Here is a 115,343-nt window from a genome sequence, read left to right on the forward strand (position 1 = left end):
ACTGGGCTATGGGCCGTTGACCGTTTCCGGTGCGGCCACCCTCGCCAGTAGCCAGTCGGTTGTGCTGAACAACTTCGTCAACCTCAACAGCAACTTGACTGTGACCGGTGCCAATGACCTGAGCTTGAACGGCCCCATCTTCGGTGCGGGGGGCAAGCTGATCAAGGCTGGCAGCGGTAATCTGACGCTGGCAGCACCCGTTTTCAGCATGTACGAAATCGAGCTCGACAGTGGCTCCCTGACCTTGTCAAACATCGCTGGCCCGATGAGCAATAACCCGCTCACCGTCACCGGCAATAGCCGTCTTATGATTGAAGGTTTCTCGCCGCTCTACCAAAACAGGCTTGCGATCAACAGCGGTGCCACGCTCGACTTCAACACCCCTCAGCTTGTGCAAATGCTAGGGGTTATTTCCGGTGCCGGTGGTCTGACCAAGACGGGTGTGGGTGAGTTACTGCTGTACCAGAACAACACCTTCTCCGGCCTGGTAGACGTGCAGGCGGGTCGGCTCACAAGCCTTGCCTTGAATGGGTTGGGCATTAACTCCAGCCTAAATATCGCCAGCGGTGCCAGTGTCAACCTGGGCACAGAGACCACGATCAATGCGTTGAGCGGCAGCGGCGAGCTGTTGAGTAACGGTACCCTCAGCGTTGGCAGTGGTAATGCCAGCTCTACCTTCACCGGTACTATCGTTGACTCCAGCACTACTACGCTGAACAAGGTCGGCAGCGGAACCCTGACCTTGGGCGGCAATTCCAGCTTAAACGGCAACCTTCTGGTCAGCGGCGGTGGCCTGCACCTGAACACCGGTGCCAGCGTGGCGAGCAACCTGGTTATCGTCGACAACGGTGCCCGCATCAGTGGTACGGGGGCTTTCACCGGCAATGTGAACATCAACAGTGGCGGTCGCCTGCAGGTGGGTTCGGGTGGCACGTTGTCGGTTGGCAGCCTGAACCTGGGCAGCGGCAGCATTGTCGACTTTGCCCTCGGCGCGCCGTCGCTGACGCCGCTGATCAGCGTCAGCAACAACTTGGTGGTCAATGGCGCGCAGTTCAATTTCAGCGACTTGCCGGACATCGACAACGGCACCTATCGCCTGATCAGCTCTAGCAGTCCGCTGGCCACCGCGACTGTAGTGCTCGGCTCCTTGCCAAGCGGTTTCCTGCCAGGCGAGATCACCCTGCAACTCATAGGTGGAGACTTCAACCTCATCGTCAACTCGCAGTCCCTGCTCAACCAGTACTGGGATGGTGGCGGCACTCACGGCAACGGCGTGGTCGACGGCGGCAGCGGGGTATGGAACAGTCTTGACAGCAACTGGACCAAGGCCAGTGGCAACCCGATCAACACCTGGAAAGGCGTTTCGGCGGTGTTCCAGGGCAACGCCGGCCAGGTGCTTATTGAAGGAAATCAGTCGGCCAGCAGCCTGCAGTTCAAGACCGACGGCTACACCCTCAGCTCAGCGGTGGGCGGGCAGCTCAGCCTGGTCAATGGCAGCGGCGGCTCGACCCTGGTGAACCTCGACTCCGGCGTTTCGACCCTGATCGACGCGCAGGTCGGCGGTACCGGCACGCTGGAAAAAACCGGCGCCGGGACTTTGGTGCTGGCCGGCAACAACAGCTACAGCGGCGGCACCGCGCTGAGCGCCGGAACCCTGACCGTGCGTCGTGACACGGCGCTGGGCAGCGGCGCCCTGAGCCTTGCCAGTGGCACTACGCTGCGCGCCGATAGCGCCGATGTACAACTGAGCAATGCAGTGTCGCTCAACGGTGCGGCCAATATTACCGTCGATAGCGGTCGCACCCTGAGCCTCAACGGTGCGCTCGCAGGTGCCGGTGACCTGTTCAAGCTCGGGAGCGGCAGCCTGGTACTCAATGGCAACAACAGTCGGTCGGGCACTACCTGGCTGAACAACGGTGGCCTGGTACTGGGCAGCAATACCGCACTGGGCTCGGGTTCGCTCAACACCCTCGACAACACCACCCTGGACAGCGGTCTGGCCGGCGTGCAGGTCGGCAACAATGTGGCGATCAGCGACAACCTGACCGTCCTCGGTAGCCGCGACCTGGCGCTCACCGGCACGGTGTCCGGCATCGGCACCCTGATCAAGAACGGTGGCAGCACGCTGAACCTGACGGGCGCCAACACCCTGAACGGCTCGCTCATGCTCAACCAGGGCACACTGCGCCTGGGGCAGAATACGTCGCTGGGCAATACCCTCTTGGTTGTTGGCGGCGTCTCCACGCTGCAATCGACGGCAAACATCGCGGTCAACAACGCCGTGGTGCTCAACGCCGACCTGACCGTGAGCGGCAGCAACGACCTGAGCTTGGCTGGCCCGATTTTTGGCGCTAGTGGGCTGGTCAAAGACGGCAGCGGCAAACTGGCCCTGACCGGACCCAATGCCTACCTGGGCCAGACCCACCTGAAGGCCGGTGCCCTGGAACTGGGCAACGCCCAGGCGCTGGGGCTCGGGCGTTTGACTGTCACCGGTGCTGGCGCATTGCAAAGCACCAGTGCCCTGACCCTCGGCAACGCTGTCGACATCAGCGGCGAGTTGACTGTACAGGGCAGCAACAACCTGACCCTGGCCGGCTTCCTCACGGGCAGCGGCGACCTGATCAAGACCGGCAGCGGCACCCTGACGCTGAGCGGCGGCGATGGTTTCCTCGGTGACTACACCATCAACAGCGGCCGTCTGCTCAGCACCTCTGCCATCGCCCTTGGCGAGCCGGGCGCGATCAACGTCGCGAGCGGTGCGACCTTGCAACTGGCTGCCGGGGCCAGCAGCGGCCAGCTCAACGGCGCCGGTAACGTGCAGCTCGACGGCGGCCAGTTGCGCCTCGGTGCGGGCACCTTCAGTGGCGTGCTCAGTGGTAACGGCGACCTCTACAAACAAGGCAACGGCACACTACTGCTCAGCGGCAACAGCGCGCTGGGCGGTGCGACCACGGTCGCTGGCGGAATCCTGCGGGTGAACGGCAGCCTGGGCAACGGCAGTGTTGCCGTGCAAAACGGCGCGACCCTGAGCGGTAACGGCACCTTGGGCGGGGCAGTGAGCGTGGCCAACGGCGGCCACCTCAATGTCACCAGCGGCTCGGTATTGAGTCTGGGCGCGCTGGCGCTTAGCAGCGGCTCGCACCTCGATGCGGCGCTGGGCGCTGCGACGCCGGGGGCGGCAGGCCTGGTCGATGTCGAGGGTAATCTGACCCTCGACGGTCAACTCAATATCAGCGATACCGGCGGTTTCGGTATTGGCGTCTACCGCCTGTTCGACTACGGCGGCGCGCTGGTTGATAACGGCCTGGAATTGGCGACCTTGCCTGCCGGTGTTCCGCTCAACGAGCTGGAGGTGCAGACCAGCCTCGCCAATCAGGTCAACCTGGTGGTCGGTGGCGCCACCGATATCCGCTTCTGGGATGGCAGCGAGCTGAGCGGCAACGGTAGCATCGAAGGTGGCACTGGTGTCTGGAATGGCAGCCACAGCAACTGGACCACGGTCAACGCCGGCCTCAATGGCGCCTGGAACAGCAGCTTCGCGGTGTTCGGCGGCGCGCCAGGCACCGTCAGCGTGGACGGCGTACAGAGCGTCACCGGTCTGCAATTTATCAGCGATGGTTACCACCTGGTCGACGGTACCGCAGGGCAGCTGCAACTGGTCAACAGCAGCAGCGGTTATACCTTCGTGCGTGTCGACAGCGGCAGTACTGCCACGCTCGATGTGAGCCTGGGCGGCAGCGGCATTCTGAGTAAAATCGACAGCGGTACCCTGGTGCTCAATGGCGTTAACACTTACCTCGGCGGCACCCGTCTGAATGGCGGTACCCTGGTGCTTGGCAATAATGCGGCGTTGGGTAGCAGCAGCTTAAGCATTCAGGATGGCACCACCCTGGACAGCAACCGTGCCGTGGACCTGGGCAACCAGCTGGTGCTCAACGGTAACCTGAACCTGGCGGGCAGCCATGACGTGGCGTTGAACGGCCAGGTGATCGGCAACGGCGGGCTGGTCAAGAATGGAAGCAGTACCCTGACGCTTGGCCAGGCCAACAGCTACGACGGCACCACCTGGCTCAATGCCGGCAAGCTGGTGCTGGCTGATGCAGGTGGTCTGGGCAGCAGCCAGCTGAGCGTGGACGCAGCGGCGAGCTTCGATACCAGCAGTGCCATGACCGTCAGCAACGCGGTCGACGTCAGCGGCAACCTGACCCTCGACGGCAGCCACGATCTGACCTTGAGTGGCGTGCTCAGCGGCACTGGCACCTTGGTCAAGCAAGGCAGCAGCGTGCTCGACCTGAGTGGCAACAACACCTTCAGTGGTCTGTACCAGATCGACAATGGTCGCCTGAACGTACTGGGCAGCAATCTGTCGGGCATCGCGCAGGTCGCCGTCGGCGCGGCCGGTAGCCTCGGCATTGGCGTCAGCAGCACACTGAGCCAGCTTGACGGACAGGGCGCCATCGTTCTGGCCAACAACAGCTCGCTCAGCCTGGGGGGCGGTAGCTATGCCGGCGCCATCAGCGGCAACGGCACCCTGGTCAAGACCAGCAACAACAGCCTGACCCTGAGTGGCAACAGCACTATCAGCGGCAGCACCTACGTCACCCAAGGCAGCCTGTTGGTGAGCGGGCAGGGCGTGCTCAGCACGTCCTTGCTGAGCGTCGGCAGCAGTGCCAGCCTCGGCGGCAACGGCAGCATCGACGGCGCGGTGAACATTGCCGATGGCGGTCATGTGTTGGTCAGCAGCGGTAATACGCTGACCACCGGCAACCTGACCCTCAATGCCGACAGCAATCTCGATGCCGCGCTCGGCGCCGCCGTACCGGGCGCTGCCGGTCTGCTCAAAGTCAATGGCGATCTGGTGCTCGACGGCAAACTCAACGTCACCGACATCGGCGGCTTTGGCCTGGGCGTGTATCGCCTGATCGATTACACCGGCAACCTGAGCAACAACGGCATGTTGCTCGGCAATGTCCCTGCGGGCGACTTGCAATTGCAGACTAGCATCGGCAATCAGGTCAACCTGCTGGTCACCACACCCGGCACCAACGTGCAGTTCTGGGACGGTGCCCAGCAGCTTGCCAACGGCGCCATCGATGGCGGCAGCGGCACCTGGGGGACCGGCAGCAACTGGACCAACGTCGATGGTTCGGCGAACCAGCCATGGGCCAACAGCTTCGCGGTGTTCCAAGGGGCGGCAGGCAGCGTGACGGTCAACGGCGAACAAACGGTGACCGGCATGCAATTCGCCAGCAGTGGCTATCGCTTGCAGAACGGCAGCGCCGGTTCGGTGAAACTGGTCAACGGCGCGCAGGGATATGCGGCGCTGCGGGTCGATCCGAATGCCACCGCCACCCTCGACGTGGCCCTCACCGGCAACGGCACACTGGCCAAGTTTGATACCGGTACGCTGGTTCTCAATGGTGCCAACAGCTACACCGGCGGTACCCAGCTCAACGGCGGCACGCTGGTAGTCGGCAACAGTGCTGCGCTAGGCAGCGGCAGCCTGACGGCCGCAGGTGGCACTACGCTGGACAACAGCAGCGCGCTGACCCTGGGCAATGCCATTACCCTCAACGGCGCACTGACCCTGGCTGGCAGTCACGATCTCGGTTTGAGTGGCGTGATCAGCGGCAGCGGTTCGTTGATCAAGCAAGGTGCGACGACGCTGACCTTGAGCGGCGACAACACCTTCAGCGGGGCGCTGAACATCCTCGACGGCAACCTGATCCTGGTGGGCAACAACGCTCTGGGCAACGCCAGCCTGAACGTCAGCAACAGCGCCGCGGTCAGCGTCGGCGGCAGCACGCTGCTGGACGCCCTGAGCGGCAGCGGCGATCTTGCCCTGGTGTCGGGCAGCCAGTTGCAGGTGGGCAGCAACAATGCCAGCAGCGTCTATGAAGGCAGCCTCAACGGTGCGGGCAGTCTGATCAAGGCCGGCAGCGGCAAGCTGGTGCTCAATGGCCAGTCCAGCGTTGGCGGCAGTACCCAGGTCAACGCCGGCAGCCTGATCGTTGGCGGCGCGGCGGGCAGCAGCGCGAGCCTGGCCAGCAATGTTCAGGTCGGCAATGGTGCGCTGCTCGGCGGGCACGGCAACATCCACGGGCGCGTTGACCTCGCCCGCGGTGCCACGCTCAATCCCGGCAATTCCATCGGCACCCTGCGGGTCGACGGTGACGTCAACCTGGCTGCGGGCTCGACCCTGGAAATCGAAGCCAACCCCGATGGCCGTTCAGATCGGTTGGTTTCCACCGGCACTGTCAGCCTCGGCGGCGCCAGCCTCAAGGTGCTCGCAGGAGCGGGCGACTGGGCGCCGAGCACGCGCTACGGCATCATCCAGGCCGCCGCGCTCAACGGTACCTTCGCCGATGTCAGCAGCAACCTGGCCTTCCTCAGCCCCGAGCTGGCCTATTCGGCAACCGGTGTGCAACTGACCCTGGAACGCAACGACGTCAGCTTCGTTTCGGTGGGCCGTACCTTCAACCAACGCGCGGCCGCCAGCGGCGTCGAGTCGTTGGCCAGCGGCAACCTCTACAACGCCATCAGCGCGCTGACCGTCGAACAGGCGCAAGCCGCCTACGACAGCCTGTCCGGCGAACTGCACGCCAGCACCCAGGGCGCGCTGTTCGATGACAGCCGCTATGTGCGTGACACCATTGGCCAGCGCCTGCGCGCGGTTCAAGGCCAGGCCGCCGCCGACGGCGTGCTGCACACCGACGCCGACAGCGGCATCACCTTCTGGCTGCAAGGCTATGGTGGCTGGGGCGACAGCCGTGGCAACAGCAACACGGCGGACATGGACCACAACAGCAGCGGCACCTTGCTCGGCGTTGACCTGCCGGTTGGCGAGCACTGGCGTGTAGGTGTGGCCGCAGGCTATGGCAACAGCAAGCTGGACGTCGATGCGCGCAATTCCTCGGCCGATATCGACAGCACCTCGCTGAGCCTGTTCGCTGCCGGTCAATGGGATGCGATCAACCTGCGCCTGGGCGCCTCGCACGCCTGGAGCGACATTGACAGCAGCCGTCACGTGCAGGCTGGCACCATTGCCGAGCATGACAAGGCCAGCTATGACGCCAAGACCACGCAGATGTACGGCGAACTGGGTTATGCGATCTCCGCAGGCGACTTCAACGTCGAGCCGTTTGTGGGCCTGGCGCACGTCAAGGTGGACAGCGACAGCTTCACCGAACACGGCGGCAGCACGGCATTGCGTGGCGAAGGCGAGAAGGACGAGTTGACCTACAGCACGCTCGGCCTGCATGCCTCGACGCCGTTGACCACGGTCGCGTCGGTACCGCTCGCGCTGCAAGGCACGCTCGGCTGGCAGCATGCCTTTGACGACCTCGATGCACAGCGCCAGCTGTCGTTCGCCGGTAGTCAGGCCTTCACCGTCAAGGGCACGCCATTGGCCCAGGACACCGCCGTGGTGCAACTGGGTGTGACCGCGCAGGTCGCCAGCGGCACCACCGTGGACCTTGGGTACTCCGGACAGTTCGGTGACGGCTATAAGGACAACGGTGTGCGTCTGGGCTTGAACGTGAGCTTCTAAGTGCTATGCGAAAGCCCGCTGTTACCAACAGCGGGCTTTCGCACACATCGCCCCCCGTCGTTAGTTATTCCGCCGCGCCGTGCGCCTGGCGACGCCGGCCACGCTGACCGGTGTCAGCGGGCGACCAACCACCGCCTGGGCGTCAGGTATAAAGCTATGTACGCCCGGAATCGACAGCGCCTGGCCCACCTCCAGCGCGCACATCAGCACCAAGCCGGTCAGCAGGAAACCGCACGATTTCAGCAAGAGGTTCATTTGACTTTTCCTCGCACAAAATTGCTGGGCAAGTCCTCGGTGTTGGGAAGGTCTTTGAGCTCGATTTTCTTCGCGTTCGTCGAGTTGTTGAAAACGAAATCATCGGGCGCAACGCCATCGCCACTTTTCCAGTCACTCAACTGAATACTGTACTGCGGGCTTCCGGTAATTTTTTTCGAGGTGATGGAGTACCGGCACGGGTAGGGCTTATCGCCTTGGGCGATCCATATTTGCCAGTCCACCTCTTTTTTTCTGAACGCCAGGTGATCGCACTCAACGCCACCGATCACACCGCTGCCCAGGTCTTTGATGTTGTTCACGCCGTCCATCAATTGCGCTTGCGGGTTGGACATGAACAAGTCTGCGCCGGGAAGCGGCCGGTCGTATTTTTCTCTCAGCACGTCGAGCAAATGGTCGAGGGTGCCCGGCACCTCCACCTGTGCGTAAATATTCTTGCCCTTGCCGAGCAGGGTCAGTGTTTTGCCATCAAACAGCATCTCGACGTCGGCAAAGCCACTGGTGCGCGAGTTGCGGATTTTATCGGGCCGGCTGATCACCACAGCGCCGGAGCCTGCCAGGGCAAGTCGCTGTTGATCCTTGGTCACCACTTCCAGAATCGTGTCGTAGCTGAACGATAGGTTCTTTTGCGCAGACATGTAGTCGGACATGTTCTTAAGCAATTGCTTCGCGTAGGCCTCATCGGCCTGCGTGGCAGTCGACAGGCACAGTCCGATGATCAAACTGACCGCTGTTACAGACACCTTGGCTGAACAGGGCTTGAGGTACTGTCGGAGGATGGTGTTCATGAGGGCACCGCTTCGGGTTTGCGGATAAGTAACTCTAGCCCTCGCCCAGAACGCCAGGCTGCTTATTCTCCGACCGCTCATCTGAGGATGCGCGAGCGTCGCCTGGTCAGGATTCTGCTGATAGCTACGGGTGATGATCCGCCGCGAAATCGGCTTCAGTGCGCGCCTGCAAACGCCCCGTGCGACAGGCTAGCTGGAAGCGTTCGAAGTCGTCTTCGTTCTGCTTGGCGTAGCCTTGGGCGTATTGGTACAGCGCATCGGCCAGGGCATCGCTCTTACCGATGTAACCACTGATATACGGGGCGCAGCCTGAAGCTTTGGCGTGGGCATGCGCCAGGGCGCGCCCGCAGGCTCTGGCGTAGTCGCAAAAGGTCTGGTCGTCGAACACTTCCAGTTCGGCCGAAATCTTCATGTCGCGCAATTGGCGTACGTAGAAGTGACGACCGCTCGGGCCGGTGGTCCAGCCAAGGAACAGATCGCTGGCCGCCTGCATCAAGCGTTGCCCTTCAACGACCCGCTGGCCTTGATGCTTGACCCGTAAGCGGGTGTCTAGGTAGTTGGCGATCACCGAGCGGCGCGCTTCCTTGAACTGCAGAAACAGCGGCGCTTGCTGATCGTCGGTGAACAGGCCGACCAGGCAGCGGGTACCGACACTGCCGACACCCACCACTTTGAAGGCCAGGTCATGGATGTGAAAGCGTGAGAACAGCTCGCGGCGGTCAGCCTGCAACGTGGTTCGATACTCACGCAAACATTTGTTCAGGTACTTGCGCCAGTCTGGCAAACGCAGCCAGTCATCATCGATGTCGAGCAGCGTGCTGCTGCCATGCAGATGGAAAATCTCTGGCAAATCGTCGCGAATGATCAGGCGACCCTTGGCGTCGCGGTCGGTGATTTTCGGCAGCAGTTCGGCATGGTTGCGTCGTTCGGCTTTGGCAATGGCGCGGTCTACATGCTCGAGCGCACTTTTGCTTGCCTGGCTGCGTAAAACATCGAAGTCGATGGCGTCGTACCAGGTGTCCAGCGCGCTTTGTTCGGCGCATTCCAAAAGCGCGTCCTGATAGGTGCGTACCACCTGGCGGCAAACGGTCTCTGCCACTGAAGCGCTATGACGCAGGTCGCGGGCAGCCACCAGAAAACTCGCCACCAGGCGTTTCAGATCCCACTCCCAGGGGCCGGGATGGGTTTCGTCAAAGTCATTGACGCTGAACAGCAGGTTGCGCTCCGGAGTGGCGAAACCGCCAAAGTTCATCAGGTGGCAATCGCCACAGATTGGCGACACCAGGCCCATGTTCGTTGTGGTTGAAAGGTCGTGCGCCTGCAGCAAGGCATTGCCGCGGTAGAAGGTGAACGGCGACACCAGCATGCGCCCGTAGCGCAAGGCGACCAGCGACTCGACGCGGCCCTCACTTGACGCCTTGATCAGCGGGATCGGATTGCGCTTGACCTTGCCCAGCGCCGCCTGAGCGCTGCGTGGGCACTTCTTACGCGCCGCCTTGCCTTGCCTGAAACGATCGTTGAGCGTGGTCATCAGGACACTCCGCCGAGGCTGTTCACCCGGTAGGAGCGGGCTTGCCCCGCGATTGCGGTGTGTCTGATAAACCGCAATCGCGGGGCAAGCCCGCTCCTACCGGCTATTCGTCAATATCCAACTGCAAGTTGTAGTACTTGCTCTGGTCCGGGGTAAAGGTCACGACCATTCCGGTACGGCTGCAGTTGAGGGTCAGCTCTGCCGTAGTGTCGATCTGCAGGTCTTCACCGCGCAAGCCTTGCCACTGCGCAAGGTATTTGAGTGAGCCGAATTTTTCCCGCTTCTTCAAGGTCCGTTCTACACCACCTTTCCAACCCAGTACCGGCAACTCGCCGGCAAGGCAGCGTTGGGCGATTTCGGGGTGCTTCAGTGCACGTTCGCGACCAATTTCCCAGCAGCGGATCAGACCGTTGTCCGGGCCCTGCCAGGTGTCGATCCAGGTGAGCGTCGGGCGCAGTTCGAGGTGGATCGGGCGATGGACAATACGGCTCATACAGCCTCCCTGGCTGTTTGTTTTTGTAGGGGGTAGCGGATGCTACTAATTGGCCACTATTGGTGTCCAGCGCTGAGTACACACAGATACTGTCGACGCCAGATTGCAGGGTAGACCAAGCACAGGCATTTTCCCGCAACGCAAGTGCGGATCGTTGTTCACGGGCTGAGTAACTACGGTGCATGTAAAAGGGGGAGCAAAACGATTTGTACAGCCGGCTCAGTAGAACTGTCCTCTTGCAGAGGTCGGTGAGTGTCAGATTTCGGCAGTTCGATAACGAACACACGCTGATCGCTAACACCTCCCAACCGGCTCAATAGCTGGCGAACTTCGTGGGCTCGGTAGTTTACAAGGTCACGTTTGCGCGCAGACGCCGCTGAATTATCCAAGACACCAAAAATCAATACCCCAGCCGTGGGATCTGCCCGAAGTTTTTCCAGCGTGCTGGCAATGACAGCCAGCGCTTCGTTCGTCAGGCCAGACATGTCGGCCTCCAGGCTAACCGGGGTTAGCGTAGAGGGGCGCAGAGCGGGGATAGTGCCTTCAGTTGCAAATTCTGATGGCCGTTGTGGGGCGTTTACTGCGGATGAAAATACGGCAATGCTCACCAGGGTAAAAAGCCCGATCAGTAACACCATATTGATGGTGGTACGAATTCGGAAGTGCAGGCGGGTGAAGGCAGACCAGTTACCGATATCTGTCAGGATCTCATGGCGAATGTAGTACGCCTCTTTGTCTTTCTCCTCCCCAGTTCGTTGATAGAGCTCCCAGGCGTCGTCCGCGCGTGACTCCAGTTCTTCAAGGGTATTGATACCCGCAGGTAGTAGCTGATGCTTGTACCTTTCGAATTCTTTTCTGAGCGCCGAGAGTTCACGGCGTGTATATCGTTCCTGGCCATCCAGGTTGAAGTTCTGGTGTAGCGCTTCAGGGTAAGAAAGATCCGGCTGCAGGGACCGTAATAACAGGCGTAAGGCAATAGCAACAAGGGTGATAGTCAGGAGCAGGCTGATGGAAGCGACCCACCATTGTGTGGAAAACACCGCGAGTGCTCCATAGCCTGAGAACGGCGTCCCCGCCATCATCACACCGGCAATGCTGCCAAACACCAGGATCAACGTCTTGACGTTATCACGCAGGTTGGCTTTAGCCGTGATATAGGCGTCTGCGGTGGCCATAGGAAACCTTCGGATTACTCTGAGGGCATTTGCAGCAAGCGGATGCCAGTCAAACCGTTTTGCTGATCTCTAAGTGCTTCCTGAAGCGTTTCCAGTTGTTCTGGAAGTTGCAAGGCGTTTCGATCAATGCCGATGTCAAGAACATAGGGTTGGTTGTGGCCGCCGGTTAACCGGTACTGTTCATTGGCCAAGATCTGCTCAAGGTTGCTTTTTGACATATTGGCTATGTCACTGAGCGCGACAACGGCTTGTGTATCCATGTTGCTGCAATCGAATAGCTCAGGTAAGTCATCTTCGTCCAGATCATTGACGGTGAAGATCCCGATAACAGAGGGGCGTACCCGTGGGCGACCAATATCAGACGTTTTGTCTCCGCCCATTTGCTGGCTAACCGATCCGTTTGCGCCCGGAGAGGTAATGACGTCAGTCACCTTTGGTGGAAGGGGCACCTCGAGTGTTTCGCCATTGCACTGGATTCTGATGGTGTCGTAACGGGTAAAGGAATATTTGATCGTCATCGCAACACCCATTTGTCTCGGACATTATGAGTATTTGAATGGACAGATAATGGCAGACTGCCCTTGGTGCTTGTATTTAAGGCAAGCATGAAGGGAGTGGAAGTCAAGCCAGAGGCAGCCCGTCAATGATCAGACGGGCTGTTTTGGCTAGATTGAATTGTTATTGATGTAATAGGTAAAGTTTCAGCGTTTATCGCTGCACGGCCCAGTAGTCATGCAACGCCCGCGCAGCCGGCTCGATCGCCGCCACACGTTGACGGTGCAACACCACATCCAGATCTACCGGCAGTTCGAAATTGTCCTGCTCGGCGCAGTCGGTGATTTTCTGCAGTTGCAGGGCCAGGCCTTCGGGCAACTGCGGCCAGTTGCTGATCGACACACCACGCACATAGCCAAAGCACCATTCCTCGGCCAGGGTCAGCGGTTGGCCGTTGTGTTCGGTCTGGTCGAAGCGCGCACTGAAGGCGCCAGAGTCATTGGCCAGTTGGCTGGCCAGGTTGTTGAGGTGCTTGATGCTCAGGTCGATGAATTGCCGGCATTCTTCGGGGCTTTCCCATTGTGGCGTCTGGCCGCCCCAGATGGCCGGGAACCACTCGCTGATATCGAGCTGCGCGGGGCCCGAAACCAGTGCCGTGCAGAAGCCATCCAGCTCAGACATGTTGAGCACCGAGTGGTCGTCGCCGTACTTGAGCAGGGTGTCGTCGATGAACGTCAGCTCGCTGGCGGTGAGGGGGGCGATGGGCATGGAGGGGCTCCTTGGCGGGGTAGGCGGGCAAAAAGGCGGGGAGGATGGCCCTTTGCAGCAGATTTTTCCAGTGCTCGGTGCGCGTTGCCAGTGGAAGTTTAATTTTCTGTCAGCCTCATTCGTTCTCTTGGGTAGCCACCGTACGCACGCTGTGCCGCGGGCCCATTCAATTCAGGAGACAGGCAATGACATCCGTATTCGATCGCGACGACATCGTGTTCCAGGTAGTGGTCAACCACGAAGAACAGTATTCCATCTGGCCTGACTATAAGGCAGTACCGGCCGGCTGGCGCACCGTTGGCAAGCGTGGCCTGAAGAAGGAATGCCTGGCTTACATCGACGAAGTCTGGACCGACATGCGCCCGCTGAGCCTGCGCCAGAAAATGGCCGAAACCGCAGCATCGCACTGAGGGCCGCGGGGTGTCGTCACTGACCTTGTTGTGCCTGCCGTATTCGGGCGCCAGCGCCATGGTCTACAGCCGCTGGCGCCGCACGTTACCGGCGTGGATCAACGTGCGCCCTGTGGAGTTGCCCGGGCGTGGTGCGCGCCTGGGCGAGCCGCTGCACACCGATATGCACGCCTTGGCCCGGCAGTTGGCCAGTGAGCAGCGTCTGGCTGCCCACCAGCCGTATGCCTTGCTCGGCCACAGCCTTGGAGCACTCGTGGCGTTTGAGCTGGCCCATGAGCTGCAGGCGTTGGGCTGCCCGTCGCCACTGGCGCTATTTGCCTGCGGCACGGCGGCGCCGACACGCCGCGAAGACTACGACGGTGAGCTGTGGCGCGAGCCAAGAAGTGACGCCGCGCTGATCGAGGAGTTGCGCAGGCTCAAAGGCACCCCGGAAGAGGTCCTGGCCAATCAGGAACTGATGAGCCTGACCTTGCCGGTACTGCGTGCCGATTTTCTGCTGTGCGGCCGTTATGCCTATCGCCAACGCCCGGCCTTGCATTGCCCGCTGCATGTGTTGAGCGGCGAAGAGGATCGTGCCACAGAGACGCAGTTGCTGGCCTGGCGCCGCGAGACGCTGGGTGATTTTTCCCTGGAGACCTTTCCCGGCGGTCACTTCTTCCTCCATGAACATGAAGCGCGCGTGCTCGGTGTGCTCAGTGCCGCACTGGAGCCCCATCGAATGTCGGCCTGATCCTGTCTTGACGTGACCGCCAGCGCTGGGCGAGCCTTGGTGGCTCAATCACGACGCAGGTGCAGGGAATGTTGATCAAGGCGAACCAGGCCAGCTTGCTGGTCATCGATGTACAGGAAAAACTCATTGGTGCCGTCAGCGACCCGGCCGGCACGCTGGCGCGCACTCGCTGGCTGATGGCTGCCACCGCTGAGCTGGGGCTGCCGACGGTGATTTCCGAGCAATACCCCAAAGGTCTCGGCCCGACAGTCGCGGCGCTCAAGGAGGCATCGCCCGATGCCCGGATCGTGGAGAAACTGCACTTTTCCTGCGTCAGCGCCGAGTGCCTGCCGGCGTCCTTGCTGGCCCGTGAACAGGTGATCGTCTGTGGGATGGAAACCCATATCTGTGTGTTGCAAACCGTGCTCGGCCTGCGCGAATTGGGTAAGCAGGTATTCGTGGTCGAAGATGCCTGTGATTGCCGCGGTGCTCACAACCAGGCCGCAGGCATTGCGCGGATGCGTGACGCTGGCGCGCAGATCGTTACCCGCGAAATGGTGGTGTTCGAGCTGATGGAAATCTCGAGCCACGAACAATTTCGGCACATCAGCAAGACCTACATGGTTGGCGAACAACCCTGAACCGCCGAGGGTATTACATGCACGTCAGAGGTTTGCTGCTGGGCGTCGCCGTGCTGTTGACGGTACAAGGCTGCGTGACGCAGCGCGAGGCACCAGAAACCGATCCGGCCAAGGTGCAGGCGCAGATCCTGCGCTTGTTGCCTGCCGCCACCAAAGACCGTGAAGGCTGGGCGCGGGACATCCAGACCGCCTTCACCGCGCAGAAGATCACCCCGAGCCGCTCCAACCTGTGCGCCGTGCTGGCCGTGACCGAGCAGGAGTCGACCTTTCAGGCCGACCCGCAGGTGCCCGGCCTGGGTCGTATCGCCCGCCAGGAGATCGACCGCCGGGCTGCCAGCCTGCACATTCCCCAGATGCTGGTAAATGGCGCCCTGCAGACCCGCTCACCGAACGGCAAAACTTACAGTGAACGGCTGGCGGCGGTGCGCAGTGAAAAGCAGCTCAGTGCGATTTTCGATGACCTGATCGGCAGTGTGCCGATGGGCCGCACCTTGCTCGGCGACCTCAACCCGGTACGTACCGGCGGGCCGATGCAGGTCAGCATCGCCTTTGCCGAGCGCAACGCCCGTGACTATCCCTATAGCCATCAAGGCACGATTCGCCAGGAAGTGTTCAGCCGCCGTGGCGGCATGTACTTCGGCATCGCTCACTTGCTGGGTTACCCCAGTCATTACGAGCGCCAGTTGTACCGCTTCGCCGATTTCAACGCAGGCTGGTATGCCAGCCGCAATGCCGCGTTCCAGAGTGCCTTGAGCCGGGCCAGTGGGGTGCAGTTGGCGCTGGATGGCGACTTGATCGCGCCGGGGGCGATCCTGCCGGGCAACACCGAGAAAGCCGCGCGGCGACTGGGTGAAACGCTAGGCCTGCGTAACCCGAGCATTCGCGACCAGCTGGAGAAGGGTGACAGCCTGGAATTCGAAGACACCAAGTTGTACAGCGGCGTCTATGCCCTGGCGGAAGGCAAGCGGGGCAAGCCGTTGCCCCGTGCGCAATTGCCGGGGATCGAGCTGAAAAGCCCGAAGATCACCCGCAAACTGACCACGGCCTGGTTTGCCAACCGCGTTGATGAGCGATATCAGCGCTGCATGAAACGGTAGGGCTGTAGGAGCGGGCTTGCCCCGCGATTGCGGTTTATCGGACACACCGCATCGCGGGGCGAGCCCGCTCCCACAACAAGCCCCCCACAAGAAGACAGTTGTTCCCACCACCTTAGGTGAATACGGACGCATTTTCGGAAGCGTCTGACATCTTTCCCAATTAGAACTGGGTACTTTTTCCGGGTTGTTTTCCTCACCCGTTTAAGGAAAAACGTATGCCCATTTCGGCCAACCGCGCGCCTTTCAAATTATCAATTCCATCCGTCCGTAATGACTTCAAGGTCCTGGCCTTTCACGGCACCGAGGCCATCAGCCAGTTGTATGCGATTACGGTCGAGCTGGTCAGCGAGCACCCTGACTTCGATCTCGAGAGCCTGCTCGGCCAACCGGCGTTCCTTCAGTTTGGCGCCAGTGGCGAAGGCCTCCACGGCCACATCGAAGATGTCCTGGCCGGCGAGTCTGGCACTCGCCTGACCCGTTATCAACTGACCCTCGTACCCGCGCTGCACTACTTGCAGCTCAGCTACACCCCGCGGATCTTCCAGCAACTGACGGTGCCGCAGATCATCACCCAGGTACTGCAGGGCCACGGCATTCAGGCCGACGCCTTCACCTTCAATGTCAGCACCTGCAGCGAACGTGAATACTGCACTCAATACTTCGAAAATGACTATCAGTTTATTTTGCGCTTGTGCAGCGAAGAGGGCATTGCCTGGCATCACCTGCATAGCCCAGAGGGGCATCACCTGGTGTTCAGCGACCACCAGACCTTCTTCCCCAGGCTCGGCGCCACGCCCTACCGGCAAGGCGCCGGCAGGGTCGCCGAACACCCGGTGGTCAGCCAGTTCACCCACGGCCTCAGTAGCCGCACCAACACGGTGACGCAGCGCGCCTATGACTTCGAGCGCCCCAGCCGCCTGCTGGAAAAACAGGCCCGCGCCGACGTCGGCCCGGCCCTTGAAGACTATCGCTACCCAGCACCCAACGAAACCGAAGAACGCAGCAAACAGCTTGCCCGCCTGGCCCTGGAACGGCACCGTGTCGACTACGCGTCGGGCGAAGGCAGCAGCGACCAAGCGCAACTGCGCAGCGGTCACTTTTTCGACCTTACCGAGCATCCGCGCAAGGCCTGCAACAACCTCTGGCTGTTGCTCAGCGTCAGCCATGAAGGCAAGCAGCCCCAGGTGCTGGAGGAGTCGGCCAGCATCGATAGCCCGCCGAGCAAAGACGGCTTCAGCCAGGGCTACCGCAATCGCTTCAATGTCATCCCCTGGGATGTGTTCTACCGCCCACCACTGGTCAAGCGCCCGGCACAACTGGTCGCCCAGACCGCCCGGGTGACCGGGCCCGAGGGTGAAGAAATCTATTGCGACGAGTACGGCCGGGTGAAGGTCGAGCTGCACTGGGACCGCGCCGAGTTGAACAGCGACAAGAGCAGTTGCTGGCTGCGGGTGGCGTCGGGTTGGGCGGGCGCGGGTTATGGCGCGGTCACTGTGCCGCGCATCGGCATGGAAGTGCTGGTGACCTACCTGGAAGGCGACCCCGACCAGCCGCTGATCAGCGGGTGCATTGCCAATAAGCTCACAGCAACGCCTTATCCCTTGCCCGCCAACAAGACCAAGACCGTGTTGCGTAGCCGCAGCACGCCCGGCAGTGGCGGCTTCAACGAATTGTCGATCGACGACCGCAGTGGCCAGGAACTGATCTACCTGCGTGCCCAGCGCGACCTGGAACAAAAGATCGAGCACGACAGCCGCCTGGACGTCGGCAACGACTGGCGGGAAACCATCAAGGGCAACAGCATTTCAGTGCTCGAAGCTGAGGAACAGCGCACGGTGAGCGGCGACCGCAAGGTCGAACTCAAGGCCGACGATCACCTGCATGTCGGTCAGAGTAGCTACACCCAGGTCGGGCAAACGCTGGTGATTGAAGCCGGTCAACAGGTTCACTTTACTGCGGACCGCGATGTGGTGCTCGATGCGGGGGGCGGCCTCAGTCTGAGCGGCGGCGGGCAGCATATCGTCCTCGGCCCCGGCGGTATCTTCAGCAGCACCGAGATTCAACTCGGAGGTGCGCCCATCATCGGCACCGCAGCGGCACCGAAGTTGCCCGGCGAGCTTGACGGGCTAGCGACACCGCCGTCGCTAGAGACCTCGTCGCAGGGCAAAGCACTGGTGCGAAATGAGCCCTGGTGCGAAATCTGTGAACAGAAGACGCAGGACAACGCTCAGTGACTAGCGCTCCCCAAGCCAATTACCTGTTGATCGATGGTGCCTTGCGTGCCGATGCGCTGGCCAGTCTTTACGCCCTCGCCGAGCCGGTTGAGATCGAACCGCTGTACCTGGGTACCCGCTGGACCGAACTGAAGCACCTGGGCCCATTGTTGGTTGCGGTTGCAGATTCATCCACGCTGATCGGCGAAACCTGGCAACGCGCTGGCCAGCAGGCTGACGCCAGCCTGTTGTACAGCCAGGCGCCGCTGCGCGCGGTAGCCGATCATTTGCGACGTTTCATTGCACCTGCCGATGCACAGGGCAACAAGGGCTTGCTGCGCTTGGCCGATCCCTTGGTGGCGCGGCATTGGCTAGGCAGTTATCAAGACGCGCAGCGGGATGCTGTGCTCGGCCCGATTCAAGCCTGGCACTTGCCGCCAACACCACATGCCTGGGTGCTCGATGCGCCCCCTGAGTGGCTGACATTCACACGCTCGGCAGCGTCCCCAACATGGGTGGATGAATACGCCCGGTTCGCCGACGCACAAATGCAGGCGCTGGATCAGGCCGCGCGCTGGCGCTTCAAAGAGCGGTTGCACCAACGGCTCCAACACAGTCATTCCCAGCCACTGGCGCGCATCGAGAACGCCCGGTTGTCGCGCTGGCTCGATGAGCGTGTGGAAGAAGCACAGGCCTGGGGGCTGGTCAGCCAGCGCAGCCTCGCGATCTGGGTCGAGTACAGCCTGCGTTGGGGCGAGGGCTTTGCCCAGAACCTTCAATCGCCTTACCAGCGATGGCTGGCGCGTACCCCCAGTGCGCTGAAGCTCGCCCCGGAACTGCATATCCAGCAAATGGATAGCGACTGCCTGCACCTCACCGTGAACAAGGACGTGCAATGAATACTGCCGTAACAGAAGCCGAACTGAACCAGGCCCGGCGCAACCAGGAATTCACCAACGCGCCGCTGGGCATCGGCAAATGCGCCTTCCGCCACCCCGAAGTGTCGATTTTCCCAGTGCGCTATGCACTGGACGAATCACCGCACAGCAAAGGCAGCAACCAAGGGCCCAACCCGCTGCCCAAGGGCTGGACAGGCAAACTTCCCGCGCTGCACACCCGCAGCTACACCCTGCGCCAGTTGCGCGATGGCTGGCTGTACGTGTGGAACAGCAGCGACCAGACCTTCCATGAATACCAGGTCAGCGGTGAGCGTTTCACCCGCCACCTGTGGACCGACGTCCAGCTGTATCAGGATGCCCGCCACAACCCGAGCGAAACCCAGCCGTACCTGCTGTACCCGCGGCGCAGCCAGTTGCGCATCGCCTACTCGCCGGTGCAATGGACCTGGCGGATGTGCGAACTGATGCGCAGCAACCCTGCCGCCCAAAGCCGGTGGATGCGCGCGCTTGATCTGCCGGCGTATTGTGCCAGCGGCAAAACCGAGCATGGCGGCGATATTACTGAGCTGGGCAATGACGTCGCGGATATTTACGTCTTCGGCGCCAGCGCACCAACCTTCACCAGCACACTGTTGCCGACCACCGCCGGCGAGCCGGGCCAGCCGTACAAACCGGCGTTCGAAGAAGCCTTGGTGCGCGGTCGGGTGCCTGAGCAGGACACCGCGCTGTACATCGCCCTGGACGACCCGTTGGCCCTGATCGACGACCTGAGCATGAACCTGTCCGGTCGCCTGCAGGAACAGCAGCAGTTCGACAGCGTGCACCAAGCCAGCCTGGAAAGCGCCCTGGCCGTCGAGCGCTTGTGCGGCTTTGATACCGAAGCCTTTTTCCCCAAGACCCTGCACGACCCGCTGCAGCGCCAGGCCTACAGCGACGACCTGTACCGCCTGCTGGGCACCTTTGACGAGCTTGAACGCGCCAAGGACATGGTCCCGGCCGAGGAGGAACAGCTGGTGATGATGGGCGCGGCCAAGGAAGTCAGCGCCGCCCAGGCCCGCTTCAAGCAGACTTGGGGGCATCTGCCGGCCCACGCGGATTGGCAAGCCGCCCTGGAAGAATGGAACGCCAAGCGCTTATGGCGCGAAGACGTGCGCTTTGATGACCTGCGTCGTTACCTGAGCGAGGTCCGCGTCGAGGCGCAACAACTGCAAGCGCATTGCCAGCGCAGCGAAGCCGACCTGCTCACCTGGCTCAATCGCCTCAGCCCCAGCGCCGAAGCGGTGTACCACGACACCTGCAATCGCGAGCAGGCCCGCCAGTTGCTGGAAACCGCGCACATGCTCTACACCTTGCTCGGCAATGGCCAGCAAGGGCAACAGTGGCTGTGCCAGCAGGCCGAGCGCCCGAGCACCCTGTTTGGCCTGGCACTGTTCAACTTCAACGCGGAACTGGCCAGCCTGATCCGCACCCTGTCGCACAACTTCACCACCTACGGCACCCTTGACGACCAGGGCCGTCAAGGCGATGGCAGCAGCGGGGCGCTGACGCCGTCTTCGTCAGGCGACGCCACCAGCATGACCACCCGCGTCAATGAACTGAAAGCGGTGTTCGACCTCGAAAGCGTGCGCAGCAGCCGGCTGTACCAGACCCTGAGCAGTGTCACCCGCGAAGCCATGAGTAGCCTGATCGAGGTCGCCAACCACCAGGCCCGCGAGGCCTGGCACGGCCTGAGCGGCTTGCTGCTGCCGGCGATGAAACAGCACACGGCCTTTGCGCTCGTCGCGACCCAGGTGCTGATCTCCACGGAAATCGCCAGCACCACCCAACTGCTGTTCAACCCCGCCTACCCACGCGCGTTCCAGGCCTGGTTGCTGCACGTGCAAGCCCTGAATAACCAGATCGCGGGCGTCAAACGTGTGCTGCACACTCCCGGTCGGGTGCACGACCAGCGCGCCGCGCGTCGATCGCTGCAGATCCTTGAACAACAGCGGCAAGCGCGGTTCCTCGAACGTCCCATCCAGATCATCGCCAAAGCTTCGGGCAGTACCCGCTTGGAGGTCAGCTTGTGGCAAATCAACCACTGGTTCGAAAACCTCGGCCAGAACGAAGTGACGGCACAACTGAAACTGCTGGGCACGCGTGAATACCTGACGCGGACCAAAACCTGGATGGCGCAGAACCTCGGCAGTGCCCTGCCGACGGTGCTGGTGGGCCTGAACGCGTGGAACCTGTGGAGCAGTGCCCAACAGGCGCAAAACGACGGGCAGTTCACTGCGGATGAATGGCGCGTGATGGGGGCGAATGCGGCGTATGCGGGGAATGCGCTGGCGGCGTTGTGGGTTGGGCCGGCTTGGAGTCGGGCGGGGGGGATGGTTGGGAAGTTGAGCGATGAAACGCGGAAAGTTGCCCAGGCAAGCTACTCGGCATGGCTTGCAAAGTACAAAGCTGCCTCCGCAGGGAGCGCCCAAGCTGCGACGGCAAACGAATTTGCTACGGTGTCGAAAGGTCTGATTTTACGCACGGTGACGTGGGCTGCGCTGGGGGCTGTTGCGGCGGGTCTTGAGGCGTGGCAGATCTCCGAAGACATTGGCAGAGCCACCAGTGAGGAAGAGGAAAAATTGCTCACATGGAAGCTTCGCATTGTTAAAGGAATGGGGCTTGTTTCCACGGGCCAATTAATCGGTGCAGGCCTCGGCTATTGGTTGAGTTTCTCCTGGGTAATGTCGACGCCAGTGACGATCATTATTGCGCTGCTGGGTATTGCCTATTTTCTGGTCTCAATGGCCGCCAACCGTTTCAAGCGCGAGGGCCTGCGTTTGTGGCTGTACCGTTGCAGTTGGGGGCGTGGGTCAATCCCAGAATGGCGGGGTGACGGCAATCATCTCAAGCAGATGCACGCGTTGCTGGAAACCTTGCAACGCCCGACGGTAGTGGGAAGAGCCTTTTATAAAGACGGTGAGCGTGCCCTCAGGAGGTGGCTGGGCTTCTGGGTGCAGATTCAAGTGCCGACAGCGTTGGCCGGTAAAGAGTTGACCCTACAACCGACGGTCGTGAACCGGTGGACGTTGGAAGAAAACCTCACGGACTTCGAGCACAACAGGTTTTACGATCAGTTTCTAAATGGCCATTGGGTCGATCCGAAGCTACTGGGAGAGTTGCCCAGTGTTCCGGGCAACAGCCTGAGCTTATCCGACTTCACTTACACCCCGCAGGATCAACACCGCCTATGGCAAGTTTGGATCAATGATCCGACGGATAATCCGCTTCTCGAGATGGAGGTTAAATACCCGTCCGGTGTGTGGCAGGGCTCAAGCGGCCACAGTTACATGTTCCGGTTGGCACTGAAATGGGCGGCGAGTGAAGCAGACCGAGTCAAGTCTGCCGTAAGCGGGGAACTGCGGGAAAAAGATTCTGTTGTGATTTATAGTCAGTCCAGCAAATTAACGAAGCTGGTAGTCCCTAACTCAAGTGGTGGTTGAGCAATAATATGTTAAGTTTCAATAAGCCACTCGAGCTGCCGTCGCAGCTTGAGTGGAAGTTTGCGCATGAGCCAGAGCTGTTGGGCTGGACGATTCGGGCGCGTGATTATAATACGGTTGTGGCTAATGGCATGTTTGCTTTTATGTCTGTGCTGATAGTGTTTGGGGCTTATAGTGTGTATTCGATGCCGGCTCCAGGCGAGGGGGTGTTGTTCAGGATTGTAGTGGCTTTTTGTTTTTATTTGATCATAACTTGTGCAGTTCTTAGTATGACTCATCAAAAAGTGAATTTTGCCTATCGAATTTCTGGCTCTGGAGTTGAGTATTGTGTTTGGAAGGATTTTCCGGAGTGGGCTTTAACATTTTTAAAATGGCTTACAGGGATAACGGCGGTCATTTTTCTTTTCATAGCGACTATCGATCCTTCATTTTTGTTGGGTGCGTTGTTAGGTCCAGGGGGGATGGGGTTGACGTACCTTTCGATGGCGCACTCAAAAAATTACCGGGAAATGCATACCCGATACCATCACTATGCATTTAAATGGGCGGATTTTACGCAGCTTGCCATTGCAAGCAATCGAGAGGTGGTCGATTTGAAATACGCAATAACCATGGAAGGAGATGACTTTGAAACCCGTTGGAGTTTGAACATTTTTTGCAGGAGAAAGCAGAAAGAAAAAGTAGCGGAGATCATAAGGCCTTATCTTTCTCCGGACGTTCCTTTCATCAGGGCCAAGGTCAACGTTCCGCTCAGTACTGATTGACGGAACAAACACTCCAAATGGGTACGCCAGGAAGGCGACTGATTTCTGGGTGCAGATTCAAGTACCGGCAGCGTTGGCCGGTAAAGAGTTGACCCTGCAACCGACGGTCGTGAACCGGTGGACATCGGAAGAAAACCTCACGGACTTCGAGCACAACAGGTTCTACGATCAGTTTCTAAATGGCCATTGGGTCGATCCGAAGCTACTCGGTGAGCTACCCAATGTTCCGGGCAGCAGCCTGCGCTTAACCGACTTCACTTACACCCCGCAGGATCAACACCGCCTATGGCAAGTTTGGATCAATGATCCAACGGATAACCCGCTTCTTGAGCTGGAGGTTAAATACCCGTCCGGTGTGTGGCAGGGCTCAAGCGGTCACAGTTACATGTTCCGGTTGGCGCTGAAGTGGGCGGCGAGTGAGGCTGACCGAGTCAGCGATGCCGTTAGTGGGGAGTTGCGAGAAACAGACTGTGTTGTGATCTATGGCCCGTGCAGCAAGCTGTTGAAGTTGTCAGTCCCCAATTCAAGTGATGGTTGAGTTTAAACATGTTCATTTTTAATAAGCCCCTTGAGCTACCGCCGCAGCTGGAGTGGAAGTTTGCGCATGAGCCTGAGTTGATGGCGTGGACGATTAAGGCGCGGAATTACAATATATTTGTGGCTAACGGCATGTTTTTGTTTATGGCTATTTTTATATTGGGGTGTGCATTCGTTATGTACTCTGTGTATGAGGGAATGGATCAGCCGTGGCGAACGTTGTCATGCGTTTTTTTTTATACTCTTATGTTGTCTGTGACTTCATCTATGACCCATCAACGTATAAGTTGCGTCTATCGACTTACTGAGTCCGGGTTGGAGCACTGTGAGTGGAAGGATTTTCCAAAATGGGCGTTGACATTTCTGAAGTGGTTAACTGGTGTGGCGGCGGTTGTTTTTGTTTTCATGGCGACCATTGACCCATTATTTCTACTCGGCGCGCTAATAGGGCCGGGAGGGATAGGCTTGACGTATCTTTTGATGGCAAACTCAAAAGAGTACCAGGAGCTGCAAACTGAATATCACCACTTTGCATTTAAGTGGGCTGATATAGAGCGGCTCGCTGTTGTGACCAATAGAGAGATCGTAGAGTTCAAGTATGGCGTCGTCTTGAAGGGTAAGGACCATATTACACATGGCGGGGTTAATGTGTTTTGTAAAAGAAATAAAAAAACAGAGGTGGCTGATCTTATTAGGTCTTATCTTTCTCCAGATATACCGTTCATCAAAACCAAGGCTGACGTACCGCAGTATTAATTGAAGAGGCGATGCTGCCACTGAAAGCAGGGGAGGGCCTTTATCTAATGGCGGTGGCTGTACGCTGCGGAAGTGGCTGGATCTGTGCGCTTCTGGCATCGCCTCGCGGGGCAAGCCCGCTCCTACCTGTAGGAGCGGGCTTGCCCCGCGAGGCGATAAACGGGCCAAACCCGCGTCTACCAATGGACTCAGGTTTTGCGGGTGACCAGCGCGTTGACGACTTGCTCGATACCGGCCTTGAGCCCGGCAACGGTGTCTGGCGCACCGGTGTCGATCACCACCAGCCTGGCGCCCGATGCCGTGATCACATCCAGTACGGCCTGGCTTGGCTGTTTATGGTGCAGCACCAAGGCCACGTCCTGGCCTTTGAGCTCATCGCCCAGGCGTTTCAGGGCAGCAGCATCCCATTGATCGTCGGCCACGCGCGGGTGATCGATCAAGTCCAGGTTCAGGCCGCTGATCAGGTAGTCCAGGCGTTCGGAGAGGTTGACCACGCTGAGGTTGTCGGCGTCGGCCAGGCGCGACTCGCTGCTGGCGCTCAGCTCCAGCAACTGGCGTTTGAAGGTGGCCAGGTTGGCCTGGATCTTCGGCTGTTCGCTCGGGCTCAGGCGGCCGAGGTCGTTGGCCAGTACGTCGGCCATGCGTCCAAGGTTGCTGGGGTTGAGCCAGGGGTAGGCGGCAAAGGCGTTGTTGCCTTGCACGGCGATCCCCGGCAGTGCGCCGTCTACCGGGCGCGCGGCGTCGATTTCAACGATGCGGATGTTGCTGCGTCGCGCTACCGGGTACAGCGGGTCGTCGCTCCAGATCGAACGCAGGGCAATTACCGCATCGGCCTGGCTTGCGGCCTTTTGCAGGCTCGCAGCACCACGACCGCTGAAGTACGACGGCTGCCGCGACGCGGGAATGTTGGCCGGCGCGGCGCGCTGCAGGGTGACCGAGGTGCCGTCGAGCAGGGCGCTGGCCAGGGCGTGGGTGACCGGCAGTGAAGCCAGTACGGTAACGCCGGCGTGTTGCTGTACCGCTGTCGGTGGGGGCTGGGCCACGCTCAAGGCGGGCAGGGTGGCCAGCGCCAGGGCCAGGCACAGGTGTTTGAGTTCGAAGGTCATGCCGGGTTTCCTTGCAGGCGTGGAACAAGGCCGCGGGCCAGGGCGGCGAGGGCGAAGCAGCAGCCGGCGACGAGGATGATCGCCGCGCCCGAAGGCACCGGCAGGTCAAAGACGATCGGCAGCAAGATGCCCACTAGGGTGCTCAGGGTGGCGATCACTACCGAGGCCCAGAAGAAACCTTTGAGCGACTGGCTGATCAGGCGCGCCGCCGCCGCCGGAATCACCAGCAGGGCGCCGACCAGAATCGCACCAATGACTTTCACCGCCGCGACGGTGACCAGGGTCACCAGCACCACAAACAGGTAGTCCAGGCTCTTCACCGCCACCCCGCGTACCGCTGCCAATTGCGGGTTGAAGCTGGCGAGCATGATGCGGTTGTACAACGGCAGGGCCAGGGACAGCACCAGCGTACCGACAATGCCGAGTACCAGCAGGTCCTGGCCGCTGACAGTGAGCACCGAGCCGAACAGTACGTTTTCGAGGATGTGCACGTTGATCTTGCCGGCCAGCATCAGCAGCAGGCTGGCGCCCAGGGCCAGGGACACCGAGAGGAACACGCCGATCAGGGTGTCGGGTGACAGCCCGGTACGGTTGCGCAAAAAGTTCAGCAGGATGCCGAACAGCAGGCAGTAGCCGAACAGGCTGCCGTAGGGGCCGGTGTAGGGTTCACCGAGCAGGATGCCGATGGCCACGCCGGTCAGCGCGGCGTGGCCAACAGCTTCGGAGAAGAAGGCAAAGCGCTTGACCACCACCAGGGTGCCGAGCCCGCCAAGCACCGGGCCGATCATCAAGCCCGCCAGCAAGGCGTTGACCACAAAGCCATAGGCCAGGGCTTCAGGCAGGTAGCCAGCGCTGGCCCAGCCCTGGATCAGCAGGCGAATTTCTTCGTAGTTCATCAGGCGATGCTCTCGCTGCGGGGATGGATGGAGAACAGGCTGAGCAGGCGCTCCGGTGTCAGCGCTTGTTGCGGTGGGGCATCGAACAGCACCCGGCGGCTGAGTCCGGTGACCTTGTCGGCCAAGCGCGCCACGGCTTGCAGGTCATGCTCGATCCACAGCACCGTGGTGCCAGCGGCGCGCCAGTCCAGCAGCAGGCGTTCGAACACCTGGATGCCGGCTTCGTCGAGTGCCGACATCGGTTCATCCAGTACCAGCAATTGCGGAGCCGGGATCAGGCCCTGAGCCAGCAGCACACGCTGGCGTTCACCGCCCGACAGCGCGCCCATGCGCCGTTTGCGTTTGTCGAGCATGCCGACCCGCTCCAGCGCCGCATCGATGGCTGGGGCCACCTTGCGCGATAGGCCTAAAAACGCCGGGCGCCGCTGGCACATGGCAGCCATGAAGTCATCGACAGTCATGGGCAGGCCGCGGTCGAACTCCAGGGCCTGGGGCACGTAGCCGATGACTTGGGTATCGCCCGGCCAGGTCAAGGTCAGTTGACCCTGATGGGGCATCTGGCCGAGCAGGGTTTTCACCAGCGAACTCTTGCCGCCACCGTTGGGGCCGACCAAGGCATGCACGCTGCCAGCGGCGACCTTGAAGCTGACCTGATCGAGAATGCGCGTACGGCCCAGGGTCAGGTCGATGGCGGCGAATTCGATACCTGGCCCGCGGGCCTGGGTAATGACGGTTTCAGCCACGGTCATGCCTTGGACTCCTTGATCGCCCGCACCACGGTGTCGAGGTTGCGCTTCATCTCGACCTCGTATTTTTCCTTGCTGTAGTCGCCGTAGGAGATGTGGGTCAGCGGGTAGATCTTCACCCCAGACTCACGCTGGATGGTTTCGACGTAGGCCGAAGGGAAATCCATCTCCGAGAAAATCACTTTCACGTCCAGGGCTTTGAGCTGGTCGATGGTTTTCTTCAGCTGGCTCGGGCTGGGTTCGATGCCGTGGGCCGGCTCGACCACAGCGGTGACTTCCAGGCCGAATTCACGCACCAGGTAGTCGTAGGCGGCGTGAATGGTAGCAACGCGAAATTCCGCCCCGGGTGCTTCGGTGACCTGGGCCAGGGCGTCGGCGCGCAGCTTGCGCAGGCGCTTGGCGTAGGCGCGGGCGTTCTGGCTGTAGTACTTGGCGTTGTCCGGGTCGAGCTTGCCCAGCTCGCGGGCGATGTTGTTGACCTGGGCGATGCTGGCACTGATCGACAGGAAGGTGTGCGGGTTGACTACCTTGCCCGCACCGCGCGCCGCTACCCCGGTGGCCGCCAGCAGCGGCACGTTGGTGTTGGATTCGATCACGGTGATCTGCGGCTTTTCGCTGGCGGCGATCATGCGGTCGGCAAAGTCATCGTGACCGATGCCGTTGAGCACCACCACGTCGAGGCTGCCGATGCGCTTGATGTCTTCGGCGCGCGGCTCGTAGGCGTGGGGGTTGAAACCGGCCGGAATCAATGGCACCACCTCGGCTTTGTCGCCGACGATGTTGCTCACGTAGCTGTAGTACGGGTGCAGGGTGATGCCGATGCGCAGCGGTTTGCCCTGGCTGTCAGCCTGGGCCAGCACGGGCAGGGTACAGGCAAGCAACACAGTCAAAAGACGACGGGCGAGGCGGGAGCGAAACATGGGGCGTCCTTGGGTCAGTGGCGATGCTGGCGGGTGACGCCGGCGTCATAGTGGGCGGCGATCTGCTGCCAACCGGCGCCGATCAGGGCGGTAGGGGAGAGGTCGGTGGGTACGCTGGCGTCAGCTTTGCGCTGCAGCCAGACGTCGGCAGCGCCGTCATGGGCGGCAGGCACCAGCAGCAGGAAGCTACCCGCCACCGTGGCTGACTGGCTCAGGCCCAGGTAGGCCTGTTCGCCCAGGCGCTGCCACTGGTGTTCACCTCGGCTGGCGCTGCTGGCGTCCACAACGAACGGCGGGAAGCCTTCTTCGGCCAGCACAGCAACGTCGAGCAGGCCTGGCTGTTCTTCGCGGCGCAGCTGGATTTCTTCGAACGCCACCCGCAGGTCGGCGTACACACCTTGTTCGGCCGCGTTGAGGTCACGGCGGGCATCGAGCTGGTGGGCTTCGATGCTGACTTCGTCGTGACGCTCGCCGCGCAGGGCGACAATGCCGGCAGCCACAGCCAGAATCAGCAGGCTGACCAGCAGCACATACAGGGTTTCATGCCCGGCACCGGCCGGGCGTACCACTTGCACCCGGCTCATTGCTCGATATCTGCGTAGTCGATTTCCACCACGTGGCCGGGGCCGGCGTCGAACAGCACGTAGAACTCGCCTTCAGGGCGCTTGAAGGTCAGTTTGGAGTTCTCGCCAAGCTTGCCCGGCACAAGGATTTCTTCGTTGTAGCCGATCACGTCGAGGGTCACGCCCGGTGCGCCGCTGCCATCGGAAAAACCGCCGGTGCATTCGATCTGCCCGCCGTCGATCGGCTTGCATTCGCACATCGGGTTGTGCGCCAGCGCCGGGCTTGCCGCACCCAGCAACAACGGCAGCAGGAGCAGCCTGCGGGCCTTGGACATCATGATTTGCCTCCTTGTTGTTTCAGCCAGGCGACGGTGGCCGGCGATGCCTTGCTCAGGGGGATCGACACTTGTTGCATGCTGCCGTCCCAGCCTTCGAAGGTCAGCCACAGATCGGCGTCGGGGGATGTCTTGACCGGGATGTTGACCACGCCGGTCATGCGATACGGGGTGCCGGAGAACAATGCACCGGCGGCGCGTAGGCTGCGCGGCTTGCCCACCCGCAGGTACACCGCCTTGACGTCGGTGCAAGTGCTGCACAGGGCAATCTTGAACTGTTTGAAGTAGCCGGCCGGGCCGTCGGAGCGCGGTGCTTCGTCGAAGCGCTCGGCAATCTGCACGCTCCACTTGCCGGCCGTCAGCTCACCCAGCTCGCGCTCGCCCAGGCCGATTTCGCCGCGGTTCATCGAGGCTTCATGCAGGTACTTGGGCATCAGCCCGAGCGGTATCAGCAACAGCAGAATGTTCAGGTGAAAGCGCCATTTGAGCCACCACCGCCGCAGCGGGCTTTGCTCGATCACTGCTGCCTTGCTCATAGGCTGGCCTCCGAAGGCGATGGGCTGGTCGCGGTGTCCTTGCGTGGGGTACGCGCTTCACGCTTGAGCGCGGCAGCGGTGGCCTGGGCGGTGCGTTTGGTCCAGATCAACAGGCCGCTGAACACCATCATGCACAGCAAAATGCCGAAGAACGCCCAGATCAGCTTGACCCACAAGCCACCGAAGTCGCCGGTGTGCAGGGGGCGCATGGACTCGGTGACAAACTCCAGGGTCGAGCGGTCGCCGACCATGAACGAAGCCTCGACCTTGTTGTTGAACGGGTTGACGTTGACGGTCTCGAACATCAATGGATACCAGCCGCGCCCGCCCATGTAGTAGTGCGAATAGGCATTGCCCGGCAGGCTGATGAACGACACCTCAAGGCCCGGGAACTGCTGCATGGCGGCGCGCTCGGCGTCATCCAGGCTCAGGCGCGGCGGTACTTCGCCGTTGGCGGTGCGCGGCACGTCTTCGCGGGAAATCGCCGGTACGATCGGTTCGCTGGAAATGGTCACGTGGTTATCGGCCAGAATCGCCTGGATCAGAAACCAGATGCCGGTGACGGAAATGGTGGCGATAAACCAGATCGACCAGATGCCGCTCAGGCGATGGAAGTCGCCCCAGAAGATTCGCGCGCCTTGGCCCAGGCGCAGGGTCGGCTTGAGAAAGCCCTTCCAGAAACGCTTGTACACCACCAGCCCGGTGACCAGCGAAGCCAGCATCGGCAGGCCGAGCAGCGACACCAAATACCAGCCCCAGCTGTAGCCGTTGGTGAACGGCACCAGCCACCAGCCGTGCAGGGCACGGGTGAAGGCCTCGAAATCGAAGGTCGGGCTCTTGCCCTGGATCACTCCGGTGTAGGGGTTCACATACAGGATGGGCGAGGTGCCATCCGGGTAGGTGACGCTGGCGGTGAGGGCGAAATGGTCTTCGCCGGGGCGGCTGATGTAGTTCACCGCCAGGTCTGGCTCGGCCTTGAGCATGGCGTCGTAGGCTTGCTGGTAGCTCAGCAGGGGGCTGTCATCGCTGGGCTTGTTGGCACGCACATCCGGGTTGGCCAGCCACACGATCTCCTGGCTCAGTACCGCCAGGGTGCCGGTGACGCAAACGATCAGGACGAAGAACCAGATGGGCAGCGCTAGCCAGCTGTGCACCAGGAACCAGAGTTTTGAGCGGGACTTTTTCGACATGAGTACAGGTCTTGTTTCGAAAAAAATGGGGGCGATGCAAAGCATCACCCAGGCGTCGAGCACGGTAGGTGGTCGGTGTTGTTCTCTATATAGGACGAATGAGAATCGAAAACCTGCTAGTCAAAATGCAAAAAAATATTTCAAAGCGTCTGGCCCGGGGGTTTGCACAAGGGCTAAATCCATCGAATTGAGTTTCGTTCCTATCTGCATACGAGTGCTCCAGGCACTACGCGTGAACAAGAAGGAAGAAACCCAGCATGAAACCCGAAGACGCCGACAAGCTAGCCCGTCGCTTTATTGCCTTGCCGCTGGAAAAGCGCCGAGTGTTCCTGCAGGCCTTGGGCCGGGAAGGGGTGGACTTCGCCATGCTGCCGATTCCGGCCGGTGTCGACAGCCCGCAACGCGCGTTGCCGTCGTACGCCCAGCAGCGCATGGGCCTGCTGTGGTTGCTCGACCCGCAGGGCGCCGCCTACAACCTGCCCGGTGCGGTGCGTTTGCAGGGCGAGCTTAACGTCGAAGCGCTGAAGGCGGCCTTCGAAGCGCTGGTGGCACGGCATGAACCGCTGCGCACCTTGTTCAGCCTCGATGATGGCGTTTGGGCTCAGTGCCTGCAGCCTGCCGGGCCACTGGCGCTGGTTCGTCATGATTTCGCCGATTTGGCCGAGCGCGACACTCTCCTCGCCGAGTGCATGGGCGAGCAGGCGCGCCTGCCGTTCGACCTGCACAAGGGGCCGCTGCTGCGCGTGTGCCTGGTGCGCATGGCCGCGCAGGAGCATGTGCTGCTGGTGACCTTGCACCATATCGTCGCCGATGGCTGGTCGATGAATGTGCTGATCGACGAGTTCAGCCGCCTCTACGCCCAGTGTGTGGCCGGTGCTGCGCCGCAGTTGCCGGCACTGCCGATCCAGTACGCCGACTATGCCCTGTGGCAGCGCAGTTGGCTGGAATCGGGCGAGTTGCAGCGCCAGCTGGAATACTGGACGGCGCAGTTGGGTGACGAACAGCCGGTATTGGAGCTGCCCACCGATTTTCCGCGCCCGGCCAGCCCCAGCTATTGCGGAGTTCGCCTGGAGTTCGCCATTGCGCCTGCGTTGACCCAGCGCCTGCGCAGCCTGGCTCAGCAGCAGGGCGTGACCCTGTTCATGCTGTTGCTGGCGTCCTTCCACACCTTGCTGCACCGCTACACCGGTCAGTGCGACATCCGCGTCGGCGTGCCGGTGGCCGGGCGCAACAAGGCCGAGACCGAGGGGCTGATCGGCCTGTTCGTCAATACCCAGGTGTTGCGTGCGCAGCCCGCCAGTGACTTGCCGTTTACCGCGCTGCTGGCCCAGGTCAAGGCCGCCGTGCTTGGCGCCCAGGCGCACCAGGAGCTGCCTTTCGAACGCTTGGTCAACGCCCTGCAGCAGGAACGTGACACCAGCCATTCGCCGCTGTTTCAGGTGCTGTATAACCACCAGCCCGTTGTGGCCGATGTCGAGCAGTTGCACATCGTTGACGGCCTCAAGGCCTCACGGCTGGAGCTGGGTGGGCGCACCACGCAGTTCGACCTGGCCCTGGATACCCTGGAAAAATCCGGCGCCCTGCATGCGGCACTGACTTACGCCTGCGACCTGTTCGAGCATGCCAGTATCGAGCAACTGCGCGGCCATTGGCTGAACCTGCTGCACGGCATCGTCGATCAGCCGCAGGCGCGTCTTGGTGACCTGCCGCTGCTCAGCGGCGAAGAGCGTCAGCGCCAGCTGCTGGACTGGAACAACACGGCCCACACCTATGCCGACGGCCCCTGCGTGCATTGGCTGATCGAAGCCCAGGCCGTACGCACTCCGGATGCTCCGGCGCTGGTGTTTGCCGCAGAGCAGTTGAGCTATGCCCAGCTCAACGCCCGTGCCAACCGCCTGGCACATCGGTTGATCGAGGCGGGTGTCGGGCCGGAAGTGCTGGTCGGCATTGCCCTGGAGCGCTCATTGGAAATGGTCGTAGGGCTGTTGGCCATCCTCAAGGCTGGCGGTGGCTATGTTCCTTTCGACCCAGACTACCCGGCCGAGCGGCTGGCCTATATGGTCGAAGACAGTGGCGTACAGCTGCTGCTGACTCACTCGGCGTTGCGCGAGCGTCTGCCGCAGCAGGCCGATCTGCAGGCATTGTGCCTGGACACGCTCGACACCGCAGGTTACCGCGACAGCAACCCGGCGCATGGCAACAGCGCACACAACCTCGCTTACGTGATCTACACCTCTGGCTCCACGGGTCGCCCGAAAGGTGCGGGCAACAGTCATGGGGCGTTGTTCAACCGCCTGGCCTGGATGCAGCAGGCTTATGCCTTGAGCGCAACTGACAGCGTGCTGCAGAAAACCCCGTTCAGCTTCGACGTTTCGGTGTGGGAGTTCTTCTGGCCGCTGATGGTCGGCGCGCGCCTGGTGGTGGCGCAGCCGGGCGCCCACCGCGACCCGCAGCAACTGATCCGGACCATTGTCGAGCAGCGCATCAGTACCTTGCACTTTGTGCCATCGATGCTGCAGGCATTCATTCATGAACCGGGTGTCGAAGCTTGTAGCAGCCTGCAACGCATCGTCTGCAGTGGCGAGGCGTTGCCTGCCGATGCCCAGGCTCAGGTGTTTGCCCGTTTGCCGCAGGCCGGGCTGTTCAACCTCTATGGCCCCACCGAAGCGGCGATCGACGTCACCCACTGGACCTGTGTGGACGATGGCCGCCACAGCGTGCCGATTGGCCGTCCGATTGCCAACCTGCGTACCCATATTCTCGACGCCGAACTCAACCCGGTGCCGACGGGCGCGGCGGGGGAGTTGTACCTGGGCGGTGTCGGCCTGGCGCGTGGTTACCACCGCCGCCCGGCGTTGACCGCCGAGCGTTTCGTGGTCGATCCCTTTGGCTCGGGTGAGCGCCTGTACCGCACTGGCGATCTGGCCCGCTACCGTCAGGATGGCGTGATCGACTACCTCGGGCGCCTGGACCATCAGGTGAAAATCCGTGGCCTGCGTATTGAGCTGGGTGAAATCGAGGCTGGCTTGCTGGCCCACCCGGCGGTCAAGGAAGCGGTGGTGCTGGCTCAGGACAACAAACAGTTGGTCGCCTATCTGGTGCTCAGCCAGGCCAGCGCGGATGCCCAGGCGATTAACAGCGAACTGCAGGCGCAACTGCTCACGCACCTTCCGGCGTTCATGGTGCCGGGGTTTTTCTTGCACCTGGAGCGCCTGCCGGTTACCGCCAACGGCAAGCTCGATCGCAAGGCATTGCCCCGCGCGGGTGCTGTACGTCAGCAGCGCTTCGAGGCACCGTGCAACGAGCGCCAGAAACTGCTCGCGCAGATCTGGCAACAGCTGCTGAACGTTGAAACAGTGGGGCTGGACGACAATTTCTTTGCCCTGGGCGGCGATTCGATCATCGCCATTCAGCTGGTCAGCCGCGCCCGCCAGGCCGGGCTGCGCCTGACCCCGGCCGATGTCTTCAAGTATCAAACCCTGCGCAGCCTGGCAGCCGCGGTCGAGCTTGCGCCGCAGGTGCTGATCGAGCAGGGGCCGCTGCACGGTGAGGTGGCCCTGACCCCGATCCAGCATTGGTTTTTCGAGCAGGCCATACCGCAACGCCAGCACTGGAACCAAGGGGTGCTGCTGACCCCGCGCCAACCCCTCGACGCGGCCGTGCTGGAAGCGGCCTTGCAGGCACTGGTGGTGCAGCATGACGCTTTGCGTCTGCGTTATCGTCAAGTCGATGGTCAGTGGCAGCAGGCGCATGCCGAGGCGGTGCCGTTGACGCTGTGGCGGCGTCAGGCCAGCTCGGTGCAAGCATTGCGCGAGCACTGCGATGCCGCCCAAACCAGCCTCGACCTCGAACATGGCCCGCTGGCCTGTGCGCTGTTGGTCGACATGGCCGACGGCAGTCAGCGCCTGCTGCTGGCCGTGCATCACCTGGTGGTGGACGGCGTGTCCTGGCGGGTGCTGCTCGAAGACCTGCAACAGGCTTACCGCCAACAGGCCTTGCCGCCGAAAACCAGCGCTTACCAGCATTGGGCCGCACGCCTGCGTGATTACCTGCCACGCGCCGAAGCGCAACTGCCGTTCTGGCATGCCCAGCAAGCGGCTGCCCTGCCACACGATCACGCGCACGGCCGCTGCGTGAATGCCAGCGCCTGCTCACGCACCTGGCGCCTTGATGCGGCGCGCACCCGGCAACTGCTGCAAGGCGCGCCGCAAGCCTATCGCACTCAGGTCAACGATCTGCTGCTGACCGCCCTCGGGCGCGCGGTGTGTGGCTGGAGCGCTCAGGCCGATTGCCTGGTGCTGCTCGAAGGCCATGGCCGTGAAGCCTTGTTCGACGACGTCGATCTGAGCCGCACGGTCGGTTGGTTCACCAGCCTGTTCCCGCTGCGCCTGAGCCCGCTGGGCGAGGTGGGCGCAGCGTTGAAAGCGGTGAAAGAGCAACTGCGTGCGGTGCCAGACAAAGGTATCGGCTACGGCGTGCTGCGCTACCTGGGGGCTGCGCCGCTACCGGCCCAGACCGGCATTCTGTTCAATTACCTCGGTCAGCTCGACCAGCAGTTCAGTGACGACGCGCTGTTTGTCCCGGCCAGCGAAGGCAGTGGCCGCGCCCAGGACCCGCTGGCACCGTTGGCCAGCGCGTTGAGCCTGGAAGGGCAGGTGTTCGACGGCGAGCTGCTACTGGAATGGCGTTACTGTGGCGAAACCTTCGAGGCCTCGACCATCGAGCGTCTGGTTGAGGCCTACGCGCTGGAACTGACGGCTTTGCTCGATCATTGCCTGACCCCGGGTCTGGCCGGTGTGACGCCGTCGGACTTCCCCCTGGCAGGCCTCGATCAACAGCAGCTCGACGCCCTGAATCTCGAGTGGGCGACGGTCGAAGACCTCTATCCGTTGTCGCCGTTGCAGCAGGGCATGCTCTTTCACAGCCTGTACGAAACGCAGGCCGGCGCCTACATCAACCAGTTGCAGGTGCGCATCGACGGGCTCGATGTCGAGCGTTTCCGCGCCAGCTGGCAGGCTGCCCTGGCGCGCCATGAAGTGCTGCGCAGCCGCTACTACTGGGAAGGCCTGGAGCAACCGCTGCAGGCCATTGCCCGGCGAGTTGAGGTGCCGCTGCGGGTGCTGCCGGGCAGCGGGCAGTCGCTTGCGGCCATGGCTGAACAACAGCGCAGCGAAGCGTTTGAGCTGAGCAGCGCGCCGTTGCTGCGCCTGCTGCTGGTTCAACTCGGCCCGGACAGCTACCAGTTGATCTACACCAGCCACCACATCCTCATGGACGGCTGGAGCAACGCCCAGTTGCTGGGCGAAGTGCTGCAGCACTATGCCGGGCAGGTGCCTGCCGGCCATGCCGGACGCTACGCCGACTACTTGGGCTGGCTGCAACAGCGCGACGCAGCGCAGGATCAGGCGTTCTGGCAGGCCCAGGTCGAGGGGCTGGAGTCGCCAACCCTGCTGGCCGAAACCCTGCCGCGGGAGGCAACTGCGGTGGGCTATGGCGAGCTGAAGCAGGTACTGGATAGTGCCTTCAGCCAGCGTCTGAATGACTTCGCCCGTGAGCAACAGGTAACCGTCAACACCCTGTTCCAGGCGGCCTGGGCGTTGCTTCTGCAGCGCTACAGCAACCAGGCGCATGTCGCGTTCGGCGCGACTGTGGCCGGGCGGCCAGCGCAGTTGCCGGGCATCGAGCAGCAGGTCGGCCTGTTCATCAATACTTTGCCGGTGGTTTGCGCACCACGGCCAACCCTGAGCGTTGCCGCCTGGTTGCAGGAAGTCCAGGCATTGAACCAGCGTCTGCGCGACTACGAGCACACTCCGCTGCTCGACATTCAGCGCTGGGCCGGGCAGCAGGGCGCGTTGTTCGACACCTTGCTGGTGTTCGAGAATTTCCCGGTGGCCGAAGCACTCAAGCAGGGTGCGCCCGCAGGCCTGCGATTCTCCTCGGTGAGCAATCACGAACAGACCAGTTACCCGCTGACGTTGGGTATCGAGCAGCACGCCAGCCTCGACCTGACCTTCAGCCACGACCACCAGCACTTCAGCGCGGCGCAGGTTGCTCAGCTGTGCGATGGCCTGATCGGTCTGCTGCAGCAGTTCGTCGCTAACCCACAGCAGCCGTTGGCGAGCCTTGGCCTGCTCACCGCGCAGGCACAGCGCGAGCGTCTGGCGCTGTGCGGTTCGGCTGATGACCAGGCGGACAGTGCGCTGCTGGTACACCAGCGCTTCGAGCGTCAGGCCGCTGCCACACCAGAGGCACTGGCGCTGATCAGCGCTGACCAGCAGTACACCTACGGCCAACTCAACGCCCGCGCCAACCGCCTGGCGCACCGCTTGCGTGAATGCGGTGTCGGCCCCGGCCAGCGCGTGGGGCTGGCGGTGCGCCGTGGCCCGCTGATGATTACCAGCCTGCTGGCGGTGCTCAAGGCCGGTGCCGCCTATGTGCCGCTTGACCCGGATTACCCGGCCGAGCGCCTCGCCTACATGATCGAAGACAGCGCCCTGAGCCTGCTGCTGATGCAGCCTGGCCTGGTGCAGGTGTCAGCGGGTGTTGCCTGCTTGCTGCTGGATGCGGGTGACGACTGGCTGGCCGAGTATCCGCAACACAACCCGAAGAACCTGGCCGCAGCCGGTGATCTGGCCTACCTGATCTACACCTCTGGCTCCACCGGCCTGCCCAAGGGCGTGTCGATCGAGCACGCGGCGTTGCGTGAGTTCTGCGTGATCGCCGCCGACTACTCGCAACTCAGCGCTGAGGATCGGGTGTTGCAGTTCGCCACGTTCAGCTTCGACGGTTTCGTCGAACAGTGCTACCCGCCGCTGTGCGTGGGGGCCTGCCTGGTGCTGCGCGGCGACGAACTGTGGGACACCGCCACCCTGTACCAGCAGATCATTGCCCATGGCGTCACGCTTGCCGACTTGCCCGCTGCCTATTGGTTCCTGTTGGCCCAGGATTGGGCGACCAGCGCGCCGCGCAGCGCTGGGCGACTGCGTCAGGTACACGTGGGCGGCGAGGCGATGTCGGCCGAAGGCCTCAAGCTCTGGCACGCTGCCGGGCTCGGGCATGTGCGTCTGCTCAACACCTACGGGCCGACCGAGGCGACGGTGGTGTCCAGCACCCACCTCTGTACCCTGGCGGACAGTCAGGGCGCGATCCCCATCGGCCGTGCGCTGCCGGGCCGTGCGCTGTACATTCTTGACGGGCATGGCCAGCTGGCGCCAACCGGGCTGGCTGGCGAGTTGTGCATCGCCGCAGAGGCGGGGCTGGCGCGCAACTACCACGGGCGGGCAGCGCTGACGGCTGAACGCTTTGTGCCTGATCCTTTCGCCAGCCGCCCAGGCGCGCGCCTGTACCGCAGTGGCGACCTGGCGCGAGCGCGGGCTGACGGGGTGGTGGAGTACATTGGCCGCGCCGACCACCAGGTGAAAATCCGTGGCTTCCGCGTCGAGCTCGGTGAGCTGGAAGCGCACCTGCAAGCCTTGCCGATGATTCGCGAAGCCGCAGTGCTGGTGCATGACAGCGCCACCGGCAAGCAATTGATCGGCTATGCCGTGCCGGTCGTGGCAACGCAAACCAGTGCTGAACTGACTGCCGAAGTGCGCCAGGCCCTGCGTGCGCAACTGCCCGATTACATGCTGCCGAGTCAGGTACTGGCGTTGCCAGCGCTACCGCTCAACCGCAACGGCAAGCTCGACCGCAAGGCCCTGCCAGCACCGGAGCCGATGGTGGCGGGCAACAGCGAGCCGCTGCGTGGCGAGCTGGAGCAGCGCATCGGGCAGATCTGGCAGCAGGTGCTGCGGGTCGAGGGCCTGGGGCGCGAGGACAACTTCTTTGAGCTGGGCGGACACTCTTTGCTGGCCACCCAGATCGTTTCCCAACTGCGTCAACAGCTGGGGCTGAGCGTGCCGCTGCGCAGCCTGTTCGAACACCCGCGGCTGTGCGACTTCGCCGCGCAGGTGCAGGCACTGGCCGGGCAGGGCGCTGCGCTGGCGCGACCGCCCATGCAACGTGTCGAGAGCGCAGGGCGCAAGCCGCTGTCTTTTGCTCAGCAGCGCCTGTGGTTCCTCTGGAGCCTGGAACCGCTCAGCTCGATGTACAACATGCCCGGCGCCTTGCGCTTGCGCGGCGCCCTCGACCACGCTGCCTTGCAGCGTGCTTTCGAGGTGCTGGTAGAGCGTCACGAAGTGCTGCGCAGCACCTACCACGAAGCCGACGGCAGTACCTGGCAGCAGGTGCGCGATGACCTGCCGCTGACCCTGCGCCATACCGACCTGCGTGGCCTCGGCGATGCCGAAGCGGCTGCCCGTGCACTGGCCCGTGAAGAAGTGGCGCAGCCGTTCGACCTGGCCAATGGCCCGCTGCTGCGCGTGCACCTGCTGCAGCTGGCGGATGACGATCATGTGTTGCTGCTGACCCTGCACCACATCGTCGCCGACGATGGCTCGTTCCGGGTGCTGATCGACGAGTTCGTCAGCCTCTATCCGGCGCTGAGCCAAGGGGCCGAGCCGACATTGCCGGGCCTGACCTTGCACTATGCCGACTTCGCAAGCTGGCAGCGTCAGTGGCTGGAGCAGGGCGGCGAGCTGCAGCGTCAACTGCAGTACTGGCAGGCGCGCCTGGGTGAACAGCCAAGCGTGCTGGAACTGCCGCAGGACCCGAACGCCGCGCCATCCGCCGACGGCCAGGGCGGCAATAGCCACTTCACCTTCAGCGCCGAGCAGAGCGCGCAGTTGCGCCAGTTCGCCCGCCAGCGCAACCAGTCGCTGTTCAGTGTGCTGCTGGCGGCGTTCAACGTGGTGCTGCAGCAGCGCACCGGCGAGCATCGCCTGCGCATCGGCACCGACATCGCCAACCGCAACCATGCCGAGCTTGAGCGCATGGTCGGCTTCTTCGTCAACCAGCTGGTGTTGCAGGTGGATGTGGACGCCGGGCTCTCGGTGCCGCAGTTGCTTCAGCGCTGCCGTGAAGCGGTGGTTGAAGCCTCCGATCACCAGGACCTGCCGTTCGAACGCCTGGTCGAGGCCTTGCGCCTGACACGGCGCAGCGGGCGTTCGCCGCTGTTCTCGATCAAGTTGATCCACCAGGAGGGCGTCGGCCGTCTGCCGTCGATGGGGGGCCTGCAGGTCGAGGATTTTCCTTCCGGGCGTCAGGCCGCCGAGCTGGATCTGGTGGTGGCGTTCTACAACGACGAACAGCACCTGCACCTGAGCTTCGAATACCCACCGGAGCGCTTTGCTGCCGCCACCTTGGAGGCGATGTTCGAACAGCTACGTGCGGTGCTGCAGGCGCTGCTCGACGGTGCCGGCGCGTTGCACGAACTGAGCAGCGCCGCCGAACGGGTCTGGCGCGAGCATCAGGCGCAGCAGAGCAGCCAGCGTGCCGAGCGCCTCAAGGGCCTGCATCCGATCAAGCGGCGGCGCTCCGGCGCTGCCCTGTAATCCGTCTATTCACCGTTTTTGCTGGCGGCTCCGCTGAGCCGCCACGGCCTAGTTCCAGGAGGGGTTATGTCTGCAACATCAACGCCATCGCGACCCATGCGCGGCGCGCGCAAGAGCATTTCCACCGATTCGACCAGCCTGGTCAGCTTCCGGCCATTGTTCGAGCACGGCGGCTTGCCGTTGCTGTGCACGCCGAATGTGCCGGGGGTCAATCTGATCGAGTGGTCGGCGCAGAACCGCGATCTGATCCAGCAGCAGTTGCACAACGGTGCGTCGATTCTGTTCCGTGGTTTCGACGTGGCCGACATCGACCAGTTCAACCGTTGCATCGATGCGATTTCCGGTGGCGCCCTGCAGTACCTGTTCCGCGCTTCGCCGCGCACCCAGATCACCGGGCAGTTCAATATCTACAGCTCCACCGACTACCCGTCCGGCGAGCGGATTTTTCCGCACAACGAGCACTCCTACTCGCCAGTGTTTCCGTTGCACCTGTACTTCTATTGCGACACACCGTCAGAAACCGGTGGCGAGACGCCGCTGGGCGATACTCGCCAGATCCTTTCGCGGATCGATCCAGACGTGCGCGACGCCTTTGCCCGCAAGGGCATTCTGTATGTGCGCAACTATGGCGACGGCATGGGCCTGCCCTGGCAAACCGTGTTCCAGAGCGAAGTGCGCAGCGAAGTCGAAGCCTACTGCGCGCAGATCGGTGTTGAAGCCGAATGGAAATCGGGCAACCGCCTGCGCACCCGCCAGCGCGGCCCGGCCATGGTCCGCCACCCGCAGACCGGCGAGCGCGTGTGGTTCAACCACGCCACCTTCTTCAATGCCCTGACCTTGCCCGACAGCATCCGCGACAACCTGCTGCGCGAGTTCGGCCCGCTGGACTTGCCACAGAACACCTTCTTCGGTGACGGCACGCCGATTCCCGATGACGTGGTGCGCCACCTGCAGCAGATTTACCGCGACGTCATGGTCGAGTTCGCCTGGCAAAAAGGCGACGTGGTGCTGCTCGACAACATCCTCACCGTTCACGCGCGCAATGCCTTCACTGGCCGCCGGAAAATTCTCACCGCCATGGCCATCGCGCAGAAAAGCGCCGAGCTGGCACTCGATCAAGGAGCCTCTGCATGACCACTTCCAACCCTAGCGGTGAGATCTTCCAGACCTCGGCCCAGCAGGCGCTGGCACTGACAGCACAGGGCGCCGCCGAGCGTCCCGGTCAGGCGTGGGTACTGCTTAGCCTGGCGCAGCTTGCGGATACCACGACCCTGACCCAGGCACTGCGCACCCTCGGTCAGCGCCATGAAGTGCTGCGCACGGTCTACCGCCGTTTGCCGGGCATGAGCTGGCCGGTGCAGGCGGTGCTGAGCGAAGCGCCGGTGCGTACCCATGCCAGCGCCGACCAGCACCAGGCCCTGGCCTGGGCCTGCGAGCAGGTGGCGGGTACGGAGGAGGTGAGCCTTGCCGTCAGCACGGTGGCCGGTCCGCAGCCAGCTGTGCTGCTGCTCGGCGTTGCCGCCAGCTTCGACCGCAGCACTTTGCTGGCGCTGGCCAACGAACTGCGCGCGCTGTGCGAAGGCCGCACGCTGGCCGACAATGAAGAAGAACTGCAATACGTCGACTTCGCCGCCTGGCAGCAAGAGCTGCGCGAAGAAGCGCTCGGCCGCCAGGGCGCGGCCTTCTGGCAGGAGCGTGTGCGCGGCTATCAACTGCCGCATCGTTTGGCGTTCGAAACGGCCAGCGAACCGGGCCTGGCCCGCCATCGTGCCCAGGCGCCCTCGACCCTGGCCAGCCAGGACCCGACCCGCACGCTGACCTTGTGGGCTGCCTTCCTGGCGCGTATCAGCCAGCAGGACCGCGTGTTGCTGGGCGTCGCGGTAGACGGTCGCAATGAAGAACTGGAAGGTGCCTATGGCGCTTACGCCCGCAGTTTGCCGGTGGCGTTCGACAACCGCCGCAGTGCCAGCCTCGATGAACTGAGCACCGAAGTGGCCGCGAGCCTTGAGCAATCGCGCTCCTGGCAAGACTGCCTCAATGAGTTCGAACTGGGCCTGTGCCGCTATGGCTTTGCGGTGCGCAACGACGCCTTGAGCACGGGTGTGCTGGCGCTGGAAGTCGAGGCACCTGCTGAGTTGCTGCGTCTGCAGTTGACGCCGGGGCAGGCCACCCTGGATGCCCGCGCCGATGCCTTCGAACCGGCCGCACTGCAGGTGCTGCTGGGGCAGTTCCTGATCTTCGCCGACCAGGCCCTGAAGGCGCCCACGCAGGACTTGGGCCAAGCCACGCTGCTGGATGATGCCAGCCGCGAGGCGCTGCTGACGGCATTCAACCAGCGGGCTGCTGCATTGCCGCAGGCGCGCACCCTGCATTCGCTGTTTGCCGAGCAGGCCCGGCAACACCCGCAGCGCATTGCCTTGAGCGTGGCGGGTGAGCGCTTGACCTACGCCGAGCTGGATTGCTTGTCCAACCAGGTGGCCAATACCTTGCGGGCGCAGGGCGCCGGGGCCGATCAGGTGGTGGCGGTGTACGGTCAGCGCAGCCGCGAACTGGTGGTGGCCTTGCTGGGGATTCTCAAGGCCGGTGCTGCCTACCTGCCGCTGGACCCGAATTACCCGGCCGAGCGCCTGGCGTTCATGCTCGCCGATGCGCGGGCCACGCAGCTGTTGACCAGCATGCCGTTGCCGGTCGCCTGGCAGCAGGTGCCCGCATTGAGCGTCACCTCACTGCAAGCCGGCAGCGCGGTGTGGTCGGCCAGTGAACAAGCGCTGGACGCAGGCACCGAGGCAGGCAATCTGGCTTACGTGATCTACACCTCCGGCTCCACCGGCAAGCCCAAGGGGGTAATGGTCAGCCACGCCAATGCCGTGGCCTCGACCCTGGCCCGTGGCCGCTTCTACCGCGAGCCGCTGACGAACTTCCTGATGCTCTCGTCGTTCTCCTTCGACAGCTCGGTGGCTGGGGTGTTCTGGGCCTTGAGCCAGGGCGCGACGCTGACCTTGCCGGATGAGCACAATCACAAAGATCCCCAGCAATTGGCGGCGCTAATCGCCAGCGAAGGCGTGTCGCACTACCTGACCCTGCCGTCGTTTCACGCGCAGATTCTGGAGTACCTCGACGCGCCGTCGCTGCGCTGCGTGATCGTCGCCGGTGAAGCCTGCGCCACAGAGGTGCTGCAACGTCACAGCGAGCGCCTGCCCGGGGTTGCGCTGGTCAACGAATATGGCCCGAGTGAAGCCACGGTATGGTCCACCGCAGCCTACCTCGACCCGCTCGATCGTCACGGCATTGCCATTGGCAAGCCCATCGACGGCCTGCGCGTGCACCTGCTCGATGCGCAGCTGGAGCCTGTGGCGGTCGGCCTTGAGGGCGAGCTGCACGTGGCTGGCGCTGGCCTGTGCCGTGGTTACCTGCAGCGTCCGGCGCTGACTGCCGAGCGCTTTGTCCCCGACCCGTTCGCCCGCGAACCGGGCCAGCGCCTGTACCGCAGTGGCGACCTGGCGCGCTACCGCATCGACGGCCAGATCGATTACCTGGGGCGGATCGACCAGCAAGTGAAAATCCGTGGTTTTCGCATCGAACTGGGCGAAATCGAGAACGCCCTGCGCGGCGGCCGCGGGGTCGAGGATGCGCTGGTGATCGCCCGTGATACACCAGCGGGTAAACAATTGCTCGCCTTCGTCGTTTCTACTCAGGAAGGCCATGAACAACTTGGCCTGGACCTGCACAGCCACCTGTCCCAGACGCTGCCCGAGCACATGCTGCCGGCGCGTATCCGGGTACTGGAACGCTTCCCGCAGACCCCTAACGGCAAGCTCGACCGCAATGCCCTGTTGGCCCTGGACAGCCGCCGCAGCCAGTACATCGCACCACGTACCGAGCTGGAGCAGACCCTGGCCGCGATCTGGGCCGAGGCCCTGCAGGTGGAAAAAGTCGGCGTGCACGACAGCTTCTTCGAGCTGGGCGGCCATTCCCTGTTGGCAACCGCGATCCGTACCCGGATTCAGGAAGCCCTGGGCCTGACCATTCCACTGCGGGTGTTCTTCGAGGGCGAAACCCTCGAACGCCTGGCAGAAGAAATTCAAGCATTGCGTGAGCAAGCCGGTAAACAGCACAACACAGTGGACTCCCTGGAGGCGCTGTTCGACGAGGTTGAAGCACTATGAATGCGGTACCGGACAGAATGCTGGCGCTGGCGCAGCGCTTTTCAGGGATGTCGGTCGAAGCCCGGCAAGCCTTGCAAGGCAAAATGCGTGAGCAGGGCCTGAGCCTGGAAGCCTTGCCGATTCCGCCACGCGCGGCCGGCCTCGATGTGCTCCCGGCGTCTTATGCCCAGCAACGGCTGTGGTTCATCTGGCAATTGGAACCCCAGGCCAGCGCCTACAATCTGACCGGTGCCTTCCGCTTGCGTGGCGCGCTTGACCGTGCCGCGCTGGAACACACCCTGGCCGCGCTGCTGGCGCGCCATGAAGTACTGCGCACCACCTTCCGCCTTGACGGAGACAGCGTGCAGCAGGTGATCCATGCCCGCATGGCGTGCCCGCTGGTGCAGGTCGATGCCGACCCGGCCGGCCTGCAAGACGCCATCGCGGTGGCCGCCCAGGCGCCGTTCGACCTCGAGCACGGGCCATTGCTGCGTGCCCGCCTGATTCGTCTGGGCGAACAAGAGCATGTGCTGGTGCTGACGCTGCATCACATCGTCACCGATGGCGCTTCGCTGCCGATCCTGATCGAAGAATTCACCCGCCATTACGCCGCCTTCGCCAGCGGTCAGGTGCCGCACTTTGCGGCGTTGCCGATCCAGTACGCCGATTATGCGCAGTGGCAACGGCTGTGGCTGGAGGCGGGCGAGGGCGAGCGCCAACTGCAGTACTGGCGTGAACAGCTGGGCGACGAGCATCCGCTGTTGACCCTGCCGCTGGACCACAAGCGTCCGCCAGTGAGCAGCCAGCAGGGCGCGAGCGTCGCGCTGCAGGTGCCAGCGACCGTGCTTGACGGCCTGCGCGGGGTGGCCCGTGACCAGGGCTGCACCGTGTTCGTGGTGTTGCTGGCCTCGTTGCATGCCTTGTTGCATCGCTGCAGCGGTGAGCGCGACATCCGCGTCGGTGTGCCGATTGCCAACCGCACGCGCAAGGACGTGCAAGATCTGCTCGGCTTTTTCATCAACACCCAGGTGCTGCGCAGCCAGCCTGAAGCGCATCAGCCGTTCAGCAGCCTGGTCGAGGCGCTCAAGCACGCTGCGATTGGCGCTCAAAGCCATCAGGATGTGCCGTTCGAACAGCTGGTCGATGCCCTGCAAACGCAGCGCAGCCTGAACCAGAGCCCGCTGTTTCAAGTGATGTTCAACCACCAGCAGGCTGCTGCCGATAACGTCGGGCGCTGGCAGTTGCAAGGGCTGGAGGTGGAAGTGCTGGGCTGGGAAGAGCGCAGCAGCAAGTTCGACCTGATGCTCGATACCGTCGAGCAGGCCGATGGCCTGAGCGCCGCGTTCACCTTTGCCACCGACCTGTTTGAAGCGGCCACCATCGAACGCATGGGCCGGCATTGGCTCAATCTGCTGCGCAGCGTAGTGCGTGACCGGCATGCTGCGCTGGGCGATCTGTCGCTGCTCGATGCCGATGAACAGGCAGCGACACTGGCGCAGTGGAACCCTGCAGCAATGCATTACGCGCCGGGCGCGTGCCTGCACCAACGTATCGAGCAGCAAGCCGCACAGCGCCCTGAGGCCACGGCGGTGGTCTGCGAAGGCCAGCGCCTGAGCTACGGCGAGCTGAACCGCCAGGCCAACCAACTGGCCTGGCGCTTGCGTGAACGCGGCGTCGGCCCCGACGTGCTGGTCGGTATCGCTTTGCCACGCTCGGCGCAGATGCTGGTCGGCTTGCTGGCGATCCTCAAGGCGGGCGGTGCCTACGTGCCGCTGGACCCGGACTACCCGCAGGAGCGTCTGGCCTACCTGATCGAAGACAGCGGTACGCGCCTGGTGATCAGCCAGTCCGATCTGATCGAACGCTTGCCATTGCCTGAGGGCGTGCACACCCTGTTGCTGGATGAATCCACCGAGTGGCTGGCGGCCGCCCCGCAGCATGACTTGCCGAATCTCACCCGTATCGACAACCTGGCTTACGTCATCTATACCTCCGGCTCCACTGGCAAGCCCAAGGGCACCTTGCTGCCGCATGCCAACGTCTTGCGCCTGTTCGACGCCACCCAGCAATGGTTCGCCTTCGACCAGCACGATGTCTGGAGCCTGTTCCATTCCTATGCCTTCGACTTCTCGGTGTGGGAGATTTTTGGTGCGTTGCTGTATGGCGGCACGCTGGTGGTGGTGCCGTACGCGGTCAGCCGCTCGCCGCAGGATTTCCATCGCTTGCTGCGCGAGGAGGGCGTGACGGTGCTGAACCAGACGCCATCGGCCTTCCGTGCGCTGATCGAGGTGGCTTGTGCTGCCCGTGATCAAGGGCCGTTGGCCCTGCGCACCGTGGTGTTTGGCGGTGAAGCGCTGGAGGTCAATGACCTGCGTCCGTGGTTCGAGGCCTTTGGCGACCGCCAGCCGCAACTGGTGAATATGTACGGCATCACCGAAACCACCGTGCATGTGAGCTACCGGCCCTTGAGCCTGGCCGACCTTGATGCCGGCAACAGCAGCCCGCTTGGCCTGCCGATCGACGACCTTAGCTGGTACTTGCTCGACAGCCGTCTCAACCCGGTGGCCAAGGGCTGCGTTGGTGAGCTGTATGTCGGTGGCGCGGGCCTGGCCCGTGGTTATCACCAGCGTCCGGACCTGACCGCGACACGCTTTATCGCCGACCCGTTCGCCACGGTGCCGGGCGCGCGCTTGTACCGCACCGGCGACCTGGCGCGCTACAGCGCCGATGGCAGCCTGGAGTACATCGGTCGTATCGACCATCAGGTGAAGATCCGCGGGTTCCGTATCGAACTGGGCGAGATTCAGCGTTGCCTGCAGAACCATCCGCAGGTGGCCCAGGCCCTGGTGCTGGTGCACGAAGCCAATGGCAGCAAACAGCTGGTTGGCTATCTGGTGGCCAAGGCCGGGGTCGAGGCCGGTAGCAGTACTTTCCGGCAGGGCTTGCGCGATTTCCTGCGCGCGGAACTGCCCGACTATATGGTTCCGGCGCACCTGATGCCGCTGGACGCCTGGCCGCTGACCAGCAACGGCAAACTTGATCGCAAGGCCTTGCCGCTGCCGGGCGCAGAGCGGGTACACAGCGCCTGGCAGGCGCCGCAGAATGCCCTGCAGGCCGAGCTGGTCAGGCTCTGGGAAGAAGTACTCAAACGCGCGCCCATTGGCATTGACGATAACTTCTTCGAGCTGGGCGGCGACTCGATCATCTCCATCCAGTTGGTCAGCCGTGCGCGGCAAAGCGGTATTCGCTTCAGCCCCAAAGACCTGTTCCAGCACCAGACTGTGCAAAGCCTGGCCCGGGTGGCGGTGCGCAGCGGTGCCGTGCAGGCCAGCCAAGGCCCGGTGCACGGCGCCGCGCCGCTCACGCCGATTCAGCACTGGTTCTTCGAGCAGCCAATCGCGCAGCGCGCGCACTGGAACCAGTCGGTGCTGCTCACCGTGCGCCAACGCCTCGATGCGCAGCGCCTGGGTGAAGCCTTGGCTGCGGTGCTGCAGCAGCACGATGCCTTACGCCTGCGTTTTACCTACGCAGATGGTCAATGGCATCAACAGCACGCCAGCGATGCCGGTGAGCAAGCGCTGGTGCAAGTCGCCCAGGCGGCCGATGCCGACGCCTTGCTTGCCCTGTGCAACCAGGCCCAGGCCAGCCTCGACCTGAGCCAGGGGCCGCTGCTGCGTGCCTTACTGGTGGACATGGCCGACGGCAGTCAGCGCTTGCTGCTGGTGGTGCATCATTTGGTGGTCGATGGCGTGTCGTGGCGGGTGCTGCTTGAAGACTTGCAGTTGGCCAGTCAGCAGCAGCCCCTGGCGGCCAAGACCAGCAGTTATCAGCACTGGGCGCAGCGCCTGCAACAGTATGCACAGAGCCCCGCGCTGCTGGCCGAGGCGACGTACTGGCATGAACAGTACCGCGAGGTGCAGCCACGCCTGCCGAGCCGGGCGGTGGACACACCGGCCGCCGAGCAGATCCTCGCGGTGGAAACAGCCCTCGATGCCGACAGCACCCGCCAATTGCTGCAACAGGCCCCGGCGGCCTATCGCACGCAGATCAATGACCTGCTGCTGACCGCGCTGGCGCAGGTGATCTGCGCCTGGACCGGTCAGGCGTCAACGCTGGTGCAGCTTGAAGGCCATGGCCGCGAGGAGCTGTTCGACGACACAGACCTGAGCCGTACGGTTGGTTGGTTCACGTCGATCTTCCCGGTCAAGCTGACCCCGGCCGTTGAACCGGGGGCAAGCCTCAAAGGCATCAAGGAACAACTGCGAGCGGTGCCGCACAAGGGCATCGGTTTCGCCATTCTGCGCTACCTGGCGGATCAAGGTCTGGCGGCACTGCCGGCACCGGCGATCACCTTCAACTACATGGGCCAGTTCGACAGCAGCTTCGACGCCCAGGCCGCGTGGCAACCGGCGCTGGAAAGCGGCGGCAACGAGCAGGCACCGGGCAGCACGGTGCTCGAAGGGCTGAGCATCAACGGTCAGGTCTACGAAGGCCAACTGCGCCTGAGTTGGTCGTTCGACCCGCGCCGTTTCGAGGTCGCGCAGGTGCAGGCGCTGGCCGATGCCTACGCTCAGGCTCTGCGCGCACTGATCGCCCACTGCCTGGCCAGCGACGGCGGGCTGACCCCGTCTGACGTGCCGTTGGCCAGGCTCAGCCAGCAGCAGTTGGATAACCTCGCGCTGCCTGCCAGTGCCATCGAAGACCTGTACCCGCTGTCGCCGATGCAGCAGGGCATGCTGTTCCACAGCCTGTACGACGAGGAGCCCGGTGCCTATGTGCATCAGTTGCGCCTGGATGTCGAGGGCTTGCAACTGGAGGCGCTGCGTCAGGCCTGGCAGGCCACGCTGGACGCCCATGACACGCTGCGCGCCAGCTTCCTCTGGGGCGATCGCTACAAGCAACCGCTGCAGTTGATTCGCCGTCAGGTCGAACTGCCGCTGCTGCTGGCTGACTTCCAGGGTCAGCCGCGCAGCGCCCTGGACGCTTTCGCCGAGGCCGATCGCCAGCGCGGTTTTGACCTGGCCGCAGCACCGCTGCTGCGGGTCAATGTGTTGCGTACCGATGCCCAGCGCTACCACCTGATCGTCACCCACCACCACATTCTGCTCGACGGCTGGAGCACCTCGCAGTTGCTCGGCGAAGTCATGCAGCGCTACGCCGGCATAACCCCGGCCGCTGCCGCTGGGCGCTATCACGATTACATGGCCTGGCTCGCCGCCCAGGACCCACAAGCGGCGGAGGCCTTCTGGAAAACCCAGCTGGGTGAACTGCAAGAGCCGACGCTGCTGGCCAACTGCACGCAAGGCGTCGCCGCCGCTGGTTTCGGTGAGTACTTCCAGGTGCTCGACCAGGCCGCCAGCGAGCGCCTCGGCCAGTTCGCCCGCCAACACAAGGTCACCCTCAACAGCCTGCTGCAGGCGGCCTGGCTGTTGCTGTTGCAGCGCTACAGCGGACAGGACTGCGTGGCCTTCGGCGCCACCGTCGCCGGGCGCCCGGTGGAACTGCCGGGTATCGAGCAGCAACTGGGCCTGTTCATCAACACCTTGCCGGTGATTGCCAGCCCGCACCCGCAGCAGTGTGTGGTGCAGTGGGTGCAGGCGATCCAGGCGCAGAACCTGAGCCTGCGCGAGTTCGAGCACACGCCGCTGGCCGAGGTGCAGCGCCTGGCCGGGCAGGGCAACCTGTTCGACACCTTGCTGGTGTTCGAGAACTACCCGCTGGCCGAAGCCCTGCAACAGGGGCCGGACACCGGCCTGCGCATCCTCGACGTCGAAGGCCGCGAACAGACGCACTTCCCGCTGACCATTTCGGCCGACTTCGGCGCGCGCCTGTCGCTGCGTTACAACTACGCCCACGCCGCCTTCAGCGATGACTTCATTGCCCGTGTGCACCAGCACCTGTGCAACTTGCTGCTGGCCATGGCCGCAGCGCCGGAGGAGCTGCTCGGCCGCCTGGAGCTGCTGGCAGCGCCGGAGCGTGAGCAGCAACTGCAGAGCTGGAACGCTACTGCCGTGGCTTACCCGGCCATGCAGCCCGTGCAGCGCCTGTTCGAGCTACAGGCCGAACGCACCCCGCACGCGCCAGCCCTGGTGTTCGGCGACCAGCAACTGAGCTATGCCGAACTCAACCAGCGCGCCAACCGCCTGGCACGGCGCCTGCGCGAGCAGGGGGTCGGCCCTGAGGTGCTGGTGGGGATTGCCGCCGAGCGCTCGCTGGAGCTGGTGATTGGCTTGCTCGCCATCCTCAAGGCCGGCGGCGCCTACGTGCCGCTGGACCCGGACTACCCGGACGAGCGCCTGGCCTACATGATCGAGGACAGCGGCATCAACCTGCTGCTGACCCACAGTGATCTGCGCGAGCGCTTGCCTCTGCAGGCCGGGGTGCAGGTGCTGTGCCTGGATCAGCTGGACCTGAGCCACGGCGATGACGCCAACCTGGCGCTGATGCTGGACGGCGCCGGGCTGGCCTACATGATCTACACCTCGGGCTCTACCGGGCGACCCAAGGGCGCTGCCAACCGCCACGATGCCTTGTACAACCGCCTGGTGTGGATGCAGGCGGCGTACCCGATCGGTGCTGGCGACACGGTGCTGCAGAAAACCCCATTCAGTTTTGACGTGTCGGTGTGGGAGTTCTTCTGGCCGCTGATGGTCGGTGCGCGTCTGGCGCTCGCCGAACCGGGGGCGCACCGCGATCCGGCAGCCTTGGTGGCGTTGATCAAGCGTCATCAGGTCAGCACCCTGCACTTTGTGCCGTCGATGCTGCAGGCCTTTGTCCGCGACGACGGCGTGGCCAGCTGCGCCAGCCTGCGTCAGGTGATCTGCAGCGGCGAGGCGCTGCCAGCCGAACTGCAACGCCAGCTGTTGCGCGTGCTGCCGTGGGCCGCGCTGTACAACTTGTACGGCCCGACCGAGGCGGCAATTGACGTCACCCATTGGACCTGCCGCGACGATGGCAGCCACAGCGTACCGATCGGCCAACCGATCGCCAACCTGCAAACCTATGTGCTGGACAGCAGCTTGCAACTGCAGGCGGCAGGCTGTATCGGCGAGCTGTACCTGGGCGGTGTCGGGCTGGCCCGTGGTTACCACCGGCGCCCAGGGCTGACCGCCGAGCGCTTTGTCGCTTCGCCGTTCGCTGCCGGTGAGCGTTTGTATCGCACCGGCGACCTGGCCCGTTACCGCGCCGATGGCGTAATCGAATACGTCGGGCGCATCGACCACCAAGTGAAAATTCGCGGCCTGCGCATCGAACTGGGTGAAATCGAGGCGGCACTGCTGGAGCAACCGGGAGTTGGCGAAGCGGTGGTGCTGGCACTGGACATCGGCAAAAGCAAGCAACTGGTGGCCTACCTGGTGCCGCATGCGCACGGCTATTCGCTCGATGCCTTGAAGGCGGCCCTGGCAGAACGCCTGCCCGAGCACATGCAACCGGCACAATTGATCGAACTGGAGGCGATGCCGGTCACCGCCAACGGCAAACTTGATCGGCGTCGCCTGCCGGTCCCGCAGGTGCGCAGCCAACAGGGCAGTGCGCCACGTACGGCGCTGGAGGCGAGCCTGCTGGCGATCTGGCAGGCGCTGTTCGAACGTCAGGACATCGGCATCGAAGACGACTTCTTCGAACTGGGCGGTGACTCCATCGTCTCGATTCAGGCCGTGGGTCTGGCACGCAAGCTGGGCCTGGCGATCACTCCGAAACAGGTATTCAGCCACCCGACCATCGCCGCGCTGGCGCAGGTTGCCGGGCAGGCTGAGGCGGAACCTGCTCCCGCTCCGGCACTCGCCTCGGTGACACTCGACAGCGCGCAGCTGCAGGCCCTGGGCCTGAGCGCCGAACAGGTGGAAGACGCGTATCCGCTGTCGCCGATGCAGCAGGGCATGCTGTTCCACTCGCTGCAGGACGGTGACGACGGCCTGTACGTCAACCAGATCGAAGTCGGTGTGGTCGGTGCCGACCCAGAGCGCATGCAGGCAGCATGGCAGGCAGTGGCCACCCAGCATGCGATCCTGCGCACGGCGTTCCTCTGGGAGGGCGAGAAAGAGCCGCTGCAGGTGGTGCTGCGCGACGCGCCGGCGCTGCTGACGCTGCTCGACTGGCGCGAGCGCGACGACACTGCCCAGGCGCTGCGCGAGCTGGCCGACAGCGAGCGCGCAAACGACTTCAGCCTCGGCCGTGCACCGCTGCTGCGCGTGCTGCTGGTGCGCACCGACGCGGCACGCTACCGGCTAATCTGGACTTACCACCACATCCTCATGGACGGCTGGAGCGTCTCGCGACTGATCGGCGACGTGTTGCGACACTACAGTGGCGAAGCGTTGCCGCCGGTGGCCGAATACCGCCACTACATCGGTTGGCTCAAGCAGCAGGACCCGGCCCGCAGCGAAGCGTTCTGGAAGGCTCGCCTGGCTGAGCTGGAAGGCCCGACCCATCTGGCCCGCGCGCTGCCGGTGAAGGCACCGGGTGAAGGCTACCGTGCGCTGTACACCCAGCTCGATGGCGACCAGACCGCACGCCTGACGCAGTTCGCGCAAAGCCAGCGGGTCACCCTCAACACCCTGGTACAGGCGGCCTGGCTGCTGTTGCTGCAGCGCTACAGCGGCCAGCGCACGGTGACCTTTGGCGCCACCGTGTCGGGCCGCCCGGAAACCCTGGAAGGTTCCGAGCAGATGCTCGGCCTGTTCATCAATACCTTGCCGGTGGTCAGCACGGTGCCGACGGAGCAAGCGGTGGGTGACTGGCTGCGCGAGGTGCAGGCCTACAACCTGCAGATCCGCGACCATCAGCACACCCCGCTCAGTGATATCCAACGCTGGGCCGGGCAGGGCGGGCAGGCGCTATTCGACAGCATCATCGTGTTCGAGAACCAGCCGGTGGACCGCACCCTGCGCGAGTGGGACGGCGAGTCGCTGCGCTTTGAAGACGTTTCTGACTTCGGCCTGACCAGCTTTGCCATGGACTTGATGGTCAGCGTCGATGATGGCGGCTTGCGCATCGAATACATGCACCAGTGCGAGCAGTTCGACCTGGCCACCGTGGAGCAGTTGCGCGGGCATATGGAAAGCCTGATGCAGCGCCTGTGTGACGACCCTGCGCAGGCGGTCGGCTGCCTGGGTTTGGTGGCAGGTCAGCCGCTGCAATTGCAAGCGGCTCCAGCGCCGCAGCCAGCGATCCCGGTGCACCGCTTGATCGCGCGGCGTGCCCAAACTCAGCCAACGCACCCGGCCCTGGTGCTGGGAGACGACGTGCTCGACTACGCCACGCTCGAGCGCCGTGCCAATGCCCTGGCCGTGCAATTGCGCGCACTGGGTGTCGGTGCGGAAACCGTGGTCGGCGTGTTCATGGAGCGCTCGCTGGAGCTGGTGGTGTCGCTGCTGGCCGTGCTTAAAAGTGGCGGCGCCTACGTGCCGCTGGACCCGGACTACCCGGCCGAACGCCTGCGCTACATGATGGCCGATGCTGGCATGAGCGTGCTGCTTACCCAGCAGCGGTTGCAGGCGCGGGTCAGTGTCGAGGCCTCGGTGGAGTGCCTGGCGGTGGATCAACTGGATCTGGGCACAGACGTTGATGCTTCGGTCCTGCCAGAGGTCGACGCTCAGGGGCTGGCGTATCTGATCTACACCTCGGGTTCCACCGGCAAGCCGAAGAGCGTGGCCGTTTCCCATGGCCCGATCAGCATGCATGTGCAGGCGATCGCCGCACTGTACGAGATGGACAGCAACGAGCGCGAACTGCACTTCATGTCGTTTGCCTTCGATGGCGCCCATGAGCGCTGGATGACCGCGCTGATCAGTGGCTCGACCCTGGTGATCCGTGACAACAGCCTGTGGACGGCCGAGCAGACGCTTGAGGTGCTCGCCCGCCAGCGCATCACCGTGGCCTGTTTCCCTCCAGCCTACCTGCTGGAATTGGCCGAACACGCCGAATCCCTTGGTGTGGCGCCGCCGGTGCGAGTCTATTGCTTTGGCGGTGATGCGGTGCCTGATGCGACCTTCGAACGGGTCAAACGCAGCCTGGCGCCGAAGTACCTGGTCAACGGCTACGGCCCAACCGAAACCGTGGTCACCCCGCTGCTGTGGAAGACCCCACTGGCGGGCAGTTGCGAAGCCATGTACGCACCGATCGGTAAAGCAGTCGGTGTGCGTACCTTGTACGTCCTCGATGGCGATCTCAATCCGTTGCCGACAGGCTTCGTCGGTGAGTTGTACATCGGCGCTGAAGGCGTCGCTCGCGGCTACCATCAGCATCGCCAGCAAACCGCCGAACGCTTCATCGCCGACCCGTATGGCGAGCCGGGTTCACGTTTGTACCGCACCGGCGACCTGGTGCGCATGCGCAGTGATGGTGTGGTGGATTACGTTGGCCGGGTCGATCATCAGGTCAAAGTGCGGGGCTTCCGCATCGAGCTGGGCGAGATCGAGGCACGGCTGCGCGAGCAGGCGGGTATCAAGGATGCCCTGGTGGTGGTGCGCGACAGCGCGCAAGGCCGTCAGTTGATCGGTTACGTGGTTGCCGCTGCCGAGGCCGGGCTTGACCGCCGCCTGTTGCAAGCCCTGCGCGAGAGCCTGCCGGACTACATGGTGCCCGCCCAAGTGGTGGTGATGGCGCAGTTCCCGCTGACCCCCAACGGCAAGCTGGACCGAAAAGCACTGCCCGATCCGGACTTCGCTGCCCGTGAGCACGTCGCCCCAGGCACGCCGCTGCAAGCAGCGCTGGTGCAGATCTGGCAGCAGGTGCTGGGCATCGAGCAGGTCGGTATCACCGACAACTTCTTCGAGCTGGGCGGCGACTCGCTGCGCACCTTGAAGGTGATCTCGCGGGTGCGGGCGATGCCAGAGCTGGGCTTCGAGCTGAAGCTGCGCGACATGATGGCCAAGCCCACCATTGCAGATCTCACAGCCGAGCAGCCCCACACCGCGCAAGCGCCGCAGGCCCTGTTGCTGCTCAATCAGCCGGTGGCCGACAGCGCGCCGTTGTTCTGCCTGCATGCCGGTTTCGGCACCGTGTTCGACTACGAGCCACTGGCGCGGCGCCTGGAAGGGCAGCGTACGGTGTATGGCGTGCAGTGCCGGATGTTGCTGGACCGCCAGTGGCAGGACCGCTCGCTGGAACAGATGGCCCTCGATTACACCGCTACCATCCGCGCCAAGCAGGCGCAGGGCCCGTATCACCTGGCCGGCTGGTCGCTCGGCGGTGCCCTCGCGGTGCTGGTGGCCCGGGCGCTGGAGGCTCAGGGCCAGGCGGTACGCTGGCTGGGCTTGATCGACAGCTATGTGCCGCTGGAAACACAGCACGGCGACGACGATTGGCGCGCGGATCTGCAAGCTTTCCTCTGCGCCACCCTGGGCATGGACGCGGCGGCCGTAGAGCCGGTGCTGGCAGGGCATCAGCGCATCGACGCGCAGCAGGTGCCCGAGCTGATCGCCGGGGTGATTCAGCGTCAGCCTGATCAGGCGGGAGGCTATGCCTTGCTGGGGGCTGAAGAACTGGTGCACACCTTTGTCGTCAGCGAACGCCTCAAACAGCTGTCGCGTGAGCTGGCAGCGTTGCCGCAGGTGCGCGCGCCGTTACGCTGCTGGTGGGCCAGCGGCAACCCGACTGCCGAGCGTGCCGCGCTGGAAGCGCAGCAAACGCGCATCGTGCAAACCCAGGTGGTGCAGGCCAGCCATTACGACATCCTGCATCAGGCAGACTGCCTGCAAGGGCTGTTGGCGAGCCTGGAAACCGAGGTGGTTACCGAAGGCTGAGCCGTCGATTCGGCACGTTGCAGTAAATAGCCACGCTCGACTTACGTTAGTGAGTCGAGCGTGGTTTTTTCTGGAGGCCGAACAATGCCATTGCACCCCGATATTGAAGGATTTCTCGAACTGGTCGAACTGGGTCGTCTGACCGGCAAGAGCCAGCCCATGCACGAGCTTACGCCGAAGGAAGCTCGGCGGCAGTTCGACAACACCTCGTTGCTGCTCGACAGCACGCCGGTGGGGCAGTTGGAGGTCACGCAACTGATCATTCCCAGCCGTGACGGCCAGCAACTGGCAGCGCGCTGTTACCAGCGTGCGGTAGCCGAGTTGGCGCCGCGCCCGGTGCTGCTGTACTTCCACGGCGGTGGTTATGTGGTCGGCAGCCTGGATTCCCATGACACCTTGTGCCGACGTTTGGCCTTGGCCGGTGATTTTGCGGTGGTGTCGGCGGATTACCGCCTGGCACCGGAACACAAGTTCCCGACCGCCTTCAACGATGCCGAAGATGTGGCGTTGTGGCTGCTGAGCGAGGGCGCCCGGCATGGGCTGGATGCGGCACGGGTGGCGTTGGCCGGTGACAGCGTGGGAGGCAGCCTGGTGGCGGCGCTGGCGATGCGTGCGGCGTTGATGCCGCAGCAGTTGCCCTTGCAGCCGCGCGTGCAGGTGCTGCTGTATCCGGTACTCGATGCGGCGCAGGAGCGGCCGTCGCTGGAGCGCTTTGCTGAAGGGTATCTGTTGGAGAAGGAATCGTTGCGTTGGTTTTACCAGTTGTACGAGCGTGAGGTGGCGGATCGGCTCGACTGGCGCTTTTCACCGATCTACGCGCCGCTTCCGGGCCAACTGGCGCCGACGTTGTTGTGGTTGGCCGAGTACGACCCGTTGCTGGATGAAGGGCTGGCGTATGCCGAACGGCTGCGGAGGGCGGGGTTGGAAATCAGCTGCGAGGTCAAGGCCGGGATGACCCATGACTTTGCCCGCATGGGCGAGGTGGTGGGCGAGGTGCCGGGGATGTTGGTGACGTTGGCAGGGTTGATTGGCGAGCGGTTGCGGGGCTGAAACAGCATCGCGGGGCAAGCCCGCTCCCACCGGTTCGGTAGGAGCGGGCTTGCCCCGCGATGGGGACGCCAAATCAGTACGAAGCGCGCAAGGTCAGGGTCAGGTTACGTGGATCGCCATAGAAGTTCGAACCCCAGGCACTGTCGACGCGGTCGTAGTACTTGCGGTCAAAGATGTTGTTGGCCGTCAGGGTAGAGCTCAGGTTCTCGTTGAACTTGTAGCCGACCTGGGCCGTGGAAACGGCATAGCCAGGCTGCACGAAGTCAACACCACTGCGGGTGTAGGAGGTCTCGCTGACCACCCGGGTACCACCGGCCACATGGAAGCCCTTCAGTGCACCGTCGAGGAATTCGTACTTGGTCCACAGGTTGAAGTTGTGCTTCGGTGTGATGGTGCTGAACTGGCTGCCCTTTTCCACGTTGTTGGTGGTGTCGTCTTCCAGCAACTTGGTCATGGTGAAGGCGTAACCGGTGACGATGCTCCAGTTGTCGGTCAGGTTGCCGGTCAGCTCGGTTTCCCAGCCCTGGCTACGCGCCTTGCCGCTGGCTTCGTAACCGTTCACGCCGTTCCACTGCGAGCGGTTTTCGTCGAAGATCTGGAACATTGCCAGCGACGCATTCAGGCGGCCATCGAGCAGCTCCTGTTTCAGGCCCACTTCATATTGTTTGCCCTTGTGCGGGCCAACCATCGAATTGCCGGTGGCGTCGGTATCGCTCTGCGGTTTGAACACCTCGGTGTAGCTGGCATAGGCCGACAGGTCCGGGGTCAGCTTGTAGGTGATGGCACCATACGGAATGACCTTGGCATTGATTTCGGTAGATGGCTCGCCGAAGTTCTGGAAGAAGGTGTTGTGGTTTTTGGCGTCGGCATCGAACCAGGTGGTGCGCGCACCGAGGATCACGTCCAGCTCGTCGGTGATGTTGAGCTTGGTACGGCCATAGACGCCGTATTGATGGCTCTTGGAATAGTTGAACTGGGTATGCGGCATGTCCAGGTGCGGCAGGTTGTTGGCGCCATCGATGCCGGTGGGAAAGCTGTCTGCCCAGCCATCCTGGTTGATGTCGACCGAGCCGTAGGTGAACGCTTTGTCCAGGTGCTGGTATTCGCCACCGAGGGTGAACTCGTGGGTACGACCGGCAAAGGTGAATGGCCGGGTGACGAAGCTGTCCAGGCCCAGGGTTTTGATCCGGGTGTAATAGGAATACATCGACGACTCGGCCAGGTTGGTTGCTGGGTCGACGACCCAGGTGGTCCAGCTGAACTGGCGGTTCGGTGTGCGCGCGTCGCGGTAGGTCAGCGAGGTTTTCCACTGGCCGCCGTCATCCAGCGCATGGTCGAGTTCGGAGAACGCCTCCCAGGTCTCTTCCTTCATCTGGTTCCACTTGGCATCGACATAACGCGAGCGCGACACGTCGAGCAGGGTGCCGTCGGCATAGGCGGGCAGGCCGAACGCCGGGGTGGAGTTGTTCTTCTGGTAGGCGCCGCCGAACGCCAGGGTGGTGTCCGGGTTCAGGTCCATTTCCAGGCGACCGTAGAACATCGGGCGCTCGTTCTGCACGTAGTCGACGTACGATTTGTTGTTCTCGTAGGCGGCGACGGCGCGGCCGCGAACGGTACCAGCGTCGTTCAGCGGGCCGGTGACGTCGATCATGCTGCGGTAGTGGTCGTAGGAACCGGCACCGAGCTCGCCATTGAGGGCGAACTTGTTCAGGGCGCGTTTACGGACCAGGTTGATGGTACCGGCGGGTTCACCGGAACCGGCATACAGGCCGCCCGGGCCGCGCAGCACTTCGACGCGGTCGTACATGGCCAGGTCGAAACTGGTGGCCATGTCGCCCTGGCCGGTGATCTGCGAAACGCCATCGACCTGCACCTGGTCAACCAGGAAACCGCGCATGTACACGTCGTTGAGGCTGGAGCCGGTGTTGTAGGTCTTGATGGTAGCGCCGGTGACCTGGCGCATCGCGTCCTGCAGGTTGTTCATGTTCTGGTCATCCATGCGCTGACGGGTGACCACGGTCACCGACTGCGGGATGTCTTTGAGGCGCTCGGTGCCTTTGCCAATGGTCACGGCCTGGGCCGCATACGAGTGCGTGCCTTCAGACATGGCGCTGTAAGCCTTGCCGTCGATCTGGACGTTCCCCAACTCCAGAGCGTCGCCGCTCGACGGGCCTTGCAGGGTGACCTGAGTGCCGTCGAGGGTGTAGCGAATGCCAGTGCCCTGCAGCAGCATGCGCAGTGCCTGTTGCGGCTCGTAACGGCCGTTGATCGCCGTGGAGCGTTTGCCGCTCACGGTGTCCGGGCTGAAGAGGATCTGCAGGTTGCTCTGCTGACCCAGTGCCTGCAAGGCCGAACCCAGTGGCTGCGACGGGATGTTCAGGTTGATTTCCTGCGCCTGGACGATGGCTGCGCAGGGCAGCATAAGGGCCAGGGCCAGCGGTGACAGCGTGTGTTTGACAGACATCGCGTTTCCTTTGAAGGAACTTATTTTAAGTGAATGAGAGTTGTTCGTGTTTAAGAGACGCATCGCCTGGTAAAAACCGGAAAAACTTTTTCACTGCCAGGTGAAATCGCGCGCCTGAGGGCTCAGGCGCGTTCGGTCAGAGGATGGAGCTGGCCACCACGGACCTCGATCAATTGGTCGGCGAGGTCGAAGTAGCGGTCGTCGTGGGAGATGACGATGACGGTTTTGCCCTGGCGTTTGAGGTCAGGCAGCAGCTCGGTGTAGAACACCTTGCGAAAGGCCGGGTCCTGGTCGGCGGCCCATTCGTCGAACACTAGCACCGGGCGTTCGTCGAGCCAGGCATGCAGCAGCGCCAGGCGTTTGCGTTGGCCGGTCGAAAGGTCGGTGGTGCTCAGGGCGCCATCGCGGATGGTCACTTTATGCGCCAGCTCCAGGCGCTCCAGGTAGGCCTGGGTGTGCTCCGGCAGCACGCCTTTACGCTCGAGCAATTCCTGGAACAGGAAAAAGTCGGCGAACACCGTGGTGAACAACTGGCGGTAGTCGTCGCGCTGATCGGCACCGACCTCGCGGCCATTGAGCAGTACCTCGCCGGCCTGCGGTGAGTACAGGCCCAGCAGCAGTTTGATCAGGGTGGTTTTGCCGCTGCCGTTGTGGCCGACGATAAACAGCAGTTCACCCGGTTCGACCTTGAGGTTGAACGGGCCTATGGTAAACGGCGGCAAACCGTCGACGCTGGGGAAGGCATAGGCAACGTCGCGCAGCTCCAGGCTGTGCAGGGCCTGGCGCGGTGCGGTCTCGCGGTCGGGCAGCAGGAACGGCTCGGGGGTGGAGAAGCTGGCGTTCATCTCGGCAATGCGCTTGAGCGCCACGCTGTTGCGGCTGATCAGCGGCAGCAGGCTGAGTACCGATTCCATCGGGCCTTTCATGAACAGCAGGGTCATGACGAAGCCGCTGAGCACATCGGCCGGCACCGCAGTGCCCCAGGTTTGCACGGCCAGGCACAAGCCGATGACGATGAAAAACAGCAGCGAGCCAAAGGTGCTGGCGCTGAGGAAGATGTTCACCGAGCGAATCTGCAGCGCGGCGATGCGCTGCACCGTCGGCACCACCTGCTGCTGGTACAGGTTGCGGCGACGCTGGCGGTGCATGCGCAGTTCCTTGGCGCCCTCGGCCATGCTGCGGTAGTACTTCTGCAGCTGGTCTTCCTCTTCACGCGCTGCCTCGAAACCGCTCATGCCGTAGCCGCGCGCCACGTACTGGGCAATGCAACCGAGCACCACAGCGGTGGCGGTGATCAGGAACAGCGACAGGTCGAGTAATGCCAGGTAGCCGAGGCAACCGAGGGTCACGGTCAGCGACACAATCAACTGCGGCAGCCCGAAGGTGAAGTCGCTGACGGTGTCGATGTCGTGGGTCAGCACCGGGATCAAGCGGTGGCTGCGGTAGCGCTCCAGTTGCTCGATCGGCGCGCACAGCACCTTGCCGCCCAACGAAATACGCAGGCGCGCAATCACGTGCTGGCCGACATAGTTGGTGCCGATGTTCGAAGCGATCGCGCAGCCCAGCGCCAGGGCGCAGAGCCCGGCAAAGCCGAGCATCACCGCACTGCCGATGGTGTCGCCGCTGTGCATCAGCGCGTTGATCCGGGCCAGCAGCGCGGTGACGCTCAGGCCACCGACAATGCCCAGCACAATGGATATCGCCAGCATTGGCAGCAGCGGGCGCAGGATCGCCAGCAGTTCACGGGAAGTAGCCTTGGTCGAACTCATGAAACGTCCTCGAATACGGGCGCGGAGGCGCTCAGGCGCCGGTCATTGCCGCGGCTTCACGCAGCGCGGGACGCTGGCTCGACAGCGCCTGGTACAACGACTGGCCGATCTCGTTGGCGCGCATTGGCAGCACCGAGAGCAAGGTGTCGCTCAGACCGTGGGAGTTCTCGCAGAAGCCTTGCAGGTAGACCGCTGCCTGCAGGTCGTCGCTGGCCAGGGCGCGGTAGTCGCGGTCGACCACGAAGTCGTGCAGGTGCTGTTGCAGCGGCGCCAGCAGCTCGCGGTGCGAGCGACGCTCGTAGCCGGTGGCGAGGATTACCGCGTCGTAGCGGTGGGTCTGCAACTGGTGGGTGGCGAGGTCTTGCAGGGTCAGTTCGATGCCTTGTGCGGTGGCGGTGGCGCTGTCCACCTGGCGACGGCAGAGCACGGCGTGACGGAACTGATGCGCGACTTTCTGGCGGTAGAGAATGCCGTAGATGCGCTCGAGCAGGTCGATATCGACCACCGAGTAGTTGGTGTTGTGGTACTCGTCGATCAGCTTCTTGCGCTCAGCCTGCGACTGGTTGAACACCAGGTCGGTGTATTCCGGGGCGAACACCTCGTTGACGAACGGGCTATCGTCGGCAGGCTTGAGGGCCGAGGCACGCACGATCATGTCGACCTTCACCGACGGGTAGCTGTCGTTGAGGTCGATGAACGCTTCGGCGGCGCTCTGCCCGGAACCGATAATAGCGATGCGCATCGGCTTGCCTTCGGCGCAGGGCAGGGCTGCCAGGCTGCTCAGGTAGCGCGAATGGTGGAACACTCGTGGGTCGCCTTTGAACGCGGCGAAGGTGGCGGGTACTTTCGGGGTGCCGCCGGTGCCGACCACCACAGAGCGGGTCAGGCGCCGTTGCTCCTGGCCGTTGCCGTCACGCGAGATCAACGCCAGGTGCTTGATGCGGCCGGCGTCCAGCACCGGCTCGATGCGCAGCACTTCTTCGCCATACACCGCCTGGGTGGCGAAATGGTCGGCGGCCCAGCGCAGGTAGTCGTTGTACTCCAGGCGGCAAGGGTAGAAGGTGCCGAGGTTGATGAAGTCGACCAGGCGCTGCTTCTGGTGCAGGTAATTGACGAAGCTGTAGGGGCTGGTGGGGTTGCGCAGGGACACCAGGTCTTTGAGGAAGGAAATCTGCAATTCGCTTTGCGTGGCCAGGGTGTTGCCGTGCCAGCGGTAGTCGCGCTGTTTGTCGATGAACAGCGCATCGAGGGCGTAGCCGTTGGTTTCGGCCAGTTCTTCCAGGGCAATGGCCAGGGCCAGGTTGGAGGGGCCGAAGCCTACGCCGATCAGGTCGTGGAGGGTTTCGCGGGTGCGGTTCTGGCTCATGGGGCAATTCCTCGGGTTGTCGGAGGTGGGGCGCCTGGCGGCGCCCGGGTCCTGCACACGTACACCGATAGAACGAGCCGTCAGCCGTGGAATTTAGCGTTGTTGTCAGCGTGCAATTCGCGCACGACGCGGAAACTGATCCAGTCGCCGCGATCTTCAGGGTAGGTTTGGTTGCGATTGGCGGAACGCGAGAACACCGGTGCCTCGCCCCAGTCATTACCGCGCAATTGCATCAGTTCGCAGTGAGGTTCTTTCCAGGCGCTGCCATCGCTGGGTGCGCCGACGTAACTGTCGTGGTAGCAGTCGGCGGTCCATTCGTAGACGTTGCCATGCATGTCGTACACCCCGAAGGCGTTGGGCGCAAAGCTGCCTACCGGGGCGGTGTAGCTGAAGCCGTCCTTAGGGCCGTAGACGTTGGCGTGCTGGCTGATTTCGTAGTCGGCGCCCGGGTCCATGGGGAACGGGAAGGGGCCGGTGCTGCCGGCACGGGCGGCATATTCGCGCTCGGCCTCGCTGATCATCCGGTAGGTGTGGCCGGTTTTTTTCGACAGCCAGGCCACATAGCCCTCGATGTCTTTGTAGCTCATGCACACGGCAGGGTGACGGTCGGCGGTTTTCGGGTCGATCTTGTAGCTGGGGATGCTGTTGGTGCAGCGTCGGCCAGGGCGGTCGTCGCCGTCGGCAATCACCGTGCCGGTCTGTTTCAGGTACGCCTGCCATTCACCGGCGGTGACATGAAAACGGCTGATGGCGAAGGTGTCGCTGAACGTCACCAGGTGCATCGGGCCCTCGTCGGGCTGACGCCCGACTTCGTTGTCCGGACTGCCCATCTGGAAGCTACCGGCGGGTAGCACGACCATTTCCGGGCAGTCTTTGCAGTCTTTGAACACCTCGCCGGGCTTGTGCTCGTGAGCGGCATAGGCGGGGGTGGCGAGCAGGCAGCCGAGCAGGCCCAGCAGTGCCAACGGGCGTGACAGGTTCATGGACATCGTGCGGTTCCTTGCGTTGATGGGTTCATAATTTTTTTTGCAGCAGGGCAAGGGCGCGATCGATTTCCTGCTCGTTGTTCAGCAGCCCCGGCGCGGTGCGGATCACCGGGCCGGCATCGCGATAGACGGCATCGACCATCACCTTGTTTTCGATCAGGTAGTTGGCATACGGGTCCTGGTCTTCCTGCTTTTTGACCCGGAAGAAGGTGAAGCCGGCCGAATGCTCGCTGCTGAGCGGGGTCACCAGCTGCAACTGCGGCAGGTCCAGCACCCGTTGTTTGAAGTAGTCGTTGAGCTGATGAATACGCGCTTGCACATCGGCCTTGCCCAGTTGCAGGTGCAGCTCGAAGGCCTTGCCCACCGACCAGCGATGTTCAAAGCTGTGGTAGCCGCCAGGGGTCATGATGGTGGCGAAGTCTTCGTCTTCGGAGAAGGTGGCAAAGGTCGGCACCAGGTGGGCTGGCATTTTTTCCGTGGCGGCGCAGATCAGCCCGGTGCCGCGCGGGCCGAACATCCACTTGTGGGTGCCGGCGATAAAGTAGTCGCAATTCAGCTCGGCAAAGCGCATGTTCTCGACGCCAAAGCCATGCACACCGTCGACCACGAAGATGATGCGGCTCTGTTCGTCACGGTTGCGGTTGTGCTTGCGCACCAGCTCGCCGATCTGGCCAATGGGCAATTTGACGCCGCTGCCTGAGTGCACCCAGGTCATGCCCAGCACGCGGGTTTCGGGGCGGATGGCCTGGTCAATAGTGCTTAGCACCTGGTCGGTGGAGATGTTCCATGGGTCATCGAACAGGCGCAGTTTGCGTACCTTGGTGCCCTGGCGCTTTTCGCGCAGGTCGAAGGTGGTGTTGGCCGAATAGTGTTCGTGTTCGGTGGTGAGGATTTCCTGATGTGCGGCCAGCTGCAGGCCGCCATAGATCATGCCCAGGCCTTCGGTGGTGCTGCCGGTCAGGGCGATCTGCCGGGGTTTGACCTCCAGGTAGCGGGCCGCCCAGTCGCGTACTTCGGCTTCACGCTTCCATTCCGACTGGCTGTGCCAGTCCATCCACTTGGCCGGGTTGCGGTCCAGCTCGGCGCGGTAATGGTCGATGCTGTCCTGCACCGGTTTCGGGTGGGTGGTGATCAGAAAGTTGGAGAAATGAATCACCTCAGGCGTCTGCGGGAACAGTTGGCGCAGGTTGCGCCACTTGTCTGCGCCGTTCAGCGGCAGTGCAGGGTTTGCGGCCAGGGCCTGGGGTAGCAAAGGCAGGCTGGCCGCGAGCAGGCCTGCGTGTTTCAAAAAGGTACGGCGATGGGTCATGAAAGGGCGTCCAGATCAAGGCTGAGTGGTGCTGGCGACAGGGTGTGCGGCTTTCTGTACCTGCTCCCAGACGCGCAGGAAGTTCCCGGCCCAGAGCTTGGCAATATCGGCTTCGGAATAGCCGCGGGTGAGCAGTTCGGCGGTGACGTTGCGGATTTCGCTGACATCCTTCCAACCATTGACGCCGCCGCCGTCGTTGAAATCGGAGCTGATGCCGACATGGTCGATGCCGACCTTTTTCACCGTGTAGTCGATGGCGTCGGCAAAGTCTTTGAGGGTAGCTTTCGGTTCTTCGTCGACGATGCCGTACAGGCTGCCGGCGTATTCGCCAAAGCGCGACTCAGGCCAGATGGCGATTACCGCATCGCCCGGCATCAGCGCGTTGGCCAGGCCTTGCAGCGGTTGCAGGTCGAACTTGGCGCGCATGGCTTCGAGCTTGTCCAGGGTTGGCTTGCTCAAGGGCTTGAGGTAGGTGCCGAAGGCCACCACCTGGATCACGCCGCCACTGTCTTTGATCAGCTGCATTTCTTTGTCGCTGAGGTTGCGCGGAATATCTACCAGTGCGCGCGGCGCCGAGTGTGAGGCAACCATCGGGGTACGGCTGAGGCGGGCGACATCCTCCAGCGCCAGGGTCGACATCTGCGAGACATCGATGATCACGCCCAGCGCGTTGAGGCGCTTGACCGCTTGTTCGCCCAGCGGTGACAGGCCGCCGAGGGCATCGGCGGTGTCGTTGAAAAATGGCAGCGGCCGCGAGGAGTCGGCCCAGTCGTTGTTGCCGGTGTAGCTGAAACCGAACATGCGCATGCCACGCGCTGTCCACAGGTCCAGCTGCGACAAGTCGTGGCCCAGCGGGTAGGCGTTGAGCATGCTGATGAAGATCGCGAACTTGCCTTCGCCGTTGAGTCGACGGAAATCGTCCGGGGTGTAGGCGATCCCCACCTGGTTGGGGAAGTCGCGGACCATGTTGCTGATGATCTTGTAACGCACTTCCTGCTGATGCCGAGCTTCGTCGACAAAGCCAGGGGTCGGGCGGTGCGGGGCATTGGGGCCGTTCCACAGCTCTGGCCAGCCGAACAGGGTGAGGGCCGCGCCGGACAGGCGGCCTTTACCGGCTTTGACCAGATCGAACTGGCCTGGCCCGTCCTTGTCGATTTCGTTACCGGCGCTGCCCAGGTCCAGTGGCACGGTGACATGGCTGTCGAACGACAGCATGTGCTCGTGCAGGGCGTTGGCTTGCTCAACGATCTTGCCCGGGTAGCCGGCGTTCTGTTGGGTGTAGAAATAACCGGTTGCGGCGGCGCCCACGGCGACTGCCAGAACAAGGGGCAAGCCGATATACAAGGCTTTGCGGGAACGGGGCTTAGTCTTGGTCATTGCCATCTCAACGCTGAGCGGATTGGAACGGCTTGCCCGGCGCGTGGGGGTGCCAGGGGCAAAGCTCGGGTATCAGGAGGGACGAGTGGCGGGGCGCCAAATTTAGGTGAGGCTAACGTCCGCCGGTAGGCGCGGGCTTGACCCGCGATGGCATTCGTCCTGTCACACCGCATCGCGGGACAAGCCCGCTCCTACACTCAAGTTGCGCGAGTGCTGGCCGATAAACAGGCAAACCCATCGATCAACAGGAAGATCAGCGTATGGTTGGCATCACTGCCGTTTCGAACATTGGCGCCGCTGCGAACAGCGCGACCCTCGGGACCGTCAGCATCAATGGCGGCCTACAGAACCCAGCGGTGCCGGCAGAAGGCGAAGCGGGCACTTCGCCGCTGAGCTTTTCCGGTATTCAAGACGGAAAAAAAGCCCAGTCCAGCGCCGCCAGCGAAAGCAGTGAGAGCTCCGAGCCGGCTCATATCCAGCAACTGCGCAAGATGATCGAGAAACTGAAAAAGCAATTGGCCGAACAGCAGAAACAATTGCAGTCGATCATGACCAGCAAGATGGAAGCGACCGCCAAGGCGACCGCGGTTGCTGCTGCGCAATCAGCGGTCAGTACCACCATGGGCGCACTCATGACAGCCACCGCGCAACTGGCCGAAGCCCTGTTGAAAGGTGGTGGCGGTGGTGCGGGCAGCATGGTCAGCACCAGCGCGTGAAGGGCGGTGGGCCTGGCGCCGCGCGCACAGGCCCTGGTGTTCAGTCGGCAGGACGGTTCTGGCTACGGTCGGATTTGTAGCGCATGGCCACGGCAGGCGCCGGTTTGGTGCTGCCGGTTTCTAGCCATTGGCGCATCCGGCTGGCGTCGGCGAAGTGGGTGTACTTGCCGAAGGCATCGAGAATCACCATCGCCACCGGACGATTGTCCATTTTCGTCAGCAGCACCAGACAGTGGCCGGCATCGTTGGTAAAGCCGGTTTTGGTCAGGTCGATGTCCCAATTGCTTTTGTTGACCAGGTGGTCGGTGTTACGAAAACCCAGGGTGTAGTTGGGTTTGCTGAACGCCACCGTCCGCTCGCGGGTGGTGCTCAATGCGCGCAACATCGGGTAATTGCGCGCAGCCATCAGCAGTTTGCCCAGATCGCGGGCGGTCGAGACGTTGCTGGCCGACAGCCCGGTGGGTTCGACGTAACGGGTGTTGCTCATCCCCAAGGCTTTGGCTTTCGCGTTCATGGCCTTGATAAAGGCGTTGTAGCCACCTGGGTAGTTGTGAGCCAAAGTCGAAGCGGCGCGGTTTTCCGACGACATCAACGTGATCTGCAGGGTTTCCAGGCGGCTGAGCTGGCTGCCCAGGCGGACCCGCGAATACACGCCTTTCATTTCCTTGTTCTGGGCGATGGTCATGGTGAGCATTTCATCCATGTTCTGCTTGGCGTCGAGCACCACCATGCCGGTCATCAGCTTGGTCACCGAGGCGATAGGCAGCACCCGGTCGGCATTGTTGGAGTACAGCACTTTGTTGGTCTGCAGATCGATCAGCAGAGCAGCGCCGGAGGCCAGGTGCAACTTGGCAGGATCACGTTGCACTTGGGCAGGGGGTTGCGCAGCAGTGGCCGTAGGGACAGTCGCGGTACTGGTGAGCAACAGCAGCAGGCTTAGAATCGAAAGGGAGGTTTTCACGTCGAGGCTCACTAAAAGTTGGTATTTCGTTGGCTGTGCAAGGGTTTTCCCCCAAAAAAACGCTCGCATTCTGGAGTATGGCCTAGAGTCTGTCGATTGGCCTGTGATCGTTGGGGCAAAGATGAAGGAAATTTAATGCTGTACCTGGACAGAATGCCCGAGCTGCCCAGCAATGAATGCCAGGTGCATGCCTGGCATGAGGCACATCGTGGCATAGGCGTGTCGGCAGTCGTACTGAAGGTGCGGGCGAAGAAAAAACAGCCTGATGATTTTGAAGGTCAAATTTAGTGTTGGGGGCATGCAAATAGCCAAGAGCTATTCGGCGGGGGACTTTTATTTGCTTTTGAAGTCTGGGATGGTTGTATCTGGCGTTGCCAGAGAGGGCACGAAACCAGTGCCCTTCTTTGTGGCTTTGTTAGTTTTGCGCCTGTGTAGGCCGGTGATTCATGAGAATGTCTTGCTTGCGTTTAGCTTCTGGCAAGTCATTGATGCAGTAGTTTATGTAGTAAACGTGGAAAATGAATGTGTAAAACGCATTCATGCGAAGATCAATTTTATGCTCGTTAAGAGCGTATTCTTGAAGCGACGATCTTGCTTTGAAACTCCAGACGATATAGAGCACCGCGCTGGAAATTGTCAAAATGCCAGAAATAATATCAAACGCTTCCTCGCCGGTGCTGGCCAGCACGCCGCTAAGGCCAACGCAAACAGCCAGCCAGATAATGTAGGCGTCGTCTACAATCGGTTTTTTAGTAATGGATGCGATCGTTGGGGAATTTTGTACAGCCATAGTATTGAATAAATTCCGCCGGTGGCGATTGTCAAAAGCACAAGATTTAAAGTTTTTGTGTCTATGGTGTCTTTCAGTTCGGTTATTGACGACATGAAGCTTCCTTACTATTGTGGTTGATAAATGGGGCGAATCTAGTTTCTATTTCTAACCATTTATAAGTGCACGATACCGTTTTGCCATTATGGTGTCCACCCGTTGAGTTCGTTAACCCCGTCCGCTCCTCGAGTTTCGTGTGAAGCCGGATTCGGGGCTTGTCGCTCCAATCGGGTTTGGGGGAAGTCTCCTTACTTGCTTTGGCAACTAGAGCGTCTAGGGCAGCATTGCAGTGTCCCGCAACCAGTGCGTGAGATCGGCATCGCAAACAGAGTGGGAGCGGGCTTGCCCCGCGATAGAGGCTTGCTTGCTACATCGTTTCGCGGGGCAAGCCCGCTCCTACCGAGATAAGCTCGTCAGGCACCTCCCCTCGCTTCGATAGGTGCTTGTGGCTTACAGCAGTTGGCCAATAAAAAGCCCCACCAAAAGGCGGGGCAAGGGCTGTGCGGAGCAACGCACGATGAATCTGGTGGGCCTTTTACGCGTGAAGGCTGTGGTCTTGCAGTTGGCAAGCCAGGGACTGCGCGGCGCTCAGGGAGGTCAAAGGCCCGGAAATGGTTTCGCCATTGCGAGTCAGGTACCACACCACCAGCAGGCCCAGTTCTCTGAACGGGGCAGGAACGGCGCTGCCGATGACGGACATGATGGTGATAGGGGTCATGGGACTCTCCTGCGATTCATGGGGCTACCTTACGTCGCGTCGCTGGCGGTTTGAAATCGACCGAGGTGATAGTGCTCATCACTGATATCGACCCGGCGGTGCATAATGCGCAATCGATTGCGAAGGAGAATCCAGTGCCCCACGTTCCCAGCAAAGACACCGTTCTGTGCATTTCCCTGGCCGGTCGCCCCGGCACCTTTGGTGTGCGCTTTCACAACCACCTGTATCAACAGCTGGGCCTGGACTTCTACTACAAGGCCATGACCACTCACGACCTGCCGGCTGCGGTGGCCGGGATACGCGCGCTGGGCATTCGTGGCTGTGGCGTGTCGATGCCGTACAAAGAGGCTTGTATGGCATTGGTCGACGAGATCGACCCGTCGGCGGCGGCCATTGCCTCGATCAACACCCTGGTCAACGACGGCGGCCAGCTCAAGGCCTACAACACCGACTACCTGGCCGTACGTCAGTTGCTGGAGCAGCATCAACTGGCGCCAGACACCGCGTTTGCCCTGCGTGGCAGTGGCGGCATGGCCAAGGCGGTGGCTTGTGCGTTGCGTGATGCTGGCTTTACGCAGGGCATCATTGTTGCGCGCAATGAACAGGCCGGGCGGCAACTGGCTGACAGTTGTGAGTATCGTTGGCAGGCTGAACTGGGTGATCTGTGCCCACCCATGCTGATCAACGTGACACCGATTGGCATGGCCGGCGGCATTGAGGCTGAACAGCTGGCGTTCAGTCGTGAGGCGATTGCTGCGGCACAGGTGGTGTTCGATGTGGTGGCGATGCCAGCCAGGACACCGTTGATCATCGAGTCCGAAGGGCAGGGCAAGGTGGTGATCACGGGATTGGAAGTGATTGCTTTGCAGGCCTTGGAACAGTTTGTGCTGTATACCGGTGTACGGCCTACGCCCGAGCAGGTGGCGCAGGCGGTAGATTTCGCCCGCGCCTAGCGAGCAGCTCCTGTGGCAACTGACTTGTTCAGTGGGAGCAACTGTCTTGATCATCCTGTGTGGGAGCGGGTTTATCGAGGCGTCGAACTGAACTGGTCAAGTAATCCTGGACACCCGTTAAGGTTTACGCCGCCAGCTTCTCTGCCTCGACCGGCGACCGGTATCCGTTGTAGCTGTGAGGCCTAGTGGTGTTGTAGCGGGTGATAAAGCGCTGCACATCCATTCGGGCCTCATGCTCCGAGTCGTAGCCATCTTCGGGTACCCACTCAGATTTCAGGCTTCCAAAAAACCGCTCCATCGGGGCGTTGTCCCAGCACTCGCCTTTACGGCTCATGCTCTGCCGGTGCCCATGCTCGCGCAGCTCATTTCTGAACTTGTGGCTGGTGTACTGACAGCCTTGGTCAGAGTGAAATAGCACACCCTTGGGGCGTCCGCGCAGCTCGGTTGCCATGCGTAAGGCCGCGCAGGTCAGTTCAGCATCCGAGATCATCGAGAACGACCAGCCGACAATCCGCCGTGCAAACAAGTCCAAGACAGCCGCGAAGTACAGCCAGCGCTTACCAGCCTTGATGTACGTTACATCTCCGCACCAGACCTCATTTGTCGCCCGCACATCGAATTGCCGTTTGAGCTCGTGCGGTGCGGTCAGGGCTTCAACGCCTGAAGATTTGTATTTGTGGCGTCTGCGTTGACGGCTGCTGATCCCAGCTTCTTGCATCAGGCGGCGCGCCTTGAAGCGGCCGACTGGGTGTCCACTGGCTTGCAGCATCTTGGCCAAGGTGCGCGAACCTGCCGCCCCTCTCGACTCACGATGATGTCTGATCAACTGGGCCTTGAGTTTTTCCCGTCCGGGGTAACGCCGGTCCTTACGCTGGCGCCAGCAGTAGAAACTGCTGCGGCTGACCCCAAGCACCCGACAACACTCATTAACGCCGTATTGCTCACCCAGCTCATCGATCAACGCGAGTGATCTTTGGCGTCCAAAAGCAGGAGAGCGCTGGCCTTTTTTAGGATTTCGATATCCCGGTCTTTCTGCTTGAGCAGGGCTTTGAGCCGTTGGATTTCCTGCTGGTCTGCCGTTATTGCCTTGGCACCCACAGGGGTTAAGCCTTGACGCTCCTGGCGCAGTTGATCGACCCAACGACGCAACGCTGTAGGGCCAATGCCTAAACTGGCACAGACCTGTGGAACTGATTGGCCTTCGTCCAGCACCATGCTGGCCGCCTGTAGCTTGAAGTCACTCGAGTAAGAATTACGCATATCCAAACACCTCAGGTTTGGGCGCCATCATAGCGCCCGATTGAGGTGTCCAGGATCATTAGGCCAGTTCAAACCGCCACGAACACGGGCGGAGCCCGTGCCATCCACCGCAGTGTTTGCTTCGCGGGTAAATCGGGTCGCCGCACCGCCGCTCCCACAGATAGGGCAGCAGGTCTTGGCAAGCGGCCTGACGGATTCCGCCTTGGGTAACGGGGTTAGTTCAGTCATCAAAAGATATCAAGAGCAGCGACTACAGTGATACAGGATGCTTCCTGTGTGGTCCTGGGATATTTCCTACATAACGTATCTGTGAAATACGATATAAATAGAAAAATTAAGTTATTTACTGAATAGAAGAAATGTCGGCCAGCGAACAACTGGTTTTTCCTCTGTCCTCGTTCCCTGCAAATAACCGTTGATGATCGCAACGGTCGCAGACGCCTCTTGGTGATTTTCAACGCTACGGACTTGTTCGAAGGGTCTTTAGGTGTCTTGTGTGGAGGTTAAATGGATCGGTTTGTCGAAGTGTCCCTGTCTTTTCCCGTTATTATTTTTAGCTTCGTTCTATGCGTTGCTATTATTTATTGGGTTGTCGCTATCTTCGGCGTCGCTGAAGTTGAGTCGTATAATGTCGACGCCGATGGAGTATTCGATGGATTAGGCGGGTTGTTGATGAGGGCTGGACTTGATGGCGTTCCTCTTACCATAGCATTCACCCTGGTATCACTGTTTGCATGGTTGGGGATTTACCTTCTCGATATATATTTCCTAGAACACATTCCATCGGGAATTGTATCTTTGATTGCTGGTCTCAGCGCTTCCGCTGTAGCGGCGGTTGTAGGAACGTTCATTGCAGGATTACTGCTTAAACCATTGCGCCCACTGTTCAAGAAGATCGCTGCACCCACCGCAAAATCAATAATCGGTCACATCGCAACTGTTCGAAGCGGTTCGGTTACCGGCGAAGAGGGTGTGGTCATTCTTGAAGATGGTGGCGCTGGCATGATCCTCAACGTCCGCACAATGAACGGCGCAACTTTCCTCCGCGGTGACCGGGTGGCGCTACTGGAGTATCAAGCGGAGAGAAACTGCTACATCGTTATTGGCGAAGAAGACTTCAATCGTTAAGACGACCCTGACTAATACTGCTTAGGAAAAATACACTATGAATGATTTAATTGCTCCATTCTTCATTGGGATCGTGGTGGTTGTTGTCTTGCTGGTTGGCTCGCTCGTCATGTTCAAGGCTTTTTATCGCAAGGTTGACCAAGGCATTGCCCTGATCGTGAACGACCTTTCATCCCACCCAAAGGTCCATTTCACCGGCGCGATGGTCTATCCGATCATCTATCGTGCTGAGGAGATGCCTCTGCGTCTGGTCCCAATTGAACTGTCACGCCGGGCTAATGAAGGCCTGATCTGCCAAGACAACCTACGCGCCGACATCGATGTTGTGTTCTACGTTCGCGTGAATGAAAGTGCAGATGACGTACTGAAAGTTGCAAAGGCTGTTGGTGTTCAACGAGCGTCTGATCCTAGGGCGATTCGTGAGCTGTTTCAGGCCAAGTTCAGTGAAGCCCTCAAGTCGGTCGGGCGTCAGCACGACTTGCTGGATCTGTTTCAGAACCGCCTTAAATTTCGCGACGATATTGTCACGGCCATCGGTAAAGACTTGAATGGCTACGCGCTGGAGGACGTCGCAATTGACCATCTCGAGCAAACTCCGCGTGAACATCTTGACCCCAACAACATCATTGATGCCCAAGGCATCAAGACCATTGTGGAGTTAACTTCTGCGCAGAACATCAATACTAATGAAATTGAGCGAACGCGTGATCTGAAGATCAAAGAGCAGAACGTTGACTCCAAAGAGAAAGAGCTGGAGCTTGATCGTCGTCAGGCTGAAGCTCAGGCGAAATCCAAGCAGGAAATCGCCGAGTTGCAAGCGCGCGCTGAGTCGGCCTCTGCGATCGTAGTGCAAGAGACTCGCCTCGCAACCCGCCAAGCCGAGGTCGACACCGACACCAAGATCCAAGTGGCAGAGGAGGGCCAGACCCGTGAGGTGGAGTTGGCCTCGGCCTCTCGCCGCGCTGCCGTTGTTGTTGTCGAGGAAGGTGTGAACAAGGCTCGCTTGTTGGCAGAGGTCGAAAGCAAGCGTGAAGTGCAGTCCCGGCAGATCGATGCCGATGGCGAGGTCGAGAAGAAGAAAACCGAGATTGCGGAAGTCGTTCGTGAACGAATTGCGATCGACAAGACGGTTGCGATTGAAGAAGAAGCCATCAACGAAGTTCGTGAAGTCAGCGCGGCCGACCGGCTGCGCCAGGTCCGTGTGATTGAAGCTGAAGCTAAAGCACAAGAAAGCAAGGTTTCCACGGTTGCAATGGCCGAGGCCGAAGCTGAGTCGGCAGAGTACCGTGCACGTGCAGTGACCACCACGGCCGAAGCTAAAGCTCAAGAAAGCAAGGTTGCGACGGTTGCAATAGCCAAGGCCGAAGCTGAGTCGGCAGAGCACCTTGCACGTGCAGTGACCACCACGGCCGAAGCTGAACTGGATGCAGCGCAGAAAGGTGCTGAGGCCAAGAAAGCAATCGCGCAGGGCGTCGAGGCTGAAGCTGCTGCCCCAGGCCTGGCCGAGGCCAAGGTTCGTGTCGCAAGTGCCGAGGCTATCAAGGCAGTGGGTACTGCAGAAGCTGAGGTCACCGAACTTCGAATGGCATCCGAAGCTCGCGGCCGTACTGCCTTGGGTGAGGCCAACGCAGCAGCCACCAAAGCTGAAGGTCTTGCTGAGTCAGCGGTGATTGAGTCGCGCTACACCGCAGAGGCGAAAGGTCTAACTGAGAAGTTCCAGGCCCTCAATAGTCTCAGCCAGGAGGCGCGCGCTCACGAAGAGTTCCGCATGGAACTGCAATCCACTCAAGAACAAGTGCTTGCTCAGGTTGCTGTGTCAAAAGACATCGCTCAGGAAAGCGCTGCCGTCCTGGCGGCGGCTTTGGAAGGTGCCAAGGTCGAGATCATCGGCGGTTCGGCTACCAACGTGTCCGAGCAACTTGCGGCCGGCCTGGGTATCGGCAAATTGTTCGATGGCATGGGCCGTAGTCCTATTGTGCAGGGCGCCATTGGTGCGCTGGCTAGCCGTGGTGCGGCTACGAAGCCTCCAGTGGCCCCTCGCTCCGAGCCTAAAGCAGCGTCCTAGGCGTGTCTCACTCCCGGTTCGCCGGGAGGTTTTATTTTCTCTATCGGATGTGGCATGCCCTCGACTTGAGCGGACATACCCCTTCCAATTCAGCCGAACAGGTCAGGGGCACATATGTCGGATCTCCAAAGCCAAACCGCCACACCCGCTGCTCTGGATAAAGCAGTCGCGCAAGGTGGTGCCTATGAGGTGCTGAATAAGCGACTCAAGGATCAAGGGCAGCGTCTCACGGTGGCGGCCGACACGTTGAATACACAGCGGTTGGCAGAGTTTGGCGAAACCCAGATGAAAGTTCTGGGCAGGGTCCGAATCCGGACTGAGAACAACTGCACTGCCCGCGACATTGTACGGGTGGGTGACAGCCTGCTGTTCGGCTACAACGTCTTCATTGGTCTGAAGCAAGATACGGCCGTTGGCGACGTTTTTTCTTTGTACAAACTGTCCGGCACCGAGGCCGGATACGAGGCTGAGCCAGCTCCGATCGCTGATTCGTTCCTTAACCAGCCAGCATTCGTTCGAGACTTCACTGAACTCTACACCTACTACAAGAGCACCAAGCTCCTGCAGCTGGCTGTTCGTGACGAGAAACTCCTCGCAAGCTTCCAGATCGGCGAAAAGCTAACTGACATCCGTGTGTTCCGCTGGGCTATTACCGAGGCCGGTACCAAAGTCACGTACATTGATAGCCGTGGTGCGCAGGATATGTCGCTTCCGGCTCAGTTTGACTTTGAATGGCAGAAGTCCAGCCGCGATAGGGTTGTGACCGGAAAGCATGGCCACATCAACATTCTTGACACCGTATTCGTCGATACCATCGGTGGCGACCTCACCATCAAGATTGAGAACAACACGCAGGCTGGTGAGGGCATCTACTCGGAGCCCGTCAACGATCCCAATCAATCGTTGAGTGACGGTCAGTTTGAGTATGCGAGGTTAGGAAGCCTGCTCCTCCTCAAAATTCTTCCCTATCGGGAAACCGAATGGCGATACATCGTCTTCAATACGGTGACCCGTAAGGCATTGCGCATTGACGCAATTGGCCAGGCCTGCCTGCAGCTTCCAGAAGACCATGGGATTATCTTCCCGGGCGGTTACTACCTTCAGAATGGTGACCATAAAACCTTCGACCAGGATATGAAAGGCATGCGCTTTAAGCGCTCCGCTCGAAGCCCCAATGGTGAAGACGTTCAATATTCGTTCTATGAGCCCGTGCACGGCAGATCTGCGCTGTTGACCTACAACATGATCACCCGAAGTCTGCAGAATCCTCTGCTCGGTCATGGATACGCGCGTCTGGAGGATGGCCGAATGGTCATTTTCTCTGCTGAAGGAGTTGAACCCACTCGCGTTCACCCTATGGTTGTGTGGGCGACACCGTTCTACACAGATGAGTTTGCGGCTAGCCAGGCCCCTCGTGACGGTTTCATCGGCAGAATTGGCAATGCCGATCTTGTCCGTGGCATCTCAGACCTTCATGAACTCGTGCGTGACATTGAAACCCCGGCTGTGAGTGTGCAGCGGTATAGCAAGCTGTGTCAGAGCACCAGAAAGATTCTCGATGCCTATCACTGGCTGAACTCATCGGAGGTCCAGGGTCTTGGTTCACTACTGCATGACGTGTCTGAGACCAGCGAGCAGATCCTCGACGAGTTTGAGAAGGTTCAAAGCATTCGCCGTCAATCGGATGCGGCTCTGGCAGACGCTGTCACCGCACAGAAGAAACTTCTGCTACGGGTTCGGTCGGGAGGTTGGAAGGCGGTTCAAGAATACGTCGAAGCGCTCAACGACCTCGGTAGGCACCGTGGCCACCTCCTGACCATCCGGGATCTGCGCTACATCGACACCGCTCAGGTCGACTCGATGGAGAGTGAGCTGCTGTTGGCACAAGACCAGGTGGGCACCAGCACTGCTACGTTCCTGGCAAGCCCTGCCGCTCTAAAGCCATTTTCTACCCAGCTTGAGACCCTCGAAACTCAGGCGTTGGCAGCTCGAACCGTTGTACAGATCAAAGAGCCGCTTGAGGGGCTGGCCAAGATGGCCAGTGACCTCGACATGCTCTCGAAGCTGATGGCCTCACTGAAGATCGATGATGCCACCCAGCGCACTGAGATCGTCGACGCAATTTCTGAAGTTTACTCACGATTGAACCAGGTGAGAGCGAAGGCCGACAAACTCCGCAAGAGCATTGGTTCTGCCGAAGCAGTCGCCCAGTTCGGCGCGCAGTTCAAGCTGTTCGGGCAAGCCATTACTAACGCCCTGCAGCTTGCAACAGATCCGGAGCGCTGTGATGACAATCTGTCCAGGCTCACTGTCCAGCTCGAGGAACTAGAAAGCCAATTCGCAGAGCATGAAGAGTTTCTGACCAGCATCCTGGACAAGCGTCAGGAGATGATCGAGACCTTCGAGTCACACAAGCAAAGCCTGTTGGATGAGCGGAGTCGGCGAGCTCAGGCAGTGGTCGAGGCATCATCCCGGATCCTTGAGAGTCTCCCACGGCGCGTTGCGCGGCTAGAGGGTATGGAAGCGCTCAATGCATTCTTTGCCTCCGACCCCCTTATCCTCAAAATCAAGGATATGGCCAGCCGCCTTCGTCAGCTCAAGGACTCCGTTAAAGCAGACGACGTCGAATCTCAGCTTAAGGCCGCCCGGGATCAAGCGGTTCGGTCGCTGCGTGACAATACCGAGCTTTTTGACGAGGGCGGGAATGTAATCAAGCTTGGGCCTCGGCACCGCTTCAGCGTCAACACCCAAGACCTTGATCTCACCCTGATGCCCCGCGGGGATACCCTTAACTTGCACTTGACCGGCACGGACTTCATGGAGCCGCTGGACAATGCAGCGTTGCTGGAATTAAGGCCATTCTGGACGTCCAGCGTCGAGTCAGAGTCCTCCACGCTGTATCGAGGAGAATATCTGGCTGGCCAGGTGCTGGAAGCCGCTGATGCTGGCCGTGATGGTTTGAAGATCGAAACGCTTGAGTTCCTGATTCAGTCTCCCGATGATTTGACTAAAGCTATTCGCGATTTTGCAGCCCCGCGATACAAGGAAGGCTACCAGAGGGGGATTCATGATCATGATGCTGCCTTGATCCTGGCCCACTTGCTTCCCTTGCGCGTTGCTGCCGGCAACCTTCGGTATGGCCCAGACGCTCGCGCACTTGCAGCCTTGGCTTGGGCGAGAGTGCTTGACACGGATGCACATAGTGCCAGGCAATGGTGTGAGCTGTCCCGTTCCGCTCGCCAGATTCGCAAGGCCTTTGGTACATCCGATAGTTTTGCCGATGTGATACCGGTGATCGTGGCCTGGCTGAAGGTATTCCTGGTAGAACAAGCGATTCCTGCGACCGACTTTGTATGCGCTCAAGCTGCTGAGTATCTGGCTGAAACCCTCGTTTCAACTGATGGCTCTGTCACGTTTAGCTCATATGCCAAAGTACTTCACGATCAGCTGAAGGCGCACTTGGAGAAGACTGATACCTGGAAGGATTACAACGGCACGATCGAAGCCCTGAATGGGGAGATTGGAGCAGCATTTTCTCTATCCATCCGCTGGTTTACCGGGTTTGTGGGTAGTGATCCTGCGATTGCCCATTTGAAAGCCTTTATCAGGGAGGCCGCAGTAATTTCGCTGTTGCCCGATGATTTGCGGCAGTTCAGTGATGTCGAATATCGTGCTCAGGTGACCGGCCTGCTGGGTGAGCACGAGCTACTGCAGGGCGGTGCCTTAGCGGTTGGCGTGGACGACTTCAGTGAGCGCTTTGCTCGACACACGACTGAATTCCTGCCGCAATTGCAAAAGTACAAAGCGTTGCGCCAGTCCATCCTTCAGGCAGAGAAGGCGAGCCTGCGTCTCTCTGAGTTCAAGGCACGTCCTCTGAGCTCATTCGTAAGGAATAAGCTGATCAACGATGTGTACCTTTCGGTCATCGGGGATAATTTGGCCAAGCAGATGGGTGCCGTCGGCGAGAACAAGCGAACCGACCTGATGGGCATGCTGTTGCTCATTTCCCCACCTGGGTACGGAAAAACCACGCTGATGGAGTATGTGGCCAGCCGTTTGGGTCTGATCTTCATGAAGATCAACGGTCCAGCCCTTGGTCATGAAGTCCGGTCCCTGGATCCGGCTCAAGCCCCTGATGCAACCTCTCGCCAAGAGCTCGAAAAGCTCAACCTCGGCCTGCGCATGGGCAACAACGTCATGTTGTATGTGGACGACATTCAGCACACAAACCCCGAGTTCTTGCAGAAATTCATCTCTCTGTGCGACGGCACTCGGCGAATTGAGGGCGTGTGGAAGGGTGTCACCAACACCTATGACATGCGCGGCAAAAAATTCTGCGTTGTGATGTCAGGTAACCCGTACACGGAAACTGGCGAGGTGTTCAAAATCCCTGACATGCTGGCCAACAGAGCAGATATCTACAACCTTGGTGACACCCTCGGCGGGATGGAAGACACCTTCGCGTTGAGCTACATCGAAAACGCGCTGACATCCAACGCGGTGCTCGCTCCGCTGTCCACCCGTGACATGAAAGACCTCTACCTGTTTGTCGATAATGCTCAGGGCAAGGCATTCACCGCCAGCGACCTGAGCCATGCCTACAGCTCGGCCGAGGTGAGTGAAATCACGGACGTGCTTCACCGTCTGCTTCAAATCCGCGATGTGGTCATGGCGGTCAACAAGCAGTACATCGCAAGTGCGGCTCAAGCTGACAAATACCGTACCGAGCCGCCATTCAAGCTTCAGGGCAGCTATCGGAACATGAACAAGATGGCTGAGAAAGTCTCGGCCGTGATGAACGCCCAGGAGTTGCTGCAGGTGGTTGCAGATCACTACCAAGGCGAGTCTCAACTTTTGTCCGCCGGCTCCGAAGAGAACCTGCTGAAGCTTCAAGAGATCCGCGGTTTGCTCACCCCAGACCAGGCCTCTCGTTGGGCCCAGATCAAGCGCGACTTCCAGCGCAGCAAAGCGATGGGGGGTGATGAAGACGTAGGCGGACGGGTTGTTGCCCAGCTCCACGACATTGGAGAGAGCCTGAGAGCGCTTGGCTCGACCTCCAAGCCTGGCGTCGACGCCCACGAAAACCACTTCACTATCTAACAGCACATTTGTGGCAGGAGTTCTCAGGTGACCATTTGGAAAAAGCTCGTTACCGCCTTGCGTGGTGGTGCATCGGAAGTTGGCGAGGCCATCGTCGATGTAAATGCAATTCGCATCCTGGAGCAAGAGCAGCGCGATGCTGATGCTGCGGTACTGAAAGCACGTAACAGCCTGATAGAAATCAAGGCCAAGCACAAAATGTCCCTGCAGCGCCTGGAGGCCTACGGCTCTGATATCTCCAGCTGGGAAAACAAGGCCATGGCAGCCCTGAACAAGGGGGCCGAAGATCTGGCTGTCGAGTGCGCCAATAAGGTTGCCGAGATCGAAGGTTTGCGTGATCAGGAGAAAATCCTGGCTAATCAGTTCGGCAAGCAAGTTGAGATGCTCCACGCTCAGGTTACCAAGGCTGACACTCAGATCAAGGGACTGAAGCAGCAGATTGAAATGACCAAAGCGCGTGAGGTTGTCCAGAAAGCTCGTGGTGCTACCGCCACTGCTACTTCCGGTGCGAGCAGTAAGGTTGCCACCGCAGTAGATTCCTTAACCCGCATCAAGCAGCGTCAGGACGAGCAAGACGCCCGTATGGAAGCGGCTGAAGAAATGGCGGATGCAGCCAATGGCGGCGATCTGGATCGCCGCCTGCAAGAGGCAGGTATCGGTACCAAGCCCAATGCCGGTGGCGATGTTCTGGCCCGCCTGAAGGCAAAGAAGAGCAACAGCGCGCAGTAATACCCTGCGGGTAAGACGGCCGGGACCTGGCCCTGCGGGCTAGGTTCTGAGGTGCGGGAGCGGCGGTGTGCCTGCCTGACTTGTGTAGCGATGAAAAGGTTGTCAGTTACATCCTGTCGCGGGGCAAGCCCGCTCCCACAGTTCTTGGTGAGGGGCTCTACTCCAGCGCTGCCAAGCGCTCTTCCAAGGCGGCAATCCGCGCCTCCAGAGCTTCGATACGCTCCAGCGACACCGAACCACCAGCACTGCGCTCCGGCCCTTGCTGGCGTGCAGCAAGGATGGCGTCGATTTCTGCCGGATCACCCAAGGCATGGGTGTAGCGGTCTTCGCGCTGCCCGGCCTGACGCGGCAGGTGCAAGGCAAAGCCGCGGGCGATCAAGCGCTCCAGCTGATGCAGCACCTGCTCGGCGTCTTCAAACTCGTGCATGCGGCTGCTGCGGGTCAACAGTTCGTTGATGGTTTGCGGACCGCGCAGGAACATCAAACCCAACAGCGTCACTTGCGCCGGTACCAGCTCGAGTGCCTTGTCCACGCGCTGCTCCCAGCGGTCGGCACGGCTGCCCATCTGCAGACGGGTCAGGCCTTGGCCTTCAAGGGCGCGCAGGGCCTGGCCGACCTGGCCTTGGCTGAGGTTCATCACCGGCTCACGGCTGGTTTTCTGGTTGCAGGCCAGCACCAGGGCGTTGAGGGTCAGCGGATACGTTTCCGGGCTGGTGGCCTGTTTTTCGATGAGGGAGCCGAGCACACGGATTTCGGTGCTGTTGAAGCGGGCTTCGGAGGAGGATTCGATAGCGTCGGACATGGCCCTGTCTCTGTGCAATGTAAGGCCTCTAGCCTAGGTGCGCGACAGGGTAAAACACAAGCAGCCGGTGCAGGACGCACCGGCTGCGGGTCAACTTCAGGCAGCTTTGCGCTCTTCGCCCATGCACGCGGCGGCGGTGAACAGCACGTCGGTGGAGGAGTTCAGCGCAGTTTCTGCCGAATCCTGCAGTACGCCGATGATGAAACCTACGGCAACAACTTGCATGGCGATTTCACTCGGAATACCGAACAGGCTGCATGCCAGCGGGATCAACAGCAGCGAGCCACCGGCAACACCCGAGGCACCACAGGCACAGACAGCAGCCACCACGCTGAGCAGGATCGCCGTAGGGATGTCGACGGCGATGCCCAGGGTGTGAACGGCGGCCAGGGTCAATACGGTGATCGTGGTTGCAGCACCGGCCATGTTGATGGTTGCGCCCAGTGGAATCGATACCGAATAGGTATCTTCATGCAGGCCCAAACGCTCGCTCAAGGCCAAGTTGACCGGAATGTTGGCGGCCGAGCTGCGGGTAAAGAATGCGGTGATGCCGCTCTCGCGCAGGCACAGGAACACCAGCGGGTACGGGTTGCGGCGGATTTTCCAGAACACGATCAGCGGATTGACCACCAGCGCCACGAACAGCATGCAGCCGATCAGTACGGCCAGCAGGTGCAGGTAGCCGAGCAGGGCGTCGAGGCCAGACTGCGCCAGGGTCGAGGCGACCAGGCCGAAAATACCCAGCGGGGCGAAGCGAATCACCACTCGCACGATCAGGGTTACGCCGTTGGACAGGTCTTCGACCACGGTGCGCGTGGTTTGCCCGGCGTTGCGAATGGCCACGCCGAGGCCGATGGCCCAGGCCAGAATGCCAATGAAGTTGGCGTTCATCAGGGCGCTGATCGGGTTGTCGACCACGCTGAGCAGCAAGCTTTGCAGCACTTCGGTGATGCCGCCCGGTGCGCTCAGGGCGACGTCCGAGGTGCTCAAGGCCAGGCTCGACGGGAACAGCATGCTGGCAACCACCGCAACCACCGCCGCCGCGAAGGTGCCGAGCAGGTACAGCACCAGGATCGGGCGAATATGGGTTTCGGTGCCGTGTTTATGGTTGGCGATAGACGCCATGACCAGAATAAAGACCAGGATCGGCGCCACTGCTTTCAGGGCGGAGACGAAAACCTTGCCGACAAAGCCCAGGCTCAAGGCAACGTCGGGGGCGATCAGGGCCAGGGCGATACCGGCCACCAGGCCGATCATGATCTGTAGTACCAGGCTGGTACGGTTCAAGAGTTTCAGAACAGGTGTCATGTCGGGTGTTTCTCAGTCTTGTAGAGGGCAGTCAGCCCATTGCCACGCCGGAAAATAAGGGGCGTCAGGCGATCAGGGGCATGAAAGGGGCGCGACTTTAGCACAGCGCGTCACACTTGGTCCTTGCCCTGTGTCAGACGGTAGGGTGGGGGTGTAGTATGCGCGCCCCTTGTAAACGGCCTGGCGCCGTCGATGTCTAGAACGCTGGAGTGTAGATGTTATTGCCGATTCTGTTGCTGGCGGCGGCCGGCTTCACTGTGTTGACCACCGAGTTTGTGATTGTCGGGTTGTTGCCGGGGATCGCCCGTGACTTGGCGGTCAGTGTGCCCCAGGCCGGGCTGCTGGTGACGCTGTTTGCCTTTGCCGTGGCCTGCTTCGGCCCGTTTCTGACCGCCTGGTGCGCGCGTTTCGAGCGCAAGCGCCTGTTTGTCGGGGTGCTGTTGCTGTTTGCCGCCTGTAATGCCCTGGCGGCGTTGGCGCCAAACATCTATGTGATGGCGGTGGCGCGGCTATTGCCAGCCTTGGGCTTGCCGGTGTTCTGGGCGCTGGCCAGTGAAACGGCAGTGGACATTGTCGGGCCCGCGTACGCCGGGCGGGCGATTGCCAAAATCAGCTTTGGCGTGGTGTGTGCCACGGTGTTCGGTATTCCGGTCGGCACGTTGGTGGGCGATGCGTTGGGCTGGCGGGCGGCGTTCGCCTTGCTGGCCGTGCTGGCACTGGCCAAAGCGTTGCTGCTGTACCGCTACCTGCCGCATACGCCGCGGCAAAGCCAGGCCACTTCGCTGCGCGGGCAGTTTGGGGTGCTGCGCAGCCGCCTGTTGCAGGGGCATGTGCTGCTCTCGGTGCTGGTGTTCAGCGGCATGTTCACCGCTTACACCTACCTGGCGGACATCCTGGAACGCCTGGCCGGGTTCGATGGGACGCGGGTGGGCTGGTACTTGATGGGCTTCGGCGCGGTGGGGCTGATCGGCAACAGCCTGGGCGGGCGTGCCGTCGATCGCCAGCCATTGCTGGCTTCTGCCGGCTTTTGCGCGTTGCTGCTGGTCGGGCTGATTGTTTTGGTACCCAGCATTCATTCAACCTACGGTCTGATCGCTGCGCTGGCCCTTTGGGGGCTGAGCCAGGCGGCGCTGTTTCTGGTCAGCCACGTTCGCCTGATCAAGGCGGCCCCGCAGGCACCAGCCTTTGCCGCCTCATTGAACATCGCCGGTGGCAACCTGGGCATTGGCCTTGGGGCAATCATTGGCGGCCGGGTGATCGATACTGTCGGCCTGGCCGGGCTTGGTTACGCCGCGGCCGTATTGATCGGTGCTTCGGTGATACTGGCGCTGGCATTGATGCGCATGCGCAGCGCCACGGTTACCAGTTGAACAGTTGGCGGCGGGCGCCTTCGGTGATCGCGATGATGCCGGGGTGTTTGACCTTGCGTTCCACCGAAATGGCGTAGAACGACTCGATCACCGCGTCGGTCTCGCCGATTCGTTCTACGCCGTACTGGCGGCAGACTTCATCGGCAATCACGCTGGGGCCGATGAAGATACCGCTGCCGGACTGGCCGAACGCCTGCATCAGGGCGCTGTCATCGAATTCACCGACGATGCGCGGCTGAATCTGCTGCTCGGCAAACCAGCGTAGCAGACGGCTGCGCACCACGGTTTCCTGGCCGGGAATCAGCAGCGGGGCGTGTTGCAGACAGGCGGGAAAGTCCTTGCCCAGTTCCGCCGCCAGCGCCGGGGTGGCGAAAAAGCTGATGCCGCACTCACCCAGGCGCTGGCTGTAGCCCTTGATGTCGAGGTGGCTGGGCATGGGGCTGTCGGAGATCACCAGGTCCAGGCGCTGAATCGCAAGGTCAGCCAGCAGGCGTTCGAGTTTGTCTTCACGGCAACTCAGGCGCAGGGCGTCTTCCATGGCCATGGTTGGTGCCAGCAGGCGGTAAACGATGGATTTGGGCACCACATCGGCCACCCCGACCCGAAACAGAATCTGCTGTTCATCCGGGCGAGTGCGCAGCATTGCCTCCAGTTCACCGCCAATCTGAAACATTTGCTCGGCATACGTCAGCGCCTGGCGACCACTTTCAGTCAGTTCCAGTTGGCGCCCAACCCGGCGAAACAGTTCGATGCCATAGGTCTGCTCAAGCAGGCTGATTTGTCCGCTGATGGTCTGTGGCGTCAGGTTCAGTTGCTCGCCGGCCCGCACGATGCTGCCGGTGCGCGCCACCACCCAGAAGTAATGCAGCTGTCGGTAGTTGAGCATGGCGTTTCCCGAATCGAAAAAACCGAAGTATAACTGCTGAAAATACGAATTTTCCTGATGTATCGAGATATTTAGAATCCCCAGCCATCACGGTGCCACTGACTGGGCGCTGATCATCGATACGGAGAACCACAGATGCTGTACCTGAAATCCATCGGAACACCCCTGGTGTTATTGTTGGCCCTGTTTGCCATGAGCGGCTGCGAGCAGGCGGAGAAGTCTGCCCAGCAGGTGCTCAACCAGGCGGCAGAGTCTGCCAAGGAAGCCATCGATAAAACCAACGAAGCTGCCCAGCAGGCCCTGAGCGAAGCCACGGGTTCGGAGGGCGAAAAGGCCGCTAAACCCGAACGCGACGACAGCAGCAAAGAAATCTGACCCACCCCTTACCTCGATGCAGGAATGATTCATGGAATACTTGTTGGAACTCGCTGCAAGCCCGACCGCCTGGGTAGCCCTGGCCACCCTGGTGGCCATGGAGATCGTGCTGGGCATCGATAACCTGATTTTCATCTCTATCCTGACCAACAAGTTGCCCGAGGAATACCGCTCCAAGGCGCGTCGTATCGGTATCAGCATGGCGCTGGTGATGCGCTTGGGTCTGCTCAGCACCATCGCCTGGATCGTGCAACTGACCGAACCTGTGTTTGAGGTGTTTGACCATGCGTTCTCGTGGAAAGACATGATCCTGATTGCCGGTGGCCTGTTCCTGCTGTGGAAGGCGACCACTGAAATCCACGAAAGCGTCGACCCGCGTGCCAAGGAAGAAGCCAAGGCGAGCTCCACCGTCACCCTGGGCTTCGCGGCTGCGATTGGTCAGATCCTGTTGCTGGACATCGTCTTCTCGATCGACAGCATCATCACCGCCGTGGGCATGACCGAGCACCTGCCGATCATGATCATTGCTGTAGTAAGTGCTGTAATCGTGATGCTGGTGGCGGCCGACCCGCTGGCCAAGTTCATCAACGACAACCCGACCGTGGTGATGTTGGCCCTGGGCTTCCTGATCATGATCGGTATGACCCTGATCGCCGAAGGCTTCGGCGCCCACGTACCGAAAGGTTATGTGTATGCGGCGATGGCGTTCTCTACTGCGATCGAAGCGCTGAACATCATGGCGCGCCGGGCGCGGATCAAGCGCGAAGCGGCTGAGGGTTGATGTAAATCGCGGGGCAAGCCCGCTCCCACAGGGGGAACCTGGTGGGAGCGGGCTTGCCCCGCGATGCTTTTAACGATCAATCAATGCGCTTGAGCATGCCGACGGCTACGCCGCGTCGGTACTGCCTCGGTGGTTTTTTTCGGCAAGGTATGGTGCGGGTGGTGGCGGCGGGCAATCCGCAGCACGCCCCACAGCATGGCGGCGGCGACGCTTAGCCAGGCGCCTACCAGCATGAGAATGGCCATTGTCAGGCTCATGTATGCCTCCTCAGGTCCCTGGCCAGCCCTAGATGCTGGCCACGCGGACACCCCTAGAGTCTAGCCCACGCCAAGTTGCAGGCTATTGACCGATAGTCTAGCCCTTTGCACTGCTTTGTTCTAAGACGCCTTCGCTCTATACCCACGCGGCTTGCCGGCCTATGATCGCACCCCAGGGCCGGGCGCTGTCTGCCGGGCATCAGCACAAGCGAGTGTTCATGCTGCCACTGTCTATCACGTTTTCTGCAATTGCCCCGCAGCGCCTGCTGGTGGCCTGTACATTGGCCCTGGCCTTGGCCGGTTGTGCGAGCCAGCCTCCCGCGCCGATCAAAGGCCTGGCGCAACGGGTGGAAATCGGTTCAGTACCCTTCTATCGCGGCAATGCCAACCAGAGCGCGCCGATGGCCCTGGCGGCGATCCTGTCGCAACAGGGCGTGCGCATTACCCCAGGCTTGCTCGAACAACCCCTGGGCCTACCGCAGGGTATCGACAAACTGCAGAGCGCAATGCAGGACGTTGCCCGCCAGTACGGCATGGTGGTTTATCCGCTGGAGCCAAAGCTCAACGCCTTGCTGATCCAGGTGGCCGCAGGCAACCCAGTGTTGCTGCGTTTCGAGGAAGGGGCGGGGTTCTGGGGTGAGCCGCGTTATGCCTTGCTGGTCGGCTACGACCGTTACAAGCAGCGGGTGTTGCTGCGGGCAGGAAACAATCGACGGCTGCTGATGGATTTTGACGACTTCACATCAGCCTGGAACAAGCAGGGGAGTTGGGCAGTGCTGGTGCAGCAGCCGGGCCAGTTGCCGGCTGAAGTTGACCGTCAGCGTTGGCTGAAGGCGGCCAATGACCTGGCCCAGGCGGGCCAGGAACAAGCGGCCCGCCAGGCCGTCAGTGCCCTGGGGCAGTGACGGCGCGGGCGAGTAGCGCTTAGAAGCCCAGACGGTCGCGCAGGCTGTAGTACCAGGCACCGAGGGCGCTGAACGGTACGCGCAGCATCTGGCCACCCGGGAACGGGTAGTGCGGCAGTTCGGCAAAGGCGTCGAAGCGCTCGGCCTGACCGCGCAGGGCCTCGGCCAGCACCTTGCCCGCCAGATGGGTGTAGGTGACGCCGTGGCCACTGCAACCCTGGGAGTAGTAGATGTTGTCGCCCAAACGGCCAACCTGCGGCAGACGCGACAGGGTCAGCAGGAAGTTACCGGTCCAGGCGTAATCGATTTTCACGTCTTTGAGCTGCGGGAAAGCCTTGAGCATCTTCGGACGGATGATCGCTTCGATGTTCGCCGGGTCACGCGCGCCGTACACCACGCCACCGCCGAAAATCAGGCGTTTGTCGCTGGTCAGGCGGTAGTAGTCGAGCAGGTAGTTGCAGTCTTCGACGCAGTAGTCTTGTGGCAGCAGGCTGCGTGCCAGTTCTTCGCCCAGCGGCTCGGTGGTGATCACCTGGGTGCCGCACGGCATGGACTTGGCAGCCAGCTCTGGTACCAAGCCGCCAAGGTAGGCGTTACCGGCAACGATGACGAACTTGGCGCGTACTTTACCTTGTGGGGTGTGGACCACCGGGTTGGCACCGCGCTCGATGCGTACGGCTGGCGATTGCTCATAGATCTTGCCGCCCAGCGACTCGACCGCAGCGGCTTCGCCCAGGGCCAGGTTCAGCGGGTGGATGTGGCCGCCGCTCATGTCGAGCATACCGCCCAGGTACTGGTCGCAATTGACCACTTCACGGATGCGCTTCTGGTCCATCAGTTCCAGCTGGGTGTGGCCGAAACGTTCCCACAGGCGCTTTTGCGACTCCAGGTGACCCATTTGCTTGGCGGTCAGGGCGGCGAACACGCCACCGTCTTTGAGGTCGCACTGGATGTTGTACTTGGCGACGCGGTCACGAATGATGCGACCACCTTCGAAGGCCATCTGACCGAGCAGTTGTGCCTGCTTGGGGCCGACAGTGCGCTCGATGACATCGATGTCACGGCTGTAGCTGTTAACGATCTGGCCACCGTTACGGCCAGAGGCACCGAAACCGACTTTGGCGGCTTCCAGTACGGTCACGCTGAAGCCATTCTCCAGCAGGAACAAAGCGCTGGACAGACCGGTATAGCCGGCGCCGATCACGCAGACATCGGTCTGTACCTCTTCCTGCAGCGCCGGGCGCGGCGGTACCGGATTGGCCGATGCGGCGTAGTAGGACTGAGGGTAGGGGGTATTGGCCATGCTGCGAAACCTCTGTTTTATATTTTTTACGACTGTACCGATGCTATCAATAATAATAAACACCCGCTAGTCGTCTGTTGAAAATCCTTTACTCCGGCTTTTCACAAATATTTTTAAGATTCAGTGGCTTAGCGTGAAAAAAAGAGTTGACACGATTTGTTGAATCCGTAGAATGCCGCCTCACAGCAGGCACATAGCTCAGTTGGTTAGAGCACCACCTTGACATGGTGGGGGTCGTTGGTTCGAGTCCAATTGTGCCTACCAAATCAAATCCGCCCCTGCTGGCGGTACCAAAAAGGCGATCCGAAAGGGTCGCCTTTTTTGGTTTCCCCTGTGGGAGCGGGCTTGCCCCTCTCTCAAGGACCGGCTATCCGAAGAACAGCCTGTATAGACAGCACCGCTAGAATTAACAGGGGGATAACTTTCATGCGTATTGCTTGTAAGGAGTCCTACAATGAAGATGCTATCTTCACTGGCGCTGGTGATGGCAGCCGGATGGATCTCAGGTTGTGCTACAGGGCCTGATCATCAACGGGTCAGCCTCCCGCTGAATGCAACTCAGGACAACGCCGGGCAGATCGCTCATGCCAGCCTGGTGGCGATGGGCAGCAAGACGGAAATCCGGATCGCTGTCAGTGGTGTGCCTGATTCAACGACAATTCCTGCTCGTCTCTACACCTACCTCTACGCGGGCGGGTGCGGCGGTCTGAGTGAAAAGCCAGCTTACTCGATGAATCAAACCGTGCGGTCAGATCTCCATGGCTCTGGCATGGAGTTGGTGAAGGTCGCACCCTTGTCACTCGATAGTCTGCGCTCGGGCAACTTTGCCCTGGTGGTGCGCGGTAGTGCTGCAGACGGCAATCACGACTTGTTTTGTGCCAATGTGATCTAACCCCGGTGGGAGCGGGCTTGCCCCGCGATGCGATGTGACTGGCACACTGCAATCGCGGGTCAAGCCCGCTCCTACCGAAGCGTTAAGCGTTGCGCTTGACCACCAGGGTGAGGATGTCGTAACTGGCGCACAGCTCGCCGTTCTGGTTGGTCACTTCAACGTCCCAGGCCACTACACCTTGTGGCTCGCCTTTCGGACTGACTTTGCCCTGGTCAATCTTGCGTTTGCAGGTCAGGCGCGCCTGGATGGTGTCGCCGATGCCCACCGGGGTGATGAAGCGCAGGGTGTCCAGGCCGTAGTTGGCCAGCACCGGGCCAACGCCAGGGGAGACGAACAGGCCGGCAGCCGCTGACAACACGAAGTAGCCGTGGGCGATACGCTTGCCGAACTGCGAGTCCTTGGCGGCGATGTCGTCGAAGTGCATGTAGAAGTGGTCACCCGACAGGCAACCAAAGTTGACCAGGTCTGCCTCTGTCACGGTGCGACGGTGGGTCAACAGCGATTCACCAATCTGCAGGTCTTCGAAGTGACGACGGAACGGGTGTACTTCGCTTTCGTAAACCTTGGCACCGCGTACATATTCACCGGTAACCGCCATCAGCATGCTCGGCGAACCCTGGACCGCGGTGCGCTGCAGGTAGTGCTTGACTGCACGCAGACCGCCAAGCTCTTCGCCGCCGCCCGCACGGCCCGGGCCGCCGTGTTTGAGTTGCGGCAGTGGTGAGCCGTGGCCGGTGGATTCGGCGGCCGATTCGCGATCGAGGATGTGCAGACGACCATGCAGCGCTGCAGCGGCAGGCACCACTTTGGCGGCAACGCGTGGGTCTTTGGTGATCAGGCTGGCAACCAGGCTGCCTTTGCCGCGGGCGGCCAGGGCAATGGCTTCGTCGAGGTCGTCGTAGCCCATCAAGGTGCTGACCGGGCCGAACGCTTCGATGTCGTGCGCACCACCTTCGGCGTGCGGGTCACGGCTGCGCAGCAGGGTCGGGGCGAAGAACGCACCTTCGTTGACGCCATCGCCGCGCGGGGCGAAGCCGTCGCGGGCACCGAACAGCAAGTCACTCGATTGCAGCAGGGCTTCGACGCGCTCGGCGACGTCAGCCTGTTGGGCGTGCGAGGCCAGTGCGCCCATGCGCACGCCTTCTACCGACGGGTCACCGACCACAACCTTGGCCAGGCGATCGCGCAGGCGCTCGGCAACGGCGTCGAGGTGTTTGGCTGGCACGATGGCGCGGCGAATCGCGGTGCACTTCTGCCCGGCCTTGGTGGTCATTTCACGGGCGACTTCTTTGACGAACAGGTCGAACTCTTCGTCGTCCGGGGTGACTTCCGGCGCCAGGATCGCACAGTTCAGCGAGTCGGCTTCGGCGTTGAACGGTACAGAATTGCGTACCAGGTTGGCGTTGACGCGCAGCTTGGCGGCAGTGTCGGCGGAACCGGTGAAGGTCACCACGTCCTGGCCCTGCAGGCGGTCGAGCAGGTCGCCGGTGCCGCCGATGATCAGTTGCAGGCTACCGGCGGGCAGCAGGCCGGATTCGTCCATCAGGCGCACGGCCGCTTCGGCCAGGTAGCTGGTGGCGGAGGCCGGTTTGACGATGCACGGCATGCCGGCGAGGAAGCTTGGTGCGAACTTTTCCAACATGCCCCAAATCGGGAAGTTGAAGGCGTTGATGTGCACCGCCAGGCCGCCGCGCGGCACCAGGATGTGGCTGCCGGCAAAGGTGTTGCCCTTGCTCAGGGGAATGACCGGGCCTTCATGCACGACGTTGCCGGACGGCAGCTCACGGCTGCCGACGCTGGCGTAGGCGAACAGGGTGCCGGCGCCGCCTTCGATGTCGATCCAGCTGTCGGCACGGGTCGCACCGCTGTGGTGGGACAGCGCGTACAGCTGTTCCTTGCGCTCGAGCAGGAACTTGCCGAGGGCCTTGAGGCGCGCCGCGCGCTGCTGGAAGTCCATCGCCATCAGTTCGGCGATGCCGCGCTGACGGGCATGGGCGACGGCTTCGGCGAAGTCCAGGGTTTCTTCGTGGGTGCAGGCCAGCGGCTGGCCGTTGATCGCGCTGCGCAGCGACTGGGCACCGTGCTGGCCGATCCAGCGGCCACCGATGAAGCTTTGCAGGGTAGGGGTGTTGATCATTACAAACTCTCCAAGGTGTCGGGGTGGCCGCACCGCAAGCCCTACCAGAGGGCCAGGGTGTAGCCGAGAATCAGGCGGTTCTCGTCAACGTCGGTGGTCAGCCCGTTGCCGGAGCGGAAGGTGACGTTGCGCCAGCGCAGGCTCACGTTCTTGAGCGGGCCGCTTTGCACGACGTAAGCGATGTCGCTGTCGCGTTCCCACTCTTCGCCGTGATCGCCGCCGCTGGTTCGGGCGTTGCTGCCGTCGACGTAGCGGGTCATGAAGCTCAGGCCCGGTACGCCGAGGGCGGCGAAGTCGTAGTCGTACCGCAGTTGCCAGGCGTCTTCCTCGGCACGGGTGAAGGTGTTGAAGGTCACCAGGTTGACCGAGTAGGGGTCGCCGCCGTTGAGGAACGGGAAGGCACTGTCGCCGGACATGCGCTGCCCGGCCACGCTGAAACGATGGCCGCCGTGGCTGAGGCTGAGCATGCCGTTGAAGTTGCGGTTATCGACGACCCCCGCGCGGCGCTGGCCGTCTTCACTGCTGTCGAAGTAACGCAGGTCGCTGCGCAGGCTGAAGCCGCCGCCCAGGGGCAGGGTGTGGATCAGGCCGACGAAGTGCTGGCGGTAGATGTCTTCCAGCTTGCCGTAGTAGTAGCTGACGGCAAGTTGCGGGTTGATCGCGTAGCTGCCGCCGGCAAAGTCGAAGGCATCGCTGGTGGCGGCGCCGTAGCCGATGTCATCGCGGCCGGAAGAATCGCGCAGGTTGACGCGGGTCAGGCGGCCACCGTTGAGGGTCAGGCCGTCGAACTCTTGCGAGGTGAGCATGCCACCCTGGAAGGTCGACGCCAGCAGGCGGGTGTCGTTATAGGTAACCACCGGCAGCAGCGGCTGCAGGGTGCCGACCCGCAGCACGCTTTTGGAAGCACGCAGTTTGCCAGTCAGGCCCAGCTCGCTGTAGTCGTCCACCGGTTCGTGGCTGTTCGGGCCGAAAGGCAGCAAGCCGGTGCCACGCCGGTCGCGGCTGGAGTCCAGTTTGATACCCAGTTGGCCGATGGCGTCGACGCCTACGCCAACAGCACCTTCAGTGAAGCCGGACTCAAGCCGTGCGGTAAAGCCTTGCCCCCATTCCGCGGCCTTGGCCTGCGGCGCGCCGCTTTGGCGGAAGTCGCGGTTCAGGTAATGGTTGCGCAGCTCCAGGGTGCCTTTGCTGTCTTTGATGAAGTCAGCCATGGCCAGCGGTGAGATGGCCAGGCCAAGCGCCGCCAGCAGCGGCGCAGGGGAACGGAAATCGATCATTGTTTTTATGCTTCCGTTGAATCAGTGGCGGCTGGCGGCGGCTGCGCCGATGCCGGTCATCGAACGAATGAACTGGGCCAGGTAACGGCCGCGTTCGGCTTCTGCGCGAGGCGAACGGTCGGTGACCGAGAACGCCCAGGCACCGAGGAATGCCAGGGTCATGGAGAACAAGGCCGGGTTCGAATAGGGGAAGAGTGCGTGCTCGTGGTGCAGCACACCGACCCAGACCACCGGGCTCAGCACCAGCAAGATCACCGCAGAGGCCAGGCCAACCAGGCTGCCAGCGACCGCGCCACGGGTGGTCAGGCCTTTCCAGAACATCGATAGGAACAGCACTGGGAAGTTGACCGAGGCGGCGATGGCCAGCACCAGGCCGGACAGGAAGGCAATGTTCTGCGTCTCGAACAGCAGGCCGAGAATCACCGCCAGCACACCGATGACCAGGGTGGCGATGCGCGACATGCGCATTTCTTCGCGCTCACTGGCCTGGCCTTTGCGGATCACGCAGGCATACAGGTCGTGGGCCACCGCCGAAGCGCCAGACAGCGCCAGGCCAGCGACCACGGCGAGGATGGTGGCGAAGGCCACCGCCGAGATGAAGCCGAGGAACAGGCTGCCACCTACGGCCTGGGCCAGGTGCACAGCGACCATGTTGCCGCCGCCGATAATGGCGCCGTTGACGTCGCGGAAGCTCGTGTCGGTACCGACGATAACGATGGCGCCAAAGCCGATGGCAATCAGCAGTACATAGAAATAGCCGATGAAACCGGTGGCATACAGCACGCTCTTGCGCGCTTCGCGAGCGTCCTTGACGGTGAAGAAGCGCATCAGGATGTGCGGCAGGCCGGCGGTGCCGAACATCATGCCGACCGCCAGCGAAATGGTATCGATCGGGTTACCCAGCAAACCGCCGGGGGCCATGATCGCCTGACCTTTGGCATGCACGGCAGCAGCACCAGCGAACATCGCTTCGGTGCTGAAGTTGAAGTGCTTGAGCACCGCGTAAGCCATGAACGTGGCGCCCGACAGCAGCATCACCGCTTTGATGATCTGTACCCAGGTGGTGGCGAGCATGCCGCCGAAGGTCACATAGAAGACGATCAGCACGCCAACCAGCAAGACCGCCTGCAGGTAGCTGATGCCGAACAGCAGTTCGATCAGCTTGCCGGCACCGACCATCTGTGCCATCAGGTACATCAGCGCGACGATCAAGGTGCCGACGGCGGCAACGATGCGGATCGGGCTTTGTTCCAGGCGATAGGAGACCACATCGGCGAAGGTGTACTTGCCGAGGTTGCGCAGGCGTTCGGCGATCAGGAACAGGATGATCGGCCAGGCGGCGACCACACCCAGGGAGTACAGCAGGCCATCGTAACCGGCCATGAAAATCATCGCCGAGATGCCCAGGAATGAAGCGGCGCTGATCATGTCACCGGCAATTGCCAGGCCGTTCTGCAGGCCGCTGATGCCGCCGCCTGCGGTGTAGAAGTCACTGGCCGAGCGGGTGCGCAGGGCGGCCCAGCGTGTGATACCAAGGGTGAGCAGGACGAAGACCAGGAACATGCCAATGGCGTTCCAGTTCAAAGGTCGCGCAACGGTTTCGCCGGCCAGGGCAGCACCGCTGGACACCAGGCCTGTGGTCAGCAACACGAGCGAAGAGCGTTTCATGCCTGGCTCTCCTGCTGCAGTTTCGCGACCAGCGGGTCGAGCACCTGGTTGGTCTGCTGCACGTAGAAAGCAGTGAGCGCGAACGACAGCACAATCACCGCCACGGCCACCGGAATGCCGAGGCTGGTGGCGCCACCGCTAAGCGACTGGCTGAGCACGCCGGGAGCAAAGGCCATCACCAGCACGAAACCGTAATAAATGGCCAACATCGCCAGGGTCAGTGTCCAGGTCAGACGCTGCTTGCGCCGCACCAACTGGATGAAGTCCGGATGCTGCCGGAGACGTTCGTGGTCTTGTAGGTTCATGCGTTCACGCTCTCTTTTTATGATTGTTGAGACAGTGTGTTCGGGGCACAGCACATTGCGGCCTGTGCAGGCGCCGCCACTGGGCAGCGCCTGCACAGGCGGTGGCGCTTACAGCTGGTCGAAGTCGAGGACCACCTTGTCGCTGATCGGGAAGGCCTGGCAGGACAGCACGTAGCCGGCCGCCACTTCGTAGTCTTCCAGGGCGAAGTTGCTGTCCATTTCTACTTCGCCTTCGATCACCTTGCACTTGCAGGTCGAGCACACCCCGGCCTTGCACGAGTAGGGCAGTTCGGCGCCGTGTTCGTTACCGGCGTCGAGCACGCTGGCACTGTTGCGCGCCAGCTCGAACGACAGCTCGCGACCGTCGCTGATCACGGTGATCTGGCTCTTGGCGCTGTCGATCTGGGCGGCGGCCTGGCGTGCTTCGCGCTTGTGCGTGCTGCCCACGGCGGCGAACAGTTCGAAATGAATGCGCTCGGCCGGCATGCCGTTGGCCTTGAGCTGATCACGCACGGTTTCGGTCATGGCCTGCGGGCCGCAGATGAAGGCGGCGTCGAGGGCCTTGACGTCGAGCCAGCGGCTGAACAGTTGGGCGCACTTGTCGGCGTCGATGCGGCCGTTGTAGAGGTCAACGTCCTGCTGCTCGCGGCTGAAGATGAAGATCAGGTTGAGGCGTTGCAGGTAACGGTTTTTCAGGTCTTCGAGCTGTTCGCGAAACAGCGCCGAGTTGCTCGAACGGTTGCCGTAGAGCAGGGTGAAGCTGCTGTGCGGTTCGCGTTCCAGAGTGGTTTTGATGATCGACAGAATTGGCGTGATGCCGCTGCCGGCGGCCACTGCCAGGTAGTGGCCCTGGTGTGCCGGGTCGAGCGGCACGTAGAAGTGTCCGGACGGTGGCATCACTTCCAGGCTCTGGCCGGCCTTGAGGCTGTCGTTGGCGTAGGCCGAGAACAGCCCGCCGGGCACGCGCTTGATGGCGACGCGCAGTTCACCGTCGTTGACTCCGGTGCAGATCGAGTAGGAGCGGCGCACTTCCTGGCCTTCAAGTTGGGTGCGCATCACCAGGTGCTGGCCCTGGGTAAAGCTGAAATCGTTGGCCAGTTCGGCCGGTACGTCGAAGGCGATCGACACCGCGTCGCGGGTCTCCGGGCGTACTTCTTTAATCTTCAGGCTATGGAACTTGCTCATTTTTTTGTCTCCGGCAGCACGCTGCTCAGATGCACTTGAAGTAGTCAAAAGGCTCACGGCACTCGATGCAGCGGTACAGCGCCTTGCAGGCGGTGGAGCCGAATTCGCTGAGGCGTTCGGTGTGTGCGCTGCCGCATTGCGGGCAGCACACTTCATAGCGTTCACCCAGCAGGCTGCGCTTGCTGGCGCTGCCGGCCGGCGGGGCGATGCCGTAGGCGCGCAGGCGCTCGCGGCCGCTGTCGCTGATCCAGTCGGTGGTCCACGCCGGGGTCAGCCGGCGCTCCAGTTGCGGTGCGGCGAAGCCCGCTTGTTCCAGCGCTGTGGCGATGTCTTGCTCGATCACCTCGGTGGCCGGGCAGCCGGAGTAGGTCGGTGTGACCACCACATGCAGGTGGCCGCCTTGCCAGTCGAGGCCGCGGACGATGCCGAGCTCGACCACGCTGACCACCGGCACTTCCGGGTCCATCACCGCGTCGAGCACGGCCCAGGCCTGCGCCAGGTCGTTGGCCTGGAGCGGGCGCGCGCCGCGGTCGCTGGTAATCAGATCACCAGGTTGCATCGGGATAAGCTCGCGGCAGGAACTGCATCTCAGCCAGGAGGATGCCGAGGTGTTCGCTGTGCAGGCCACGACGGCCGCTCAGGTAGAAGTAACTGGCCGCTGGCGGTACCGGCAGGGTGGCACGGGCGAACACATCGGCGACCTTGGCGCGCCAGGCACTGGCAACCTCGTCTGCTGCTGCCGCGACACCGGCCTCGGCCAGGCGTTGCTCGACGTCGTCGCCGTTGACCAGCTCGACGCTGAAACGCCATACCTGGTCGATGGCCGCCAGCATGCGCTTGTGGCTTTCTTCGGTGCCATCACCCAGGCGCTCGACCCACTCGCCGGAGCGGCGCAGGTGGTAGGTGACTTCCTTCAGGGCCTTGGCGGCGATACCGGCGATGCGTTCATCGCTGGAGCTGCTCAGGGCGTGCAGCACCTGGAAATGCCAGGCGTCGTAGAGGAACTGTTTGACGATGGTGACCGCGTAGTCGCCGTTGGGTTGTTCGACCAGCAGCAGGTTGCGGTAAGCGCGCTCGTCACGGCGGTATGCCAGATCGTCGGCGTCGCGGCCGTCAGCCAGCAGCTCGGCGGCGTAGTCCAGCCAGTTGCGCGCCTGGCCGACCAGGTCGAGGCCGACGTTCATCAGCGCCAGTTCTTCTTCCAGTGCCGGGGCTTTGCCGCACCATTCGCACAGGCGCTGGCCCTGGATCAGGGCGCTGTCGCCAAGGCGCAGCAGGTATTGAATGAGGTCATCGTGTTGGTTCATGGCTATGGCCTCACATGTGCCCGACTTCAGCCGGCAGCTCGTAGAAGCTGGCGTGGCGGTAGACCTTGTCTTCCGACGGTACGAACAGCGGGTCTTTTTCGTCTGGCGACGAGGCGGTGATCAGCGCCGACGGCACCACCCACAGGCTCACACCTTCGTTGCGGCGGGTGTACAGCTCGCGCGCGTTTTCGATGGCCATCGCCGGGTCAGCAGCATGTACGCTGCCGACGTGCTTGTGATTGAGGCCGTGCTTGCTGCGCACGAACACTTCGAACAGGGTCCATTCGGACATGGCGGGACTCTCCAGATCAGGGGCGGTTCAAGCGGCGTCGCGCTTGGCTTGTTGTTGTTTTTTGCGGGCGTGGGCGACAGCGGCTTCGCGCACCCAGGCACCGTCCTCGATGGCCTTGCGGCGGGTGGCGACGCGTTCGGCGTTGCACGGGCCGTTGCCTTTGAGCACTTCGTAGAATTCTTCCCACTGGATGGCGCCGAAGTCGTAATGACCGCGTTCTTCGTTCCACTTCAGGTCCGGGTCTGGCGCGGTGCAGCCCAGCAGTTCCAGTTGCGGAATGGTCTGGTCGACGAAACGCTGGCGCAGCTCATCGTTGCCCTGGCGTTTGATTTTCCAGGCCATCGACTGGGCGCTGTTAGGCGAGTGTTCGTCGCTGGGGCCGAACATCATCAGCGCTGGCCACCACAGGCGGTTGATTGCGTCCTGGACCATGTCCTTCTGCGCCTGGGTGCCTTCTTGCATCATGGTCAGCAGCAGTTGGTAGCCCTGGCGCTGGTGAAAGCTCTCTTCCTTGCAGATACGGATCATCGCCCGCGAGTAGGGGCCGTAGGAGGTGCGCTGCAGCACCACCTGGTTGACGATTGCCGCGCCGTCGACCAGCCAGCCCACCGCACCCATGTCGGCCCAGCTCAGGGTTGGGTAGTTGAAGATGCTCGAATATTTGGCTTTGCCGCTGTGCAGCTTGGCGATTTCTTCGTCGCGGTCGGCGCCGAGGGTTTCCATTGCGCTGTACAGGTACAGGCCGTGGCCGGCTTCGTCCTGGATCTTGGCCATCAGCTGCAGCTTGCGCTTGAGGGTTGGCGCGCGAGTGACCCAGTTACCTTCCGGCAGCATGCCGACGATTTCCGAGTGAGCGTGCTGGGAGATCTGGCGGATCAGCGTCTGCCGGTAGGCGTCGGGCATCCAGTTCTTCGCTTCGATCTTGATCTCGGCGTCGATCTTCTCTTGGAAGGCGCGCTCCTCGGGCGACATCTCATCCAGCGCTTTGACCCGCTTAACGCCGGTCTCAACCAGTTGTGCGTACATGCTGTGTCTCCAGCCTTTTATAGGTTTGTCGGGAGGCCTTGGCCATGGCTGTATTTTTAAATGATACAAAAACAAATATCAAACAAAAAATTGTGTGTCGCATAATATTTTTGTATCACATCGCCGGTGGGAGCGGGCTTGCCCCGCGATCGCGGTTTGTCAGGCACACCGCATCGCGGGGCAAGCCCGCTCCCACCGGGCAAAAAAAAAGCCCCGCCGAGGCGGGGCTGAAAGAGGAGTGGGTCGAGCTCAGGCGCGTTTGTCGTAGACGTGGCAGGCCTTGCCTTCCGAGCGCTTCAGGCTATGGCAAGGCTGGATCAGCACGCGCGCGCTGATACCGATGTAGGTCTTGATCTGCTTGCTCAGTTCATTGCCAATCAGCTTTTGCTGGTCGGCATCCAGGCCTTGCAGGTCATGCTTGAGCTCAACGTGGACGTCCATGCCGTCGAGGTTGCCATTGCGATACAGATGTATCTCGTAGTTCTCTGAAAGCTGTTTTATTTTAAGTACCTGCTCCTCGATCTGCGTCGGGAACACGTTGACTCCGCGGATGATCAGCATGTCGTCGCTGCGTCCGGTGATCTTGTCGATCCGGCGCATCGGCCGTGCCGTGCCCGGCAGCAGGCGGGTGAGGTCGCGGGTGCGGTAGCGGATCATCGGCAGCGCTTCTTTGCTCAGCGAGGTGAACACCAGCTCGCCGTATTCGCCGTCGGGCAGTACCGCGCCGGTGACCGGGTCGATGATTTCCGGGTAGAAATGGTCTTCCCAGACGGTCGGGCCGTCTTTGCTCTCGGCGCATTCCATGGCCACGCCCGGGCCCATGATTTCCGACAGGCCGTAGATGTCCAGGGCAGTGATGCCCATGCGCTCTTCAACGGCCCGGCGCAGCTCGGCGGTCCAGGGTTCGGCGCCGAAGATGCCCAGGCGCAGCGCCAGTTTGTGCGGGTCGAGGCCCTGGCGCTCGATCTCGTCGGCGATGTTGAGCATGTACGACGGGGTGACCATGATGATGTCCGGCTGGAAATCACGGATCAGCTGGACCTGCTTCTCGGTCTGGCCGCCCGACATCGGAATTACCGTGCAACCCAGGCGCTCGGCACCGTAGTGCGCGCCCAGGCCACCGGTGAATAGGCCGTAGCCGTAGGAAATCTGCACCTTGTCGCCACGGCGGCCGCCGGCGGCGCGGATCGAACGGGCGACGACGTTGGCCCAGGTGTTGATGTCATTCTGGGTGTAACCGACCACTGTCGGTTTGCCGGTAGTGCCGCTGGAGGCATGCAGGCGCACGACTTCTTCCATTGGCACGGCGAACATGCCGTACGGGTAGTTGTCGCGCAGGTCGTTCTTGCCGGTGAAGGGGAACTTGGCGAGGTCTTCCAGCGACTTCAGGTCGTCCGGGTGCAGGCCCAGGCTGTCGAAGCGCTGCTTGTACAGCGGTACATTCTCATAGGCGTGCTTGAGGCTCCAGCGCAGGCGATCGAGCTGGTGCTGGCGCAATTGATCGATGCTCGCAGTTTCCATCGGATCAAGCAGGGACGTGTTGATAAGCATATTCATGGCTTCACTCGAATTGTTTTTGTGCAGGGCCCGCACGCAGGCCTTTGAGTGCTGATGAGCAGAATAACCCCAGGTGGCTGAAGTGTCAGAGCCGCTCGATAATCAGTGCAATCCCTTGACCAACGCCGATGCACATGGTGCACAGTGCATAACGGCCTTGGCGTTCTTCCAGTTCGTGCAGCGCGGTGGTGACCAGGCGCGCGCCGCTCATGCCCAGCGGGTGACCGAGGGCGATGGCGCCGCCGTTCGGGTTGACCCGCGCGTCGTCGTCGGCCAGGCCGAGTTCACGCAATACCGCCAGTCCCTGGGCGGCGAAGGCTTCGTTGAGTTCGATGACGTCCATATCGGCCAGGCTCAGGCCGGCCAGTTCCAGTACCTTGCGCGTGGCCGGCACCGGGCCGATGCCCATCAGCCGCGGCTCGACGCCGGCAGTGGCCATCGCCACCACCCGGCCACGGGCCTTGAGGCCATGGCGGGCGGCGGCTTGCGGGCTGGCCAGCAGGAGCGCGCAGGCGCCATCGTTGACCCCCGAGGCATTGCCTGCGGTGACGCTGCCGCCCTGGCGGAACGGCGTACCAAGCCTGGCCAGTTGCTCCAGGGTGGTGTCGCCGCGTGGGTGTTCGTCGTGCTCGACACGTTTGGCCGGGCCTTTGCGCTGAGGGATTTCTACCGCCACGATTTCCTTGGCCAGGCGGCCGTTGGCTTGCGCGGCGGCGGCCTTTTGCTGACTGCGCAGGGCGAAGGCATCCTGGTCGGCACGCGAGACATTGAAGTGGGCGGCGACATTCTCTGCGGTCTCGGGCATCGAGTCGATGCCGAATTGCTCCTGCATCAGCGGGTTGACGAAGCGCCAGCCAATGGTGGTATCAAAAATCTCTGCGCTACGGCCGAAGGCTTGTTCGGACTTGCCCATGACGAACGGCGCGCGCGACATCGATTCAACCCCGCCCGCGATCATCAGCCCGGCTTCGCCACAGCGGATGGCACGGGCGGCGCTGCCGATGGCGTCCAGACCGGAACCGCACAGGCGGTTGAGGGTGGTGCCCGGCACGCTGATGGGCAGGCCGGCCAGCAGCGAGGCCATGTGCGCAACGTTGCGGTTGTCTTCACCGGCCTGGTTGGCGCAGCCGTAGATCACGTCGTCGATGGCGCTCCAGTCCAGCTGCGGGTGGCGCTGCTGCAGGGCCTTGAGCGGAACCGCACCGAGGTCATCGGCACGCACGCTGGACAGGGCGCCAGCGTATCGGCCGATCGGGGTACGGATGGCGTCGATGATCAGAGCATCATTCATTTACGGTCTCCTGTGCCAGCACGGTGCCGCGCACTTTGTAGGACTTGCCACGGAACAGGGCGATCAACTGGCCGCGCTGGTTTTCAATGCGTACGTCGTAGTTGCCGGTGCGCCCGCTGCGGCTCAGTTCGCGGGCGTACGCGGTGAGGGTGTCGCCCAACTGCGCCGGGGCGACGTAATCGATGCTGCAGCCGATGGCCACGCAGGCGTCGTTGTAACTGTTGCAGGCGAAGGCAAACGCCGAATCGGCGAGGGCAAACAGGTAGCCGCCGTGGCAGGTGCCATGGCCTTGAATCATGTCTTCGCGCACGCTCATGCCCAGTGTGGTCTGGCCGGGGGCTACCGACAGCAGGCGGATACCCAGGCGTTGGCTGGCGGTATCGCGCTCAAACATGGTTTCGGCGCAGCGGGTGGCGAGGTCCAAGGCTTGGTGATTAGTCATGGAAGCGTCTCCCTTCGGCGACCAGGCGGCGCAGCAGCAGGGAAGGGCGATAGCGCTCTTCGCCGTAGCTGGCTTGCAGGTTTTCCAGGGTGCGCAGCACGCCGGACAGGCCGATGCTGTCGGCCCAGGCCAGTGGCCCCTGGGGATAATTGACCCCGGCGCGCATCGCCAGGTCGATGTCGGCGGCACTGCCGACGCCTTGCAGTACGGCATCAGCGCCTTCGTTGGCGAGCATGGCTACGCTGCGCAGCACGGCCAGGCCGGGCAGGTCGGCGAGCTGACTGACCTTGAGGCCCGCGCGCTGCAGCAAGGCCACGGCTTGGTCGCGGGCGTTGTCGGACGTGTCGGCGGCGCAGGCGATGGCCAGGCGGCTGGCCTTGGCATAGTCCAGCGCCAGGTCGATCAGTACCAGGTTGCGCAAGCCGTCATCCTGAGCACGCTGGCTGGCCAGGCGTCCGTCAGACAGCGCCAGCACGGCATCGCCAACTCGCAAGAGGCCGCAGCCGTCACGGCGAACCACGCTGACGCCTGCGTCCTGCAGGCGTTGGATCAGCGCCTCGGCGACACCCAGGCTGCCTTCTACTACCAGGCTGTTTACCGCAGCGCTGCTGCTCAGTTCGACTGGCTGCGGACGCTCGGCGCCTTCGGCGTAGTTATAGAAGCCATGACCACTCTTGCGACCGAGACGACCGGCGTCCACCAGCTCCTTCTGGATCAGCGAGGGCTGGAAGCGGAAGTCGCCGTAATAGGCTGCGAATACCGAACAGGTCACCGCGTAGTTGACGTCATGACCGATCAGGTCGGTCAGTTCGAAGGCGCCCATGCGAAAGCCGCCAGCGTCACGCAGCAGGGCATCGAGGGTCGCGCAGTCGGCGGCACCTTCCTGCAGCAGGCGCAGGCTTTCGGCATAGAACGGCCGGGCCACGCGGTTAACGATGAAGCCCGGGGTGGATTTGGTGTGCACCGGCTGTTTGCCCCAGGCGCGCGCGGTAGCGTACAGGCGCTCGGCCAGTGCCCGTGGCGTGGCCAGGCCAGAAACGATCTCGACCAGCGCCATCAGCGGCGCCGGGTTGAAGAAGTGCATGCCGATGACCCGCTCGGGGTGGGCAAGGCCCGCCGCCAGGCTGGTGATCGACAGTGACGAGGTGTTGCTGGCAAAGATGCACTCGGCGCTGCACAGCGCCTCCAGCTGGCGCAGCAGGCCACGCTTGACCTCAAGGTTCTCGACGATCGCCTCGATCACCAGACCGGCGTCGGCCAGTGCCTCGATCGCGTCGGCCGGCTGCAGACGGGCCACGGTGGCGGCGCGCGCCTCGGCACTGAGTTTGCCTTTCTCTACCAGCTTGCCGAGCTGGCGGTCGATGCCGTCGATGGCCTGGGCGGCGGCGCCGGGGCGGGCGTCATGCAGTTTTACCGGGTGCCCGGCCTGCGCTGCCACTTGAGCGATGCCCGCGCCCATGGCGCCGGCACCGATCACCGCGACGACGGTACTGAGGTTGAGTGCGCTCATGACTTAGCGTCCCTTGAAGGTGGGGGTGCGTTTGGCCATGAATGCGCTGACACCTTCGCGGTAGTCTTCGCTGCGTCCGGCCAGGCGCTGCAGGTCGCGCTCAAGGTCGAGCTGCTCATCGAAGCTGTTGCTCAGGCTGGCGTTCAGGCTGCGCTTGATCAGCGCCAGGCCGTAGGTTGGCTGGGTGGCCAGATGGCGCGCGAGCTTGAGTGCTTCAGCGCGCAGTTCGGCATCGTCCACCACTCGGTAGATCAACCCCCATTGCTCGGCCTGTTCGGCGCTCAGGCGCTCGCCGAGCATCATCAGCGCTTTGGCGCGGGCGTTGCCGACCAGGCGTGGCAGGGTCCAGGTTCCACCGGAATCAGGGATCAGGCCAATCTTGCAGAAGGCCTGGATAAAGCTTGCCGAGCGTGCGGCCAGTACCAGGTCGCAGGCCAGCGGAATGTTGGCACCGGCGCCAGCGGCAACGCCGTTGACCGCGCAGATTACCGGCATTGGCAAATCACGCAGGGCACGGATCAGCGGGTTGTAGAACTGCTCGATGGATTGACCGAGGTCTGGTGCGTCGGCACCCGGGGCGACATTACGGTCGCTGAGGTCCTGGCCGGCACAGAAGCCACGGCCTTCGCCGGTCAGCAGCAGCACACGCACCTCAGGATTGTGCCGCACCTGTTTGAGCGCTTCGCGCACTTCAGTGTGCATCAGCGTGTTGAAGCTATTGAGTTGTTCCGGGCGGTTGAGGCTCAGGCTGGCAACGCCGTCCTCGATGGCAAACAGAATGTGCTGGAAATTCATGGCTGGGGCGCTCTAGGGATAACCAGGGAAGGGGCGGCCAGGCTTACTGGCCGGTGAATTCGGGGCGGCGCTTGGCCTGGAAGGCGGCGATGCCTTCGTTGCGGTCGGCAGTGCCGGCCAGCACGGTGAAAGCGTGGCGCTCGAAGCGCAGGCCGCTGGCCAGGTCAGTGTCCTGTGCCTTGAGCAGCGCTTCCTTGGCCAGGCGCACGGCCAACGGTGCCTTCTGGGCAATCACCCGGGCGATGGCGATAGCACGGTCAACCGTGAATTCAGGTTGGGTCACTTCGCTGATCAGGCCGGCACGCTGGGCAAAGCGCGCATCGATGGCCTCGCCGGTGAGCACCATTTGCATGGCCAGCGACTTGCCGACTGCGCGCAGCAAACGTTGGGTGCCGCCAGCGCCGGGCATGATGCCGAGGTTGATTTCCGGCTGGCCGAAACGCGCATCTTCACCGGCGATAAGGATGTCGGCGTGCATCGCCAGCTCGCAGCCACCGCCCAGGCAGAAGCCGTTGACCGCAGCGATCAGCGGCTTGGAGAAAGCGGCGATGCGCTGCCAGTGGGCAACGCGCGGGTCATTGAGGATGCCGACCAGGTCGCGTTCGGCCATTTCCTTAATGTCGGCACCAGCGGCGAAGGCTTTGCGACTGCCGGTGATGACCACGGCGCGGGTCTCGGGATCGCGTTCGGCCTGTTCCAACTCCAGCGCCAGTTCACCGAGCAGCTCGGTGTTCAGGGCGTTCAGCGCTTCCGGGCGCTGCAGGGTGATCAGGCGGACGCCCGCTTCAGGGGCAAGGACGGCAAGGGTGCGAGGCATCGAACGCTCCTCAGGCTGCACGCACGGCTTGGTTAGCCGGCTCGTTATTGGGTGTCGCAGCGCGTTGGCGCAGCGCCGTCGGGGGCGCCTGCCAGGCTGCATTTTTTCGAGTATACGCACAAAGCGATACAAAACAACAACCAAAAATATCAATAGCGTGTCTTATTGTGCGCTGTCATGGCATGCCGTGGTGGGTAGGAGAGGTGCTCGACGCCTTGCTAAAGTGGCGTTCTAGCAGGCTTTTTTCCGGGTTTTAGGCGGATTCATCGACTTGATGCAAAATTCCGATACAAGATTTCTTTACATCTAGCAAAAAAAGCGTTGTGATACAGAAAAACAAATTACGCGTATCGCTTTCTGTAGCTTTTCGCCCTTGTCGTGTGTTTTTCGAGGAATTGACTCATGTCGTCCACTGCTACCCATGCCGCGCTGGAACTGTTCGACCACCACCGCGAGACGCTCGACCGCGCGCTGCAGGCAATTGCCGAGCGCGGCTACTGGTCGCCGTACAGCGAACAGCTCAAGCACTATCCTGCTGCAGCCGTCGAAGGTGCACAGGCGGCATTCGAGGCCTTGCTCAATCGACCGTTCGCCTTGCACGGCCCGGCGGCGGTGAGTGAGGTTGGCGGCGAGCGTTCGCCCTATGGCTTTGACCTTGGGGTGCGCTACGCCCAGTACGACGCCGAGCAGTTGCTGGCGCGTCAGCAGCAGGCGCTGCCGGCCTGGCGCGATGCTGGCCCGCAGGCGCGGGTTGGCGCGTGCCTGGAGATCCTCCAGCGCCTCAATACCCTGAGCCCGACCCTGGCCCATGCGGTGATGCACACCACTGGTCAGGCGTTCATGATGGCCTTCCAGGCCGGTGGCGCGCATGCCCAGGACCGTGGCCTGGAGGCCGTAGCCTATGCCTGGCGGGCGATGGCCGAGGTGCCGCAGGCGGCGCAGTGGGTCAAGCCGCAGGGCAAACTCGATCCGCTGCAATTGGACAAGCGCTGGCACATCGTGCCGCGTGGCCTGTCGCTGGTGGTCGCCTGTTCGACCTTCCCGACCTGGAACACCTACCCGGGCCTTTTCGCCAGCCTGGCCACCGGCAACCCGGTGCTGGTCAAGGCGCACCCGGCAGCAATCCTGCCGGTGGCGATGAGCGTCAACGTGGCACAAGAGGTGCTCGCCGAGCTGGGCTTCGACCCGGCGCTGGTCAGCCTGGTGGTCGATACCCCGCAAGCGCCTGTGGCACAGCAGTTGGCGCTGGATCCGCGGGTCAAGCTGGTCGACTTCACCGGCGCCAATGCCTTCGGTGAGTGGCTTGAGCGCAACGCGCTGCAGGCCCAGGTCTTCACCGAGAAGGCCGGGATCAACACGGTGATCATCGACAGCACCGCCAACTTCAAGGCCGTGGCCAAGAACCTGGCGTTCTCCCTCAGCCTGTATTCCGGGCAGATGTGCACCACCCCGCAGGCTATTTATGTGCCGCGCGGCGGCATCCGCAATGGCGATGAACAGCTGAGCTTCGCGCAAGTGGCCGAGGCCTTGGCGGCAGCGATCACAGGCTTTCTCGCCGACAATGACCGCGCCTGTGCGGTCCTCGGCGCTATCCAGTCTGAGGCGACTGCTGCGCGTATCGACAGTTGCCGCGCGCTCGGCGAGGTAGTGCTCGACAGCGAAGTGCGCGAGCATCCGCAATTCCCGGCTGCGCGGGTGCACACGCCGCTGCTGCTGAAAGTTGATGCGGCGCAGCGCGATGCCTATTCACAAGAGCGCTTCGGCCCGATCGCCTTCATCATCGCCACCGACGACAGCGCGCACAGCTTGCAACTGGCCCGCGAAGTGATCGCCAGCCAGGGCGCCATGACCCTGGGCGTGTACTCCACCGACGAAGGCTTCCTCGCCGAGGCCGAAACACTGGCGCAGGACGTTGCCGTGGCGCTGTCGGTAAACCTTGACGGCGGTGTGTTGGTCAACCAGTCGGCGGCCTTCAGCGACTTCCATGCCACCGGTGGCAACCCGGCGGCCAATGCTTCGATCAGCGATGGCGCGTTCGTCAGCCGCCGTTTCGTTATCGTCCAGAGCCGCCGTCACGCGGCCCAATGAGTGCATTGTCATGACTTGCTATAGCCTTGACGGCCTGACCCCGGTGGTCCATCCCAGCGCCTATGTGCACCCCTCGGCGGTGCTGATTGGTGACGTGATTATTGGTCCTGGTTGCTACGTTGGCCCGTTGGCCAGCCTGCGCGGTGACTTCGGGCGCATTGTTCTGGAAGAGGGCGCCAATATTCAGGACACCTGCGTGATGCACGGTTTTCCCGAAAGCGACACGGTGGTGGGGCGCAACGGTCATATCGGCCATGGCGCGGTACTGCATGGCTGCCGCATCGGTGACGATGTGCTGGTCGGGATGAACGCGGTGGTCATGGATAACGCGCAGATCGGCGCGCGCTCGTTCGTGGCCGCCACCACCTTCGTCAAAGCCGGCTTCACCTGCGACGCGCAGTCGCTGGTGCTCGGCTCGCCGGCGGCGGTCAAGCGACGCCTCAGCGACGAGGAGGTGGCCTGGAAGCTCGCGGGTACTGAGGAATACCAGCGTCTGGCCCAGCGCTGTGCGCAGGGGCTGGTGGCTTGCGAGCCGTTGCCAGAGGTTGAAGCGGGCCGTCCGCGGATCAGTGCCAGCACCTTGCGACCCAAGGGGGCCGGGCAATGAGCCGAGCGCTGAAGGCCAGCGCCGATGGCCAGGCCTGGCGCTCAGGGGGTATATTTCGCAGCAACTCCATGCCCGGTCTTGTCATGACGTCTCTTGCGCCCCTCAATCAGTTGATTACCCGTTTCCAACAGCAGACCCCGCTGCGTGCCAGTTCGCTGATCATCACCCTCTACGGTGATGCCATCGAACCGCACGGCGGCACGGTATGGCTCGGTAGCCTGATCCAGTTGCTCGAGCCCATCGGTATCAACGAGCGGCTGATTCGTACCTCGATTTTTCGCCTGACCAAAGAAGGCTGGTTGAGCGCCGAGAAGGTTGGCCGGCGCAGCTATTACAGCCTCACCGGCACCGGTCGGCGGCGTTTCGAGAAGGCGTTCAAGCGGGTTTACAGTTCCGCACTGCCGGCCTGGGATGGTTCCTGGACCCTGGCACTGCTGACGCAACTGCCGCAAGACAAGCGCAAACAAGTGCGCGAAGAACTGGAGTGGCAAGGTTTTGGTGCAATTTCACCGGTAATGCTCGCCTGTCCGCGCTGCGACCGCGTCGATGTCACCGCGACCCTGCAAGACCTGGACGTACTGGAAGACACCATCCTGTTCGAAACTGCCGCCCAGGATGTACTGGCCTCAAAGGCCCTGCGCATGCAGGTGCGCGAGAGCTGGAACATCGAAGCGCTGGCGGCGCAGTACAGCGAGTTCATCCAGCTGTTCCGGCCCTTGTGGCAGGCGCTGCGCGAGCAGGACAGCTTGCAGCCGATGGACTGCTTCCTGGCCCGAACCTTGCTCATTCATGAATACCGCAAGCTGCTGTTGCGTGATCCACAGTTGCCTGACGAACTGTTGCCCGGCGACTGGGAAGGGCGTGCGGCGCGGCAACTGTGCCGCAATATCTACCGTCTGGTGTGTGTCAAAGGCGAAGAGCACCTGAGCAGCGCGCTGGAAACCGCCGACGGCCCGCTACCGGAGGTCGGAGAAAGTTTCTATCGGCGCTTCGGTGGGCTTAAATAGACAACTGGTTGTGTAAGAATCACGTGAAAATGCAATAATCTGGGCGCGCCAGAATGGGCGCCCGGCAAATAATAAAAATATCAGTGAGGCCTGTAACATCATGATGACTGCAAATGCACTCAGGGCAGACCGTTTTGATGAATGGCTGCAGAACATCAATCAGGCCTGCGGCCGTTTCTGCGCCCAGACCCTGGGGCCTGACTTTGCCGGCTCGGTAAAGGAGCACAAGGCCGGTGCGCTCAAGGCCAGTTTCGTCGATGTTACTCAGGCCCGCCTCTATCGCACCGGGCGCGAGGTCGAGCAAAGCGAGAACCGGCACTTTTTCGCCGCGTTTCAGTTGCAGGGCCAGGCGGTCATGGAGCAGGGCGGCAACCGCGTCATGCTGTCGCCTGGCGACATCACCCTGATCGACGCGACCTTGCCCAGCGACTTCACTTACAGTGACAACTCCCGCCAATTGTCGTTGATCCTGCCGCGGCACCTGGTCGAGCACAGTCAGCGTTTCAGCAACATTCGCTGCGCACAGCGCATCGATGCCCGTTCGCCCATCGCCTTGCTGGCCAACCGTCTGGTGCTGGAAGCCACCCGCCACGACAGCCTCAGCCTGCAGGAAAGCGAAGCGACCCTGGAGGCGATCATCAGCCTGTTGCGCCCGGTGATTGGCAGCACCGAAGCGGATCCGGACGTGCATGAGCGGCTGTTTCGCAAAACCATTGCCTTCATCGATGAACACATCCGCAATGAGGAGCTGTGCCCGGAACTGTTGGCGCGAGAGGTTGGCGTGTCGGTGCGCGGCTTGTACCGGATGTTCTCGAAAAAGGGCCTGGTGGTGGCGCAGTACATCAAGAACCGCCGCCTGGACTTCTGTGCCGAGTCCCTGCGTCATGGTGGAGCGGAGCAGAAGCTCTCTGCCTTGGGGTATGCCTGGGGTTTCTCTGACGCCAGCTACTTCTCTACCGCCTTCAAAGCCCGCTTTGGCGTAGCGCCGGGCGAGTACCGCAAGCGTTACCAGCACTGATTCACGGGCTGCCCCATCTCCGCCCTGAAGTGCACTACACACCTGCATCCGGCACGGTGGGAGCGGGCTTGCCCCGCGATTTGCTGTATCGCGCCAGATCGCGGGGCAAGCCCGCTCCCACCGGGCCGGTACGGCCACCCCAGCCAATGAGTTGCCAGTCGTGTTGGCAGTACAACCAATACGACTGGCAGGCAGAAAAAAACCTTCATTGACCACTCCGGTTTAAATCGACATGTCAAAAGCCAACGATCCGCCTTGAGCGGTCGCAGGCTTCCCCGTGGCAGGAGACTCAGCGGGCAATGTGGATGCTCAGGTCAGAGGTTTCAGTTCCATGCATAACAACAAGATTCGCCAGTGCCTGGCTGGCTTTACCGTGCTAGCGCTGTTCCAGGTGGCTCAGGTGCAGGCTGCGGCCTGTGTGCCTGCCGCCGTGGAAACCGGCAGCAAACTGTTCGCCAGGGACTGCTCGGTGTGCCATGCGGTCAAGGAAGGCGTGACCGGCATGATGGGGGTCAACCTCCATGGTGTGGCAGGCCGCACCTCGGGCACTTTCCCCGGTTTCAGCTACTCGCAGGCGATGAAAGACAAGGCCGTCGCGTGGAAAGCCGAAACCCTTCAAGCCTTCATCACCCAGCCACAGGCCTACGTGCCAGGTACCTACATGCCTTACATGGGCATGGCTTCCGCTGACGAAAGCGCCGCAGTTGCCTGCTTCCTGACCCAGAAGTGATCGGTCGGATCGGTTCAATGAATGATGAGGAATGAGTATGAGCAAGGTTGATGTACTGCCGCAGGTCGCGGCGTTTCTGCAGCGTCGGCACGGGTGCTTCATCGATGGTCAGTGGGTGGTGCCTGAAGGCAGCAGCTCGCCGGTACTGAACCCGGCAACCGGCGAAACCATCGCCCAAGTGGCTGACGCCAGCGCCGAGCTGGTCGACCGTGCGGTGCAGTCGGCACGCAAGGCGCACGAAACACGAGTCTGGTCGGGGCTGCGCCCGGCTGATCGCGAGCGCATTCTGCTGCGCTTCACCGCCCTGGTCGAAGAACACGGCGAAGAACTGGCGCAACTGGAAACCCTGTGCCAAGGCAAATCGATCAACATGGCGCGGATGCTGGATGTCAACGCTACCGTTGAGTTCATGCGCTACATGTCCGGCTGGGCCACCAAGATCGAAGGGCAGACCCTCGACGTCTCCATCCCGCTGCCCGAAGGCGCACGCTACACCGCCTTTGCCCGCCGCGAGCCGGTGGGAGTGGTTGCCGGTATCGTGCCGTGGAACTTCCCGCTGATGATCACCACCTGGAAGCTCATGCCCGCGCTGGCCACCGGCTGCACGGTGGTGATCAAGCCGTCGCCGGAAACCCCGCTGACGGCCCTGCGCCTGGTCGAGCTGGCCATTGAGGCCGGTGTGCCTGCTGGTGTGTTCAACCTGGTGACCGGTGCAGGCAACGTCGGCCAGGCACTGGCCTCACACAAGAACATCGACAAGGTGTCGTTCACCGGTTCCACCGCGGTGGGCAAGATCGTCGGCGGCGTTGCCGTGCAGAACATGACCCGCTTTGCTCTGGAGCTGGGTGGCAAGAACCCGATGATCATTCTGGCCGATGCCGATATCGACAAAGCCGTGCAAGGTGCGCTGCTGGGTGGCCTACTCAACAACGGCCAGGTGTGCGCGGCTGCTTCGCGTTTCTACGTGCACCGCTCGCGTTACGACGACTTCGTGGCCGGTCTGGCGGCGGCGGTGTCCGGCATGCCGATCGGTGCTGGCATGGACACTACTGCGGTGGTTAACCCACTGGTCTCGCGCAAGCAGCAGCAGAGCGTGCTCAAGCACATCGAAACCGCCAAACAAGAAGGTGCGCGCGTGGTTGCCGGTGGCGAGCTGGTCGACAGTGCCGGCTTCTATGTACAGCCTACCGTGCTTGCCGATGTTGACCACAGCATGGCGGTGTCTCGTGCTGAAGTGTTCGGTCCGGTGCTCTCGGTGATTCCGTTCGATGACGAGGAACAGGCCATTGCCATGGCCAACGACAGCGAATACGGCCTGGCGGCCAGCCTGTGGACCAACGACCTGACCAAGGCGATGAACCTGGTGCCGCGTATCGAAGCCGGTACCGTCTGGGTCAACGCCCATGTGCTGCTCGACCCGAACATGCCGTTTGGTGGGGTCAAACAGTCGGGTATGGGGCGTGAGTTTGGCCGCAGTGTGGTTGAGGCTTATACCGAAATTAAATCGGTGTGCATCGCGCACTGATTGTTGAATGCTCTTTTGCGGCAGGCCTTGGGCCTGCCTTTTTTTTGCGGGGCTTTTCACGGATTGTCGGGGGGAAGGGTTGGTTTTGGCGTTGAGGGCTGTGGGCTTATCCATTTGGAGGGGTGGCTGTGCTGGCCCTACCGGTGGGAGCGGGCTTGACCCGCGATGCGATGTGACTGAATAGCCGCAATCGCGGGGCAAGCCCGCTCCCACCGTGCCAGGTTTTCCGTTTCGCTATTTGAAAGCTGCATCAGGTTTGTTTCTGTGCAGCCAATTCAGCCTCACGCTCGGCGATGGCGATTTCCAATTCGGGGGAGCGCTTGGCCCACTGTTCGGGCGGCAGTGGTTTGGACCACTCGATGATGGCGGGGTAGGTCAGGCTTGGAGGCGGGTTCAGTTTCCAGCGCTCAATAACGTCTATAAGTAGCGTGTTGAAAATGAAAATCCCGCAGAAACCTTCCCAAATCAGGGTGATGAACCAGCCCCTTAACTTTGCAGCCTTGACGAGGTCGTCCAGGTACGTCCCCCATATACCTTTAGATCTGTCGAAGCGTGCAGTCAGATCTTCAACGGCGTCCGGTCCAACTTCCATGTAACTGCGGATGCACTCCCACAACGCCATGGCGGTGGTGCCGCCACCACAGTTGAAGCCCATTGAATAATGTTTGTGTTCGTCCTTGGCCTGCGGGTCGGGGTTCTCAAAGCCGATGACCAATAAGCCCATCGTGACTTTACCCCCCTGACTGACCGACGAATGTTGCGTCGCCGCTGCTGTCACGCTCTCCCAGGGGACAATCCAGTACTCGCCATCCGCCTGCGGTATGCACACTTCGCGGCGTTGTCGATTGAAACGCATTGGTAAAGGCGTTTCGCGGCACAGACCCTGGATCAAAAGAAAAGTAGGAATACCAGTAATACAAGCCCCCAAAATCAGCGCGTCAGGGTCGTTGAAGAAATAGGCCAGCCCCAAAAACAGCATCACCATTGGCCATAGCACCATTACTGCCGAACCGATGTTGTAATTGCTGATATCAAGAAATACCTCGTTCTTGCGCCAAATGATGTTGAGCACATCAGAAGGTTTTCTGCCCGTAGGAATAGGCAGCGGGGCCAAATAGTCATTGCGCGAAAATAAACGTTTTTTCGTCGTACCTGCTGGTGGCGTACTCATGTGTTGTCCTTGGGTTGCAGGTAATGGGCACCGGGAAGGCCTGCGCCGAGCTCGAATTTCGGCATCTGGTCCAGTTCTGGAGTCGGGTCGTTCAGGGTAAAGGCCACGCCCCGCTCACCGCCGATAAAGGTTCCGGCACCCAGCAGTGCGGTTAGGGGGGTGCGGTACCACAGACGCAGGGATAGGGTGCGCGGTTTTGATCCCAGGACACCCCATTCGGTGTTGAAAGGACCACTGAGGCGCAAGCCTTCGCCGTCTTTGGCCGGTATCCAGCTACAGGTGCTGCTGGGCAACCAGTGCGGTGTCATGTTCCGCCAAGGCTTGGCCTCTCGGTGTTCGCTGGGCGGGCGGTGTTTGGTCAAGTAATCGGAGAGCTGGCTATCCCATGGATCCCCCATCAGGCTCAGCCGCAGGTAGGCGCTACCGGGCTCGGCCCCGGGCAAGTCGATGGTCAGGGAATCGATGGTGCTTTCGCCGCCCAACCCCAAGGGACTAGGGTAAAAGCCCATGTCCAAGTGACCCTTTATGCTGACTTGAACGCAATCGTCATGGCGCTTGTCCCCACGGTGGGAGCGGGCTTGACCCGCGATGCGATGTGACTGAAGAGCCGCTATCGAGGGGCAAGCCCGCTCCCACCGAGCCAGGTTTTCCGTTTCGCTATTGTTTCCGCCGGGGCACACTGAAGGCTGCATCAGGTTTGTTTCTGTGCCGTCCGCGCAGCCAATTCAGCCTCACGCTTGGCGATGGCGATTTCCAATTCAGGGGAGCGCTTGGCCCACTGTTCGGGCGGCAGTGGTTTGGACCATTCGATGATGGCGGGGTGGGTCAGATCAGGCGGATGCGACAACTTTAAGTACTGTAGTTTTTCCGCGAGGTATGTCCCCAGCATCGTAATACAGAATATTCCCCACATAACCTGCAGCAGATTCCCCTTGCGTAAATCGGTGATGATCGAACCGATCTGCGTTTCTTCGTAGGGTGCAATACCTACTCGGCTGTCAGGTACTGCATCTGGTCCTATTTCCATGTAGCTGCGGATACACTCCCATAGCGCCATGGCGTCGGTACCACCGCCACAGCTGAAGCCCATTGAAAAATGTTTGTGATCGTCTTTGGCCTGCGGGTCGGGGTTTTCAAAACCGATGACCAATAAACCCATTGTGTTTCTACCTGCTTGACTCACCGACGAATGTTGCGTCGCTGCTGCCGTCACGCTTTCCCAAGGGACGATCCAGTACTCGCCATCCGCCAGCTGTACGCACACTTCACGGCGTTGCCGATTGAAACGCACGGGTAAAGGCGTTTCGCGGCACAGGCCCTGGATCAAAAACAAGGTGGGAACTCCAACGATGATAATTGCCCCCCCCAGCATTAGAGGGTCAGGTGTGATGTAGTACATCAGTGCAAACAGCATCACCATTGGCCATAGCACCATCACTGCCGAACCGATGCTGTAGTTGCCAATATCGATATATGCCTTGTTCTTGCGCCAAATGGTGTTGAGCATGTCACAGGGCTTTTCGCCGGTAGGAATGGGCAGCGGGGCCAAATAGTCATTGCGCGAAAACAAGCGTTTTTTCGTGGTACCTGCTGGTGGCGTACTCATGTGTTGTCCTTGGGTTGCAGGTAATGGGCACCGGGGAGGCCTGCGCCGAGCTCGAATTTCGGCATCTGGTCCAGTTCTGGAGTCGGGTCGTTGCGCAGGGCAACGACGCCTGAGTGGTCATTCAGGGTGAA

General features: G+C 61.8%; 83 protein-coding genes and 1 tRNA gene (2 of these 84 running past the window's edge). 36 read left to right on the top strand and 48 right to left on the bottom strand.

Features of this window, described 5'->3' with window-relative positions:
- A protein-coding gene (locus tag ACVWSC_RS09945; RefSeq protein ID WP_442113468.1) for an autotransporter-associated beta strand repeat-containing protein crosses the window boundary here: on the top strand, positions 1-7,549 show its 3' portion. Its footprint begins 1,334 nt before the window's first position; only the last 7,549 of its 8,883 coding nucleotides appear in the window; the start codon falls outside the window, past its left edge; its stop codon occupies positions 7,547-7,549.
- Between the two features lie 60 nt (positions 7,550-7,609).
- On the opposite strand, the gene ACVWSC_RS09950 is transcribed toward ACVWSC_RS09945, so the two are convergent.
- The 7 genes from ACVWSC_RS09950 to ACVWSC_RS09980 all read right to left on the bottom strand — a co-directional run bounded on the left by ACVWSC_RS09950 (position 7,610) and on the right by ACVWSC_RS09980 (position 13,072).
- Entirely contained in the window at positions 7,610-7,804 is a 195-nt protein-coding gene (locus ACVWSC_RS09950; RefSeq protein WP_442113469.1) for a hypothetical protein, read from the bottom strand.
- Entirely contained in the window at positions 7,801-8,610 is an 810-nt protein-coding gene (locus tag ACVWSC_RS09955) for a DUF2092 domain-containing protein (RefSeq protein ID WP_442113470.1), read from the bottom strand. Before ACVWSC_RS09955 ends, ACVWSC_RS09950 begins: the two co-directional genes overlap by 4 nt.
- Before the next feature lie 124 nt (positions 8,611-8,734).
- Positions 8,735-10,141: a DUF2252 domain-containing protein gene (locus tag ACVWSC_RS09960; protein ID WP_442113471.1), complete on the bottom strand. Its 1,407-nt coding sequence runs from the start codon at positions 10,139-10,141 to the stop codon at positions 8,735-8,737.
- A 103-nt stretch (positions 10,142-10,244) separates the two neighbouring features.
- Entirely contained in the window at positions 10,245-10,634 is a 390-nt protein-coding gene (locus ACVWSC_RS09965; protein WP_442113472.1) for a hypothetical protein, read from the bottom strand.
- A gap of 173 nt (positions 10,635-10,807) precedes the next feature.
- A complete protein-coding gene (locus ACVWSC_RS09970) occupies positions 10,808-11,809 on the bottom strand; it encodes a hypothetical protein (protein WP_442113473.1) in 1,002 nt (333 codons plus the stop codon).
- A gap of 14 nt (positions 11,810-11,823) precedes the next feature.
- Positions 11,824-12,327 (bottom strand): hypothetical protein, encoded by a 504-nt coding sequence (locus ACVWSC_RS09975; protein WP_442113474.1) that lies wholly within the window; start codon positions 12,325-12,327, stop codon positions 11,824-11,826.
- 190 nt (positions 12,328-12,517) lie between these two features.
- Positions 12,518-13,072 carry a UPF0149 family protein gene (locus ACVWSC_RS09980; protein ID WP_442113475.1) on the bottom strand — a complete coding sequence of 185 codons (555 nt, stop codon included), beginning with the start codon at positions 13,070-13,072 and terminating at the stop codon, positions 12,518-12,520.
- 185 nt (positions 13,073-13,257) lie between these two features.
- Between ACVWSC_RS09980 and ACVWSC_RS09985 the strand changes: the two genes are divergently transcribed.
- The 10 genes from ACVWSC_RS09985 (at position 13,258) to ACVWSC_RS10030 (ending at position 24,577) form a co-directional block, all read left to right on the top strand.
- Positions 13,258-13,482 carry an MbtH family protein gene (locus ACVWSC_RS09985; RefSeq protein ID WP_442113476.1) on the top strand — a complete coding sequence of 75 codons (225 nt, stop codon included), beginning with the start codon at positions 13,258-13,260 and terminating at the stop codon, positions 13,480-13,482.
- A 10-nt stretch (positions 13,483-13,492) separates the two neighbouring features.
- Positions 13,493-14,212: a thioesterase II family protein gene (locus tag ACVWSC_RS09990; RefSeq protein ID WP_442113477.1), complete on the top strand. Its 720-nt coding sequence runs from the start codon at positions 13,493-13,495 to the stop codon at positions 14,210-14,212.
- A gap of 68 nt (positions 14,213-14,280) precedes the next feature.
- Entirely contained in the window at positions 14,281-14,832 is a 552-nt protein-coding gene (locus ACVWSC_RS09995; RefSeq protein ID WP_442113478.1) for a hydrolase, read from the top strand.
- A 17-nt stretch (positions 14,833-14,849) separates the two neighbouring features.
- Entirely contained in the window at positions 14,850-15,929 is a 1,080-nt protein-coding gene (locus ACVWSC_RS10000) for a DUF1615 domain-containing protein (protein WP_442113479.1), read from the top strand.
- Between the two features lie 215 nt (positions 15,930-16,144).
- Positions 16,145-18,163 carry a type VI secretion system Vgr family protein gene (locus tag ACVWSC_RS10005; protein WP_442113480.1) on the top strand — a complete coding sequence of 673 codons (2,019 nt, stop codon included), beginning with the start codon at positions 16,145-16,147 and terminating at the stop codon, positions 18,161-18,163.
- Positions 18,160-19,041 carry a DUF4123 domain-containing protein gene (locus ACVWSC_RS10010; protein WP_442113481.1) on the top strand — a complete coding sequence of 294 codons (882 nt, stop codon included), beginning with the start codon at positions 18,160-18,162 and terminating at the stop codon, positions 19,039-19,041. Before ACVWSC_RS10005 ends, ACVWSC_RS10010 begins: the two co-directional genes overlap by 4 nt.
- Positions 19,038-22,520 carry a T6SS effector BTH_I2691 family protein gene (locus ACVWSC_RS10015; protein WP_442113482.1) on the top strand — a complete coding sequence of 1,161 codons (3,483 nt, stop codon included), beginning with the start codon at positions 19,038-19,040 and terminating at the stop codon, positions 22,518-22,520. The genes ACVWSC_RS10010 and ACVWSC_RS10015 overlap by 4 nt, the downstream gene beginning before the upstream one ends.
- Positions 22,521-22,528: 8 nt before the next feature.
- Entirely contained in the window at positions 22,529-23,284 is a 756-nt protein-coding gene (locus tag ACVWSC_RS10020; protein ID WP_442113483.1) for a hypothetical protein, read from the top strand.
- A 49-nt stretch (positions 23,285-23,333) separates the two neighbouring features.
- On the top strand, positions 23,334-23,822 hold the full coding sequence (locus ACVWSC_RS10025) for a hypothetical protein (protein WP_442113484.1): 489 nt from the start codon (positions 23,334-23,336) through the stop codon (positions 23,820-23,822).
- An 8-nt stretch (positions 23,823-23,830) separates the two neighbouring features.
- Complete coding sequence (locus tag ACVWSC_RS10030) at positions 23,831-24,577, top strand: hypothetical protein (protein ID WP_442113485.1); 747 nt, start codon at positions 23,831-23,833, stop codon at positions 24,575-24,577.
- A 188-nt stretch (positions 24,578-24,765) separates the two neighbouring features.
- Here ACVWSC_RS10030 and ACVWSC_RS10035 read toward each other — a convergent pair whose 3' ends face one another.
- From ACVWSC_RS10035 to ACVWSC_RS10070, 8 genes are read right to left on the bottom strand one after another with little or no spacing between them, the layout of a single operon-like run.
- On the bottom strand, positions 24,766-25,683 hold the full coding sequence (locus tag ACVWSC_RS10035; protein ID WP_442113486.1) for a metal ABC transporter solute-binding protein, Zn/Mn family: 918 nt from the start codon (positions 25,681-25,683) through the stop codon (positions 24,766-24,768).
- Positions 25,680-26,579, bottom strand: coding sequence for a metal ABC transporter permease (locus ACVWSC_RS10040; protein ID WP_442113487.1), 900 nt, complete (start codon positions 26,577-26,579; stop codon positions 25,680-25,682). Before ACVWSC_RS10040 ends, ACVWSC_RS10035 begins: the two co-directional genes overlap by 4 nt.
- Positions 26,579-27,328, bottom strand: a complete 750-nt coding sequence (locus ACVWSC_RS10045; protein WP_442113488.1) for a metal ABC transporter ATP-binding protein — start codon at positions 27,326-27,328, stop codon at positions 26,579-26,581. The genes ACVWSC_RS10040 and ACVWSC_RS10045 overlap by 1 nt, the downstream gene beginning before the upstream one ends.
- The gene (locus tag ACVWSC_RS10050) at positions 27,325-28,245 is read right to left on the bottom strand and encodes a metal ABC transporter substrate-binding protein (RefSeq protein ID WP_442113489.1); all 921 of its coding nucleotides are present in this window, start codon (positions 28,243-28,245) and stop codon (positions 27,325-27,327) included. The genes ACVWSC_RS10045 and ACVWSC_RS10050 overlap by 4 nt, the downstream gene beginning before the upstream one ends.
- A gap of 14 nt (positions 28,246-28,259) precedes the next feature.
- Positions 28,260-28,829 carry a DUF6162 family protein gene (locus tag ACVWSC_RS10055; RefSeq protein WP_442113490.1) on the bottom strand — a complete coding sequence of 190 codons (570 nt, stop codon included), beginning with the start codon at positions 28,827-28,829 and terminating at the stop codon, positions 28,260-28,262.
- On the bottom strand, positions 28,826-29,146 hold the full coding sequence (locus ACVWSC_RS10060; protein WP_442113491.1) for a hypothetical protein: 321 nt from the start codon (positions 29,144-29,146) through the stop codon (positions 28,826-28,828). The genes ACVWSC_RS10055 and ACVWSC_RS10060 overlap by 4 nt, the downstream gene beginning before the upstream one ends.
- Positions 29,143-29,679, bottom strand: a complete 537-nt coding sequence (locus ACVWSC_RS10065; protein WP_442113492.1) for a thiamine pyrophosphate-binding protein — start codon at positions 29,677-29,679, stop codon at positions 29,143-29,145. The genes ACVWSC_RS10060 and ACVWSC_RS10065 overlap by 4 nt, the downstream gene beginning before the upstream one ends.
- Positions 29,676-30,869, bottom strand: a complete 1,194-nt coding sequence (locus tag ACVWSC_RS10070; RefSeq protein ID WP_442113493.1) for a PepSY-associated TM helix domain-containing protein — start codon at positions 30,867-30,869, stop codon at positions 29,676-29,678. The genes ACVWSC_RS10065 and ACVWSC_RS10070 overlap by 4 nt, the downstream gene beginning before the upstream one ends.
- 257 nt (positions 30,870-31,126) lie before the next feature.
- Between ACVWSC_RS10070 and ACVWSC_RS10075 the strand changes: the two genes are divergently transcribed.
- From ACVWSC_RS10075 to ACVWSC_RS10095, 5 genes are all read left to right on the top strand, one after another.
- Positions 31,127-40,300 carry an amino acid adenylation domain-containing protein gene (locus ACVWSC_RS10075; protein ID WP_442113494.1) on the top strand — a complete coding sequence of 3,058 codons (9,174 nt, stop codon included), beginning with the start codon at positions 31,127-31,129 and terminating at the stop codon, positions 40,298-40,300.
- A 66-nt stretch (positions 40,301-40,366) separates the two neighbouring features.
- Positions 40,367-41,434: a TauD/TfdA family dioxygenase gene (locus ACVWSC_RS10080; RefSeq protein WP_442113495.1), complete on the top strand. Its 1,068-nt coding sequence runs from the start codon at positions 40,367-40,369 to the stop codon at positions 41,432-41,434.
- A complete protein-coding gene (locus tag ACVWSC_RS10085; protein ID WP_442113496.1) occupies positions 41,431-44,466 on the top strand; it encodes a non-ribosomal peptide synthetase in 3,036 nt (1,011 codons plus the stop codon). The genes ACVWSC_RS10080 and ACVWSC_RS10085 overlap by 4 nt, the downstream gene beginning before the upstream one ends.
- Positions 44,463-56,192, top strand: coding sequence for an amino acid adenylation domain-containing protein (locus ACVWSC_RS10090; protein WP_442113497.1), 11,730 nt, complete (start codon positions 44,463-44,465; stop codon positions 56,190-56,192). The genes ACVWSC_RS10085 and ACVWSC_RS10090 overlap by 4 nt, the downstream gene beginning before the upstream one ends.
- Positions 56,193-56,276: 84 nt before the next feature.
- A complete protein-coding gene (locus tag ACVWSC_RS10095) occupies positions 56,277-57,242 on the top strand; it encodes an alpha/beta hydrolase (protein ID WP_442113498.1) in 966 nt (321 codons plus the stop codon).
- Positions 57,243-57,315: 73 nt separating this feature from the next.
- Here the strand turns inward: ACVWSC_RS10095 and ACVWSC_RS10100 are convergent, their stop codons facing one another.
- The 6 genes from ACVWSC_RS10100 to pvdM form a co-directional block, all read right to left on the bottom strand.
- The gene (locus tag ACVWSC_RS10100) at positions 57,316-59,706 is read right to left on the bottom strand and encodes a TonB-dependent siderophore receptor (protein ID WP_442113499.1); all 2,391 of its coding nucleotides are present in this window, start codon (positions 59,704-59,706) and stop codon (positions 57,316-57,318) included.
- Positions 59,707-59,828: 122 nt separating this feature from the next.
- On the bottom strand, positions 59,829-61,475 hold the full coding sequence (locus ACVWSC_RS10105; protein ID WP_442113500.1) for a cyclic peptide export ABC transporter: 1,647 nt from the start codon (positions 61,473-61,475) through the stop codon (positions 59,829-59,831).
- Between the two features lie 31 nt (positions 61,476-61,506).
- A complete protein-coding gene (locus ACVWSC_RS10110; RefSeq protein ID WP_442113501.1) occupies positions 61,507-62,841 on the bottom strand; it encodes a lysine N(6)-hydroxylase/L-ornithine N(5)-oxygenase family protein in 1,335 nt (444 codons plus the stop codon).
- Positions 62,842-62,921: 80 nt separating this feature from the next.
- The gene (gene pvdO / locus ACVWSC_RS10115; RefSeq protein WP_442114285.1) at positions 62,922-63,824 is read right to left on the bottom strand and encodes a dihydropyoverdine dehydrogenase; all 903 of its coding nucleotides are present in this window, start codon (positions 63,822-63,824) and stop codon (positions 62,922-62,924) included.
- 31 nt (positions 63,825-63,855) lie between these two features.
- Positions 63,856-65,136: a pyoverdine-tailoring periplasmic protein PvdN gene (gene pvdN / locus ACVWSC_RS10120; RefSeq protein WP_442113502.1), complete on the bottom strand. Its 1,281-nt coding sequence runs from the start codon at positions 65,134-65,136 to the stop codon at positions 63,856-63,858.
- Positions 65,137-65,151: 15 nt separating this feature from the next.
- Entirely contained in the window at positions 65,152-66,513 is a 1,362-nt protein-coding gene (pvdM, locus tag ACVWSC_RS10125) for a pyoverdine-tailoring dipeptidase-like protein PvdM (RefSeq protein ID WP_442113503.1), read from the bottom strand.
- Between the two features lie 260 nt (positions 66,514-66,773).
- On the opposite strand from pvdM, the gene ACVWSC_RS10130 reads away from it, so the two are divergent.
- The gene (locus ACVWSC_RS10130) at positions 66,774-67,229 is read left to right on the top strand and encodes a hypothetical protein (protein ID WP_442113504.1); all 456 of its coding nucleotides are present in this window, start codon (positions 66,774-66,776) and stop codon (positions 67,227-67,229) included.
- Between the two features lie 40 nt (positions 67,230-67,269).
- On the opposite strand, the gene pbpG is transcribed toward ACVWSC_RS10130, so the two are convergent.
- Complete coding sequence (gene pbpG / locus ACVWSC_RS10135; RefSeq protein WP_442113505.1) at positions 67,270-68,190, bottom strand: D-alanyl-D-alanine endopeptidase; 921 nt, start codon at positions 68,188-68,190, stop codon at positions 67,270-67,272.
- Positions 68,191-68,325: 135 nt separating this feature from the next.
- Here pbpG and ACVWSC_RS10140 point away from each other — a divergent pair, with 135 nt between their 5' ends.
- Both ACVWSC_RS10140 and ACVWSC_RS10145 read left to right on the top strand, forming a co-directional pair.
- Positions 68,326-68,478 carry a hypothetical protein gene (locus ACVWSC_RS10140; RefSeq protein ID WP_442113506.1) on the top strand — a complete coding sequence of 51 codons (153 nt, stop codon included), beginning with the start codon at positions 68,326-68,328 and terminating at the stop codon, positions 68,476-68,478.
- The gene (locus ACVWSC_RS10145) at positions 68,456-68,992 is read left to right on the top strand and encodes a hypothetical protein (protein ID WP_442113507.1); all 537 of its coding nucleotides are present in this window, start codon (positions 68,456-68,458) and stop codon (positions 68,990-68,992) included. Before ACVWSC_RS10140 ends, ACVWSC_RS10145 begins: the two co-directional genes overlap by 23 nt.
- Positions 68,993-69,554: 562 nt before the next feature.
- On the opposite strand, the gene ACVWSC_RS10150 is transcribed toward ACVWSC_RS10145, so the two are convergent.
- Positions 69,555-69,737 carry a hypothetical protein gene (locus ACVWSC_RS10150; RefSeq protein WP_442113508.1) on the bottom strand — a complete coding sequence of 61 codons (183 nt, stop codon included), beginning with the start codon at positions 69,735-69,737 and terminating at the stop codon, positions 69,555-69,557.
- 134 nt (positions 69,738-69,871) lie between these two features.
- Between ACVWSC_RS10150 and ACVWSC_RS10155 the strand changes: the two genes are divergently transcribed.
- Positions 69,872-70,690: a shikimate 5-dehydrogenase gene (locus ACVWSC_RS10155; protein WP_442113509.1), complete on the top strand. Its 819-nt coding sequence runs from the start codon at positions 69,872-69,874 to the stop codon at positions 70,688-70,690.
- A gap of 124 nt (positions 70,691-70,814) precedes the next feature.
- On the opposite strand, the gene ACVWSC_RS10160 is transcribed toward ACVWSC_RS10155, so the two are convergent.
- A protein-coding gene (locus ACVWSC_RS10160) for an IS3 family transposase (RefSeq protein WP_442108379.1) occupies positions 70,815-71,950 on the bottom strand; the annotation gives its coding sequence in 2 pieces (ribosomal slippage) (positions 70,815-71,677 and positions 71,677-71,950; 1,137 coding nt in all).
- A gap of 507 nt (positions 71,951-72,457) precedes the next feature.
- On the opposite strand from ACVWSC_RS10160, the gene ACVWSC_RS10165 reads away from it, so the two are divergent.
- From ACVWSC_RS10165 to ACVWSC_RS10180, 4 genes are all read left to right on the top strand, one after another.
- Entirely contained in the window at positions 72,458-73,078 is a 621-nt protein-coding gene (locus ACVWSC_RS10165; protein WP_442113510.1) for a hypothetical protein, read from the top strand.
- 37 nt (positions 73,079-73,115) lie between these two features.
- Positions 73,116-75,143: an SPFH domain-containing protein gene (locus tag ACVWSC_RS10170; protein WP_442113511.1), complete on the top strand. Its 2,028-nt coding sequence runs from the start codon at positions 73,116-73,118 to the stop codon at positions 75,141-75,143.
- A gap of 114 nt (positions 75,144-75,257) precedes the next feature.
- Entirely contained in the window at positions 75,258-80,243 is a 4,986-nt protein-coding gene (locus tag ACVWSC_RS10175; RefSeq protein ID WP_442113512.1) for a DNA repair ATPase, read from the top strand.
- 27 nt (positions 80,244-80,270) lie between these two features.
- Positions 80,271-80,972, top strand: coding sequence for a PspA/IM30 family protein (locus ACVWSC_RS10180; protein WP_442113513.1), 702 nt, complete (start codon positions 80,271-80,273; stop codon positions 80,970-80,972).
- 157 nt (positions 80,973-81,129) lie between these two features.
- Here ACVWSC_RS10180 and ACVWSC_RS10185 read toward each other — a convergent pair whose 3' ends face one another.
- Both ACVWSC_RS10185 and sstT read right to left on the bottom strand, forming a co-directional pair.
- A complete protein-coding gene (locus ACVWSC_RS10185; RefSeq protein ID WP_442113514.1) occupies positions 81,130-81,774 on the bottom strand; it encodes a YceH family protein in 645 nt (214 codons plus the stop codon).
- Between the two features lie 96 nt (positions 81,775-81,870).
- The gene (gene sstT, locus ACVWSC_RS10190) at positions 81,871-83,082 is read right to left on the bottom strand and encodes a serine/threonine transporter SstT (protein WP_442113515.1); all 1,212 of its coding nucleotides are present in this window, start codon (positions 83,080-83,082) and stop codon (positions 81,871-81,873) included.
- A gap of 215 nt (positions 83,083-83,297) precedes the next feature.
- On the opposite strand from sstT, the gene ACVWSC_RS10195 reads away from it, so the two are divergent.
- On the top strand, positions 83,298-84,452 hold the full coding sequence (locus ACVWSC_RS10195) for an MFS transporter (RefSeq protein ID WP_442113516.1): 1,155 nt from the start codon (positions 83,298-83,300) through the stop codon (positions 84,450-84,452).
- Here the strand turns inward: ACVWSC_RS10195 and nhaR are convergent.
- Positions 84,442-85,338 (bottom strand): transcriptional activator NhaR, encoded by an 897-nt coding sequence (nhaR, locus tag ACVWSC_RS10200; RefSeq protein WP_442113517.1) that lies wholly within the window; start codon positions 85,336-85,338, stop codon positions 84,442-84,444. The two genes, ACVWSC_RS10195 and nhaR, sit on opposite strands and share 11 nt — an antisense overlap.
- Positions 85,339-85,473: 135 nt before the next feature.
- On the opposite strand from nhaR, the gene ACVWSC_RS10205 reads away from it, so the two are divergent.
- Together ACVWSC_RS10205 and ACVWSC_RS10210 are read left to right on the top strand one after the other, a co-directional pair.
- Positions 85,474-85,713: a hypothetical protein gene (locus tag ACVWSC_RS10205; RefSeq protein WP_442113518.1), complete on the top strand. Its 240-nt coding sequence runs from the start codon at positions 85,474-85,476 to the stop codon at positions 85,711-85,713.
- A gap of 31 nt (positions 85,714-85,744) precedes the next feature.
- Positions 85,745-86,494, top strand: coding sequence for a TerC family protein (locus ACVWSC_RS10210; protein WP_442113519.1), 750 nt, complete (start codon positions 85,745-85,747; stop codon positions 86,492-86,494).
- A gap of 80 nt (positions 86,495-86,574) precedes the next feature.
- Here the strand turns inward: ACVWSC_RS10210 and ACVWSC_RS10215 are convergent, their stop codons facing one another.
- The gene (locus ACVWSC_RS10215; protein WP_165957359.1) at positions 86,575-86,751 is read right to left on the bottom strand and encodes a hypothetical protein; all 177 of its coding nucleotides are present in this window, start codon (positions 86,749-86,751) and stop codon (positions 86,575-86,577) included.
- 161 nt (positions 86,752-86,912) lie between these two features.
- Here ACVWSC_RS10215 and ACVWSC_RS10220 point away from each other — a divergent pair, with 161 nt between their 5' ends.
- Positions 86,913-87,656: a peptidase C39 family protein gene (locus ACVWSC_RS10220; RefSeq protein ID WP_442113520.1), complete on the top strand. Its 744-nt coding sequence runs from the start codon at positions 86,913-86,915 to the stop codon at positions 87,654-87,656.
- A gap of 19 nt (positions 87,657-87,675) precedes the next feature.
- Here ACVWSC_RS10220 and ACVWSC_RS10225 read toward each other — a convergent pair whose 3' ends face one another.
- A complete protein-coding gene (locus tag ACVWSC_RS10225; RefSeq protein WP_442113521.1) occupies positions 87,676-88,959 on the bottom strand; it encodes an NAD(P)/FAD-dependent oxidoreductase in 1,284 nt (427 codons plus the stop codon).
- 187 nt (positions 88,960-89,146) lie between these two features.
- Between ACVWSC_RS10225 and ACVWSC_RS10230 the strand changes: the two genes are divergently transcribed.
- Together ACVWSC_RS10230 and ACVWSC_RS10235 are read left to right on the top strand one after the other, a co-directional pair.
- Positions 89,147-89,223: transfer RNA gene (locus ACVWSC_RS10230), tRNA-Val, on the top strand.
- A 190-nt stretch (positions 89,224-89,413) separates the two neighbouring features.
- Complete coding sequence (locus ACVWSC_RS10235) at positions 89,414-89,851, top strand: YajG family lipoprotein (protein ID WP_442113522.1); 438 nt, start codon at positions 89,414-89,416, stop codon at positions 89,849-89,851.
- Between the two features lie 82 nt (positions 89,852-89,933).
- Here the strand turns inward: ACVWSC_RS10235 and paaZ are convergent, their stop codons facing one another.
- The 15 genes from paaZ to paaF form a co-directional block, all read right to left on the bottom strand.
- On the bottom strand, positions 89,934-91,988 hold the full coding sequence (paaZ, locus tag ACVWSC_RS10240; RefSeq protein WP_442113523.1) for a phenylacetic acid degradation bifunctional protein PaaZ: 2,055 nt from the start codon (positions 91,986-91,988) through the stop codon (positions 89,934-89,936).
- Between the two features lie 41 nt (positions 91,989-92,029).
- Entirely contained in the window at positions 92,030-93,265 is a 1,236-nt protein-coding gene (locus ACVWSC_RS10245; RefSeq protein WP_442113524.1) for an OprD family porin, read from the bottom strand.
- Between the two features lie 21 nt (positions 93,266-93,286).
- The gene (locus ACVWSC_RS10250) at positions 93,287-94,933 is read right to left on the bottom strand and encodes a cation acetate symporter (protein WP_442113525.1); all 1,647 of its coding nucleotides are present in this window, start codon (positions 94,931-94,933) and stop codon (positions 93,287-93,289) included.
- Positions 94,930-95,238 carry a DUF485 domain-containing protein gene (locus ACVWSC_RS10255; protein WP_442113526.1) on the bottom strand — a complete coding sequence of 103 codons (309 nt, stop codon included), beginning with the start codon at positions 95,236-95,238 and terminating at the stop codon, positions 94,930-94,932. Before ACVWSC_RS10255 ends, ACVWSC_RS10250 begins: the two co-directional genes overlap by 4 nt.
- A gap of 108 nt (positions 95,239-95,346) precedes the next feature.
- Positions 95,347-96,423 carry a 1,2-phenylacetyl-CoA epoxidase subunit PaaE gene (gene paaE / locus ACVWSC_RS10260; protein WP_442113527.1) on the bottom strand — a complete coding sequence of 359 codons (1,077 nt, stop codon included), beginning with the start codon at positions 96,421-96,423 and terminating at the stop codon, positions 95,347-95,349.
- Between the two features lie 25 nt (positions 96,424-96,448).
- Entirely contained in the window at positions 96,449-96,982 is a 534-nt protein-coding gene (paaD, locus tag ACVWSC_RS10265) for a 1,2-phenylacetyl-CoA epoxidase subunit PaaD (RefSeq protein WP_442113528.1), read from the bottom strand.
- Positions 96,969-97,730 (bottom strand): 1,2-phenylacetyl-CoA epoxidase subunit PaaC, encoded by a 762-nt coding sequence (gene paaC / locus ACVWSC_RS10270; RefSeq protein ID WP_442113529.1) that lies wholly within the window; start codon positions 97,728-97,730, stop codon positions 96,969-96,971. The genes paaD and paaC overlap by 14 nt, the downstream gene beginning before the upstream one ends.
- Positions 97,731-97,740: 10 nt before the next feature.
- Positions 97,741-98,022: a 1,2-phenylacetyl-CoA epoxidase subunit PaaB gene (paaB, locus tag ACVWSC_RS10275; protein ID WP_133216060.1), complete on the bottom strand. Its 282-nt coding sequence runs from the start codon at positions 98,020-98,022 to the stop codon at positions 97,741-97,743.
- A 27-nt stretch (positions 98,023-98,049) separates the two neighbouring features.
- Entirely contained in the window at positions 98,050-99,048 is a 999-nt protein-coding gene (paaA, locus tag ACVWSC_RS10280) for a 1,2-phenylacetyl-CoA epoxidase subunit PaaA (RefSeq protein ID WP_442113530.1), read from the bottom strand.
- A 249-nt stretch (positions 99,049-99,297) separates the two neighbouring features.
- The gene (gene paaK / locus ACVWSC_RS10285; protein ID WP_442113531.1) at positions 99,298-100,605 is read right to left on the bottom strand and encodes a phenylacetate--CoA ligase PaaK; all 1,308 of its coding nucleotides are present in this window, start codon (positions 100,603-100,605) and stop codon (positions 99,298-99,300) included.
- Between the two features lie 85 nt (positions 100,606-100,690).
- On the bottom strand, positions 100,691-101,896 hold the full coding sequence (gene pcaF, locus ACVWSC_RS10290) for a 3-oxoadipyl-CoA thiolase (RefSeq protein WP_442113532.1): 1,206 nt from the start codon (positions 101,894-101,896) through the stop codon (positions 100,691-100,693).
- Positions 101,889-102,338 (bottom strand): hydroxyphenylacetyl-CoA thioesterase PaaI, encoded by a 450-nt coding sequence (paaI, locus tag ACVWSC_RS10295; RefSeq protein WP_442113533.1) that lies wholly within the window; start codon positions 102,336-102,338, stop codon positions 101,889-101,891. The genes pcaF and paaI overlap by 8 nt, the downstream gene beginning before the upstream one ends.
- The gene (gene paaH, locus ACVWSC_RS10300; protein ID WP_442113534.1) at positions 102,331-103,848 is read right to left on the bottom strand and encodes a 3-hydroxyacyl-CoA dehydrogenase PaaH; all 1,518 of its coding nucleotides are present in this window, start codon (positions 103,846-103,848) and stop codon (positions 102,331-102,333) included. The genes paaI and paaH overlap by 8 nt, the downstream gene beginning before the upstream one ends.
- Positions 103,849-103,851: 3 nt before the next feature.
- Positions 103,852-104,643, bottom strand: a complete 792-nt coding sequence (paaG, locus tag ACVWSC_RS10305; RefSeq protein ID WP_442113535.1) for a 2-(1,2-epoxy-1,2-dihydrophenyl)acetyl-CoA isomerase PaaG — start codon at positions 104,641-104,643, stop codon at positions 103,852-103,854.
- A gap of 43 nt (positions 104,644-104,686) precedes the next feature.
- A complete protein-coding gene (gene paaF, locus ACVWSC_RS10310; RefSeq protein WP_442113536.1) occupies positions 104,687-105,460 on the bottom strand; it encodes a 2,3-dehydroadipyl-CoA hydratase PaaF in 774 nt (257 codons plus the stop codon).
- Between the two features lie 402 nt (positions 105,461-105,862).
- Between paaF and paaN the strand changes: the two genes are divergently transcribed.
- The 6 genes from paaN (at position 105,863) to ACVWSC_RS10340 (ending at position 112,435) form a co-directional block, all read left to right on the top strand.
- A complete protein-coding gene (gene paaN / locus ACVWSC_RS10315; RefSeq protein WP_442113537.1) occupies positions 105,863-107,548 on the top strand; it encodes a phenylacetic acid degradation protein PaaN in 1,686 nt (561 codons plus the stop codon).
- 10 nt (positions 107,549-107,558) lie between these two features.
- On the top strand, positions 107,559-108,155 hold the full coding sequence (gene paaY / locus ACVWSC_RS10320) for a phenylacetic acid degradation protein PaaY (RefSeq protein WP_442113538.1): 597 nt from the start codon (positions 107,559-107,561) through the stop codon (positions 108,153-108,155).
- An 83-nt stretch (positions 108,156-108,238) separates the two neighbouring features.
- Positions 108,239-109,162: a phenylacetic acid degradation operon negative regulatory protein PaaX gene (gene paaX / locus ACVWSC_RS10325; protein WP_442114286.1), complete on the top strand. Its 924-nt coding sequence runs from the start codon at positions 108,239-108,241 to the stop codon at positions 109,160-109,162.
- A 100-nt stretch (positions 109,163-109,262) separates the two neighbouring features.
- A complete protein-coding gene (gene feaR / locus ACVWSC_RS10330) occupies positions 109,263-110,180 on the top strand; it encodes a transcriptional regulator FeaR (RefSeq protein ID WP_442113539.1) in 918 nt (305 codons plus the stop codon).
- 331 nt (positions 110,181-110,511) lie between these two features.
- Entirely contained in the window at positions 110,512-110,910 is a 399-nt protein-coding gene (locus ACVWSC_RS10335) for a c-type cytochrome (protein ID WP_442113540.1), read from the top strand.
- A gap of 37 nt (positions 110,911-110,947) precedes the next feature.
- Complete coding sequence (locus tag ACVWSC_RS10340; protein WP_442113541.1) at positions 110,948-112,435, top strand: aldehyde dehydrogenase family protein; 1,488 nt, start codon at positions 110,948-110,950, stop codon at positions 112,433-112,435.
- 250 nt (positions 112,436-112,685) lie between these two features.
- Here ACVWSC_RS10340 and ACVWSC_RS10345 read toward each other — a convergent pair whose 3' ends face one another.
- The 4 genes from ACVWSC_RS10345 to ACVWSC_RS10360 form a co-directional block, all read right to left on the bottom strand.
- Positions 112,686-113,606: a hypothetical protein gene (locus tag ACVWSC_RS10345; protein WP_442113542.1), complete on the bottom strand. Its 921-nt coding sequence runs from the start codon at positions 113,604-113,606 to the stop codon at positions 112,686-112,688.
- Entirely contained in the window at positions 113,603-114,115 is a 513-nt protein-coding gene (locus ACVWSC_RS10350; RefSeq protein WP_442113543.1) for a hypothetical protein, read from the bottom strand. The genes ACVWSC_RS10345 and ACVWSC_RS10350 overlap by 4 nt, the downstream gene beginning before the upstream one ends.
- Positions 114,116-114,297: 182 nt before the next feature.
- A complete protein-coding gene (locus tag ACVWSC_RS10355) occupies positions 114,298-115,212 on the bottom strand; it encodes a hypothetical protein (RefSeq protein WP_442113544.1) in 915 nt (304 codons plus the stop codon).
- On the bottom strand, positions 115,209-115,343 hold the final stretch of the coding sequence (locus tag ACVWSC_RS10360) for a hypothetical protein (RefSeq protein ID WP_442113545.1). The gene runs 426 nt beyond the window's last position; only the last 135 of its 561 coding nucleotides appear in the window; its start codon lies off the right edge, out of view; its stop codon occupies positions 115,209-115,211. The genes ACVWSC_RS10355 and ACVWSC_RS10360 overlap by 4 nt, the downstream gene beginning before the upstream one ends.

The organism is Pseudomonas sp. NUPR-002 (assembly GCF_056322725.1).

What these genes read in the sequence shown, in the direction of transcription:
- ACVWSC_RS10065 (WP_442113492.1), bottom strand. Translation starts at nt 29,679, where the DNA reads ATGAGCAAGGCAGCAGTGATCGAGCAAAGCCCGCTGCGGCGGTGGTGG.
- ACVWSC_RS10245 (WP_442113524.1), bottom strand. Translation starts at nt 93,265, where the DNA reads ATGATCGATTTCCGTTCCCCTGCGCCGCTGCTGGCGGCGCTTGGCCTG.
- ACVWSC_RS10340 (WP_442113541.1), top strand. Translation starts at nt 110,948, where the DNA reads ATGAGCAAGGTTGATGTACTGCCGCAGGTCGCGGCGTTTCTGCAGCGT.
- ACVWSC_RS10085 (WP_442113496.1), top strand. Translation starts at nt 41,431, where the DNA reads ATGACCACTTCCAACCCTAGCGGTGAGATCTTCCAGACCTCGGCCCAG.
- paaK (WP_442113531.1), bottom strand. Translation starts at nt 100,605, where the DNA reads ATGAATATGCTTATCAACACGTCCCTGCTTGATCCGATGGAAACTGCG.
- ACVWSC_RS10175 (WP_442113512.1), top strand. Translation starts at nt 75,258, where the DNA reads ATGTCGGATCTCCAAAGCCAAACCGCCACACCCGCTGCTCTGGATAAA.
- ACVWSC_RS10070 (WP_442113493.1), bottom strand. Translation starts at nt 30,869, where the DNA reads ATGTCGAAAAAGTCCCGCTCAAAACTCTGGTTCCTGGTGCACAGCTGG.
- ACVWSC_RS10165 (WP_442113510.1), top strand. Translation starts at nt 72,458, where the DNA reads ATGGATCGGTTTGTCGAAGTGTCCCTGTCTTTTCCCGTTATTATTTTT.
- pvdM (WP_442113503.1), bottom strand. Translation starts at nt 66,513, where the DNA reads ATGACCAAGACTAAGCCCCGTTCCCGCAAAGCCTTGTATATCGGCTTG.
- ACVWSC_RS10195 (WP_442113516.1), top strand. Translation starts at nt 83,298, where the DNA reads ATGTTATTGCCGATTCTGTTGCTGGCGGCGGCCGGCTTCACTGTGTTG.
- paaN (WP_442113537.1), top strand. Translation starts at nt 105,863, where the DNA reads ATGTCGTCCACTGCTACCCATGCCGCGCTGGAACTGTTCGACCACCAC.
- ACVWSC_RS09965 (WP_442113472.1), bottom strand. Translation starts at nt 10,634, where the DNA reads ATGAGCCGTATTGTCCATCGCCCGATCCACCTCGAACTGCGCCCGACG.
- ACVWSC_RS10095 (WP_442113498.1), top strand. Translation starts at nt 56,277, where the DNA reads ATGCCATTGCACCCCGATATTGAAGGATTTCTCGAACTGGTCGAACTG.
- ACVWSC_RS10205 (WP_442113518.1), top strand. Translation starts at nt 85,474, where the DNA reads ATGCTGTACCTGAAATCCATCGGAACACCCCTGGTGTTATTGTTGGCC.
- pvdO (WP_442114285.1), bottom strand. Translation starts at nt 63,824, where the DNA reads ATGAACCTGTCACGCCCGTTGGCACTGCTGGGCCTGCTCGGCTGCCTG.
- paaF (WP_442113536.1), bottom strand. Translation starts at nt 105,460, where the DNA reads ATGCCTCGCACCCTTGCCGTCCTTGCCCCTGAAGCGGGCGTCCGCCTG.
- ACVWSC_RS10170 (WP_442113511.1), top strand. Translation starts at nt 73,116, where the DNA reads ATGAATGATTTAATTGCTCCATTCTTCATTGGGATCGTGGTGGTTGTT.
- ACVWSC_RS10050 (WP_442113489.1), bottom strand. Translation starts at nt 28,245, where the DNA reads ATGTTTCGCTCCCGCCTCGCCCGTCGTCTTTTGACTGTGTTGCTTGCC.
- ACVWSC_RS10220 (WP_442113520.1), top strand. Translation starts at nt 86,913, where the DNA reads ATGATCGCACCCCAGGGCCGGGCGCTGTCTGCCGGGCATCAGCACAAG.
- ACVWSC_RS10345 (WP_442113542.1), bottom strand. Translation starts at nt 113,606, where the DNA reads ATGAGTACGCCACCAGCAGGTACGACGAAAAAACGTTTATTTTCGCGC.
- paaH (WP_442113534.1), bottom strand. Translation starts at nt 103,848, where the DNA reads ATGAGCGCACTCAACCTCAGTACCGTCGTCGCGGTGATCGGTGCCGGC.
- paaA (WP_442113530.1), bottom strand. Translation starts at nt 99,048, where the DNA reads ATGTACGCACAACTGGTTGAGACCGGCGTTAAGCGGGTCAAAGCGCTG.
- paaD (WP_442113528.1), bottom strand. Translation starts at nt 96,982, where the DNA reads ATGCAACCTGGTGATCTGATTACCAGCGACCGCGGCGCGCGCCCGCTC.
- ACVWSC_RS10225 (WP_442113521.1), bottom strand. Translation starts at nt 88,959, where the DNA reads ATGGCCAATACCCCCTACCCTCAGTCCTACTACGCCGCATCGGCCAAT.
- ACVWSC_RS10055 (WP_442113490.1), bottom strand. Translation starts at nt 28,829, where the DNA reads ATGAGCCGGGTGCAAGTGGTACGCCCGGCCGGTGCCGGGCATGAAACC.
- ACVWSC_RS10030 (WP_442113485.1), top strand. Translation starts at nt 23,831, where the DNA reads ATGTTCATTTTTAATAAGCCCCTTGAGCTACCGCCGCAGCTGGAGTGG.
- paaB (WP_133216060.1), bottom strand. Translation starts at nt 98,022, where the DNA reads ATGTCCGAATGGACCCTGTTCGAAGTGTTCGTGCGCAGCAAGCACGGC.
- ACVWSC_RS10210 (WP_442113519.1), top strand. Translation starts at nt 85,745, where the DNA reads ATGGAATACTTGTTGGAACTCGCTGCAAGCCCGACCGCCTGGGTAGCC.
- ACVWSC_RS10145 (WP_442113507.1), top strand. Translation starts at nt 68,456, where the DNA reads ATGATTTTGAAGGTCAAATTTAGTGTTGGGGGCATGCAAATAGCCAAG.
- ACVWSC_RS10105 (WP_442113500.1), bottom strand. Translation starts at nt 61,475, where the DNA reads ATGAGTTCGACCAAGGCTACTTCCCGTGAACTGCTGGCGATCCTGCGC.
- ACVWSC_RS09970 (WP_442113473.1), bottom strand. Translation starts at nt 11,809, where the DNA reads ATGGCCACCGCAGACGCCTATATCACGGCTAAAGCCAACCTGCGTGAT.
- ACVWSC_RS10130 (WP_442113504.1), top strand. Translation starts at nt 66,774, where the DNA reads ATGGTTGGCATCACTGCCGTTTCGAACATTGGCGCCGCTGCGAACAGC.
- ACVWSC_RS10090 (WP_442113497.1), top strand. Translation starts at nt 44,463, where the DNA reads ATGAATGCGGTACCGGACAGAATGCTGGCGCTGGCGCAGCGCTTTTCA.
- feaR (WP_442113539.1), top strand. Translation starts at nt 109,263, where the DNA reads ATGATGACTGCAAATGCACTCAGGGCAGACCGTTTTGATGAATGGCTG.
- paaZ (WP_442113523.1), bottom strand. Translation starts at nt 91,988, where the DNA reads ATGATCAACACCCCTACCCTGCAAAGCTTCATCGGTGGCCGCTGGATC.
- paaC (WP_442113529.1), bottom strand. Translation starts at nt 97,730, where the DNA reads ATGAACCAACACGATGACCTCATTCAATACCTGCTGCGCCTTGGCGAC.
- ACVWSC_RS09960 (WP_442113471.1), bottom strand. Translation starts at nt 10,141, where the DNA reads ATGACCACGCTCAACGATCGTTTCAGGCAAGGCAAGGCGGCGCGTAAG.
- paaE (WP_442113527.1), bottom strand. Translation starts at nt 96,423, where the DNA reads ATGAGCAAGTTCCATAGCCTGAAGATTAAAGAAGTACGCCCGGAGACC.
- ACVWSC_RS10005 (WP_442113480.1), top strand. Translation starts at nt 16,145, where the DNA reads ATGCCCATTTCGGCCAACCGCGCGCCTTTCAAATTATCAATTCCATCC.
- ACVWSC_RS10150 (WP_442113508.1), bottom strand. Translation starts at nt 69,737, where the DNA reads ATGACCCCTATCACCATCATGTCCGTCATCGGCAGCGCCGTTCCTGCC.
- ACVWSC_RS10215 (WP_165957359.1), bottom strand. Translation starts at nt 86,751, where the DNA reads ATGAGCCTGACAATGGCCATTCTCATGCTGGTAGGCGCCTGGCTAAGC.
- sstT (WP_442113515.1), bottom strand. Translation starts at nt 83,082, where the DNA reads ATGACACCTGTTCTGAAACTCTTGAACCGTACCAGCCTGGTACTACAG.
- ACVWSC_RS10060 (WP_442113491.1), bottom strand. Translation starts at nt 29,146, where the DNA reads ATGATGTCCAAGGCCCGCAGGCTGCTCCTGCTGCCGTTGTTGCTGGGT.
- ACVWSC_RS10015 (WP_442113482.1), top strand. Translation starts at nt 19,038, where the DNA reads ATGAATACTGCCGTAACAGAAGCCGAACTGAACCAGGCCCGGCGCAAC.
- ACVWSC_RS10255 (WP_442113526.1), bottom strand. Translation starts at nt 95,238, where the DNA reads ATGAACCTACAAGACCACGAACGTCTCCGGCAGCATCCGGACTTCATC.
- paaX (WP_442114286.1), top strand. Translation starts at nt 108,239, where the DNA reads ATGACGTCTCTTGCGCCCCTCAATCAGTTGATTACCCGTTTCCAACAG.
- ACVWSC_RS10000 (WP_442113479.1), top strand. Translation starts at nt 14,850, where the DNA reads ATGCACGTCAGAGGTTTGCTGCTGGGCGTCGCCGTGCTGTTGACGGTA.
- ACVWSC_RS10235 (WP_442113522.1), top strand. Translation starts at nt 89,414, where the DNA reads ATGAAGATGCTATCTTCACTGGCGCTGGTGATGGCAGCCGGATGGATC.
- nhaR (WP_442113517.1), bottom strand. Translation starts at nt 85,338, where the DNA reads ATGCTCAACTACCGACAGCTGCATTACTTCTGGGTGGTGGCGCGCACC.
- ACVWSC_RS10045 (WP_442113488.1), bottom strand. Translation starts at nt 27,328, where the DNA reads ATGACCGTGGCTGAAACCGTCATTACCCAGGCCCGCGGGCCAGGTATC.
- ACVWSC_RS10040 (WP_442113487.1), bottom strand. Translation starts at nt 26,579, where the DNA reads ATGAACTACGAAGAAATTCGCCTGCTGATCCAGGGCTGGGCCAGCGCT.
- ACVWSC_RS10335 (WP_442113540.1), top strand. Translation starts at nt 110,512, where the DNA reads ATGCATAACAACAAGATTCGCCAGTGCCTGGCTGGCTTTACCGTGCTA.
- ACVWSC_RS10250 (WP_442113525.1), bottom strand. Translation starts at nt 94,933, where the DNA reads ATGAAACGCTCTTCGCTCGTGTTGCTGACCACAGGCCTGGTGTCCAGC.
- ACVWSC_RS10355 (WP_442113544.1), bottom strand. Translation starts at nt 115,212, where the DNA reads ATGAGTACGCCACCAGCAGGTACCACGAAAAAACGCTTGTTTTCGCGC.
- ACVWSC_RS10020 (WP_442113483.1), top strand. Translation starts at nt 22,529, where the DNA reads ATGTTAAGTTTCAATAAGCCACTCGAGCTGCCGTCGCAGCTTGAGTGG.
- ACVWSC_RS09975 (WP_442113474.1), bottom strand. Translation starts at nt 12,327, where the DNA reads ATGACGATCAAATATTCCTTTACCCGTTACGACACCATCAGAATCCAG.
- pvdN (WP_442113502.1), bottom strand. Translation starts at nt 65,136, where the DNA reads ATGACCCATCGCCGTACCTTTTTGAAACACGCAGGCCTGCTCGCGGCC.
- paaI (WP_442113533.1), bottom strand. Translation starts at nt 102,338, where the DNA reads ATGACTAATCACCAAGCCTTGGACCTCGCCACCCGCTGCGCCGAAACC.
- ACVWSC_RS09955 (WP_442113470.1), bottom strand. Translation starts at nt 8,610, where the DNA reads ATGAACACCATCCTCCGACAGTACCTCAAGCCCTGTTCAGCCAAGGTG.
- ACVWSC_RS10140 (WP_442113506.1), top strand. Translation starts at nt 68,326, where the DNA reads ATGCTGTACCTGGACAGAATGCCCGAGCTGCCCAGCAATGAATGCCAG.
- paaY (WP_442113538.1), top strand. Translation starts at nt 107,559, where the DNA reads ATGACTTGCTATAGCCTTGACGGCCTGACCCCGGTGGTCCATCCCAGC.
- ACVWSC_RS10035 (WP_442113486.1), bottom strand. Translation starts at nt 25,683, where the DNA reads ATGACCTTCGAACTCAAACACCTGTGCCTGGCCCTGGCGCTGGCCACC.
- ACVWSC_RS09995 (WP_442113478.1), top strand. Translation starts at nt 14,281, where the DNA reads ATGTTGATCAAGGCGAACCAGGCCAGCTTGCTGGTCATCGATGTACAG.
- ACVWSC_RS09985 (WP_442113476.1), top strand. Translation starts at nt 13,258, where the DNA reads ATGACATCCGTATTCGATCGCGACGACATCGTGTTCCAGGTAGTGGTC.
- ACVWSC_RS09950 (WP_442113469.1), bottom strand. Translation starts at nt 7,804, where the DNA reads ATGAACCTCTTGCTGAAATCGTGCGGTTTCCTGCTGACCGGCTTGGTG.
- ACVWSC_RS10100 (WP_442113499.1), bottom strand. Translation starts at nt 59,706, where the DNA reads ATGTCTGTCAAACACACGCTGTCACCGCTGGCCCTGGCCCTTATGCTG.
- ACVWSC_RS10080 (WP_442113495.1), top strand. Translation starts at nt 40,367, where the DNA reads ATGTCTGCAACATCAACGCCATCGCGACCCATGCGCGGCGCGCGCAAG.
- ACVWSC_RS10110 (WP_442113501.1), bottom strand. Translation starts at nt 62,841, where the DNA reads ATGAGCCAGAACCGCACCCGCGAAACCCTCCACGACCTGATCGGCGTA.
- ACVWSC_RS10075 (WP_442113494.1), top strand. Translation starts at nt 31,127, where the DNA reads ATGAAACCCGAAGACGCCGACAAGCTAGCCCGTCGCTTTATTGCCTTG.
- ACVWSC_RS10350 (WP_442113543.1), bottom strand. Translation starts at nt 114,115, where the DNA reads ATGGGCTTTTACCCTAGTCCCTTGGGGTTGGGCGGCGAAAGCACCATC.
- pcaF (WP_442113532.1), bottom strand. Translation starts at nt 101,896, where the DNA reads ATGAATGATGCTCTGATCATCGACGCCATCCGTACCCCGATCGGCCGA.
- ACVWSC_RS09980 (WP_442113475.1), bottom strand. Translation starts at nt 13,072, where the DNA reads ATGCCCATCGCCCCCCTCACCGCCAGCGAGCTGACGTTCATCGACGAC.
- paaG (WP_442113535.1), bottom strand. Translation starts at nt 104,643, where the DNA reads ATGAATTTCCAGCACATTCTGTTTGCCATCGAGGACGGCGTTGCCAGC.
- ACVWSC_RS10185 (WP_442113514.1), bottom strand. Translation starts at nt 81,774, where the DNA reads ATGTCCGACGCTATCGAATCCTCCTCCGAAGCCCGCTTCAACAGCACC.